Origin of the sequence: Humibacter sp. RRB41 (assembly GCF_022761015.1) — a bacterium.
In the GTDB taxonomy this organism is placed as follows: Bacteria; Actinomycetota; Actinomycetes; order Actinomycetales; family Microbacteriaceae; genus Humibacter.
Genome location: NZ_JAKWJQ010000001.1, coordinates 1,026,741 through 1,142,083, shown reverse-complemented (window position 1 = coordinate 1,142,083; position 115,343 = coordinate 1,026,741). Strand labels below are relative to the sequence as shown.

Genomic DNA, 115,343 nt, shown 5'->3' with positions numbered 1-115,343 from the left:
AAACCGGCGATGGATGCCGCGTTCTGCAGAGCGGAGCGCGTCACCTTGGCCGGGTCGATGATCCCCTGCGCGAGCAGGTCGCCGTACTCGCCCGTCGCAGCGTTCAGGCCGTGGCCGGCCGGAAGCTCGGCTACCTTGGCCGCGACGACACCCGGCTCGAGACCGGCGTTGAGCGCGATCTGCTTGAGCGGGGCCTCGATCGCGACGCGAACGATGTTCGCGCCGGTCGCCTCGTCACCGGTCAGCTCGAGCTTCTCGAACGCGGCCTTGCCGGCCTGGATCAGCGCGACGCCACCACCGGCGACGACACCTTCCTCGACGGCGGCCTTCGCGTTGCGAACGGCGTCCTCGATGCGGTGCTTGCGCTCCTTGAGCTCCACCTCGGTCGCAGCGCCGGCCTTGATGACGGCAACGCCGCCGGCGAGCTTCGCCAGGCGCTCCTGCAGCTTCTCACGGTCGTAGTCGCTGTCGGTGTTCTCGATCTCGTTGCGGATCTGCTGCACGCGGCCTGCGATCTGCTCCGTGTCGCCTGCGCCCTCGACGATGGTCGTCTCGTCCTTGGTGATGACGACCTTGCGGGCCTGGCCGAGCAGGTCGAGAGTGACGTTCTCGAGCTTGAGACCGACCTCCTCGCTGATGACCTGACCACCGGTGAGGATGGCGATGTCCTGCAGCTGAGCCTTGCGACGGTCACCGAAACCGGGGGCCTTGACGGCGACCGACTTGAAGATGCCGCGGATCTTGTTCACGATCAGCGTCGCGAGCGCCTCGCCGTCGACGTCCTCGGCGATGATCAGCAGCTGCTTGCCCGCCTGGATCACCTTGTCGACGATCGGCAGAAGGTCCTTGATGTTCGAGATCTTCTGGTTCGCGATCAGGATGTACGGGTCCTCGAACACCGCCTCCTGGCGGTCGGGGTCCGTGACGAAGTACTGCGACAGGAAGCCCTTGTCGAAGCGCATGCCCTCTGTCAGCTCGAGCTCGGTGCCGAACGTGTTCGACTCCTCGACCGTGACGACGCCTTCCTTGCCCACCTTGTCGATGGCCTCGGCGATGATCGCACCGATCTCGGGGTCGGCAGCGGAGATGGACGCTGTCGCTGCGATCTGCTCCTTCGTCTCGACCTCCTTGGCGTTCGCGATGAGCTGCTCGGTGACAGCTGCGACGGCCTTCTCGATGCCCTTCTTCAGACTGATCGGGTCAGCACCGGCCGCGACGTTGCGCAGACCCTCGCGTACCAGAGCCTGGGCGAGCACAGTCGCGGTGGTGGTTCCATCACCGGCGACGTCGTCGGTCTTCTTCGCGACCTCCTTGACCAGCTCGGCGCCGATCCGCTCGTACGGGTCGTCGAGCTCGATCTCCTTAGCGATGGACACGCCGTCGTTGGTGATCGTCGGGGCGCCCCACTTCTTGTCGAGCACGACGTTGCGACCGCGCGGGCCGAGGGTCACTCGGACTGCGTCGGCGAGCGTGTTCAGTCCACGCTCGAGGCCGCGACGCGCCTCCTCGTCAAAAGCAATGATCTTTGCCATGTTGTTTCTCGTCCCTCCCGGACGTTACGCGAAAGAATCAGTGGGTTAGCACTCAATCGGAGTGAGTGCTAAGGCGATTCTGGCACTCGACACCCGCGAGTGCAAGACGAGTGCCACCGCGTGACGTGCGCCGGGAGCGAACCGGCCGGCCGCCGACGCTAGACGGCGGCCGGCAGACGAACACGAAGGGCGCCGCGCTGTGCGCGACGCCCTTCGTGTTCTCGAGGTCGTCAGACGGGTCGCACGGACTCCGCCTGGGGACCTTTGCTGCCGGTGCCGACCTCGAAAGTCACCTGCTGACCCTCTTCGAGGACCTTGTAACCGTTCATGTCGATCGCGGAGTAGTGAACGAAAACGTCCTGACTCCCGTCATCGATCGTGATGAAGCCGTAGCCCTTCTCAGCGTTGAACCATTTGACGGTTCCGTTCGCCATTGATTACTCCCATTGCCCTTGACCCAACGCCGCGTGGTCGCGCGCGTTGAACCCCGATAGTAGCGGCCGCCCTGGGCGCTGACGAGAGGTGTTTCCAGATTGAGACATTCGGTCACGCGACGGGGATAATCCCCGTTTCCAGCGACTCGATCGGGCCTCGTCGAGCGTGCCGACCGGGCACCGCGACCTCAGTCGCCGCCGGTCTTGTAGTCGGTTCCGAGCACGATCGTGATGTCGGCCCCAGAGGCCACGAAATCCTGAGTCACTTGGATGGGCGCGTTCCCCAGTGTCTTCGAGACGGCGAGCGCGGCGCCCTCGTTCTTTGGATCGGAGTAATACACCGTCGTCGCCTTGACGTCCGTCGAGCTTGCGTTGGCCGGCGTGATGTTCTTCCAGCCCGCGGCGGTCAGCTTCGTCGTGGCATCCGCCGCCAGACCGGACTCTGTCGTTCCGTTCAGCACGATCACGTTGAGAGCCGGGTTGACGGCCGGGGTGACGGTGGGAGTGGGGGTCGATGTGGGGGTCGGCGTCGTCGTGGTTGTTTTGGAGAACGGCAGGTTCACGTTGAGCGTGCCGTTGATCGCGAAGATCCCGAGAGCACCGAGGCCGACGATCACGATGACGGCTCCCGCACACCACGCGACCCAGATCCATCCATACCCTCGTGGCCGCGGTGCCCGATGCGCACCGATCCGCTCGAGGCCGTCTGGAACCTGGTCGAACCGGTCTGTCGGGTATTTCTCGGCCATCTTCTAGACAGGTCCTCGGGGTAAGGCGGCGTTACCGCGGTCTCATTCGTGCAGCGACGGTGTTCACTGCCGCGGGCGGAGCCGATCCGCTCGCGCCGCAAGGCGGACATCCCTCACCCGCTGCAGACGACGCACCAGCATCGGGTCGTGCACCAGGGCTTCGGGCGTATCGATCACGCGGCCGAGCACCTGATAGTACCTGGCGGTGGAAAGACCGAACTGTGCGCGGATCGCCTGCTCCTTGGCGCCTGCATGCTTCCACCAGCGCCGCTCGAATTCGAGCACGGCGAGGTCGCGCTCGCTGAGTCCCTCTGACGGCTTGTCTTCGCCGGGAACCTGTGCGAGATCGGGGTCGCCCACCACGCGCCCACCTCCTGCCGGTCGCCGCCATTGTAGGGTGCGGATGCCGCACGACGGCCGAGGCGCACGGAACAGTCGGAGCCGCACAGTCGTTAGCCTTGACGGGCAGGCGGACACGCGCGAGGCGCGACATCTTCCGCATGCGAGGAAGGATCCAGCAGCCATGACCTACAAGGTCTCCAAGACAGACGAGCAGTGGCGCCACGAGCTCGACGACGAGCAGTTCTCCGTTCTGCGCCAAGCTGCCACAGAGCGCCCATGGACCGGCGAGCTGCTCGACGAGAGCCGGGCAGGCGTCTACACGTGTGCGGCGTGCGGCGCCGAGCTGTTCAAAAGCGGCACCAAGTTCGATTCGGGATGCGGCTGGCCGAGCTTCTACGAATCCGTTCGCCCAGAGGCCGTCGAGCTGATCGAAGACGACTCGCTCGGCATGGTGCGCACCGAGGTTCGTTGCGCCAACTGCGGCTCGCATCTCGGCCACGTATTTCCCGATGGGTTCGGCACCCCGACCGGCGACCGGTACTGCATGAACTCGATCTCGCTCGACTTCACCCCGCAGGCGGAGTCCGTCGGGTCTGACGGCACCGACCAGCCCCTGTGACCTCAGCACGCCACGCAGCCGCCGCGAGGCGCTCGTACTCGAAGGTGACCGACGCTGCGCCGACACACGAACAACTCGTCGATCTCGTCGCCGCGGCCGGCAGGGTCGCCGACCACAGTTCGTTGCGGCCGTGGCGACTGATCGAGTTGCGCGGGGATGCCCGGGTTCGCCTCGGGGAGGCGATCGCGGCGACGGAGAGCCGCGGCGGTGAACACCGCGCGCCGTCGACCAAACCGCTACGAGCTCCGCTGCTGATAGCGATCGTGTCATCGAGGCGGCACAGCGAGAAGGTGCCCGGCTGGGAGCAGGACGCCGTGGCATCCGGGGTCGCGCACGTCTTGAGCTTGCTGCTCGACGAAGCGGGCTGGGGCGTCATCTGGCGAACCGGCCACTACACGCGCTCGAAGACGGTCGAACGGATGCACGGGCTCGGCAAGAAGGAGGGACTGCTGGGCTGGCTGTACGTCGGCGGCAAGCCGGAGCAGAGAGACGGCAAGGGTGAAGGAGCGCCGAAGCTGGTCGACGCCGAACGTCTCATCACCGTTCTGTAGTGACGGCCAAGCGCGACGCGCGAGTCATCCGTCGAAACCGAAGAGCCGGCTGCGAGGTTCGAACTCGCGACCTTTCGCTTACAAGGCGAATGCTCTACCAACTGAGCTAAGCCGGCGCAGGCAGATGCCCACCGATATCTTATGGGGTCAGCTCGTCGGTGTCGTCGTCGCTGTCGGTGTCGGCGTCGGCGTCGAGTAGGTGTCGGCCTGAGCCTTCACGATGAACGCGCGGAACTCATCGGGATCGGTGAGCGATCCCTGGTACTGCTTGCCGTTGACCAGGATGAGCGGCGTTCCCTTGAACTGCTTCACGCTCGAGTTCGGAATCGACCCGCCGAGAGCGCGATCCAGCGCACTTTGCGCCCACGGCTCGAACCTGCCGTCGTCAATGCACTTCGACACCGAGTCGTCGTTCTTCGTCCCGGCCTTCTTCACCAGCTTCTTGAGCTGCTGGTCTGTGAGTCCGGCCGTGTTCTCCTGCGGCTGGTTGTCGAACAACTCCCTGTTGAAAGCCCAGAACGAATTCGGGTCGTAGTTCGCGACGCATGCGGCAGCGTTGTCGGCGCGCAGCGAGTACTTCGTTCCCGCCGAATGGCTCGCCAGCAGTGGAATGGGGTGGATCTCGATCGTGGCAGCCCCACTGTCGACCAGCTTTCCGATCTGGTCGATGTTGGCTCGCTCGAACTCTCCGCAATACGGGCAGAGATAGTCGACGTAGGTGACGATGCTGACGGCGCCGCCGCCGGCAGAATCCTGCTTCTTCGACACCGGCTTGGCGTCGGCCGCCGCTGCAGGCGTCAACTCGGCCTTCATGTCCTTGCCGATCAGGATGCCGTCGCTCGCCATGTTCGCCGGGCCATGCTCCGGAGCGTGGATCGAACTGACGATCACCACGGCGACGACCGCAGCGGCTGCGATGACAACGGCGATGATGCTGGTGCGGACGACCGCACTGCGGCGGCGCTCCTGCTTGCGGTGCCGTTCGCGGAGTTGGCGCGCCTTATCGCGTGCCGCCGCACGGCGTTCGCCGTTGTTGGGGCGCTCAGCAGGATCGCCGTTGCTCATTCGGTCTCACTTCGGGTGGTGAACTGTGTCGTGCAGGGGACGGCATGCGCTGATGACGAGGCATGCGAAGGCACCGGACGATCGTAGAGCGGCACTCTGGGAAATGCCCAGACGACCTCCAGACGTTCCCCGGATGTCGTGCTTGCGAGACCGCGACGAAAGGGCTCGAGGAGGCCGATTCGCCCGCGCGTGACGCATGTCGTAACATCGGATCTGGTCATCGGAGACTTCGATGGCCATACAACATCCATTCACTACGGATCGTCCGGCACGTACCTGCCGGTGAAGGAGACACACAACCATGGCAACCGTCACGTTCGACGATGCAACCCGGATCTACCCGGGCTCCACTCGCCCCGCCGTCGACAAGTTGAGCCTCGATATCGCCGATGGCGAGTTCCTGGTTCTCGTCGGCCCCTCCGGATGCGGAAAGTCGACATCCCTGCGCATGCTCGCCGGCCTCGAAGAGGTCAACGAAGGCAACATCTTCATCGGAGACCGCAACGTCACCGATGTTCCGCCGAAAGACCGCGACATCGCCATGGTCTTCCAGAACTACGCGCTGTACCCGCACATGACCGTCGCCGAGAACATGGGCTTCGCCCTGAAGATCGCCGGAGTGCACAAGGAAGAGCGCGCGACGCGGGTGCTGGAGGCAGCCAAGCTGCTCGACCTCGAGCCGTACCTGAACCGCAAGCCGAAGGCCCTCTCCGGCGGTCAGCGTCAGCGCGTCGCGATGGGCCGTGCCATCGTGCGCAGCCCGCAGGTGTTCCTCATGGACGAGCCGCTGTCGAACCTCGACGCCAAGCTCCGCGTTCAGACCCGCACCCAGATCGCTTCGCTGACCCGCCGCCTCGGCGTCACGACCGTCTACGTGACGCACGACCAGACCGAGGCCCTGACCATGGGCGACCGCATCGCGGTGCTCAAGGACGGCGTGCTCCAGCAGGTCGGCACCCCGCGCGAACTGTACGCAGAGCCGACCAACGTCTTCGTCGCCGGATTCATCGGCTCCCCCGCGATGAACCTGTTCTCGGCCGACGTGACCGAGGGTGGCATCCAGTTCGGCAACGCCATCGTGCCGGTGGACCGTGATGTGCTGGCCAAGGCAGGCAAGCAGGTCACCATCGGCGTGCGTCCGGAAGACGTCGTCGTCTCCACGACCGCGAGCAACGGCCTCACCGTCGCTGTGGACCTGGTCGAGGAGCTCGGCGCCGACGGTTACCTCTACGGCCACACCGAGGTCGACGAGAAGCGCGTCGACATCGTCGGGCGCGTCGACGGCCGCTCGCACCCGAACGCCGGCGAGACGGTGTACATCACACCGAAGCCCGGCCACGTGCACCTCTTCGACGCTGAAAGCGGCGAGCGCCTCGGCGGCGCCGTGGTCGACTGACCCGATCTCCACCGACCGCCCCGGATCCGAGCCCGTCTCGGATTCGGGGCGTTCTTCTTTGCTCCAAGTAGGGTTTATTGCTATGGCCGGCTCCCTCAACATCACCGCTGCGACGGTGGATCCCGCGCTGCTCGACCTTCCCTGGGACCTTCCGCTGGACGAGTGGCCGAACGATCACATCGCTCTGCTGCCCAAGGGCATCTCACGCCATCTCGTGCGGTTCGCGAACCTCTCCGGCTACGTCATCGCCATCAAGGAGACGACGGGTGAGATGGCCAGGCGCGAATACGACATGCTGCGCACCCTGCAGCGCGTCGACGTGCCGTGCGTCGACCCGTTGGCCGTGATCGAAGGCCGCGCCGACGAGTCAGGGCGACCGCTGAAGCCCGTGCTCGTCACCCGCCACCTGAAGTTCTCGCTGCCCTACCGGGCGTTGTACTCGCAGACACTTCGTCCCGACACGGCAACCCGTCTCGTCGACGCCCTGGCCGTTCTGCTGGTGAGACTGCACATGGTCGGTTTCTTCTGGGGCGACGTGTCGCTGTCGAACACCCTCTTCCGCCGCGATGCCGGCGCGTTCGCCGCATACCTTGTCGACGCCGAGACCGGCCAACTCTACGAGGGCGGCCTTTCGAACGGTCAGCGTGAGAACGACCTGGAGATCGCGCGGGTGAACATCGCGGGCGAACTGATGGACATCGCAGCGGGAGGACGACTCGCCGACGAACTCGACGCCGTCGAGGTCGCGGGCGGCATCGTCGCCGCGTACCGCTCGCTCTGGAAGGAACTGACCGGAAGCGAGTCGTTCTCCGCATCCGAACGGTGGCGCATCGCCGAACGCGTGCGTCGTCTCAACGAGCTCGGATTCGACATCGAAGAACTCGCTATCCGCACCAACGAAGATGGCGCTAGCGTGCGCATCCAGCCCAAGGTCGTCGACGCCGGGCACCACCAGCGGCGCCTCCTGCGGCTCACCGGCCTGGATGCGCAGGAGAACCAGGCTCGGCGGCTGCTGAACGACCTGGACTCCTATGCGGCGACCGTCGCGAAGCCCGGTATGGATGAGGAGGCCCTCGCGCACGAATGGCTCATGCGGGTCTTCGAGCCCGTCGTGCGGGCGATCCCTTCCGATCTGCGCGGCAAACTCGAGCCGGCCGAGGTGTTCCACCAGTTGCTCGATCACCGCTGGTTCATGTCAGAGGATGAAGGCCGCGACGTTCCGCTCGCCGAGGCGCTCTCGTCGTACATCAACGACGTCCTGCGGCACCGCAGAGACGAGGCGACAGTGATCGCACCGCTCACCGAGGCGATCACGGTTCCGACCGGTGTGATCGACGACGATGACGGCGACGACTGGCGTTCGAAGGTCTGACCTCAGCCGACCGACGGCACGGCCGACCAGGTGATGGTGCCGTCCGTCTGCCACGTCACGGTCACCGTCTCAGGGCGACCGTCGAGGGAACGCACGGCATCCTTCGTGAGTGAGAGCCCGTGAAGGGCGATGCCCGCTACCGTCGAGCAGGTCTCCGCTGCGCGGTCGCTGCCGACGACGGCGACCAGACAGATCTGGTCGTCCAAGCGCTTTGCGGCGTAGATCGAGCTGCTCTCCTGGAACGAGGCTCCGCCGGCGACGAGATGGAACGAGGTGGGAAGGAATCCGCGCGTGACGTCGGCCGACAGGACGTCGGCCTGCTCGGCGTTGCGGAAGTACTCCTCGATGGCCGGGCCCGGAAGAGGACGGAACGACGAGTCGTCCGGTGCGAGCGTCGCCGTCTTCGCGACAGTCGGCGGTGCCGCGTGACGGCCGGCTCCGGCACTCGCCCAGACGATCCCCATGACGAGGATGCCGAGCGCGAACGCCCCGACCGCACCGAGGATCGTCGTGCGCCGGAGTCTGCGACCCCGACCGTCGAGAGGATGTTCGCCGGAGCGCTGCTCGTCGACATCCGTGGGCGGCGACCCCGACGAGGCATCCGTGTCGGGGTCGTGGAACGGACGATCCGGTTGCAGCGTCGGGGTGCGCGGCTGCGAAGGCGTGCGGCTCGGGGCATCTGCCGACGCGTGCTCCCGGTCGAATTCGGCGAGTGCCCATTGACTCGGCGTCATCCGGACCGTGCTGCCGGTCGCCGGGTCGACGTAGTCGCGTGGCTGCTCGGCCGCGCCCTCTCGCGAGTACACGCGCTCGAGCAGACGTCGTCTCTCATCCATGAGACAACCTCCCGTCAGGAGTGCGAGCCGTCCTCTTCAGAGTATGCCGCGCAGTCTCCGAGGCGAGTCCTCGTTCGGATCAGCGGGCGTCGGCCTCCGAGCGGAGCTTGGCGATCTCGTACAGGGTCACGCTCGCGGCGATCCCCGCGTTCAACGACTCCGTGGTCGCGCTGATCGGAATCGAGACGATGGCGTCGCAGGTTTCGCTCACCAGGCGCGAGAGGCCCTTGCCCTCGCTGCCGACCACGACGACGACGCCTTGGTTCGCGAGCTCGAGCGAGTGCAGCGACACGTCTCCGTCTCCCGCGAGGCCCAGCACGAACAGGCCGCGCTTCTTCAGCCCCTTCAGCGTCTGCGTGAGGTTGGGAGCCATGGCGACCGGCGTGCGCGCCGCGGCACCGGCCGAAGTCTTCCACGCCGACGCGGTGAGTCCGACCGATCTGCGCTGCGGAACGATCACCACCTGTCCGCCGAACGCGGCGGTCGAGCGGATGATCGCGCCGAGATTGCGCGGGTCGGTCACGCCGTCGAGGGCGACGAACAGCGGTGTCTGACCGCGGCCGAGCACCTGGTCGAGCACGTCATCCGGATGCGCGTACTCGTAGGGCGGCACCTTCAGTGCGACGCCCTGATGCACGGCGTCGCGTCCGGACAAGCGGTCCAGCTCGGGACGCATCACCTCGAGCACGGGTATGCCCCGTTTGGTGGCGAGCGTGAGGATCTCCTTCACGCGGTCGTCGACCTCGATGCGGCTGGCGACGTACAGCGTCGTCGCGGGGATGCGTGCACGCAGCGCCTCGAGCACCGAGTTGCGGCCGGTGACGATCTCCGCCTCATCCGAGCTCGCCCTACGGCTTCCCGAGCCTCCGCCGGTATTCGAGCGTTGACCTGTGCGACCGGCGGCCTTCGCCGCAGAGCGCTCGGCGAGCGCCTTGCGCTTGCCTGCTGCGTGATACTCGCGGTCTTCGGCCTTGGGGGTGGGACCCCTGCCTTCCAGCGCCTTGCGACCCTGCCCGCCCGACCCCTTGATCGGGCCTTTCTTGGATTTGCGTACGGCTCCCGCGCGCGGCTTATTCGCCATCGATACTCCAATGTGCACCCGTAGGGGTGTCTTCGATCGTGATGCCCGCGTCGGCGAGCTCGGAACGGATGCGGTCCGCAGCTGCGAAATCGCGAGCCTGCCGCGCAGCCTGCCTGTCGGCGAGCAGCGTGCGCAGCAAGGCGTCGAGGACGGCGCGCGACGGGGCATCCGTCTGCGCCTTCCACGTCGTCGAAAGGGGGTTGATGCCGAGAACCTCGGTCATCGCGACGACCTGACCGCGTGCTGCGGCCGCCGCGCCGAGGTCTTCGCCGTCGAGCGCCTGATTGCCGGTACGCACGGTGTCGTGCAGCACGGCGAGCGCCTGCGGAACGCCGAAGTCGTCGTCCATGGCCGCCGCGAACGCGTCGGGGATGATCTCCACTCCGCTCGACGCGAATCGCGTTCCCTCGAGCCGGCGCTCGACCCGCTCGAGGAAGCCGGCGATGCGCTCCAGCGCCGCCTCGGCCTCGGCAAGCGATCCCGCTGTGTAGTCGATGGTCGAACGATAATGGGCGGCGCCCAGGTAGTAGCGAACCACGAGCGGGCGTGCAGCACCCAACAGATCTGCCGCATAGACCGAGTTGCCGAGCGACTTCGACATCTTCTGGCCAGATATGTTCACCAAGCCGTTGTGGACCCAGTAGTCGGCGAACGCCTCTCCGGCCGCGGTCGACTGGGCGAGCTCGTTCTCGTGGTGCGGAAAGCGCAGATCGAGTCCGCCGCCGTGGATGTCGAACCGCGATCCGAGGTAGCGCGACGACATCGCGGAGCACTCGATGTGCCAGCCGGGACGCCCGGCACCCCACGGGCTCTGCCACGACGCCGAGGCCGGTTCGCCTTCCTTGCGTCCCTTCCACAGAGCGAAGTCGCGGGGGTCGCGCTTGGCGCGCGGGTCGGCATCCGCAGCGGCCTCCATCGCGTCGATGCTCTGGTTCGTCAGTTCGCCATAGCTCGGCCAGCTGCGCACGTCGAAATACACGTCGCCGGAGTCGTCGTCGGCCCGGTAGGCGTGGCCACCGTCGATCAGCCGGGTGATGATCTCCTGCATCTGCGGGATGCTCGCCGTCGCGCGCGGCTCATACGTCGGCGCCTGGATGCCGAGAGCGGCATACGAGTCGGTGAATTCGCGCTCGTAGCGGTAGGCCAGCGCCCACCACTCCTCGCTGCTGCCGGACGCACGCGCCGCGGCCGCGTTGATCAGCACCTTGTCATCGACGTCGGTGACGTTGCGGACAAGCGTGACATCGAAGCCGCGGTAGTTGAACCACCGCCTGATCTGGTCGTAGACGAGCGCCGAGCGCAGGTGGCCGATGTGAGGAGAGGACTGCACGGTGGGACCGCAGACGTAGATGCCGACCCGGCCGTCTACGAGCGGAACGAAGTCGCGCAGCGCGGCAGCGCGCGTGTCGTACAGTCTGATTCCCACCCGATAAGACTATTCGGCCCGGGCTGGACGACCGCCCATTGTGTCGGCGCCGTTCGCGGGCATCACCACGGCTGTCGCGATGGCCGTGACACCTTCACCGCGCCCGGTGAACCCGAGACCGTCGGTCGTCGTCGCCGAGATCGAGACCGGCGCGCCGAGGATGCCCGTGAGCAGACGCTCCGCTTCCACCCGCCGTGCGGAGAAGCGAGGACGGTTGCCGATCAACTGCACGCTCACATTGCCGACGCGGAACCCCGCATTTCGCAACAGCTCGGCGGTCGCCAGCAGGAACACATCACCGTGTGCACCCGCGAAGCCGGGATCGTCGGTGCCGAACGCACCGCCGATGTCGCCGAGCCCGGCCGCCGACAGCAGTGCGTCCACCATGGCGTGGGCGACGGCGTCCCCGTCGCTGTGTCCGGCCAGCGCCGGCTCACCCGGCCAGTACAGCCCTGCGAGCCAGAGCTCGCCGTCACCGTCGAACGCGTGCGTGTCCGTGCCGACACCGATGCGGGGCATGCCGCCTCCCAGAAGCTGTTCCGCCCTGTGCAGATCTGCCGGCGTCGTGATCTTGAACGCGAGGGCGTCGCCCTTGATGATCCGCACGGCGTGCCCGGCCGCAGCGACGAGTGCCGCATCATCCGTCGCCTCGTCGACCGCCACGCGGTACGCCTCGACGATGTGCTCGCGCGGGAAACCCTGCGGGGTCTGCACCGCGACCAGCTCGGAGCGGTCGACGGTCTCGGTGATACGTGCGTCGGCATCCGTGCGCTTGACGGTGTCGCTCACGGGGAGCCCGGGGACGACGCCGTCGCCCGAGGCGTCGATGGCGGAGACCACGGCGTCGAAAAGGCCGGAGGGTGTGAACGCCCTTGCCGCATCGTGCACCAGCACGATCTCGACGGCGTCATCGAGCACGTCGAGCCCTGCCGCAACGGATGCCTGCCTGCTCGCGCCGCCCGCGACGACGACGACCTCGGGCGCGATCGGCACGATCAGCTCAGTGGTTCGGTCCGTCAGCTCATCGGGCACGACGACGATCAGCTGCGCGCGGTGGGACATGCCGATCACGGAATGCACGGCGTGCTCGAGAAGAGTGAGACCGCCCGCCGCCACGAACGCCTTCGGGACCGCGCCACCCAAGCGCGTACCGGACCCCGCGCCGACGACGACGACCGCGATGCGCACGACTGGTTCGATGCTCACGCCTTCGACAGTAGCCGCCGGGAGGGCGCGAATGGCCGTCCCGGCGACAGACGTCGTGGCGTCAGGAGGCGAGCACTCCGTCGAGGACGGTGGATGCCTGCTCCTCGTCGGTCTTCTCCGCGAGCGCGAGCTCCGAGATGAGGATCTGACGTGCCTTGGCGAGCATGCGCTTCTCTCCGGCGGACAGACCGCGGTCCTGGTCGCGGCGCCACAGGTCGCGAACGACCTCTGAGACCTTGATCACGTCACCGGAGGCGAGCTTCTCGAGGTTCGCCTTGTAGCGGCGGGACCAGTTGGTCGGCTCCTCGGTGAACTCGGCACGGAGCACTTCGAAGACCTTGTCCAGGCCTTCTTTTCCGATCACGTCACGCACGCCGACCAGGTCGACATTCTCAGCCGGGACCTCGATCGTGAGGTCTCCCTGTGTGACATTGAGCTTGAGGTAGACCTTCTCTTCGCCCTTGATGATTCTCTTCTTCACCTCGGTGATAGTTGCGGCACCATGGTGGGGGTAAACGACTGTTTCGCCGACCTCGAAAAGCATAGATTGCAGTCCCTTCAGCAGCGTCTAGGATACCACAGCGGTGGCGTGCTATTCTGTGCCGCCCTCCCGGACCAGCCCTCGCGATACGGTAGGCTTTCAGGGCAATCCGCGGTGTTCCGACAGGCCGATGGGCCGGCCCGGTGCGACTTGGAGGATCTCAAGTGAAAGCGCGCGTCGCGGCATCCATCGTTCTCGCTTTCGGACTCACGCTGGGCATGAGCGGCTGCACTCTCGTCACCACGCAGGACACCCTGAACATCAAGGAGTCGAGCGTCGGCGTCAGCGGTTCCGTCGGGCAGGTCGACGTGCGTAACGCCGTACTGATCACCAACGGCAGCAATGGCACGGTCGGCAACCTCGTCACCACCTTCGTCAACAACGAAGACAAGCCGCACCGTGTTCAGGTGCAGCACGGCTCGACGAACGAGTACGTGACCGTTCCGGCATACGGCGTCAAGAAGATCGGCGGCGAGGGCGAGACCCGGGTTCAGTTCAGCAACCTCGGCGTGAAGCCCGGAGGACTGACCGACGTCTTCTTCACTTATTCGACCGAGACCGGGGTGCGCCTCCGCGTCCCCGTGCTCGCGTCGACGTTCCCCGGCTTCGCGGACTACGCGCCCAAGCGCTGATCCTCGATGCGGTAGCCGAGGCCTCGTACCGTCACCAGCATCTGAGGATCCGACGGGTTCGTCTCGATGCGTGAGCGGATGCGCTTGATGTGCACATCGAGCGTCTTCGTGTCGCCGAAGTAGTCGCTCCCCCACACCCTGTCGATCAGCTGACCGCGCGTGAGCACCCTGCCCGCGTTGCGGAGCAGGAGTTCGAGAAGTTCGAATTCCTTCAGCGGCATGGGCGTCTCGACGCCGCCGACCGTGACGGCGTGACGGTCGACATCCATGCGAACCGAGCCGACCTCGAGGATGCCGTCGTCTTCGAATTCGCCATCATCGGTACGCCTGCGCAGCACGGCACGGATGCGCGCAAGCAGCTCCCTCGTCGAGTAGGGCTTCGTCACGTAGTCGTCGGCACCGAGCTCGAGTCCGACGACGATGTCCACCTCGGAGTCCTTGGCGGTGAGCATGATGATCGGCACGTTGGATCGCGTGCGGAGCTGCTTGCACACCTCCGTGCCAGGGATGCCGGGAAGCATGAGGTCGAGCAGCACGAGGTCGGCGCCATCCCTGTCGAACTCCGCGATCGCGTCCAGTCCGTTGTCGCTGACGGTCACCTCGTATCCTTCGCGGCGCAGCAGGAAGGCCAGAGGCTCGCTCAGCGCTTCCTCGTCTTCGACCAAAAGGATGCGGGTCATATCGTTCGTTCTCCTTGCTCGAGCTGGGTCGGAACCAGATGCTCCGCCTCGGGAAGTCTGATGGTGAAGGTCGATCCGCGGCCGGGTTTGGACCAGACGCGCACCTCGCCGCCGTGGTTCTGCACGGCATGCTTGACGATCGCGAGTCCCAATCCCGTTCCGCCGGTCGCGCGCGATCGTGCCTGGTCGACGCGGTAGAAACGTTCGAACACCCGGTCGAGGTCTTCTGGCGGGATGCCAGGGCCCTGATCGGTGATCGAGATCTCGACGACGCCGTCATGCAGACGGGTGCCGACGCCGACGCGCGCCCTGTCGGGCGAGTACTTGACGGCATTCGAGATGAGGTTGTGCACAGCCGTGATCAGCAGGCTCTCGTCACCGAACACCACAGCGTGCGAGTGCCGGCCGGTCGCCAGATCGATGTGCCGCAGCTCCGCCAGCACGCGATTCTGGTCGACGGCCGATGCGACCACGTGATCGATCGAGACCCGTTCGGCATGCGGAACGATCTCCGCCGACTGCAGCCTCGAGAGGTCGATGATGTCCTGCGTCAGGCGAGTGAGCCGTGCGGCCTCGCCGGTGAGACGATGCGCGAAGTGCCGAACCTGTCCCTCGTCATCCGCTGCGCTCTCCAGTGCCTCGGCGAGCACACTGATCGCGCCGATCGGGGTCTTCAGTTCGTGGCTGATGTTGGCGACGAAGTCGCGGCGCACCTGCTCGAGCCGCACCGCCTCTGTGCGGTCGTCTGCGAGCAGAAGGATGTAGCGGGAGCCGAGGCGCACGACGCGCACGCTGAGTTGCACCGTTGTGGCATCCCCGAGCGCGCTGCGTGCCAACTCCATGTCTTCATCGACGGGGTCGCCCGTTCTGCGTACCAGATCGACCAGCTCGACGAGCCTGGGCTGGCTCAGCGCGGCATTCCAGACCAGGCCGAGGTTGTATGCACCTGCGGATGCGCGCACCACGTTGTTGCTCGGGTCGACGACGATACCGGCCGTCGGCAGTGCTTCGAGGATCTGGTCGACGCCGTCGGGCACCGTCGGGCTGGCGATTTCGGTCGCACGATGACCCTTCGACGCCGCCGCATACAGCAGCCAGACCAGTCCGGCCCCGATCACGAGGCCGAGTGCCAGCGACAGCAGCACCAACCAGGTGGAGTCCATATGCTCAAGGTTAACCGTGCGGTCAGACCGCTCTGTGCCGCGGATGCCCGCGCAGCGGGTGGCTTCGTGCAAAGTTCCGGCCGCGGACACCGTTCGTTAACCTGTCACGGGGAGCATGACCCGATAGGACCGGACAGCCCGGTCGTTCAGCGTGCCGCCAGGAGGGCGACGAACAAGATGCGAGACGTATTCCAGCATGAGATGCGCGAGGTGCAAGACCGACTGGTCGAGATCGCCGAGCTGGTCGTCGTGTCGATCCGCAACGCCACCGCCGCGTTCAATGAGTCCAATGTCTCCCTGGCCGACACCGTGATCCAGAACGATCAGAAGATCGATGCGCTCACCGTGGTGCTCGACGAACTGTCGATCCAGATTCTCGCCAGGCAGAACCCCGTCGCACGCGACCTGCGCATCGTCGTGAGCGCGCTGCGCATCAGTGCATCGCTGGAGCGGATGGGCGACATCGCAGAGCACATCGCGCAACTCGCACGCTACCGGTTCCCCGACAAGGTGGTGCCGAAGAGCCTTCGCGAGACCTTCGCCGAGATGGGAAGGCTCGACGTGGTCATCGCCGAGAAGCTCGTCGACCTTCTGAGAACGCAGGACCCGCGACTGGCCGATGAGATCCGCGATCAGGACGACGACATCGACGAGTTGCACGTGAGCGTCTTCGACAAGGTGCTCGGCGAGACCTGGAAGGGCGGTGCCGTCGACACGGTCGACGCGACCCTCGCCTCCCGGTACCACGAGCGCTTCGCGGACCACGCCGTGTCCATCGCGAAGAAGGTTCAGTACCTCGTCACGGGAGACTGGGTTCCGGAAGACTAAGCTCCCTTTCCGTGCCCGACTACGACGTCAACGTCCCGCTCGACACCGACTACTACGAGGTCTTCTCGGACGTTCCCGACGAGGACAGGGCGTTCTGGGACAGGGCGCGGCAGTTCTCGCTCGAGACTGGTGACGAGCTTGCGGATGCCTGGGACAAAACCGAATACCCGCTTCATCTCGTACGGAGGCTGGGCGAGCTCGACCTTCTGACCGACGGCGTGCGCGGTGAAGGTCTCACACCGATGTCGCCGCTGGCCGCCGGCCTGGTGAACATGGAGATCTCTCGCGGCGACGGCTCGATGGGCACCGTCATCGCCGTGCAGGGCGGACTCGCGCTGCGCAGCATCGCACTTCACGGAAGCGACGAACAGAAGGCGATGTGGCTCGTACCCCTTGCGCGGGCCGAGAAGCTCGGCGCGTTCGCGCTCACGGAGCCCGACCATGGCTCCGACTCGACCTCGCTCGAGACGACAGCGCACCGCACAGACGACGGTTGGGTGCTGAACGGCGAGAAGAAGTGGATCGGCAACGGATCGGTCGGCGATGTCTCCGTCGTGTGGGCCCGTGACGACGACGGTGACGTTCGCGGATTCCTCGTCGAACAGGACACCCCCGGCTACGACGCCGAGACCATCACCGGCAAGGCATCGCTTCGCGCGATCCACCAGGCGCGCATCCGGCTGACCGACGTGCACATTCCGGCGGAAGCCGTGCTGCCGGGCGCCCGTACGTTCAGGGACACCTCGACCGTGCTGCACGCCACACGCGCCGCCGTCGCCTGGTCGGCACTGGGCCATGCGACGGCGGCGTTCGAGGCAGCGCTGAGCTATGCGAAGCAGCGCGTCCAGTTCGGCAAGCCGATCGCGTCGTTCCAGCTCGTGCAGGAGCGACTCAGCGAGATGCTGTCGCAGCTGACGTCGATGCAGCTTTACTGCCGTCGCGTCGCCGATCTGGATGCCGCAGGCCGGCTCACGCCGACGCAGGCGTCACTCGTGAAGTACCACTGCACTCGCACGGCGCGCGAGGTGGCGTCGAAGGCGCGTGACCTTCTCGGCGGCAACGGCATCCTGATCGAGAACCGCGTGATCACGCACATGGCCGACATCGAAGCGATCCACACCTACGAGGGCACCGAGAGCATTCAGTCCCTGCTGATCGGCAGACACCTGACCGGTGTGAGCGCGCTCGCGCGCTGACGCCACCCGCTTTACTTCTTGGCGCCCTGGGCGGCCACCGCGGCCGCGCCGGCAGCTGCGGCCTCGGGGTCGAGGTACTCGCCGGGGCCGAGCGGGGTGAAGTCCTCGCTCAGGCGGTAGACGAGCGGGATGCCGGTCGGGATGTTCAGCTCGGCGATGTCGTCGTCGCCGATGCCGTCGAGGTGCTTCACCAGTGCGCGCAGCGAGTTGCCGTGGGCGGTGACGAGCACGGACTTGCCGTCGGCGAGGTCGGGGACGATGTCGGACTGCCAGTACGGCAGCATGCGAGCGATCACGTCTTTCAGGCACTCCGTGCGGGGCAGATCCGCGTCGGGAAGGTCGGCGTAGCGAGCGTCGCCGACCTGGGAGAACTCGCTGTCGTCGGCCAGTGGCGGCGGCGGAACGTCGAACGAGCGACGCCAGAGCATGAACTGCTCGTCGCCGTACTTCTCCTTGGTCTCCGCCTTGTCGAGACCCTGCAGCGCACCGTAGTGACGCTCGTTGAGGCGCCAGGAGCGGCGGACTGGAATCCAGAGGCGGTCGGCGGCGTCGAGCGCGATGTCAGCCGTCTGGATGGCCCGCGACAGCACCGAGGTGTGCAGCACATCCGGCAGAAGGCCTCTGGATGCCAGCAGCTCGCCGGCGCGCGCCGCCTCGGTGCGCCCCTTCTCGGTCAGACGCACGTCGACCCAGCCGGTGAAGAGGTTCTTCTGGTTCCAGTCGCTCTCGCCGTGGCGCAGCAGTATCAGGGTGTAAGGAGCAGGCATGAAATAAGCCTACCGGCCGCCGGAAAACGGATGGTGCCGCCTCAGCGCGCGGGACGGGTGACCTGCCCGAGCCGCGGGATGCGCGGCACGTTCGCCTCAGCGCCGGCATCCGGAGGAACGATCGCCTCTTGCGCGGCGGCGACGAGGGTGTCGTCGACGCGCACTCGTAGGTCGGCTGAGGCATCCGTCGACCGCTTGATCACGGCGAGCGCGATCGGACCGAGCTCGTGGTGCAACGCTGCCGAGGTGACGTGCCCGACGACGACATCGCCGAGAAGCACCTCGGCACCGCGCTCGATCTGGGCGCTTTCGGACCCGTCGAGATGCAGGAACACGAGCCTGCGCGGCGGATGCCCGAGATTGTGCACCTTCGCCACCGTCTCCTGGCCGCGGTAGCACCCCTTGTTCAGGTGCACGGCGGTGCGCAGCCAGTCCAGTTCGTGGGGAATCGTGCGGTCGTCGACCTCCGCGGCGAGCCTCGGCCGCCACGCTGCGATGCGCAGCGCATCGGCGGCGAGCGTTCCAGCGACCGCAGATCGCCCGGAGGCTGCTGCGTCGGCGAGCGCCTGCAGCCCGTTCCGCTGCACCAGCGTCTCTACCCAGTGGTACGTGACGCCTGGATGCTCGTGCTCGGCACTCGCGTACTGGTGTCCGCCCGCGACGACAGCGGGCCAGGGGTCGCGCCACGTCAGTGCGACGTCGTTCGATACAGCCGCATCCGGCGCGCAGGCCGTGCCGGGCGCAGCGATGTATCCGATGGTTGCGAAGTCGGCGGTGCGGTCTTCCGGCTCGACGCGGAGCATGAACCGCATCGAGGTCAGGAACGCGAGCACGGCATCCGTGTCGGATCGTTCCGTCAGAAGCCAGGTCGTCTCACCGTCGTCGATCACGTGCAGGGCGTGCTCGACGTGACCGGCCGGGTCGAGCAGCAGAGCCTCCGCCGACTCCCCCGGTCGCAGCGAGCGCAACGACTGACTGGTCATCGAGTCGAGCCAGCTCAGGCGGTCCCCACCCGCAACGGAGACGACCCCGCGTGTCGAGAGGTCGACGATCGCCTCACCGGATTCGAGGCTGCGCTGTTCGACGAGCGGGTTGCCGTAGTGGGCCGGCACCCCGGCATCTGCAGCGGTCTGCGGCGTGGCGACTGCGCCGGGAAGCGCGAGGAACGGCGAGCGAGCAAGCTCTGTGGTCATCGTCACTCCTCGACGTAGGGCGCGGGTCCGGACAGATCGGTCCTCGCGAGCCTTGCCGACGCATGCGTGCGCAGATCCTGTCCGAGGGCCGCGATGTCCCACGCCCACAGTAGGTGGGATTCCACAAGACCGTAGAGCCGGGTGGCTGCCGAGTAGTCCTTGGCGCCAGAGGTGCGGAGCACGGCATCCGTCACCAGGTCGATGCGCGGACCCTTGACCTGCCCGAGGTACAGCTCGGAGATGCCGTCAGGGTGCAGGATCTGGGCTTCGATCTCGAAGCCTCCGCCTGAGGTTCGCAAGGCCTCGACGGCCTGGGCCGTGTCGAACGGACGCGCGTCGGCACCGGGCAGCAGGCCAGGGCCGGCATCTTCCGGCAGGAGCGTGCGGCTGAGGCGCCAGTAGCCGAGTTCGGTGGCCAGCGGAGTGTTCTGCTCGTCGAGCAGCCAGGTGTAGGAGCTGTACGCGAGCGCCGGAAGCCCGTCGTGGCTGAAGCTGATCCGCTGCCCGAATTCCTGCTCGATGTGGTCGTCATCGACCTGGTAGTCGAGCACACCGGTACCCTCCCAGACGCCGATGAGCCAGGAGAGCGGAACGAGCTCGGCGGGGAGCCCTTCGGGCAGGGAGATCAGCGCTGGCCCCTGAACAGGTTGTAGACGACGAGCACGGAGACGCCGGCGATGGCCAGGACGGCGAGGGAGAGCAGTCCGACGAAGACGAGCTCGAGGGTGACAAGCATGACGCCAGTCTACCGAGGCTCACGCATGCACGAGGAAGAGCACTCCCGTGGCGAGCACGAGGATCACGAACGATCCGGCGACGCTCGTGCCGAACCGGATGACGAACCCCTGCTTCTCCTGGGTCGCCAGCTGCACGCACATGGCGACGAGGATGCTCCCCGCCATGGTGATGCCCAGCCAGCCCAGAGAGACCTTCTCGACGGCGAAGACGCCCACCAGCACGGATGCGATGAGGGTCACGACCCAGACGGAGACGATGGTCGTCCACCTCATCGCGGGTGTCAGTGCCGTTGTCGTCACCCCACCATTCTCTCCCGCCGTCGGTGTGCATGCGCAACCGGACCCGGCGAATCGCGGTCCGGCGCTCGGATAGGATCGGGATACTTCTGAAGCGGGCGGGAGGTCGCGTGGCTCAACTCTTGGTGCTGACGCCCGCGCCCGCCATCGAGGTGCTTCCTGCACTCGGCCTGCTCAGTCACCGCGTGCGGCAGATACCGGCGGACACCACAGCGCTCGTCAACGCTCCCAGTGCCGACCTCATCTTCGTGGATGCCCGTCGCGATCTCGTCGGGGCCAAGTCACTGTGCAAGATCCTCGCGTCGGCAGGCAACTCCGTGCCGATCGTGCTCGTGCTCACCGAAGGCGGTCTCACCGCCGTCAACAGTGACTGGGGCATCGACGACGTTCTGCTGGAGGGTGCCGGGCCCGCTGAGGCGGATGCGCGCATCCGCCTCGCGATCGACCGCAGGTCGCAGGACCCTGCGCAGTCGAAGATCCAGGCGTCGGGTGTGACCATCGACGAGGCCAGCTACTCGGCGAAGGTGCACGGCCGTTCACTCGACCTCACGTTCAAGGAGTTCGAGTTGCTGCGCTTTCTCGCGACGCACCCGTCGCGAGTGTTCACGAGGGAGCAGCTGCTCAGCGAGGTGTGGGGCTACGACTACTTCGGCGGCACCCGCACCGTCGATGTGCACGTTCGGCGGCTCCGGGCCAAGCTCGGCGACTCCGAGTCGCTGATCGGCACGGTGCGCAACGTCGGCTATCGCTTCAACGTGATCGACGACGAAGAAGCCTGAGTCGTGTCCTCCGGCGCGCTGACGGTGCGGCGTGTTGCGTCGGAGCACGCCGCGGCAGTACTCGCCATCGCGGATGCGGCTCGGGATGCAGACGGGATCGACCCGTTCAACGAGCAGGCCAGGCTCGACATCGCGTCCGGCCGCCGTACCGCCCAGCTCGCAGAGGCCGGCGGCGTTCCGGTCGCCGTAGCCGTGACGGGACGCGATGAGCTCGACCTCGTCGTCGCCCCCGGTGAACGCGGCCACGGCCATGGCACGGCGTTCCTGGAACGGCTTCTGCCCGAACTCGAGGCGGATGTCTCCGCCTGGTCGCACGGCGATCATCCGGCCGCGCGCGCACTGGCATCCAGCCATGGGTTCGAGCCCGTTCGCACTCTGCTCGAACTGCGGTTGCCCGATCTCGCTGCGGCGGTGCTGCGCGACGCCGCCGTGCCTGCCGACGGCATTCGCATCTCGGCCTTCGATCCTGCACAGGATGCCGCCGACTGGCTCGAGCTCAACGCCCGCACGTTCGCGACGCACCCCGAGCAGGGCGCTGTGACCGCGACAGATCTCGCCGAGCGCATGGCAGAGCCGTGGTTCGACGCCGAGGACTTCCTCGTGGCACGCGGTGCCGACGGCCGGATGCTCGGCTACGACTGGCTCAAGCTCGAACCGGGCTACGACGAGGGCGAGATCTACGTGCTCGGAGTCGACCCTGGCGCCGCGGGGAGCGGGCTGGGACGCGCTCTGCTCGAGGCGGGACTGCGACGAATGCTCGCAAAAGGCCGGTCGCAGGCGTCCCTCTACGCCGAGGGAGACAACGCCCGTGCCCTGGCCCTCTACCGCCGGGCCGGATTCGTCGACGCCGCCGTCGACGTGCAATTCCGGCGCCGCGGAGTCGCGTGATCGCGCACGGCGAACCCGCGTTAACGCGCTGTTCTCCCCCCGGTGCCATGATGAGTGAATGGACGGCGAGGACATCCTGATCGGCTCGGCTCTGAGCACCGAGTTCGACGACAACTTCGATCAGCCCTGGAATCCGGAGCTCGATCCGACACTTCCGGCCGACAGGTATCTGGACCGCGAGTTGAGTTGGCTGGCGTTCAACCAGCGCGTGCTGGAGCTCGCAGAGGATCCGCACGTTCCCGTGCTGGAACGTACGAACTTCCTGGCGATCTTCGCGAGCAACCTCGACGAGTTCTTCATGGTGCGCGTCGCGGGCCTGAAGCGACGCATCCTCACCGGCCTCGCCGTGCAGACGAACACCGGCAGGGCGCCGATCGACGAGCTCGCCGACATCTCGGAGAGGGCGCACGAGCTTCAGGACAGGCAGGCACGCGCGTATCGCGACGGGGTCCTGACCGCCCTGGCCGACGCGGGCATCCGCGTGGCCACCTGGGACAGCCTGGATGCCGCCGACCGCGAGCAGATGCGGGAGATCTTCTCCCGGCAGATCTTCCCGGTGCTCATGCCGCTCGCCGTCGATCCCGCTCACCCGTTCCCGTACATCTCCGGCCTGTCGCTGAATCTCGCGATCAGGGTGCGCAACTCGAAGACGGGCAAGGAGCAGTTCGCCAGGCTCAAGGTGCCGACGATGCTGCCGCGATTCGTGCGCATCGATCAGCGCGAGTCTGTCGGGCAGATGCGCTTCATCATGCTCGAGGACCTGATCGCCAACCACCTGCGCGACCTCTTTCCCGGCATGGAGGTGCTGGAGCACCACGTCTTCCGGGTGACCCGCAACGAAGACGTCGAGGTCGACGAGGACGAGACGGAGAACCTGATCCAGGCGCTCGAGCGCGAGCTTCTTCGCCGCCGGTTCGGGCCGCCGATCCGACTCGAGGTGTCGCAGGACATGGACGACATCACGCTCGGCCTGCTCGTGCGCGAGCTCGACATCACCGAGCAGGAGGTCTACCGGCTTCCCGCACCGCTCGACCTCGGTGGCCTGTTCGAGCTCTCCAAGATCGAACGCCCCGACCTGCACTACCCGAACCACGTGCCGACGACGGCCGCGCAGCTGATGCCGCGCGAGCCGAATGCCAAGCCGGATGTCTTCGCCTCGATCTCACGCGGCGACATCCTGCTGCACCACCCGTACGAGTCGTTCGCGACGAGCGTTCAGGCCTTCCTGGAGCAGGCTGCCCGCGACCCGCACGTACTGGCCATCAAGCAGACCCTGTACCGCACCAGCGGCGACAGCCCGATCGTCGAGGCGCTGATCGACGCAGCCGAACGGGGCAAGCAGGTGCTCGCGCTCGTGGAGATCAAGGCCAGGTTCGACGAGCAGGCGAACATCGACTGGGCGCGCAAGCTCGAGAAGGCCGGCGTGCACGTCGTGTACGGCCTGGTCGGCCTCAAGACGCACTGCAAGCTCGCACTCGTTGTTCGCGAAGAAGACGGTGTGCTCAAGCACTACAGCCACATCGGGACCGGAAACTACAACCCGAAGACGTCGCGCATCTACGAGGACCTCGGGCTGCTGACGAACGACGACCAGGTGGGCAAGGACCTGACTCGCCTGTTCAACGAGCTTTCCGGCTACGCCATCGAGAAGAAGTTCAAGCGACTTCTGGTCGCTCCGCTGCACCTGCGCAAGGGACTGATCAAGGCGATCGAGAACGAGCGCACGAACGCCGAGGCCGGCAGGCCGAGCGGCATCCGCATCAAGGTCAACTCGATCGTGGACGAGGCTGTGATCGACGCGCTCTACCGCGCCAGTCGCGCAGGAGTGCCGATCGATCTGTGGGTACGAGGCATGTGCGGGCTCAAGGCCGGCCAGGAGGATTACAGCGCGAACATCAGGGTGCGCTCGATTCTCGGCCGTTATCTGGAGCACTCGCGCATCTTCGCGTTCACGAACGACGGCGACCCTCAGGTGTTCATCGGCAGTGCCGACATGATGCACCGCAACCTCGACCGCAGGGTCGAAGCGCTGGTGCGCCTCACGGACCCCGCGCACATCGTCGAACTGGCCGATCTGTTCGATCGTGCGATGGATGACCGCACATCGTCGTGGTGGCTCACCTCAGACGGAAGCTGGGTCAGGCATAGTCTCGATCAGGATGGCAAGCCGCTCGACGACCTGCAGAATAGGCTCATGCAGCTTATTTCGCATCGGCCGCGCACGGGCACTCGCCGGTGACGGAAACCGCGATCTACGCGGGAGGCGCCGTCTGCTGGCGCGTCCTCGACGGCATCCCGCACATTCTGGTCGTGCACCGCACGAAGTACGCCGACGTCACCTTGCCCAAGGGCAAGGTCGACCCTGGTGAGACGCTGCCGCAGGCGGCTCAACGAGAGGTGCTCGAAGAGACCGGGTTGAAGGTCGCGCTCGGCGTGCCTCTCGGGGTGACCAACTACGTCATCTCCAGCGGCAGGGAGAAGTTCGTGCACTACTGGTCCGGCGAGGTGACCGAGGACGCGGTTCACGCGTCGACGTTCGTGCCCAACGACGAGATCGCCGCCATCGAGTGGGTTCCGCTGAAGCGCGTGCGCAAATACCTGAGCTACAAGCGCGACGTCGAGATCATCGACCAATGGGCAGCGCTCGCCGACGAGGGAGTGACGCAGACGTTCGCGCTCATCGTGCTGCGCCACGCGAAGGCGACGTCGCGCGCGAGTTGGAAGGGCAAGGATGCCCTGCGCCCGCTCACACGACTCGGCGTGCAGCAGGCGGCGAGCAACGCGCCCACCATCGCGGCATGGCGCCCGAAGCGCATCGTCACGTCGACGGCGGTCCGCTGCGTGGCGACCGTGGCTCCGCTCAGCGCCGCGTACGGCGTCAAACCCAAGCGAACCGAGAATCTGTCGCAGGATGCCTGGGAGGCCGGCACGTCGGCGCTCGGCCTCCGCGAGGTCATCGGCAAACGAGTGCGCGTTCGCAAGACCGCCGTGCTGTGCAGCCACGGCCCCGTGCTGCCCGACATCATGCGCGAGATCGCGCTCGCCACAGGAACGACGATGGGCGCGTACATTCGCGAGGCCGCTGCGCTGGATGTCGGCGAGTATTCCGTCGTGCACCTCTCGGCGACCAACCCCGCCTCCGGCATCATCGCGATCGAGACGCACAGTCCGCGCCTCTGAGTGCATCGCCGGTGCACACCACGCCCATCGGTAGCATCCCGTTCACCTTCCGTTCACCGTTCGGGGGGAATCTGGTCACGACCCGCGCCTAACTTCGCTAGCGGGCCTCACCGGCCCCTTGCCGCACGTCGCCCGAACGCGCTGCGCTTCGAGGCACACGCAGCCTGACGCAGCGGCAATGACCGATTCCGAAGGGAACACAGTGAAGTTCAACAAAGCAGCCGCGGCGGGGACCATCGCCCTCGCCTCCGTGCTCGCCCTTGCCGCCTGCTCGAGCGACGGCAGCGGCTCACCGAGCACCAGCACCTCGACGGCGTCCAAGCCGGCCGCAGTGGACTACAGCTCGCTCTCCGGCACGCTGACCGCCGGCGGTTCCAGTGCCCAGGCCAACGCCCAGGCAGCCTGGACCGCAGCGTTCACGGCGCAGGCCAGCGGCGTGAAGATCAACTACGACAAGTCGCAGGGTTCTGGCGGCGGCGTCACGAACTGGCTCAACGGCAGCTACGACTTCGCGGGCACTGACGCGGCGCTCAGCGCCGACCAGTTCACCCAGGCGCAGACCACCTGCGGTTCCGCCGGTGGCGTGAACATCCCGGTGTACCTCTCCGGCGTTTCGATCATCTACAAGCTCGACGGTGTCTCGAAGCTGAACCTCGATGCCAAGACGATCGCCGAGATCTTCGCCGGCAAGATCACGACATGGAACGACCCGGCCATCACCGCGCTCAACTCCGGTGTGACGCTGCCTTCGACGCCGATCTCGGTCGTGCACCGTTCGGACGGCTCCGGCACGACGGCCAACTTCACCACCTACCTGCACCAGCAGCAGCCGTCGGTGTGGACCTGGGACGCCGGCACCGCCTGGCCGAACAGCATCGGCAGCGGACAGCAGGGCGGTTCGGGTGTCGTGAACACGGTCGCGGCCGGTAACGGCACCATCGGCTACGCGGACCAGAGCTCGATCGGCGACGCCACCGCCGCCAGCGTCGAGGTCGGCAGCACCGGCAAGTTCGTCGCATACAGCGAGGCGGGAGCCACCGCTTCGCTCGACGCGTCCGGCGTGATCGACGCGCAGGGCGACGGTGACCTCACCGTGGCCATCGACACCACGAAGATCACCAGCGCCAAGGCCTACCCGATCCCGCTGCTTTCGTACGACGTGCTCTGCAAGTCGTTCAAGGACTCGGCTCAGGGCAAGCTGACGGCCGCGTACCTCGGCTTCATCGTCAGCAGCACAGGCCAGAAGATCGGTGCGAAGAACGCCGGCGCAGCTCCGCTGCCCGCCTCGTTCCAGACGAAGGCAGCCGACACGCTGTCCTCGATCAAGTAGCAGCACCGCAGGCACCACCCGGACCACCCGATCCGACGAGCAAGCAGAGAGCATGAAGTGACAGAGAACACCGCGGTGCGATCTCCCATGAAGAGCTTGCAAGACGATCGAGTAGGTACTGGAAGCTCCCAGCGTCCCGGCTCCCCTAACAAGGGGGCCGGGACGGCCCGGGTCAAGGCTCGTCCGGCAGACCGCATCTTCCGCTTTCTGAGCACGGGCTCCGCCGGCCTGATCATGGTGATTCTGGCGGGCGTCGCGCTCTTCCTCATCATCAAGGCCGGACCGGCCATCGTCGCCAACTGGAGCACGACGACCGATCTCTCCGGCGGCACGACGCACGGATTCAGCTCGTTCTGGGCCTACGTCGGCCCACTCATCTGGGGCACGCTGTTCTCCGCCCTGATCGCCCTCGTGCTCGGCGCCCCTGTCGCCATCGGCATCGCCCTCTTCATCTCGCACTACGCGCCGCGGCGCCTCGCCGGTGTGCTCGGCTATCTCGTCGACCTGCTCGCCGCCGTGCCCTCGGTCGTCTTCGGCCTGTGGGGCATCTTCGTCATCAGACCGTTCCTGATCCCGTTCCAGGACTGGCTCAACCAATACCTCGGATGGATCCCCCTCTTCTCCGGACCCGTCTCGCGCACCGGATCGACGATGCTCGCCGGTGGCGTGGTTCTCGCCGTGATGATCCTTCCGATCATCACCTCGATCTCACGCGAGATCTTCCTGCAGACTCCCCGCCTCCACGAGGAAGCCGCGCTCGCACTCGGCTCCACCAAGTGGGAGATGGTCAAGCTGGCAGTCTTCCCCTACGCACGCAGCGGCATAGTGAGCGCGACGCTTCTCGGCCTTGGCAGGGCCCTCGGAGAGACGATGGCGATCGCCCTGATCATGTCTCCGTCGCTGGTGTTCTCGGTCCAGATGATCACCGACACCCGCAACTCGCAGACCATCGCCGCCAACATCGCCCTGAACTTCCCTGAATCCAATGATCTGCAACGGGATGGTCTGATCGCGACCGGTCTCGCCCTGTTCGTGATCTCGTTCGGCGTGAACTTCATCGCACGTCTGGTCATCGCGCGGACGGGCGGTCCCCGCCGCGCCAAGAAGTCGGCGAGGCTGACACCGGCATCCGATGCGACCTCACTGCTCACCGCTGACGCTGCCGAGAGCCCTGTGAGCATCCGTTCCGAGCAGGCGGCACGGGATGCCGAGGCCGGAGACGAACGCACCGAACTGGCAGCAGAGCAGAACGAGGACCGATGAGCGCCACCGCGATCCCCAACAGCCGACGCCCGCGCGGGCCGGTGCCGAACGCCCTGACGTCGGCACAGCTGCCGCGATTCGTCGAGCTCTACACCCTGCTCGCCGCGCTCGCTGTGAGCGCTGCGGTGCTGGCGATGATCGGCTTCAACATCGTCGGCTGGCTTGTGCTCACCGCCGTGATCTACCTCGTCGGCCTCGGAATTCTCTCCTCGGTCGTCGAGAACCGTCGCAAGGCCACCGATCGGGTGATCCGCGGAGTCGTGACGATCGCGTTCCTGCTCGCGCTCATCCCTCTCGTGTCGACGCTCGTCACTGTGATCGCCGGAGGCGCGCCGGCTCTGACCTGGGACTTCATCACGAAGACCGGCGGATCGGTGTTCAACCCCCAAACGCTCAAGGTGACTGTCGTACAGGGCGCATGGCAGGCGATCGTCGGAACCCTGATCGTGACGGGGATCGCTGCGGTGATCTCGATCCCGATCGGCATCCTCGCCGCCATCTATCTCGTCGAGTACGCGCAGCCGACCCAGTGGATGGCGCGCACCGTCACGTTCCTGGTCGACGTGATGACCGGCATCCCGTCGATCGTCGCCGGTCTGTTCGCGTTCTCGTTGTTCACACTGATCGTCGGTCCGAAGGCGTTCAGCGGTTTCTCCGCGTCGGTCGCGCTGTCGGTTCTGATGATCCCGATCGTGATCAGGTCGACGGAGGAGATGTTGAAGCTCGTCTCCAACGACCTGCGGGAGGCATCGTTCGCGCTCGGAGTGACGAAATTCTCCACGATCGTGCGCATCGTGCTCCCCACCGCGATCGCCGGGATCATCACGGGTGTCATGCTCGCAATCTCCCGCGTGATCGGTGAGACGGCACCGATCTTCATCGCGGCGAGCTTCACCGACAACTTCAATGCCAATCCGTTCAGCGGCGCGATGCAGACGCTGCCTGTGATGGCGTATTCCGGGTACAAATTCCCATCGCAAGACATCGCGGCGTCGTACCAGTCCGCCTGGGGCGCAGCGCTTCTGCTGGTCATCCTCGTCGTCATCCTGAACCTCATCGCCCGTATCGTCGCCAGGGTCTTCGCGCCCAAGGGGCTTCGGTAACGGGAATCCGAAGCACCAAGAGGAGTTAGCGTGTCCAAGCGCATCAACGTGAACGATCTCGACGTCTACTACAGCGACTTCCTCGCCGTAGAGGGCGTGAACATGACGATCGAACCGCGTACCGTCACCGCGTTCATCGGACCGAGCGGATGCGGCAAGTCGACCTTCCTGCGCACCCTGAACCGCATGCACGAGGTGATCCCCGGCGCACACGTCGACGGCGAGGTCTACATCGACGGCGACAACCTCTACGCGCCCGGAGTGGATCCCGTTTCGGTTCGACGTCAGGTCGGAATGGTGTTCCAGCGCGCGAATCCGTTCCCGACGATGTCCATTCGCGACAACGTGCTCGCCGGCGTGCGGCTGAACAGCAAGCGGATGTCCAAGAGCGACGCCGACGACCTGGTCGAGACGTCCCTCAAGGGTGCGAACCTCTGGAACGAGGTGAAAGACCGCCTCCACCTCCCCGGCTCCGGTCTTTCCGGCGGACAGCAGCAGCGTCTGTGCATCGCGCGTGCGATCGCGGTGGCGCCGGACATCCTGCTGATGGACGAGCCATGCTCCGCACTCGACCCGATCTCCACGCTCGCCATCGAGGACCTCATCGAGGAACTCAAGCGCGAGTACACGATTGTGATCGTCACGCACAACATGCAGCAGGCGACTCGCGTCTCCGACAAGACTGCGTTCTTCAACATCGCAGGCACCGGCAAGCCGGGCAAGCTCATCGAGTACGACGACACCGCGACGATCTTCACGAAGCCGTCCGTGCAGGCCACAGAGGACTACGTCTCAGGCCGCTTCGGATGAGTCACGTGCGATAAACTTGGCGTCGGCCGGGCCGCAGTAACCCCGGGCTCCATCATTAGCCGCTTCGAGCGGCCTCGCGCCGAGAGGCGTTCTGCGGCCCGGCCATTGCGCTGCCCGGGGGCGATGGACACCCAAGGCAGGTCAATCCAAGGAGTCGCCCCGCCAGAGGGATGCTGCGGAGGCCAGTTCGCCGGCGAACTGTGAGAAACGCAGTGCCCTGCGGGTGAGCACCGTTGCTCGTTCCGGCTCGGTGGCCTCGGCGTCGTCTGCGAGGTTCGTGCATCCCGCAGCGCTCACCCGGCAGAATGCGGCCGCTCGGTCGAGGGCGACAGAGAAGTCCCCCTCGAAGACGCCGCGCAGAATGCGATCGGCGAGCTCGATGATCTCGGTCGGGCCGGTCGGCGCCTCAGCACCAGCGACCACGGGGTCGATCGACTGCATGATGTCGACACCACGCTGATACTGCAGGCTCGCCGCGTGCGGATCCTCGCGAATCGCAAGCCTCAGCAGGTAGATGCGCCAGAGCGCGCCAGGCAGGCTGTGCGGGCCCGCGTGCGACCACAATTCGGCGATCGCGTCGATGCCGTTCTCGTCGGTGTAGCTGACGAGACGCGACACGACCTCGGGATCCGGATGCCTGCGCACGCGCTCCAAGAGCGCGGCGGCGGTCTCGTGGGCGACGCGGCTCACTTCTGCGGGATCGTCGGCGCCGTGGAAGCTCTCGAACTTTCCTCCGGAGAACTTGGTCGGCTTGTGGAACGGGCGGCTCTCGTCGGTCATCACTCCAGCATCCCGCATGCGCGCTGCTCCCGCTGGTGTCGGAGCCGCCTCGCCCGCATCGGAGGATGACCTTCACACGACCACGCCTGCTGTCAAGGGCTACCCCTGCATGCAGAACCCTCGATACTTTTCGACGATGAACATTCTGTTGATCATCGTGGCCATCATCGCCGTCGTCCTCCTGATCACCGGTGGAGTCTGGTCGGCCGTGAGCTGGTTGCTCTGGGTGGGCATCGTTCTGCTGATCCTCGCGATCATCGTCTGGATCGTCCGTGCACTCACCGGGCGGCGTCGCGCCTGAACGTACCGACCTGGATCACCCGGCATACACGCGCGGGCGTCGCAGACTGCAGTCGCGGCGCCCGCGCCTTGCTGTCACACGGCTCGCTTCGTGTGCCAGAGGCACCGCGCCGCCCAGGTAGATTGTTCTCTGACGCCCCTCTAGCTCAGTTGGTAGAGCATCGGACTTTTAATCCGCGGGTCGCCGGTTCGAGCCCGGCGGGGGGCACCCAATCGATTCTTCGATCCGCACGACGGATGCCGCGAATTCGCCGCGTTGCACAATGTGTATTTTGCAACGCACGCGAGAGGCGTTCATGTCCTGCTGACGTGCGCGAGGTAGCGCCAGATGCGGCGCGGGACCTCCCGGGGAATGATGGACGTGGGGCATGCGTTACTGGTCTATGCAAACGCATACAAAGGGCAGGAGCACGTCATGCAGTTCGGAATCTTCTCGGTCAGCGACATCACCCGCGATCCGGTCAGCGGGGCGACCCCCAGCGAGGCGGAGCGCATCGACGCGACGGTGAAGGCTGCTGTCAAGGCTGAAGAGGTCGGCCTCGACGTCTTCGCGATCGGCGAGCACCACAATCCGCCGTTCTTCTCCTCGTCCCCGACGACGCTTCTCGCGCACATCGCCGCGCTCACGAAGCGTCTCGTCGTGACGACGTCGACCACGTTGATCACCACGAACGACCCCGTACGGATCGCCGAGGAATACGCGATGCTCCAGCACCTCTCGAAGGGCCGCATGGATGTCATGCTCGGCCGCGGCAACACGGCGCCGGTGTATCCGTGGTTCGGTCAGGACATTCGTCAGGGCCTGCCGCTGGCGCTCGAGCACTACAACCTGCTGCATCGCCTCTGGCGCGAGGACGTCGTGGACTGGGAGGGACGCTTCCGCACGCCGCTTCAAGGCTTCACGTCCACGCCGCGCCCACTGGATGACGTGCCGCCGTTCGTCTGGCACGGCTCGATCCGCACTCCGGAGATCGCCGAGCAGGCCGCGTTCTACGGCGACGGATTCTTCGCCAACCACATCTTCTGGCCCAAGGAGCACACCCAGCGCATGGTCGAGTTCTACCGCCAGCGCTTCGAGCACTACGGTCACGGCACCGCCAAGCAGGCGATCGTCGGGCTCGGCGGCCAGACCTATGTCGCGAAGAACTCGCAGGATGCCAAGAACGAGTTCCGCCCGTATTTCGACGAGGCGCCGGTGTATGGCCACGGCCCGACGCTCGAGGAGTTCACCGAGATGACCCCGCTCGCGGTCGGCAGCCCGCAAGAGATCATCGACAAGACGCTGTCGTTCCGCGAGTACGTCGGCGACTACCAGCGCCAGCTCTTCCTCATCGACCACGCTGGACTTCCTGCGGGTGCCGTGCAGGACCAGCTCGAGCTGCTCGGCAGCGAGGTCATTCCCGTGCTCCGCAGGGAGATGGATGCCCGCCGCGACCCCGAGGTGCCGGATGCCCCGACCCACCAGAGCCTCGTGACGGCGAAGTACGGCGACGCCGAATCTCGCCAACCACGGCCGAACGCGAACCGCGGCGACAACGTCACGGGTGGTTCCCCGTACCAGGACACCGACGAGATCGCCCGCGACGAGAGCACGGGCGAGAGCACCGAAGAGGTGTCAGCGTGAGCGAGCAGGCGACGCAGCCCGTATTCCGGCTCGTTGTCGTGAACGCGGGCATCAGCGACCCGTCGTCGACGAAGCTGCTCGGCGATCGGATCGCGCAGTCCGCGCGCGACATCGCCGAGCAGCGCGGACACACGGTCACGGTCACCACTCTGGATCTGCGCGAGCTGCTTCCCGAGCTGTCGGGGGCGCTGGCATCCGGTCTGCTCGGCCCGCGGTTCACGTCTGCCGTCGACGCGCTCCGCGAGGCGGACGGCGTGATCGCCAGCACCCCGGTCTACAAGGCCGGGCCGAGCGGACTCTTCAGCTCGTTCTTCCAGGTGCTCGACAACGATCTGCTGATCGCGAAGCCGATCGCTCTCGGCGCGACGGCGGGCACGGCGAGGCACGCCCTTGTCGTCGACGAGCAGATGCGCTCGCTGTTCGCCTACCTGCGCGCATTGAGCGTGCCGACCTCTGTCTTCGCGTCGACTGAGGACTGGCAGGACAAGTCGCTTGGCACCCGCATCGATCGGGCCGCGTTCGAGCTCGTACTGCTCATCGAGAGCGGCTTCGAGCGCTCGGTGCGCGGCGAGTCGTGGCGACAGTACCAGCACGAGTACGGCAGCGCAGGCGGAACCGAGCTCTCGATCGACCTGAACAGCGACCTGATGCGGCTGGCGACCGGCGGATCGCTCTCGCCCGAGAACGCCGGCATCACGGGCATCGACGAGGGCTGAAGACTCCCGACGTCCGACAGGATCGACCGAACCGCTTATGGTGAGGTCCCGCTCGTCGCTATGCTGGGCGCACCCAATAGAGAGCGCTCTCAGGGGCGCACGTTCGGAGGCGATGACGGCTCGTGGCAGGCAACGACAACACGTTCTCCCGTAACCGGTTCTCACTCACCCGCAGGCAGCTCCTGACGTCGGCGGGCGGGCTGGCCGCCGGCGGAGCCGTCGCGGCCGCGCTGGCAGCGTGCACACCGCTGGCATCCCCGAAGAACACGGCATGGACGCCGCCGGCATCCCCGATGAGATTCCCCAAGGGATACGTCTGGGGCGCCGCCACCAGCGCCTACCAGGTGGAGGGAGCGTGGAACGTCGACGGGCGCGGCCCGTCGATCTGGGACACGTTCTCGCGTGCGGGTGGCGGCCACATCGTGGACGGCTCCACCGGCGATGTCGCCGCGGACCATTACCACCGGTGGAAGGGCGACCTCGATCTGATGAAGGAACTCGGGCTTGGCGGATACCGGTTCTCGATCTCGTGGACACGCATCCAGCCGACCGGTTCGGGCGCCGTGAATCAGAAGGGTCTCGACTTCTACAAGGGCATCATCGATGGACTGGCGGAGCGCGACATCCGGCCGGCCATCACTCTGTTCCACTGGGACCTCCCCCAACCGCTGCAGGATGCCGGCGGCTGGCCGCTCCGCGATACCGCGAACCGCTTCGCGGACTATGCGGACATCGTGTTCGGCGTTTTCGGTGACGTCGACGCCGATTGGTTCACCCTCAACGAGCCCAAGACGCTCGCGTTCAACGGTTACTGGTACGGCAGCCACGCCCCAGGAATCATGGACCCGAACCAAGCCGCGGCGGCAGTGCACCACCAGCTGCTCGCGCACGGGCTCACGGTGCAAGCCTGGGGCGCGCACGGCGTGAAGGGTCGGATCGGACCGGTGCTCAACCTCACCCCCGTGACAGCGACCGACCCGGCAGCAGCCGAGCAGACGAAGAACGTCGACGCCGTGGAGAATCGGCTGTTCCTCGATCCCGTGCTGAAGGGCAGCTACCCGACGGATGCCATCGGCTCGGCCAACGGACAGCTGCCTGCCGATCCCGACCAGTTCGAGGCACTCGTGAAAGACGGCGATCTGTCCACGATCTCCTCCCCGATCGGGGTGCTCGGCGTCAACTACTACGGGGTGTCGGGCGTCGACCTGAACGGCACCATGGTGAAGATCCATAAGACCTCCACCGCCGACTGGGAGCAGATCTGGGCGCCGGGGCTGTACCAACTGCTGACGCGCATCACGAAGGACTACAAAAGGGTGCCGCTGCTGCTGACCGAGAACGGCATCCCCGACGACATGCTGCAGAACGGGCTGAACGACAGCGCGCGCATCTCGTACCTGCGCAGCCACTTCCAGCAGGCGGCGCGGGCCATCGGCGACGGCGTTCCGCTCGAGGGGCACTACGTCTGGGCACTGCTCGACAACTTCGAGTGGGCAGAGGGCTACACGCAGCGCTGGGGGCTCGTCCACGTGGACTTCGGCACGCAGAAACGCACGCCCAAGAAGAGCTTCGACTGGTACACGAAGGTCATCGCAGCGAACGCGGTCTCCCCTGTGTAGTCGGTCTCCCTCGCGCTCTGCGGGTCTGAAAGCAACCGTCGTGAGTGCCGATTAGAATCGCCCGACGATGTCCGCGAAGCTTCCGGCACGCCCGCTCGTGCCGCCCGTTCCCTCCGCCTCCTCGACCCCGACGCGGCTCGGCGGGCTCGACGGGCTGCGCGCGCTCGCCGTCATCGCCGTGATCGGGTACCACTTCCTCCCGAACGTCCTTCCCGGCGGCTTCATCGGGGTCGACGTGTTCTTCGTGATCAGCGGATTTCTGATCACGACGCTCCTCGTCGGTTCGATGCGCCGCAAGGAGCCGCTGCGGCAATTCTGGGCAAGGCGCGCGAGACGTCTGCTGCCGGCACTGCTCGTCGTCGTGCTGATGTGCAGCACCGTCGCCGTCATGATCGGCGGAGACGTGCTGGTCGACCTCGGCGCCCAAGTACTCGGCGCTGCGACGTTCAGCAGCAATTGGGTCGACATCGGACTCGATCAGAGCTACTTCGCCTCGACCACCCCGCAGCTGTTCCGCAATCTCTGGTCGCTCGGCGTCGAGGAGCAGTTCTACGTCGTCTGGCCGCTCATCATGCTCGTCATCGTGGCGGTGCTCCCTCGCAGGGCTCGCGCCGTCGCGGCGCTCGCGCTCGGAGCCGCATCGGCGATCGCGATGGCGCTGCTGTACGCGCCGGGCTCCGACCCGAGCCGGGTCTACTACGGAACAGACACGCACTTCTTCGGGCTGGCGTTCGGCGCCACCCTGGCACTCGCGCTCGACGGTGTGACCCGCTACGACGAGTACGGCCATCCGGGGCTCGCCGGGCGCCTCGAGTCGCGCTGGGCGCCCGCGGTGGGAGCCGTCTCACTCCTTGTGCTGGCCGCGTTCGTCGTGCTGCTGCACGACACGGATGCGTTCGCCTACGACGGCGGCCTCGTCGTGGCATCCGTCGCCGCCGTCGGCATCGTGTGGTCGGCCACCCGGCATCGTGCCGTTCTCGGCAGGATGCTCGACATGCGGCCGCTGCGCGCCGTCGGAGTGCGTTCCTACGGCATCTATCTCTGGCACCTGCCGATCTGGGTGCTGCTCACACTCACGTGGCCGACGACCGGCGAGTGGTCGTCGACGTGGACGAAGGTCGGGGTGGCGCTCGCGCTGACCGCGGCCGCCGGATGGCTGTCGTATCGCTTCGTCGAGACGCCGATCCGCTCGCACGGCTTCGGCGTGCTCCTGCGTCCGTTCCGGCCGGGCGTACGCCACGCGCATCCTGCGGCGTTCGGCAGTGCGTGTGCCGCGCTCGTGCTCGTCTTGGTCGGGGTGGCGTCGACCTCGGCCGCTGCCGTGCAGAGCGTCTCCTACGTCTCGAGCGTGCAGCGCCAGGTCGACGCCGGGCGTGCCGCGATCGATCACGCACGCACCGCGACGACGCCGACGGCGACTCCGTCGACTGCAGCGACGCCGAAGGTGACGCCGTCGGCCGCTCCGTCGTCGTTCGCGCCGAAGCCCGGCCCGACGTCATCGTCGAGCACTCCTGCGCCTCCTGTTCCCGGGGCTCCGGCGCCACGGGACGGCAGCGACATCACGGCCATCGGCGACTCCGTGATGCTGGCGTCGGCGCCTGCGCTCTTGGAGGCTTTTCCCGGCATCGACATCGATGCCGTCGTCTCACGCTCCCCGAGGGACGCCCCCGCCCTGATGACGCAGAAGGCCGCTGCAGGAAAGCTGCGGCCGATCGTGCTGATCGGGCTGGGCACGAACGGCTACCTCGGAACGGGAACGCTCGACAGGGTGCTGCAGGCTGCGGGCCCTCACCGCTCGATCGTCTTCGTCAACATCTACGCCGACGAGCCGTGGCTCGGCGAGGTCGACGGCGACCTGGCGGCGTTCGTCGCTGCGCATCCCGGGCAGACCGCATTGGCCGACTGGCACGACGCGATCGCCCCGCACCAAGATCTGCTCGGTCCCGACCACATCCACCCGGGCAGCACGGGCGGGCGAATCTACGCTTCGTGCGTGGCCAAGGCGCTCGACCGGCTCGGCTGAGTCCTTCAGCGCTCCACGACGACTTTGCCGACGGTGTGCCCCGACTCGACAAGCCGGTGGGCCTCGCGGAACGTGGCGGCGTCCCATCCGCGCAGCACGGTCGTCGCGGTAGAGACCACGCGATGCTCGTCGACAAGGGTCGCGACGGCATCAAGCACCTCGTGCTGCGTGATCATGTCGCTCGAACGCTGCACGGGGCGAGTGAACATGTACTCCCAGTGCCAGCTGAGGCTCTTCGACTTGAGCAGGTCGAAGTCGACGTCGCGCCCCGAGTCGATGGCCACGATTGCGCCGAACGGCCGCAGCAGGGCCGCGTAGTCCGCCGCCCTGCCCGCGCTGTGCGCGGAGAAGATCCAGTCGACGCCCTCAGGTGCGATGCGCCGCACCTGAGCGACGAGGTCCGCGTGGTGATCGACGACCTCGGATGCCCCGAGGTCACGCACCCACGCCTCGTTCTCGGCACCGGATGCCGTCGCGACCGTTCGCACCGACGGAAGCAGTTCGCGCACGAGCTGGAGCAGAACCGACCCGACACCGCCGGTCGCGCCGACGACGAGCAGCGTGCCGGCATCCGCTGACGTCAGCCGGAGCTTGTCGAAGAGGGCTTCCCACGCCGTGATGGTGGTGAGAGGCAGCGCTGCGGCAGACGCAAAGCCCAGCGACGTCGGCTTTCTGCCGGCGATGCGCTCGTCGACGAGCTGCAGGTCGGCATCCGATCCCTGCCGGTCGAGCTGGCCGGCCCACCACACCTCGTCCCCTGGCGCGAACAGCGTCACGTCCGCCCCGACGGCGCGCACGATACCCGCGCCGTCGAAGCCCAGCACGCGCGGGGCATCCAGCTCGGGGCTGCCTGAGCGCTGCTTCACATCGACCGGATTGACGGAGGCCGCGAGCACCTCGATCAACACGTCACGGGAGCCGGGCTCCGGCACCGGCAGCTCGACGTCGATCAGGCTCTGCTCGTCATCGATCGGGAGGCCGTGCGTCAGCGCCACGGCGTGCATCGTCTGCATGGGATGCCCTTCAGCCCTCGACTGCCAGACTCGCCGAGATGCCCCAGCGCGCCGTGAACGTCTCCCCCGGCGACAGCCATCGCAGACCTTGCCCGCTGTTCAGCGCGTTGGCCGGTGCGGTCATCGGCTCGACGGCGACGGTGACGTCACCGGCAGGAAGCGTCGCGAACGAACGGTGCGTGAAGACCTGGGCGAAGCCGAACGCATCGTCGGTCCAGAGCGTCACAGCGCGGCCGTCGGGAGCGGTGAGCGAGTGCTGAGCCTTGCCTGAGCTGTGCAGCACTCCGCCGAAGCCGTCGTCGAGCTTCAGGTCACGCACCCGAACGCCGGCGCGAAGGTCGAACTCGGTGCCGTGCACCGGATGCTCCCCCAGCACGTTGAGCTGATCGTCGACCTCGAAGTGGGTGGTGGCGTCGACGCGCAGCACGAGGTCTGCGGTCGGCACGCCGCCGATCTTGAGATAGGGATGAGCACCGAGGGCGACCGGGGCATCCGCCTCGCCTGCGTTGCGAATGGTGTGCGTCACCTCGAGTCCGTCGGCACTCAGCGCGTACCGCACGCTCGTGTCGAGCAGGAACGGGTACCCGAGCTGTGGATAGACGGTGGCGGCGAGCGTCACCGAATCCTTCGTGCGCATGGTGAGGAGGTATGGCGAGTACCGAAGCAGGCCATGGATCGCGTTGCCGAGCTTCGGCTCCGTGACGGCGAGCCGCTGCTCGGCGACCGAGCCGGACTCGTCGCGCAGCCACCAGGTGGCGTCCTTCACGCGATTCGGCCACGGGACGAGCACGATGCCGCAGCCCGACGGGGGCGTCGAATTCTCGTCGAACGGCTCTGTCAGGTCTATGCCGTCGACGGCATACGACCGGATGCCGGCCGCCACCTGCGTGATGACGGCCCGTGCCCTCCCGTCTGGCGTGTCGACGGCGAGTTCGTACTGGTCCCCGGTGGGTGCGCGCATGTACCCAGCGTAGGCATCCGGCGCCCTGTTCAGGACGCCTCGGTGTCGACCACCACGATCTCGGCTCCGCCCGCTTTGCGCAGTTCGGCGACCGCGGGCTTCGGAGCGGACGCCCCGAGGAAGACGGTCTCGAAGTCGCCAAGGGCGCCGATGCGGCCGAGGTGCACCCGCCCCGCCTTCGACCCGTCGGCGACCACAACGGCACGCGCCGAGGCTCGCACCATGTCGCGCTTGAGCTCGGCCTCCGGCAGGTTGATGTTCGTGATGCCGGAGGCGGCATCCACACCGTTGCAGCCGATGAAGGCGAGATCGGCGTGCACCCGCTCGAACATCACGGTGGCCAGCGGCGCTACGAGGGAGTGCTGAAGGGGGCGGAGCGTGCCGCCCGTGACGATGACCTGCATGCGGGGAACGGCGTTCTCGAGTTCGAGCGCGATCGTGAGGCCGTTCGTGATCACGGTGACGTCGTAGAGGTCCTCTCGACGCACCAGTTCCCGCGCGACCGCCATGCCCGTGCTGCCGACGTCGACGATCACGCTCATGCCGGGCTGGACGAGTGCGGATGCGATGCGTGCGATCGCCCGCTTCTCCTCGGCAAGGCTCTCGAGCGCCTCTTCGAACGAAAGCTCGTGCAGCGGACCTGTCACCCTTGGCATCGCGCCGCCGTGCACGCGCCGGACGCCCTGCGTGCCTTCGAGCACCGAGAGGTCGCCGCGCACCGTCACGTCGGAGACGCCGAACGTCTCGCTCAGCTCGCCGACCCGCACGAATCCGCGGTCGGCGATGAGACTGAGCATGCGCTGCCGCCTGATCATCGCGGGAGCGCCGGCATCGGGAACGGAGCCTGGTACGTCGGTCACGGCATCAACTTACGTTTGCTTTTGTTTCGTTGTCAATGCATAAGCTATCGTGGCTTCGTGGGCTCCATCACCAAGCGCGAGTACCGTCTCGCCGACGGACGTGACCTGTTCTACTTCGACGACGCGGAATCGACGTTGCCGCCCGACCGGGCACCGGACCTGCGAGAGCTCGATCCGCGGCCCGCGACGGCTCGCATGCGTCAGGACCCACTGACCGGCGATTGGATCTCCATCGCCGCAGCGCGCCAGAACCGCGTCGTGCTTCCGCCTGCCGCGCTCGACCCGCTCGCGCCGCAGTCTGAAGGCAATCCGTCGGAGATTCCCAGTGAGTACGACGTGGCCGTCTTCGAGAACCGGTCGCCGTCATTCGGCCCTCAGCTCAGCTCTCCGGATGCCCCACACGGCCTCGCCGACCTCGCCGAGGTGGGCATCGGCCGCGTGCGCACCTCGATCGGCCGCTGCGAGGTGGTCTGTTTCAGCCCGGGGCACACCGGCGCATTCGGCAGCATCAGCGCCTCGCGGGCTCGCACGGTCATCGAAGCCTGGGCAGACCGCACGGCCGCGCTGTCGGCGATGGACGGCATCCAACAGGTCTTCCCGTTCGAGAACCGCGGCGAGGCGATCGGCGTGACGCTCGGGCATCCGCACGGTCAGATCTACGCCTACCCCTACATCACGCCGCGCACGCAGCGCCTGCTCGCCTCTGTGGAGGCCTACGGGCCGAAACTGTTCGACGACATCCTGAGCTTCGAACAGCAAGGCGAGCGGATGTTCCTCACCGGCGAGCACTGGAGCGCCTTCGTGCCCTTCGCAGCGAGGTGGCCGCTCGAGGTGCACCTCATGCCGCACAGTCAGGTGGCCGACTTCGCCGCCACGAGCGATGCCGAGCGCGCAGAACTCGCCACCCTCTACCTGCGCCTGCTGCGCGGTGTCGACCGGCTCTACGACACCCCAACCCCCTACATCGCGGCCTGGCATCAGGCACCGGTGAACGAGCACCGCGACGACGTGCGCCTCCACCTGCAGCTGACGTCGCCCCGACGCGCTGCAGACAAGCTGAAGTTCCTGGCCGGGAGCGAGGCCGCCATGGGAGCATGGATCGGCGATGTGCCACCCGAGGTGCAGGCTGAGTCCCTGCGCCAGGCGATCGCCACCGCAGACAAGGAGACCCCCGTATGACCGATCTCGTCGAGACGGCACGTGCCCGCTTCACCGAGTTGTACGGACGCGCACCGCAGGGGATCTGGTCGGCGCCGGGGCGTGTGAACCTGATCGGCGAGCACACCGATTACAACGACGGCTTCGTCTTTCTGTTCGCGATCGATCGTCGCACCGTGGCAGCGCTGGCCCTGCGAGACGACCGAACGGTGCGTCTGACCTCGTCGTTCACCGACGAGATCGTCGAGACGACACTCGCCGACCTCGGACCGGGCGGCGCGCACGGCTGGCAGAACTACCCGCTCGGAGTCGCGTGGGCGCTGAGCCAGTCAGGATTGGGTCAGCTCGGCGCCGATCTGGATGCCGTCCCGGGATTCGACCTGTACCTCGACTCCGACGTTCCCGTCGGCGCAGGGCTGTCGTCCTCGGCCGCCATCGAGTCGGCCGTCGCCGTCGCGCTGAACGATGTCTGGCGCCTCGACCTGGACCGGAACGCTCTGGTGAAGGCCGGGCACATCGCGGAGAACGAGGTCGTCGGAGCGCCGACGGGCATCCTGGATCAGTCGGCATCCCTTCTGGGGCGCCTCGACTGCGGCATCTTCATCGACTGCAGGAGCCTGGAACGCGACGTCATCCCGCTCGGGTTCGACGAGGCGGGGCTCGAAGTCCTCGTGATGGACACGAAAGTGGAGCACGAGCACGCGGCGGGCGGATATGCGGCGAGGCGGGCATCGTGCGAGGCCGGAGCACGGGAGCTCGGCGTCGAGTCGCTGCGCGAGGTCTCGATCTCGGACCTGCCGCGAGCGCGCGAAGTGCTCGACGGCGAGACGTTCCGTCGGGTGCGTCACGTGGTCACGGAGAACCAGCGGGTGCTCGACACGGTGCGAACGCTACGCGAGCAGGGTCCGCGGGCGATCGGCGACCTGATGGATGCCTCGCATCGGTCGCTGCGCGACGACTTCGAGGTCTCCGTTCCCCAGCTCGACCTGGCCGTCGAGATCTCGCAGAACTACGGTGCGATCGGCGCCAGGATGACCGGTGGCGGCTTCGGCGGCTCGGCGATCGCCCTCGTGCCGCGCGAGCTGATCTCGCACGTCGAGGCCGCTGTCGACGGTGCGTTCGCGGAGCACGGCTACGCCCAGCCCGACCTGTTCGCGGTCGTGCCGTCGGACGGCGCCCGCCGCGACGAGTAGGGTCGCGACGCGAAAACAGGCAAGATCGCGCTCTCCTCGCGAAGACAGGCGGCATCCGCCTGGTTTCGGGAGATTTGCCTGCGCTGATGAAGGCAGGTCCGCGCTCGCGACGGGCATAGCCTGGCTGCATGACCGTCGCCGCTGATGCCCGCTTGATCGTTCTGCCCGGCAGGGCCGCTCCCGAGGTCGCCGAGACCGCGTGGGTCGCACCGGGTGCGGCTCTTGTCGGCGCCGTCACGCTGCACGAGCTGGCGAGCGTCTGGTACAACGCAGTGCTGCGCGCCGACAACGAGCCGATCGTCATCGGCACACGCTCGAACCTGCAGGACAACGTCTCGTGCCACGTCGACGACGGTGCACCCCTCACGCTCGGCAGTGGCGTCTCGGTCGGACACAACGCCGTGCTGCACGGCTGCACGATCGAGGACGACGTGCTGATCGGCATGCACGCAACGGTGATGAACGGGGCGGTGATCGGCTCGGGGTCGCTCGTCGCGGCCGGCGCCCTCGTCACGGCGGGGACGATCGTGCCGCCTCGGTCGCTGGTCGCGGGTGTGCCGGCGAAGGTGCGACGCGAGCTGAGCGACGACGAAGTGGCGGGCATCCGTCACAACGCCGAGGTGTACCTGGAGCACCTCGAGCTGCATCGGGCGGGTGCTCGGGTCTAGCCTGCGCGCAGCACGCGCCCGGCGACGGCATCCGTGCGGCGGCCGTCATCGACCACCACCCTGCCGTCGATCATCACGGCACCAAAGCCCTCCGCCGGCCTGCGCGGATTGTCGAAGGTCGCGACGTCGAGCACGGTGAGCGGGTCGAACAGCACCAGGTCGGCCACGAACCCCTCGCGCACGAGTCCGCGATCGGCCAAACCCAGCCGCCGCGCCGGCGTCGCGGCGAGATGCCGCACGCACTCGGCCAGGGTGAGCACGCCCTCATCGCGCACGTAGTGCGCGAGATAGCGGGCGAACGTTCCCCAGCCGCGCGGGTGCGGTCGCGAGCCGACCAGGATGCCGTCGCTCCCGCCGGTGTGCACAGGGTGGCGCATGATGCCGCGCACGTTCGCCTCGTGGCCGATGTGCATCAGGATGCTCGTGCCCAGCCGATCCCGCAGCAGCAGGTCGATCACGACGTCGACCGGATGCTCGCCGGCCGCGTCCGCCAGCTCGGCAACGCTCGAGCCGACGATGCCCTCGAGCTCCGGCGACCGGACTCCCGCGATCTGGATCACGCTCCAGTCCGCCCGCTCTCCGTGGAATCCGTCGGAACCGGCGTCGAAGGCCTCGGCGATCGCGTCCCGGCGGTCGCCGCTGCGCAGCCGCGCGAGCAGGGCATCCGGGCCGCCGACGGACATCCAGCTCGGCAGCAGGGCGGCGAGCGTCGTGGCTCCCGGCAGGTACGGATAGCTGTCGAGCGTGAGGTCGACGCCGCCTTCGAGCGCCTCATCGATCAGCTCGAGGAAGCGTGGAAGGGCATCGCGGTTCGTCGCGAAGTTGAGCGTGGCATGCGAGAGGTGCAGGGCGCATCCGGTCGCCGAGGCGATGTCGATGACCTCGCTGTAGGCATCCAGCGCGCCGACGCCGTACGAGCGGGTGTGCGGCGCGTAGAAGCCGCCGCGATCCGCGACGATCTCGCACAGTGTGGCGAGTTCGGCCTGATCGGCGTACATTCCCGGCGCGTAGGTGAGGCCGCTGGAGAGACCGACGGCGCCTGCATCGAGGCTGTCGGCGAGGATGCCGCGCATCCTGTCGAGCTCGGCTGGTGTCGCCTGCCGGTCGTCGTGGCCGACGGCGAGCATCCTGAGATTGCCCTGCGGCACGAGCACTGCCACGTTCGTCGGCGGGCCTGCACCCTCGACGCCGCGGTCGAGCCGAGCGAGGAAGTCGGCCATGCTGCGCCACGAGTAGTCGAGCGGCGGTTCGCCGTTCCAGCCGGCGATCTGGGTGCGGATGTCGTGCATCGCGCCGTCGTCGACCGGCGCGTAGCCGAGCCCGTCCTGGCCGATCAGCTCCGTCGTGACCCCCTGACCGAGCTTCGCGAGGTGATCGGCGTCGCTCAGTACCGCGAGGTCGGAATGCGCGTGCATGTCGATGAAGCCGGGAGCGAGCACGAGACCGTTGGCGTCGATGGTGCGGGCATCCGCGACGACCGCGGCCACGGCCTCGCAGGAGCGGTCGATCGCCGCGATCCGGCCGTCTGCCACGAGCAGGTCCGCGACGTACGGCTCGCCGCCCGAGCCGTCGACCACAGTCGGGCCCGCGAACAGCACCTTGCCGCTGGATGCCCGCGCCACCGTCAGAACACCGTCTCGACGAGATCGATCACGAGGGGATCATCGGCGAGCGCGTCATCGACCACCGGCACGAGCCGCCACTTGTCGAGCGCGGTGCAGGGGTGCGAGAGACCGAGCCGCACGACCGTGCCGACCGGAAGGTCGTCGATCGACGCCTCCGGCAGGCGCAGGAACGCGTGCTGGTCGTTGACGGCGGTGATCTCCGCCCCGGCGAGCACACCGCCGGTGTGCGTCGCGCGGTCGTCGCCGATGACAGCCTGCGGAACGGGCAGCCCCTCATCGAACGGAAGGTCACGGCGGCCCGCGTCGAGCAGTGCGAGTCCCGGTTCGGGTCGCGAGACCACGCGGGCACGCAGGTGCATGGCGGAGCGGAACGGCTCGGTGCCGGTCAGAGTCCCCATCGGGCCGATGCGGGAATAGTAGCCGTCGTCGTGCACCTGATACGCGCCGGAGCGCAGCACAACGTCGGCGTCGGCGATGCCGCCGAGCCGCTCCGCCACACGATCGAGGTAGGCGCTGCCGCCCGCCGTGACGATCGGGCGATCGCCACCGTCTGTCTGCCGGTAGAGACCCTCAGCCGCGGTGGCGACGTGCAGGGCGCGCAGCTCGTCGAGGTAGGCGTCGACGCGCGCGACGGCATCCGTCGACCTGTCATGCCCGACAGCGCCCTCGTAGCCGCCGACACCGGCAAGCTCGAGGTTCTCTGAAGCGGCGACGGCACGGGCGATGCCGAGTGCGGCATCCGTCCCTCTTGCACCGGTGCGGCCACCGACGCCGCCCAGTTCCGCGATCACCGGGATGCGTCTGCCGCGAGCCCCGGACCCTTCGTCGAGCAGGCGAACGGTGCGCAGATCGTCGACCCACGAGAGCACCTCAGGCTCGTCCGCGCCACGGCTCACGTCCGTGACCCATCTGATCGCGACCGGGTCGACGACGGAGTTCGCGATCATGATGCGCCGGATGCCGGCAACCCGCGCGACCCCCGCCTGCCACGGCGTCGCGACGGTGAGTCCCCACGCGCCGGCATCCATCAGGTCCCGCCACAGCGCGGGCGCCATCGTCGTCTTGCCGTGCGGTGCGATGCGGAAGTCGTTCTGAGCGAGCCACTCGCGCATCACCCGCACGTTGTGGTCGAGCGCGCCTCGATCGAGCGTGAGCACCGGGGTGAGGAACTCCGACAGTCGCGGCCGGGTGGCGAGGAACTCGGCGACAGTGCTGCCGTGTGCGGACGGAGGAACCGATTTGTCGCGCTCCGAGAGGGTTCGCGATGCCGAGACTCGTTCTGCGATCACCGTCGTGAGTCTACGGGCGACCGATAGCCTGCCATGGTGATGGCGAGCACCGCGAACGAGCTGAACGCGCGTCAGTCGGCGCTGCTCGACGAATGGCTCGGCGAGTGGATGCTCGTCGAAGACTTCTCCTGGCCGCTGCAGGACACCACCGTGCTGCGGGTCCGCACGACGGGCGACGGCACCGGCGTCGTGGATCACACGGTCAAGGCGAGCGAGACGAGCCACCACATCGGCAGGGAGATCGCCGCGCATCGCGACGTGATCGACCGGCTGCGTCTTTCGGCACCGCGGCTCGAGTTCGCCGACGAGAGCGCAGGCATCCTCGTCACCGAGTACCTGCCGGGCGAACTGCTGCTCGGAACATCGTGGCAGAGCGACGCCGGCGCGTTCGAGCAGGCCGGCGACATCCTGGTCCGGTTGCAGGTGCCGGGTGCGGTCTCGGAACACTATATGGCGTCGGTGTCGGCGCAGACGGAGGACCTTCTCGGCCGCGCCGACGGACTCGTCGACCGCGACTCGGTGGCGCGACTGCGCGAACGGCTCGGCCGCATCCGGCCTCTGCCCGTGCGCCTGCACTTCACGCACGGCGACTACCAGCCGCGCAATTGGCTCGTGAACGACGGACGCGTCGCTGTGATCGACTTCGGACGCGGAGCACAGCGATCGTGGGTGAGCGATCTGGTGAGGCTACGAAGCAAGGACTTCCACGAGCATCCGGAGCTCGAGGCCGCCTTCATGGCGGGAATGAGCCGCGAGCTCGACGAGGCGGATGCCGAGCTGCTCGCGTTGGAAACCCTGCGCGAGGCGATCGGCACGGTCGTGTGGTCCCGCGGGATCGGCGATGATGATTTCGAGGAGCACGGCCGCATCATGATCCGCCGGTTCCTCGACGATGAGAACGGAGCACCATGAGCAAGACGCGCATCACGACCGCCGGGGCGCCGGCACCCGCGTTCACCTTCTCGCAGGGTGTGCGCAAGGGTCAGCTTCTGCAGGTCTCCGGCCAGGGGTCGGTGGATCCCGCGACGAACGAATACGTGTTCCTCGGCGATGTGGCAGCTCAGACCACGCGTGTGCTGCAGAACATCAAGGCGATCGTCGAGGCCGGCGGGGCATCCTTCGACGACGTGATCATGCTGCGGGTCTACCTGACGAGCCGCGATGACTTCGGGTCGATGAACGAGGCCTACGGTGCATTCGTCGCCGAGAACTCCCCGAGCGGCGTCCTCCCGTCACGCACGACTGTGTTCACGGGTCTGCCGCGCGAGGAGATGCTGGTGGAGATCGACGCGCTCGCCGTGGTGGAGTAGCCCGGGGCTACGCCTCGACGTCGACCTCGGTGCCGCCGGTGAGTTCGACCAGCTGCTCGTAGCTGAGCGGGAACACGGTGTGCGGATGCCCGGCGGCGGCCCAGATCTGCGGGTACGCCTTCAGCGCGGTGTCGACCCAGGTACGCAGGGGTTGCGGATGCCCGGTGGGCGCGACTCCCCCGATCACCTGACCGGTGGCGTCGCGCACCGTGTCGGCCGATGCACGCTTCAACGCGCCGCCGAGCCGCTCGCCGAGGAATGCCGTGTCGACGCGGTGTCCGCCGGAGGTCATCACCAGCACGGGTTCGCCGTCGAGGGTGAAGACCAGCGAGTTGGCGATGGCTCCGACCTCCACGCCGATCGCGTCGGCGGCCGCTACCGCCGTCGGCGTCGCCTCGTCGAGCCAGCGCACCTCACCGTCGATTCCGTGGGAGCGCAGTTCGCGCTCCACCGCCTGCACGGACGCGTGGGAGGTGTCGATCGCCATCGGTCAAGACTAGCGAGCGGCGCAGCTCAGGCCAGAACCGACGCTACATCCGTCACGTCGATCAGCGGCGCGTAGAGGGCCATCGCGTCGAGCGCGCGGCGGTGGTCGGCGTCGGTGGCGCCGGCACAGGCATCCGCTGCCACGCGAACGTGAACGCCGGCATCGGCTGCCGGGAGCGCCGTCGAGAGCACGCAGCAGTCGGTGGACACGCCGGCCAGCACGAGTTGCCGCGAGCCGCCGGTCGCCGCGTCGAGAGCGTCACCCCATTTGCCGAACGTGGTCTGCGTGACGACCTCGTGCGAGGGGTCGGGCGCATCGACCAGCCGGTACAGCGGGTCGTCGTGCGGCACGAGCGCGAACGGCCACAGTTCGTAGTACGGCCCCCACGCGCCCTCGGGGTGTTCGGGCGCCACGAACCTGGTGTGCACGACGCGGTCGCCGAATGCCGGAAGAAGGCGGCGGATGCCGGCGCGCGCCTGCTCGAACCGCGGCGTGTACCAGCCGCTCGCCGGGTCGCCGAACACGGCCTGCATGTCGATGACGACGAGCCAGGGGTCGTCGCTCATGCTTCGTCACCCGCCGCCTCCTGCGTGCGCACTCGCGCCCGCCCGAACAGCACGACGCCCAGGTAGCCGACGACCAGAGCGACGAGCACGCCGAGGTTGGCACCGCCCCAGATGCCGCTGCGTCCGCCGAGTCCGAACGGCCCGAGCAGGTAACCCTGCCAGTTCAGCCAGTCGAGTCCGTACGGGTTGGTGACGAGCCCCCAGCCGACCGCAGTGCCGATCACGAGCAAGGCGATCGCCAGCCAGTTCCAGCTGCCGTAACGTCCGTGCGAAGTGAACAGGTCGCGGTCGGAGTAGCTCGTGCGCCGCAGCGTCATGTCGGCGAGGAAGATGCCGCACCACGCAGCGATCGGCACACCGAGCGTGATGAGGAAGCCCTGGAACGGGCCGATGAAGTCCGGCGCGAAGAACACGATGTAGATCGCGCCGATGATCATGATGACGCCGTCGATCAGTGCCGCGGCCGGCCGAGGGATGCGAAGCCCAGCACTCAGCAGCGCGATCCCGGACGAGTAGATGTCGAGAACGGCACCACCGATCAGGCCGAGCACTGCGACGATGAAGAACGGGATGAGGAACCACGTGGGCAGGATCGTGGTGAGGGCGCCGATCGGGTCGCTGCCGATGGCATCCGCAAGCCCTTTCGACGAGCCGGCGAGCATGAGACCGAAGACGACGAGGATGACGGGTGCAAGCGATGCGCCGAACGTGGTCCAGCCGGTCACGCCACGGCTGGAGGACTTGCGCGGCAGGTAACGCGAGTAATCGGCGGCGGCCTGCACCCAGCCGAGGCCGAAGCCGGTCATCATGAAGACGAATCCGCCGATGAGCTGCGGGAGGTCCCCACTCGGGATCGCCGCGATCTTGCCGAAGTCGATGTGGTTCCACACCAGCGCGATGTAGACCACGGTGAGCACGGCGGTTGCGATGGTGATGACGACCTGCAGCCTCATGATCACGTGGAAGCCGAAGACACCGCCGCCGATCACCAGCACCACGACGACGATCAGCGTGATGACCTCGGTGGTCGTCCCTCCTGCGCCGCCGAGCTCCTTGAAGACGGTTGTGGTCGCCAATACGGCCAGCGCGACGAGCACGGTCTCCCAGCCGACGGTGAGAAGCCACGAGATGACGGAGGGAACCTTGTTGCCATTGACGCCGAATGCCGCCCGGCTGAGCGTCAGCGTCGGGGCTGAGCCGCGTTTGCCTGCGAGCGAGATGAAGCCGCAGAACAGGAAAGAGACGACGATGCCCAGGATGCCCACGATCGTCGCCTGCCAGAACGAGATGCCGAAACCCAGCAGGAACGAGCCGTAGCTGACGCCGAGCACCGACACGTTGGCGGCGAACCACGGCCAGAACAGGCCGCGCGGGGTGCCCTGCCGTTCGCTCTCGTCGATGGAGTTGAGGGCATTGAGCTCGACGGCCGTGAACTTCGGCGCGTCGGGGTGCGAGCCTTCGGTCTGGTCGTTCGTCGTGGTGGACATCGTCTCTCCGATGTGGGCGGTGGGTGAGTATGGTCGGTCGGCTTTGCGAGGAATGTAGCGCAGGCCGAGGGCCGGCGGGTAGCGGCCGCACCGAGCGACCCGCGGCGTGGATGTCACCGGCGTGCTGCAGACTCGATGCGTGGACATCCAGCTGAGCATGGTCATCCTCGAGGTTCGCGATCTGGCTGCCTCGATCGAGTTCTATCGAAGCCTCGGCCTCGACGTGCCGGATCCGCCGGCAGAGCGCCCACTGGTCATCCATCGCATGCCGAGTGGTGTGAGCCTTCTGCTCACCACGAGCTTCGCTTCGGTCTACGACGCGAATTACAGCAGGCCGGCATCCGGCTACCAGCAGATGCTCGAGTTCTTCGTCGGCACCGACGACGCCGTCGACGACATGTGGGCGAAAGCGACCGCTGCCGGCTACCACGGCAGGATGTCGCCGGCCAAGACCATCGGTCCGTATGCGGCCATGGTCGACGACCCGGACGGCAACGTCATCCTGTTGACGTCGGACGAAGCGGGCTCCCCGGCGAGCTGAGCACGGCGTGAATCGCACCGATCGTCTGTACGCACTCGTCGAAGAGCTGCGGGCGGTGTCGCCGCGACCGCGGAGCGCCACGTGGCTCGCGCGACGTTTCGAGGTGAGCGTGCGTACCGTCGAGCGCGACCTCGGCGCCCTGCAGCAGTCCGGGGTGCCGATCTGGGCCGAGCCAGGACGCACCGGCGGATACTGCATCGATCGCGATCGAACGCTTCCCCCGGTGAACTTCACCCCGTCCGAGGCGGTGTCCGTTGCCGTCGCTCTGCAGTCCACGGCGGGGTCGCCGTTCGAGCAGGCAGGCAACGCCGCTCTGCGCAAGCTGCTCGCCGCCATGCGCGACGACGACACCGAATCGGCGGGCGACCTGGCGTCCCGAGTTCACTTCGTCGGCGCGCTCGGAGCACTCGGCGCGCGCGAGACATCGGACCGCGACGGTTCGCACGCAGAGGCGGGCATTCCCGTTGCCATCGTCGACGCCGTTGCGTCCCGCCACGTGCTGCGCCTGGGCTATCGGGACAGAGCGGGGAACGCCACCCGACGCGAGGTGGAACCCCTGGGATACATCGGCGCGACGAGCGGATGGTATCTGCTCGCGTGGTGTCGTCTGCGGCACGGCATCCGCGCCTTCCGATTCGACCGTATCGAGCGCGTCACCGCCACGACCGAGGTGGCATCGCCGCGGCGCGTGACCACCGAAGAGATACAGGTGCCGGAGGGCGACCTTCGAACGCTCGCGCTGTTCTGAGCCCGGCTCTCGCCGAACTGCACGACCTACGCCGAAACACCGACACGGGGGTGTCGCGCGACCTCGAAACGCTGGTGTCGTGTCGTCGCCAACGTTCTGCGACGGACATCCAGAAAGGTCTCCCTCATGAATCTCGTCTCCATCCGCCTCATCACCGACGACCTCGACCGACTCGTCGCGTTCTACGAATCGATCACGGGCATCGAAGCGACCCGGCCCGCGCCGGTCTTCGCCGAGATCCGCACTCCGAACGGCACTCTGGCGATCGGGCACAGCTCGACCGCCGACCTGTTCGGCCCCGGATCGGTACGCGCCGCCGACAATCACACGGCGATCATCGAATTCCTGGTGGCGGATGTCGATGCCGCCTTCGCGGCGCTCGAGGGCACTCTCGTCGAGATGGTGCGGCCGCCGAGCACGATGCCGTGGGGCAATCGTTCGCTGCTCATCCGCGACCCCGACGGAACGCTCGTCAACCTCTTCACGCCGGTGACTCCGGAGGCGAAGGAGAAGTTCGCGGAAGCCACCGGTGTGAAGAGGTCGGCGCGCTAGAGGCGCTCCGCGGCCTCCACCACGTTGGTCATCAGCAAGGCGACGGTCATCGGGCCGACTCCGCCGGGGTTCGGCGAGAGCCAGCCCGCGACATCCTCGACTCCCGGCGCCACGTCGCCGTACACCTTCGACTTGCCGGTCGCGGGGTCGTCCTCGCGCGTCACGCCGACGTCGAGCACCGCGGCGCCCGGCTTCACGTCTTCTGGTCGAACGAGGTGCCGCACCCCGGCGGCCGCGACGATCACGTCGGCCTGGCGCAGATAGAACGGCAGGTCGAGCGTGCCGGTGTGGGTCAGCGTCACCGTCGCGTTGATCGCACGCCGAGTGAGCAGCAGGCCGATCGAACGCCCGATCGTCACGCCGCGCCCGACGACCACGACGTGCTTGCCCTTCAGGTCGTAGTCGTTGCGCAGCAGCAACTCGATCACGGCCCGCGGTGTGCACGGCAGCGGCGTGGTGATCGGGGCATTCACGTTGAGCACGAGCCGGCCGAGGTTCGTGGGATGCAGGCCGTCGGCATCCTTCGCCGGGTCGATCCGTTCGAGGATCGCGTCGGTGTCCAGGTGCTTCGGCAGTGGCAGCTGCACGATGTAGCCGTGGCAGGTGGGATCGGCATTCAGAAGATCGATGGTCGCCTCGACCTGCTGTTGCGTGGAATCAGTCGGCAGCTCGACCTGGATCGAGTTCATGCCGATCGCCTCTGACTGACGGTGCTTCATGCCCACGTACAGCTGCGACGCCGGGTCGGCGCCGACGAGCACCGTCGCGATGCCGGGGACGATGCCCCGCTCCCTCAGCGCCGCGACGCGTTCCGCCAGCTCCTGCTTGATGGCTGCGGCCGTCGCCTTGCCGTCCAGCTTGATCGCTGTCATCGACTCAGCCCTGGATGCTCGAGGAGAGCTCGACGTTCTCGGCCGGCTGTCCCGACGGGCCGAGACCCGGGTAGAGCGGGAAGGCGTCCGTCAGCGTGCGCACGCGGGCGCGCAGGGCCGGGATGTCGGCATCCTGTCGCAGCGCCAGCGCGATCACGTCTGCGACCTCGGTGAACTCGACGTCGCCGAAACCGCGGGTCGCGAGCGCGGGCGTGCCGATGCGCAGACCCGAAGTGACCATCGGGGGGCGGGGATCGAACGGCACCGCGTTCTTGTTGACAGTGATGCCGACCTCGTGCAGGCGGTCCTCCGCCTCTTTGCCGGTGAACTCCGACGTGCGCAGGTCGACGAGCACCAGGTGAACGTCTGTGCCGCGGGTGAGCACGTCGACGCCGACCTCGCGGGCGTCAGGTGCGATCAGTCGCTCCGCGAGGATCTGCGCGCCGCGGATGGTGCGCTCCTGACGTTCACGGAACTCGTCGGTCGCCGCGAGCTTGAACGCCGTCGCCTTCGCCGCGATCACGTGCATGAGCGGGCCGCCCTGCTGGCCGGGGAACACGTTGGAGTTGAGCTTCTTCGCGATGTCGGCGTCGTTGCTCAGGATGAAACCGGAGCGAGGGCCGCCGATCGTCTTGTGCACGGTGGAGCTGGTCACGTGCGCGTGGGGAACGGGCGACGGGTGCAGTCCCGCTGCGACGAGTCCGGCGAAGTGCGCCATGTCGACCCAGAGCGTCGCACCGACCTCGTCGGCGATCGCGCGGAACGCAGCGAAGTCGAGGTGACGCGGGTAGGCGGACCAGCCGGCGATGATCACCTTGGGCTTGTGCTCGATGGCCTTCTGGCGAACCACGTCCATGTCGACGCGGAACGTCTCGGGGTCGAGGCCGTAGGAGACGACGTTGTAGAGCTTGCCGGAGAAGTTGAGCCTCATGCCGTGCGTGAGGTGCCCGCCGTGGGCGAGCTCGAGGCCGAGGATCGTGTCGCCCGGCTGAGCGATCGCGGAGAGCACCGCGGCGTTCGCGGACGCCCCCGAGTGCGGCTGCACGTTCGCGAACTGCGCACCGAAGAGCGACTTGGCACGCTCGATCGCGAGGTTCTCCGCGATGTCGACGTATTCGCATCCGCCGTAGTAGCGACGGCCGGGGTACCCCTCCGCGTACTTGTTCGTGAGCACGGAGCCCTGCGACTCGAGCACGGCGCGCGGAACGAAGTTCTCGCTCGCGATCATCTCGAGATAGTCGCGCTGGCGGCCGAGCTCGAGGTTGAGCACCTCGGCGATCTCGGGATCGACCTCGGCCAGGGGCGCATTGAAGGTGTCGGAAACGGTCATGACTGGCTCCTCATCCAGGGGCGGACGTTGCACGTGTTCGCGTCGGCCCAGGCGTGCGGCCGAATCCGCCCTCGAATCTCAGAGCTGGGTCGCTCCCCGATGGTGAACCATCCGCGACGGATGCCGAATGCCCGACACACGCCGATACGCCAGTTGCGACGGTTGCGATCTTACCAGCGCTGCGGGCATCGTCTGGCCCCTGCTGCGTCGCAGCGCGCGCGAGTCAGCCCTCGACGAGGCGCGCGTTGATCGCCTCCCGCACGCGCAGGTAGTGCACCGGATCGACGGAGAACCGATCGAATCGCAGTCCTCCATCGGGATCGATGAGCTCCAGCACCGCCTCGATTCCGTCCCGGTCGCGCAGCGCCTGCATCGCGCGGTGATCCGCCATCGCCTGCGCGAACACCCGGTACCGGATCGACGGCAGCGGATGCCCGTCCTCCCCCGGGTAGACCACGAACGGGTCGCCTCCCGGGAACGCCCCGCCGGCCGTGGTGTCCCTGAACGGATCCACGAGGCGAAGGGAGTGCCAGGAGTAGTAGAAGTTGAAGCCCCAGTGCAGGAACCCGTCGATTCCGAACGCGAACAGCTGATGTCCGAGCACCCGATTGCGTGCCGAGGGCAGCGCGAAGAACCGATTGGCGACGTCCCGCTCCTGCGAGACGCAGTAGTACGCCCACAGTTCGTCGGGCCGATCGGCCAGGAACGGCTCGATGGCATCCGTCGCCACCACGGGAACCGGGACCGCTCCACTGCTGTAATAGGCGAAGTCGCTCAGCGCATCGACGATCCGACGCCCCTCGAGGAGGTCGGTGACCACGGATTTCGCCGCGAGATAGTTCTCGAGTTGCACGCGTCCGTGCGGCTCGTCCGAGACGTGGAACACCACTTTCCCCGGCTCCACCTCATCGTCGAGCACGTTGACGAGCGCGGGCAGGAGCTGCTCCAGGAACCGGCGGTAGCGCGGATCCGTCGCAGACACTTCCCAGCCGAACAGGCGGACGGTCTCGCCGTCGCGCCGCGCGTAGATCGCGGGCGTGAACTCGGCACCCCACTGGGTGAAGAGATGAGCGACCTCGACGCCCTTCACCCCGTTGCGACGGCACAGCTCGAGCCAGCGCGCCAGCTTGCCGAACCCGAAACGGTACTCGCCCGCCGAAGTCTCCTCGACGTCCACCAGCTGCACGGGCGTCCGGTAGTGACCGATGCCGGTGTCGAGAGGCGGCGTCCAGACCGGGGCGAGCAGCGAGTTGACGCCCATGCCTGCGGCGGACTCGACGAAGCGCTCGAGCAGCTCCCAGTGCGCCTCGCTGAACACCGGCACTCGATAGTGGTCAGCGACCGCGTCGACGTGCAGCCAATGACTGTTGACGATGTCGAGCTCGGGAAGCCTCACCCCGAGCACCCGCACGACGACGTCCTCACGGAAGCGTTCGCGCCCCTCGTCGTCCGAGACGACGATCGTGATGGTGTGGATGCCCGTGCGCGAGTCGTCGTCGACCAGCAGGTCGAGCCACACGGCACGCCAACTGCCGAAGAGCGGCCACAGTTCGCCGCCGTTCAGCGGCACCAGCACATCCGGGTACAGCCCCGGAGCGTCGCGGTCGTACCCGTCGTCATGCCCGGGGAACGCCGGCAGCTCGCACGGCACGAGATCCACTCTTCGAACCTCGACGAGATCCGCGGAGTCGCCGACGACGTCGAGGTGCAACGGCCTCGGGTCGCGGAGCGACCCGTCGAACGGCGGTCGGTAGGCGAGCTGGAACGACGCGGGCTCGCCGAGCGTGACGCTCAGGCCGACGTCATCCGCTCGCGGGCGAGGGTCGGCATCCGGGTAGACCTTCTCGAGAGCGTCGCAGATGACGAACTGCCAGTCGGTCGTCATTTCAGCCCACTGCGTCCGATGCCGGCGACCACTCGCTTCTGCAGCACGATGAACAGAATGAGGATGGGGAGCATCGCCATCAGGCTCGCCGCCATCAGCACCGGGTAGTTGTTCCCGTGCACGCCCTGCAGGTTCGCCAGCCCGACGCTCAACGGCGCGGAACCGGCACTCGAGGTCACCACCAGCGGCCACATCAGGTCGTTCCACGACCACAGCACCGTGATGATGCCCAATGCCCACAGCCCGTTGGATGCCAGCGGCAGCATGATCCTCCAGAAGATCATGAACGAGCTCGCACCGTCGATGCGGGCGGCATCCTCCAACTCCTGCGGCAACCCGAGGAAGAACTGTCGCATCAGAAAGGTGCCGAACGCGCTGAAGACACCGGGCGCGGCGATTCCGATGACCGTGTTCAGCCATCCGAGGCCCTGGATGATCTGGTACTGCGGGATCAGATAGATCTGCGCGGGCACCATGATGATCGACAGGATCACGCCGAGGATGACGCCCCTCGCGGTGAACCGCATGCGCGCGAACGCGTACCCCGCGATCGAGCACAGCAGCAGCTGCCCGACGAGCCGCACGGCGGTGATGGCAGCGGTGATCCACAGCTCCTGGCCGAACGGCATCTGGGCGAACACGTCGAGATAGTTGTGCCACTGCAGCACCCCCGGCCAGATGGTCGGAGGAGCGCTCTCGACCTGCTGGTTCGTCGACAGGGACATGATCACCTGGTAGATCAGCGGCGAGACCATGATCAGGCCACCGATCAGCAGGACCGTGTGCGCGCCGGCGTTCGACTGCGTGCGGTGGCGCCGCGGACGACGAGCCTCCCTCTGCAGCTCTGCCGCGTTCTGGCCGAGGACGGCCGCTGTCGACACGTTCTCAGACATAGTTCACCCACTTCCGTTGCAGACGGAATTGCACGGCGGTGAGCGCCGCGATGATGACGAGGATCAGAATGCCGATCGCGCTCGCGTAGCCCTGGTTGTTCTGGAGGAATGCCTCGTTGTAGAAGATGTAGACCAGGCTCTGCGTCTGCGGCATCGCGAGGTTGGATTTGCCGAGCATCACGTAGAGCAGGTCGAAGAGCTGGAAGCCGTTGACCACCGTGATGATCGACACGAAGAAGATGCTCGGCGTGAGAAGCGGAACCGTGATGCTGCGGAACTGGCGGAAGCGCGAAGCGCCGTCGACCTGGGCGGCCTCGTACAAGTCGGCGGGAATCTCTCGGAGCCCGGCGCTGATGATGATCAGGTTGAAACCGAGCGACATCCACAGCCCGACGATGGAGACCGCGACGAGTGCGAAGCCGGGGGTGGCGAGCCAGTACGGTCCCGCGATGCCGAACAGCGAGAGGAACCAGTTGATGGGTCCGAAATCGCCGTTGAAGATGAGCCTCCACACGATGCCCACGGCGGCCGGCATGGTCACGTACGGAATGAAGTACAGGGTGCGATACAGCCCGCGGAACCGCATGCCGGGGCGCTCGATCAAGGAGGCCAGCCCAACAGCGATCGGAATTCCGAGCATCACGATCACCGTGTAGATGGCGGTGTTGAGGATGGACTGGGGAATCTGCGGGTCCGAGAACATCGTCAGGTAATTGGCGAGACCCGTGAACGTGGAGCCGCCGAAGACGCCGACCGTCGTGAAGCTGAGGTAGAAGGTCTTCAAGATCGGCCAGAGATAGAACACGGCGACGCCGAGCACGGTGGGCAGAACGAAGATCCACGGCCACGGGCCGTCCGGCCGTAGCCCGCGACGCCGGGGCCGGGAGGCCTTGGCCGTCCCGGGCCCCGCTGTCCCGACCGTCGAGGTCTCTGCAGTAGAGGCACTCATCGGCTCAGTCCTTCGCGAGCTCTGCGTTCATCTGCTCGGCAAGCTTCTTCGCCGCTGTCGCCACCGGTGTCTGACCCGCGAAGGCTGCGGGGAGGATGTCCGACTCCATCTGGTTCCACGCGGAGGTGTTCTTCGAGATCGGATACGGCGACGCGACCTTCGCCTCGTCAAGGAAGAGTTGCAGGTCGAGACCTTCGATGGAGTTCGCCCAGACGGTCTGGCTCCCGTTGAACGCGGGAATCACCACGCCGGCATCCGCCTGTAACAGTGCGGGCGGCTTGCCGCCGAGGTAGGACACGAATGCCAGCGCGGCCTCCGGTTCTTTGGTCGTTGCGGAGATGACGTTGCCAAGCCCGTGGATCACGCTCTGGTTGCTCTTCGGCCCCTTCGGCAACTGCACGACGCCGAGCTTGTCGCCGAATGCCTGGTGATACGGCGCGGTCTCCCAGTCGCCATCCATCACCATCGCCAACTTGCCGGACGTGAACCAGTCGTTGGCGAGCGTGGTGGTCAGCTGCTGCATCGACGGCGAGATCCCCGCCGCGATGATGTCGGCCCAGAATTGCAGGCCCTTGATCGAACCGGGCAGGTCGTACCCCGACTTCTTGTGGTTCGACGAGATGATGTAGCCGCCGCCCTGCAACATCGTGTTGTACCAGGACGTCTGGCCGCCTGTCAGGTCGCCCGCGAACCCGAAGACGCCCTTGCCGAAGTGGTCGGAGACCTTCTTCCCGTTCGTCTTGAGGTCGTCCCACGTCCATGACGACGTCGGCACTGCTGCGCCTGCCTGACCGAGCATGTCCTTGTTGTAATAGAGACCGACCGTGTCGAAGTCCTTCGGCGTCCCGTACAACCTGCCGTCAACGGTGTAGAGGTTCACGAGCGCCGACGGATAGTTGCTCTTCTTGATCTGGCCGGCGCTCACGAGCGAATCGATGGGCATGAGCTGGTTGTTCAGGGCGAAGAGCTGAATGTTCGGCCCGTTCATCCAGAGCACGTCCGGCAGGTTCTTGCCTGAGGCGAGGGTCTTCATCTTGGTCCAGTAGGCACCCCCGGCCGACGGAGTGAGCTGGATGTTGACCGTGACGTTCGGATAGATCTTGTTGAAGCCCTTGATGATCTTCTCCATCGCAGGCTGCTGGTTGACGTCCCAGATCGCGTAGCTGATGGTCGCCTTCAGGCTTTTCGCCGGCGGCGTGTAGGCGGATGCCTGCGAACCGCTGCCCGAGGAATCCGAGCTGCAACCGACGAGGGTGGCACCGAGTCCGAGGCCGACGCCGCTGAGCGCGGCCAAGGAGAGGAAGGAACGACGGTCCATGATCAGTTCGCTTTCTGTGAGGTGGAGGTGCGTTGATGTCCGGCGAAGTAGTCGAGAAGGTCGGGGCCCAGTTCGGGGATGCGCTGAGGAGTCGACCCGTGACGAAGCGACGTCGTTGCTGCGACGCCGGCGGCGACCGCATTGCGCGCGGCGACGGGCGAGGTGTCGGTCGGCGCATCCTCGACGACGAAGCGGAGGAACTCGGCGACGGTGAGCGCGTCGGCGCCGTTGTGACCGCCCTCGCCCTCGGGGATCGGGTACGAGAGGTCTCCCGATTCGTTGTACGAGGTTCGCTTGTTCCAGACGCGCACCGTTCCACCCTCGGAGTCGCCGAAGTTCTCGAGCCGACCTTCGGTGCCGATCACGGTGTAGTTGCGCCAGTAGTCCGGTGTGAAATGACACTGCTCGTAGCTGGCCAGCACGCCGTTGTCGAGGCGCATCGACACCATGGAGATGTCCTCGACGTCGATGACCGGGTTCAGCCCGCGCTGGGCGGTCGGCGGCCAGTTGTCATACGAGAACCAGTCCTGCATGACGCTGTCGGAGTTGTCAGCTCTGTCGGCGATTCCGCCGTAGACCGCGAGCTCGCCCATGGCAACGACCTCCGTGCTGTACCCGCCGGCGAGCCAGTGGATCACATCGATGTCGTGCGCACCCTTCTGGAGGAGCAGACCGGTGGTCTTCGCGCGCTCTGCGTGCCAGTCCTTGAAGTAGTAGTCGCCACCGTTGCCGACGAAATGACGGCACCAGACGGCTTTGACCTCTCCGATCGCGCCCTCGAGAATGAGCCGCCGCATCAGTCGAACGACGGGCATGTGGCGCATGTTGTGACCGACGTACAACTTGGCGCCAGAGGCGTTGGCAGCTCGAAGGACCTCGTCGGCACCCTCGATGGTGATGGCGAGAGGCTTCTCGAGATAGACCGCGACTCCCGATGCCAGGAGCTGCGTGGCGATCGCCGCGTGCGTGTGATCGGGAGTCGTGATGAACGCCGCGTCGATGCCGAGGCGGATCAGGGCGTCAACGTCGTCGACGACCGCGACGTCGGAACCGAAGTAGTCGGCCGCGCGCTCACGGCCGCGCGGGTCCGAGTCCGCCACGCCGACGATACGTGCCGGCACCACCGAGTCCACCGCGTTGAGGGCGAGCTTGCTTCTCGCACCTGCTCCGACGACGCCGATCCTCAGTTCTCCGCCACCCGGCTGTCCACCGCTGGGCTGCGCGCCGCGTTCACTCATGGTCAGTCCTCACGTCGTCGTGGAGCATGCCGGTCATTCCAGCACACAACGTCGTGACGATGCAAGACGGATATTGCATGAAACTCCCTCAGTTCGATCATCTTCAATCATTCGATTGGATCTATCCGCGTGTTTACGCCTCGATCGTGTCGACGAGTCACGGTGCTCACTACTCAAGCGGATGCTTGTTACATGCGCATTTCGATCATCATCAAGCATGTAAAGATCACGTAGCGGTCAGAATGATGGAGAGCACCGGCAGCGATGGGTCGTGACCGCAGACCAGCCTCGGAATCCCAGGCGCTCCGGCATACTGACTGAGCGAGCCGAAGGCGGAGAGGATCGTGGATGAAGCGCAGTGAGCGACATCGTGCAGTGCTCGACCTCCTGGCAGAGACCGGCAAGGTCGAGGTCGACGAGATCGTCGAGCGCCTCGACGTATCGCCTGCCACGGCGCGACGGGATCTCGACTCGCTGGCCGCGCAACAACTGCTGACTCGCACCCGAGGCGGAGCGACAGGTCAGTCCGTCGCTTACGATCTGCCGCTGCGTTACAAGCGCGAGCAGCACACGCGGCAGAAGGAGGCGATCGCCCGTGCGGCGAGCGCGCTTGTGCCCCGCGGTGCGGTGGTCGGGCTGTCAGGAGGCACGACGAGCACGATCGTGGCGACAGCACTCGGCGCGCGACCGGACTTCGCCGACATGTCTGCGCATCCGTCACTGACGGTCGTCACCAACGCGATCAACATCGCGGCGCAGCTGGTGATGAGACCGCAGATCAAGATCGTCATGACCGGCGGTGTAGTCCAGGCCCGCTCCTACGAACTGGTGGGCCCGTACACGAACGCCGTGCTCGATCAGATCACCATGGACTTCGCCTTCATCGGCGTCAACGGCGTCGATCCGGCGTTCGGCGCCACGGTGCACGACGAACACGAGGCGACCGTGAACGCGCTGATGGCCCGTCGCGCCGAGCGCCCCGTGCTCATCGCGGATTCCAGCAAGATCGGACGCCGCGCCTTCGCCGCCGTCGGCGATCGCAGGCTCTTCGAGACTCTGATCACGGATGACGGCATCACGGATGAGCAGCGCGCCTCGTTCGAAGCCGCCGGCGTGCACGTCATCGTCGGTTGAGCGGTGACCTGAGCTACTTGAACCCGGCCACCGTGTGCGGGCGATACGGCTCCTCGAGGCGAGCCGTCTGCTCATCGGAGAGCTGCAGGTCGATGGCGGCGACGGCATCCGTGAGGTGGGATTCCTTCGTCACTCCCACGATCGGGGACGTCACGGCCGGCTGGGCCATCACCCACGCCAGGGCGACCTGCGCTCTTGGCACGCCCAGTTCGGCGGCCACCTCGGCGACGCGCTCGACGACGATGCGGTCCTCGTCGCGGTACAGCGTCTTGCCGAACTCGTCGGTCTCGCTGCGGTTCGAGGTCGCATCCCAATCGCGCGTCACCTTGCCGCGGGCCAGCGGGCTCCACGGGATGACGCCGACACCCTGATCGAGGCAGAAGGGCAGCATCTCGCGCTCCTCCTCGCGGTAGATCAGGTTGTAGTGGTCCTGCATCGAGACGAACCGGGTCCAGCCGCCGAGATCGGCGGTGTACTGCGCCTTGGCGAACTGCCACGACCACATCGACGACGCACCGATGTACCGCGCCTTGCCCGCTTTCACGACGTCGTGGAGCGCCTCCATGGTCTCTTCGATCGGCACCTCGTAGTCCCAGCGGTGGATCTGGTAAAGGTCGACGTAGTCGGTGCCGAGCCGACGCAGGCTGTTGTCGATCTCGGAAAGGATGGCCGCCCGCGAGAGGCCGGCGCCGTTCGGGCCCTGGCGCATGCGGCCGTGCACCTTGGTCGCGAGCACGATCTCGTCGCGCTTCGCGAAGTCGCGCACGGCTCGACCGACGATCTCCTCACTGCTTCCCACCGAGTACACGTTCGCCGTGTCGAGGAACGTGATGCCCGCCTCGAGTGCCGCCTTGATGAGCGGGCGCGACGCTTCTTCGCCGAGCGCCCACGGGTGTCCACCACGCGACGGATCCCCGAAACTCATGCAGCCGAGCGTGACTGCGGAGACTTCGAGGCCACTCGATCCAAGACGTACATATCGCATGGGATCGACGCTAGCGAGTGCGCCGCATTCCGGCGAGCGGCGAAAATCTCCACGATCGAAACTGCAACTTTGACAGGCGTTGCGATCATGTTCGATCATTGAGTCATGAGCAATGAGATCGAACGAGTGTCCGGAGCCGACCTCGAGGCGGAGCTGACGTCACAACCGGATGTCTGGGAGCGCGCGACCTCCCTGGTCGCCGAACGAGGCCTGCTGCCTGCCGACGGCCAACGCATCGCCGTCGTCGGGTGCGGCACCTCATGGTTCATGGCGCAGTCGTACGCGAACCTTCGCGAGCGGGGCGGACATGGCGAGACCGACGCGTTCGCGGCATCCGAGGCCTTCGTCGACCGCGGTTACGACGCGATCGTCGCGATCACCCGGTCGGGAACGACCACCGAAGTGCTCGAGCTCGTCGATGCCGTGCGCGGCCGAGTGCGCACGATCGGCCTCGTCGGCGACCCGAACACCCCGCTGATCGATCTGGTCGACGACGTGATCGCGCTTCCGTTCGCGGACGAGAAGTCGGTGGTGCAGACGCGGTTCGCGACGAGCGCACTCGCGCTGCTGCGAGCATCCATCGGCGAGGAGTTGAGCGGTGTCATCGCCCAAGCGCGCGAGGTTCTCGCGGCACCGCTCGACGACGGTCTGATCGACGCCGACCAGTACACGTTCCTCGGCTCGGGATTCAGCGTCGGCATCGCCCACGAGGCTGCCCTGAAGATGCGCGAATCCTCGCAGTCGTGGACGGAGTCCTATCCGGCGAAGGAGTACCGGCACGGCCCCATCGCGATCGCGGCGCCGGGCAGGGTGACCTGGTCCTTCGGCGAGCCGCCGGCGGGGATCGCGGCCGACACGGAGGCGACGGGCGCCCGGTTCGAGTACGCTCCGATCGACCCGATGGCCGACCTGGTGCGGCTGCACAGGGTGGCTCTCGAGCGTGCCCGCCGCAACGGACTCGACCCCGACCGCCCTCGCAACCTCACACGGTCGGTCATCCTGGATCAACCGTGACCACCCTTCTAACGACCGAGGCCACCATGAACGACCGACACGGCGACGACGCTGCGGTTCACCTGCTCATCGGACCAGGCCGATCCGTGCTCGCGTTCGACGTCGGCGGTACCGACATGAAAGCGGCCATCGTCGATGACGAAGGACGGATGCTCGAAAGCGTGCGCGTGCCGACACCGCTCGACGGCGCACGCACCGGGGAACGCGTGGTGGAGACCGCGACGCGACTGGCGCGCGAGCTCCGCGACCGGCATCCGGGCATCGTGCCCGCCGCGGCCGGATTGCTCGTGCCGGGCCACGTCGACGACGAGCACGGCATCGGCGTCTTCGCGGAGAACTTGGGCTGGCACGACTATCCGTTCCGCGATCGCGCCTCCACGGCGCTCGGCGTGCCCGTCGGCTTCGGGCACGACGTGCGAGGCGCGGGCGAGGCCGAGCACAGGCTGGGCGCCGCCCGCGGCTTCGACGACGTGCTCATCGTGACGATCGGCACCGGCATCGCGGCTGCCGTGTTCATCGGCGGGCGCCTCCACACCGGCGGCGGTCTCGCCGGAGAAATCGGGCACGACCGCGTCGCCGAGGGCCCGGTCTGCGCGTGCGGCGGGCGCGGATGCCTCGAGTCGGTGGCATCCGCTGCCGCGATCGCCAGGCGGTACGCGCTGCGCACCGGAGTGGCGGTCGACGGCGCACGTGAGGTGCTGCAACGCATGCACGCCGGAGACGCGAACGCTGCCGCCGCCTGGGACTCCGCGCTCGACGCCCTCGCGCTCGGCTTCTCGCACTCGGTCGCGCTGCTGGCTCCTCAGGCGATCGTGATCGGCGGCGGTCTGTCAGAGGCGGGCGAGGAACTGCTGGCGCCGCTTCGCGAACGGCTCGATCACATCCTCACGTTCCACCGACGCCCACAGCTGATCAAGGCCTCGATCGGCGCCGACGCCGGTCTGATCGGCTCAGCGCTGACCGCGCGCGACGCCGTCGCAGCGTCGAACGGAGGCGCGTCGTGGCGCTGATCGCAACGAGCGAGCTGATGGCGGATGCCTCGGCCGCGGGCACCGGGATCGGCGCCTTCAACGTCATCCACCTCGAGACGGCCGAGGCGATCGCGGCCGCCGCCGAGCGGGCGAATCTGCCGGTCATCCTGCAGATCTCGCAGAACTGCGTCACGTACCACGGCGGACTCGAACCGATCGGGCTCGCCTGCCTCTCTCTCGCACACACGTCGGGGGCCCGTGTAGCAGTGCACCTCGACCACGCTGAGGACGAGACACTGGCACGGCACGCCGTCGATCTCGGCTTCGGCTCCGTGATGTTCGACGCCGCAAAGCTCGAGTACGACGCCAACGTCGACGCCACGTTGCGGGTCGTCGACTACGCGCATGCGAACGACGTGTACGTCGAGGCCGAACTCGGCGAGATCGGCGGCAAGGATGGCGCACACGCGCCCGGGGTCCGCACCGACCCGGCCGAGGCCGAGCGATTCGTCTCGGAGACGGGGGTCGACGCCCTGGCCGTCGCGGTGGGCTCGTCGCACGCGATGACGACGCGCGAGGCATCCCTCGACCTCGACCTGATCGCCAGGCTTCACCGAGCTCTCACGGTGCCACTCGTGCTGCACGGGTCGTCCGGCGTTCCGGACGACACGATCGCCGCCGCGATCGCCGCCGGCATGACGAAGATCAATGTGTCGACGCACCTGAACCGGTTCTTCACCGGCGCGATCCGCGAATATCTCGACGCGAACCCCGGCGTGGTCGACTCGCGCAAGTATGTGCGCGCCGGTCGCGACGCGCTCAGCGGCGAGGCCGAGCGACTGCTGCGGCTGTTCGCGGGTGCCGGCTCGGAGGAGGCATCCCGATGAATCGCACGGAGCGGCTGCGCACCGTGCTCGATCTGCTGGCCGAGACCGGTCAGATCGAGGTCGATGAGATCGTGGAGCGCCTCGGCGTCTCGCCCGCCACCGCCCGCAGGGACCTCGATGCTCTCGCCGCCCAGCAGCTGCTCGCCCGCACGCGCGGCGGCGCGACGGGGCAGTCGGTCGCCTACGACCTGCCCTTGCGCTACAAGCGTGAGCGGAATGCCGCGCAGAAGGAGGCGATCGCCCAGGCGGCGAGCGCACTCGTCTCGCGCGGGTCGGTCGTCGGACTGTCGGGCGGCACGACGAGCACGGCGGTCGCCACTGCGCTGGGCACCAGGCAGGATGTCGCCGATGCGTCCCCGAATCCCACGCTGACCGTCGTCACGAACGCCATCAACATCGCGGCACAGCTCGTGATGCGTCCCCAGATCAAGGTGGTGATGACCGGCGGCGTCGTGCATGCGCGCTCGTACGAGCTCGTCGGGCCGTACACGGACTCGGTGCTCGGTCAGATCACGCTCGACTTCGCCTTCATCGGTGTGAACGGCGTCGACCCTGTCCTCGGCCCGACGGTGCACGACGAGCACGAGGCCGCCGTGAACGCGCTGATGGCACGCAGAGCCGACCGGTCGGTGCTGGTCGCGGACTCCAGCAAGATCGGCCGCAGAGCGTTCGCAGCCGTCGGCGAGCCGGGGGCCTTCGACACCTTCATCACGGACAGCGGCATCACGGCACAGCAGCGCGCAGCGTTCGAGGATGCCGGCATGCGCGTCATCGTGGCCTGATCCGTTCCCCTGCTTCGCTACGCTGTGCCCCGGAGGGCACGTGGACGCGACGAAGACCGGCCTGCTGCGGCCGACGACGGGCGAGGCATCCCATCGCGTCACCTACATCGAGTTGTTCTTCGACCTGGTGTTCGTGTTCGCGGTCACGCAGCTGTCGCACATCCTGATCCACCAGCAGACCGGTATCGCACTGCTGCACACGGTGATGCTGACCATGGTGGTCTGGTTCGCCTGGGTGTACACGACGTGGGCGATGAGCTGGCTCGACCCCGAGCGCGGTCCGGTGGGCACTCTGCTCTTCGTGATGATGGCGCTCGGCCTGCTGATCGCCGCCACGATCCCTGAGGCCTTCGGTGGCCTTGCTCTTCCCTTCGCGCTGTCCCTCGTGGCGTTCAGCCTCGCGCGCAGCGTCTTTGCGATCGTCGCCTTCGGACGTGCGCAGCGCACCGAGCACGCCATGAACTTCGTGCGCATCTCGTGCTGGCACGTCGGCACGGGCATCCTGTGGATCGTCGGAGCCCTGGTGACGGAGGATGCCCGGCTGTGGGTCTGGCTCGCCGCGATCGTTCTGGAGTACATCGGTCCGCGCATCCGGTTCTGGGTGCCGGGCGTCGGCGCGTCGTCGGTGCACTCGTGGAACGTGTCGGGCGAGCACATGGCGGAACGGGTCAGCCTGTTCGTCATCATCGTGCTCGGCGAGTCGATCGTCGTCACCGGCAGCACGTTCGCCGAGGTGGGCATCACGTGGCTGAACGGCACGGCGTTCCTCGCGGCCTTCGTCGGTGCTGTTCTGATGTTCCTGCTCTACTTCAGGCACAACCAACGCCACGGCAGCGACTTCATCTCACGGGCCAGCGATCGCGGAATGATCGCACAGACCGCGTTCACCTACATTCCGTTGCTGCTCGTCTTCGGCGTCGTCGCCTCTGCCGTCGCGGACGGCCTCATCTTGCGTGATCCGGCGGGTGCCGGCAGCACGTGGCTTGCCGGGCTCCTGTGCGGAGGTGCTGCCCTCTACGTGCTGGGCAACGCGCTGTTCGGCCGCTCGACGGGCGGCCCGTGGCTGCGCGTGCACCTGATCGGGGCTGTCGTGCTCCTCGCGCTGATCGCCGTGTCGTCCATCGTGAACCCGCTCGTTCTGAGCTGGATCGTGAATGCTGTGCTGCTGGCCGTCGTGCTTTCGGAGACGCGAGGAAGGCTGCGAACGTAGAAGCGGCGCCGGGCCCGGATGGTGACATCCGGGCCCTGGCGCTCACGCGGTCGATGCCCCCACCGGAACCGCGTGGTCCCCCTGGCCGCTTCGGGCGACATGCCAGGGCCATCGCGTCGAAGCCGAATGAGACGCGATGATGGTCCGTTCCACTGAAGGAGACGTCGCACGCACCGGATCATGACGCGGCATCCGCAAATCATTTGGCGACGTCATCACGGCATACGGAATTGCGCATGCACGGCGACTCGCGGACAATCGGAATTCCCCCCTGTCTAGCTCCCGCACCCGAAAGCAGCCCCTGATGTCAGCGCACACCGCCGAGCGCAAGCTGTCGCGCGCCGGAGATGCGGAGCTGATCACGCTGACGCGCAGGGGCGACGCTGATGCCTACGCCGCCCTGTTCCGTCGCCACGCGTCGGCCGCCGCCGCTGTCGCCCGCTCGGTGACGAGCACGTTCGACGCCGACGACCTCGTCTCCGAGGCGTACACGAGGGTGCTGAACGCACTGCAGTCGGGGAACGGTCCGACCGCAGCGTTCCGTCCCTATCTGTTCACGACGGTGCGCAACGTGGCCGCCTCGTGGGGCCGGGTGTCGGCCAACACCGTCGCCGTCGCGCCCGAGGAGTTCGACGAGCTCGAACTCCCCACCGATGACCCCCTGGCATCGATCGACCGCTCGCTGACCGCACAGGCCTTCACGTCTCTGCCTGCTCGCTGGCAGGAGGCGCTCTGGTACAGCGAGGTCGAGGGAATGCAGCCGGCACGCATCGCTCCGCTGCTGGGCCTCAGCGCTCAGGCCACGGCCGCCCTCTGCTATCGAGCGCGCGAGGGCCTGCGGCAAGCCTGGATCCGCGCTCACCTGACCTCGCCCGACCTGGGACCCGAGTGCTCGTGGACCGTCGACAAGCTCGGCGCCCACGCTCGCGGACGGCTCGGCAAGCGCGAACGCACGCGCGTCGACGCCCACCTCGACACCTGCGCGAAGTGCGCCTTGGTCGCAGCAGAGGCGAAGGATGTCGGCGACCGGCTCGCCCTCGTCCTGCTGCCCCTTGCGATCGGAACGGCCGGGGCGACAGCCTATCTGGCCACGCTGCACGCCGGCACGGCCGGAGTCACGGCGGGTGCCGTCATCGGCGGCGGTGCAGCGGGCACGACGGCGTCGGGTGCAGCGAGCAGCTCGAGCGGCACCGCCGCCGGTACTTCCGTGGGCTCCGCCGGAGCGTCAGGCGGCATCTTCAGCGGCACGACCGGCATCATCGTCGGCGCGGTCACCGCTGTCGTCGTCGTCGGCGCTGCGGTGGCGGGCATCGCGTTGGCGACCGCCGCATCAGCGCACAGCGACACCGCGGCCTCGACCGTCGACTCGGCGACCTCATCCGGCAATTCCGCTACGCAGAATGCGCCTGATCCCGCGCCGTCCTCCGTTCCCTCGCCATCGGCGGCCGCTCCGAAACCGGCGCCGGCTCCCGCCGTGGCGGCTCCGCCCGCGGCACAGGCCGCGTCGACGCAACCCGCCGCGCCCGCCGCGCCGACTGCACCGAGTCCGAGTTCCCCGAGCACACCGACCGATCCGGGCACTCCGACGAACCCGGGAACGCCCGGCGACCCCGGAACACCCCCGACGACCGATCCGCAACCGCCTGCCGCTCCCGCCATCACCACGGTGGACACGGGCGGCGGCAGGTACTTCCCGCTGGTCTCCGGCACCGCGCAGGCAGGCGCCACCGTCAAGGTCAGCGGGGCGGGTTCGAGCGTCACGACGCAGGCGGGTTCTGACGGCTCGTGGACCATCAGCACCGCCATCACCGGTTACGGCGTCGGAGACGGAACCGTCTCTGCGACGCAGACGGATGCGAGCACCGGCCTCGAGTCCGCGGCGACCACCGCGTCGTTCACGCTCGGCGCGCCTCAGGCATCCGTCACCAGCGTGATCAGACCCGGCGGGTTCTTGGTCGACGTGACGACGACGGGCACGGCAGGCGCCGGCTACGAGCTGTTCCTCGACAGGACGAGTCTCGGCACCTCGACGCTCGCGGGCTCCGGCAGCGACACCCGCTACCGGCTCGTCTGGCCGGCAGGCCAACACACCGTCGACGCACGCTACTCGGACGGCGCCGGGCGGGTCGGGCCGAGCAGCCAGACATCCTTCACTGTGAAGTTCTGATGCGGGACACCGTGCGCAGGGTGAAGACGAGCATGACGAGCGACACGGCGAGAATCGCGAGCGCCGCCCACGGCACGAAGCCGATGCCCCACACCGCGTAGACCGCGCCGCCCACGAGGGCTCCGCCGCCGATCCCCACGTTGAACGCCGTCGTGTAGAGGGCGCTCGCGGTGTCGCGGAAACGCGCGGATGCGACCTGCAGCAACTCGGTCTGCAGGAGCGGTGGCAGGCATCCGAACGCCAGAGCCCACAGGGCGAATGCCGCGATCGCCACAGGAGGAACACCCGCGAACACTCCGAGCAGTGCCACCCCGACCGACGTGAGCACGAGCCCGACGGTGATCGCCCGGTTCGGGATGCGCCCGAGCACCGTTCCGACCAGCGCGACGGCGATCGCACCCATCACGCCGCCGACGAAGAGCATCGGGCCGACAGCGCCCGCCCCGAAATGCATCGCCTCGATCACGAACGGCGCGATGTACGCGTTCAGTGTGAAGCTGCCGAGTGTGATGAGCCCGGTGAGCACGCAGATCAGGATGACCGGCACGATGCTGGCATCCCGCCTGGAGCCCAGCACGACACGGGTCGCACCAGTGGTCACCGGCAACGGCTCTCGCGGGGCCTTCGGCAGCATGATCCCCACGACGACGGCGCCGACGACGAGAAGGCATCCGACCATGGCGAAGGCGAAGCGCCAGTTCACGGCGTGCCCGACGATGGTGGCCAGCGGCGCACCGAGGATCAGCGCGAGCGAGACGCCGCCGGACGTGATCGAGACGGCGCGTGCCAGCTGGCGGGGTGCGACGATGTGGCCGGCGTACGCTCCCGTCACGGCCCAGAAGACCCCGTGCGCCATGCCGCCCGTGATGCGCGCAACGACGGCCACGCCGTAGTTCGGCGCCACCGCCAGAAGCAGCGAGCTCAGGCCGATCACCACGATCACGGCCACCACGAGCACACGCCGCGGGATGCGCCTTGTCATCGCCGTGAGCGGAGTCGCCGCGAGCACGACGGTGAACGCGTAGACCGAGACGAGCAGCCCGGCCTGCGGGGTCGTCACGTGCAGACCGCCGGCGATCTCCGGCAGCAGCCCGGTCGGCAGCGTCTCGCTGGTCACGGCGAGGAATGCGGCGGCGGCGAGCGCGAGCATCCCGATCCAGGGGAACGGCTTCTCGGCGCGGGCCGCTGACTGCTCGGACGACACGGATACCCCCTGGCTGAAGAGAATGTTCGGCGAAGTCGATGATGGCCCGCATCGCGAACTGTCAGAACACACGAGCCTATCGGCCGTCGCACGGCTCGCGCGGCCGCACCCGACGCGTGCTCTAGCCTGATTCTCATGGATTCGCAGACGGATGCTCCCGGGCGGCAGCTCACCCATTGGGTGCTCACGCTGATCTGCGCCGATCGCCCCGGAATCGTGCACGCCATCAGCGGCGCAGTCGTCGCTGCACGGGGCAACATCACCGAGAGCCAGCAGTTCTCCAGCTCCGACACCGGGCGCTTCTTCATGCGGCTGCAGATCGAGTCCACCGCCGACCGCGACGAGTTCGAGGCGGCCATCCTGCCGGTGACGCAGACGTACGACATGTCGTGGAACCTCGACCGGGTGGGAAGGCCGCTGCGCACCCTGGTGCTGGCGTCGACCGCCGCACACTGCGTCAACGACCTGCTTTTCCGGCAGCGCGCGGGGCAGCTGCCCGTCGACATCCCTCTCGTGCTGTCCAATCACGGCACGCTTCGTGAACTGGCGGGCTTCTACGGGGTGCCCTTCGACTCGCTCCCCGTGACGGATGCCGCCAGCAAGGCCGCCTTCGAGGCCAGGGTGCTCGACGAGGTGGAGCGCAACGACATCGAGCTCGTCGTGCTCGCCAGATACATGCAGATCGTGTCCCCCGAGTTGTGCGACGCCCTCGCCGGACGGTGCATCAACATCCACCACTCCTTCCTGCCGGGATTCAAGGGAGCCAACCCGTACAAGCAGGCGCACGCGCGCGGCGTGAAACTCATCGGCGCGACGGCGCACTTCGTCACGAGCGACCTCGACGAGGGGCCGATCATCGAGCAGAACGTCGTGCGCGTGGATCACGCGCAATCCCCGTCGCAGCTCGTGGCGATCGGGCAGGACGAAGAGAGCCGCACCCTCACGCAGGCCGTGAAGTGGTTCGCGGAGAATCGCATCCTGCTCGACGGCGCCCGCACGATAATCTTCCGCTGAGCGCCCCGTCCCCGCGCCCCCGCCCCGCCCTATCGGCGTCGGCCCGGCACTGTATTGCCGAGCGGGTCCTCAATTCACGTGAATACGAGGGCGGCCCGGCAATACAGTGCCGGGCCGACGGGGGACGGGGGTGAGGGACGGGGGACGGGGCTCCCCTTGTCGCCGATACGATAGACGCGATGTCTGCGCAGAATACCGAGCACGCGCGCGTCCAGATCGGCTTCTGGGACGTGCTGCGATTCCTGATCGAGCTGTTCGCCTTCGTGACCCTGGCGATCTGGGGATTCATCGCCTGGCCGTTCCCATGGAACATCGTCGTGGGCATCGCCGCGCCGGCGCTGGCCATCGTGCTCTGGGCACTGTTCCGCTCGCCCAAGGCCGTGATCCACATCGACACGTTCGGCAAGGCCATCGTCGAGATCATCGTGATGACAGCGGCCGCCTTCGCCTGGTGGGATCTCGGCCAGCCGTTCGTCGCCGTGCCGTTCGCGATCATCGCCCTGCTGAGCGGCATCGTCACCGGGCGCAAGGAACTGGCGTGAGCGCCGCGCGGGTCATCCACGGCGCACGCAAGCTGGATGCCGACGGCCACGTCGACGAATTCTGGCTCGCCACGCAGGGCGAGCGCATCGTCGCGACAGGCAGCGGCACGGGATGGCGCGCGTTCGCCGAGGGCGCCGAGGTCGTCGATGCCTCCGGTCACTGGCTGACGCCTGGCTTCATCGACGTGCACTCGCACGGCGCGGGCGGACACGGCTATGAGGAAGGCCCGGACGACATGGTCGCGGCCCTCGCGACCCATCGCAAGCACGGCACGACCCGGTCGGTGCTGAGCCTTGTCGCCAACCCGCTCGCGGAGCTGCGCGAGAGCCTTGAAGACATCGCCGACATCGCAGAGGACGATCCGCTCGTGCTCGGCGCACACCTCGAGGGTCCGTTCCTCAACCCTGAGCGCCGCGGAGCGCACAACGCGGAGTTCCTGCGCACACCGGACGACCCTGAACTTGTCGAGCAGCTCATCGGGGCCGCGCGCGGAACGCTGCGCCAGATCACGATCGCCCCCGAGCTACCCGGCGCGATGGAGGCCATCGACGTGCTCGTCGAGGCCGGCGTCGTCGTCGCAGTCGGACACACCGAGGCGACGGAGGATCAGGCCGCCGCCGCGTTCGACCGAGGCGCTCGACTGCTCACGCACGCGTTCAACGCGATGCCGGGCATCCAGCACCGCGCGCCAGGACCGATCGTGGCAGCACTCGACGACGACAGGGTCACGCTCGAGCTCATCCTCGACGGCCTGCACGTGCATCCGGATGTCGCGCACCTCGCCTTCGTCCAGGCTCCTGGACGCATCGCCCTGGTGACGGACTCGATGGCCGCGGCCGGCGCCGCCGACGGCGACTACCGTCTCGGCTCGCTCAACGTGACGGTGACCGACGGCCTCGCAGTGCTGCGCGGAACGACCTCGATCGCCGGCTCAACGCTCACGCAGGACGCGGCGCTCCGCATCGCGGTGCAGCGCACCAGGGTCGAGCCCGCCGCGGCGGTCGAGGCTCTGACCCTCACGCCGGCGCGCGTGTTCGGGCTCGACCACGAACTCGGCAGGCTCGCCACCGGATACCTCGCTGACGCCGTGCTGCTCGACAGCGACTGGAACGTTAAGCGGGTCTGGGCCGCAGGCGAACCACTCGCCTGACGGCTAGGCAGCGCCTCCCTCGAGAAGCCGCGGTTCGAGCACGGAGCGTTCGCGCGGCGTGATGGCGCCGCCGACTCGAGCCAACGCGAGAGGCAGAGGAGATCGCGCGAACGTGTTCCGAACGGCGATGCCGAACGACGTCGCCGGAACCATGAGCCGCACGTTCGCAGAGATCCGCTGCCTCGCACTCACGAGAGGTCGCAGAAGACCTTCGTAGCGGGCGAACGCTCTCACAAGGTCGCCGTTCGCGCGGCGAAGCTCGCACGCGAGAACGTGAGCCCCGACCAGGGCGAGTTCGGCGCCCGCGCCCGATGCAGGAGACCCGCACCATGCCGCATCGCCGACGAGCGCCACTCGTCCGTTCGACCACGAACGCATTCGCACCTGAGCCAACGCGTCGACGTAAAGATCGTCGCTGGCGAGGGCTGAGGCGAGAAGCTCGCCCGTGTGCCACGACGACACCTCTTCGAACGCGGCGGAAAGCATCCGCCGATGTTCGGCCGGATCGGGCCTGCCCGAGCTCACGAAGGGAGTGCGATAGATGAAGTAGGCCTTCGCCTGCTCGTGATTGCCTGAGCGGTAGACACCGACCATCTTCCCCGGCAGGTTGTGCATCGTCACCCATCGGTTCTCGCCGAGCTGGGCATCCGCGTCGGCGAAGGCGAAGTGGTGTCCCCGCAAGCGCAGGTACGACGCCTCGGCGCCGAACGCGAGCCTTCGCACCGTCGAGTGCATTCCATCGGCGCCGAACACGGCGTCGAACCGCTCCGTTCGCCCCGTAGTGAACGACACGGTCACACCAGACCCGTCCTGTTCGATGCGCTCGGGTGAGTCTCCGAATCGAATCTCGACGGGTGTCACGTCGGCAAGCAAGTGCACCAGATCGCCGCGCATCACTTCGAGGCTGCCGGGCTCCACCGTGCTGACGCGCGCCACCTCGCGCCCCTCACCGTCGACGAATTTGATGCCGAGAACGTCGGCGGCCGCCGAACGAGCGCCGGTGAGTATGCCCATGCTTTCGGCGATACGCATCGCGTCGCCCCTGAGGTCGACGCCGTTCCCGCCCACTCGCAGCTGCGATGCGCGTTCCACCACAATCGGCTCTATACCGTCAGCGACAAGGCGGTGGGCGAGCGTCAGCCCCGCGATGCTCGCCCCCACGATGAGAATACGGATGCCCATGGATCCTCCTTGAGGTACAGTAACTGGAATGGTCGTTCCATCTGATTATGTGAAATGAGCGTTCCATTTGTCAACACCTCCCCGTCGCGCCGATGCCGTGCGAAACCGTGAGCTCGCTCTGCGCGCCGCCAAGGAACTGATGGCGGAGCCAGGCTCCACCATCACCGTCGAAGCCATCGCGCACCGCGCGGGCCTCGGCGCCGCGACCGTTGTTCGAGCATTCGGCAACAAGGACTCCCTGCTCGACGCCGCGGTCGCCGCCCTGCTCGCGCCGATCGCACAGCGCGCCGGCGAATTGTCCGAGAGCTTGCCGGGAGAACAGGCGCTCCGCACGTTCCTTCCGGAACTGATGGAGTTCCATGCGACGCACTATGCGATCGACGAACAACTCCTCGGACTCGAGCTGCCAGCGACCTCCGAGGCGCACGCGGCCCTGATCTCGGCTGTCGAACAGATGATCACACAAGGCCGAAAGACGGGCGGCATCCGTTCCGACCTCGATTCAGGCGTCATCGCTTCACTCATCGCAGGCACCACGCACGCCGTCACAAGGAGTACTCCCCGGAACCGGCGACTCAGCGAGGCTTACGTGAGCGTCCTCATGGACGGACTTGCCCCGAGGCCCGCCTAGAGCTGCCAGGCCGGCTTGTTGTCGTACGTGTACTTGTAGTAGTCCGCCAGGCGCAGCTTGCTCGCCGCAGCCTCGTCGATGATCACGGTCGCGTGCTCGTGGAACTGCAGCACCGAGGCAGGGCAGATCGAGGCGACGGGGCCCTCGACGGCGGCAGCGATGGCATCCGCCTTGCCTTCGCCCTGAGCGACGAGCACGAGGCGCCTGGCCTGCATGATCGTGCCGAGCCCCTGCGTGACGCAGTGGGTCGGCACCGCGTCGAACGAGTCGAAGAACCGCGCGTTGTCTGCACGGGTCTTCGGCGCGAGGGTCTTGATACGGGTGCGGGACGCGAACGACGACGTCGGCTCGTTGAAGCCGATGTGGCCGTTCGCACCGATGCCGAGAATCTGGATGTCGATACCACCGGCGTCCACGATCGCCTGCTCGTACTCGCGGCACGCGACCTCGATGTCGACGGCCCTGCCGTCCGGCACCTGCACCAGTGTCGGGTCCATGCCGAGCGGCTCGACCACTTCGTGCCTGATCACCGACGCATAGCTCTGAGGATGGTCCTCCGGAATGCCGACGTACTCGTCGAGCGCGAATCCGCGGACGCCCGCGAAGTCCAGGCTGCCGTCGGCGACCCTGCGAGCGAGGCCCGCGTAGATCGCGAGCGGCGATGATCCGGTCGCCAGACCGATCACGGCGCGCGGCTTGGACTCCACGACGCGACCGACCAGGTCGGCGGCGAGCGCCCCCACCTCGTCGGCGGTCTGCTTGATGACGACCTCCACGAATCTCTCCCTCACGTCTCGTGTTTCCGGCCGGCGCCGGTTGGTGATGCTGTCAGGCGACGGCTTCCGCCGCCCCGACGAGAGCCGCTCCGACCGCCGCAGCCGACAGGTCCGGTGCGAGCATGCGAACCCGCTCCGGGAGCCTCAGCGACGCCAGGAACGGCGAATCCCTCCCCCAGCCTTGCAGCACCTCGGTCACTGGCGCCAGCAGGCGCTCCCCGAGGTTGCTGAGTCCACCTCCGACGACGACCGTCTCCACGTCGACCGTCAGCACGAGAATGCGCACAGCGGATGCCACACCCGCCGCGAGCGCGTGCCTCACGTCCTGCGCGCGCCGGTCGCCGGCATCCGCCGCGTCGAACAGCTCGATGGCGGGCAGCGCTGCCTTCGACGGCCACAAGCGTGCCACCGCCGAGCCGGACGCGATGGTCTCGAGGCAGCCGTGCTGGCCGCACGAGCAGAGCGCACCGCGGGGATCGAGCGGAATGTGCCCGATCTCGCCGGCGCCTCCGCGTGCGCCGCGCCACAGCCGGCCGTCGGCGACGATCCCCGCCGCGAGCCCCGTGCCGAGGTTGAGGAACGCTGCCGAGCCGTGCAGGCGCAGCAGGTGATAGGCGCCGAGTGCCGCCGCCTTCACGTCGTTCTCGACCTGCACAGGAACGCCGACCCGCTCCCGCAGGCGTTCGCCGAGGCCGAGGTCGTCGACCCCGAGGTTCACCGCGTGGTGCACGCGACCCGTCTCACGGTCGACGACCCCCGGAATCCCGACGCCGATCGATGCGTAGTCGTCGGTCTGCGTCCCGCAGAGTGCGATCACCTCGCGCACGGCGCGTTCGGCCGAATCGAGAACCTCGGCCGGCCCCGTTCCCGTCCGAACCCGCACCCGCTCGAGAACACCTCCTGCGGCGTCGAGCACGACAGCGTCGGTCTTCGTGCCTCCGATGTCGAGTCCTATCCTCACCGCTGGTCCTCCACGGCGGCGTCGCCGTCGAGGAGCGCGAGCAGGGAGCTGCCGACAGAGCGCGAGGCACCGAAAGTCGCGACATCGGCGTAGGCACGGTCATCCGAAGGCCAGCCCATGTCGACGACGAGAGTCGTGCGCACAGGGCGCAGGCGGTCGACGACCTCTCGCGCGAATCCGTAGCGGTGCAGCGCCTTGCCGATCACGATCACACCTCGAGACTGCGCCACCCGCCCGAGGATCTCCTCGATCCGCTCCGGGAGCTCGCCGTCGGCGGCGTCCTGCTCCGACACGACGATCTGCGGATGCCTGGCCCACGCGATCGAGTCCGCCGCCTGTGGCCGCGCTGCGGCCTGCGCGAACGGCCCCCATGGTGCGACTCCGACGGCGATGTTCGCTGCGGTCTCGATGCGCACGACCGCGAACGGTGTGGTGCCGCTCTGGTCGGTAGCGCGCAGAGCGGCGAGCGCGGACTCGTTCACGTCGAAGGCATCGCGGATGCGCGTGATCGACACGGGGAACTCCTCTGCCGCGGCATCCGGCACCGGGATCGACGCGCGCGACTCGGCGAGTTCGGCCGCCAGCGCACGCACCCGACTCGCGGCATCCGCGACCCGGTCCGCACTGAGCCTGCCGTCGTCGATCGCCTCGCCGACGGCGACCATGATCGCTTCGAGAACGTCGTCGTCCGTCTCGCTGCCGATGCAAAGCAGGTCGCAGCCGGCGGCGATGGCGCGCACCGCCGCCTCCGGAATGCCCGTCTCGCCGCTGGCGCCCTTCATGTCGAGCGCGTCGGTGACGATGACGCCGTCGAAGCCCAGCTCCTCGCGCAGCAGCCCCTGCACGATGCGCGTCGAGAACGTCGCCGGCACCGCGGGGTCGACCTGCGGGAGCACGATGTGGGAGGTCATGATGGTGCGCGTCCCCGCTGCGATGGCCTCGCGGAACGGCACGAGCTCGCGCTCGCGGAGTTCGTCGAGCGATCTGTCGATCACCGGCAGCGCGAGGTGCGAGTCGAGCGCGGTGTCGCCGTGGCCGGGAAAGTGCTTGGCGCAGGCGGCGACCCCGGCCGACTGGAGGCCGGAGGTCCACGCGCGGCTGTGCCGTGCGGCGAGCGAGGCATCCGCCCCGAAGCTGCGCACCCCGATCACCGGGTTGTCCGGGTTGGAGTTGACGTCCACGTCGGGCGCGAAGTCGAGAGTGCAGGCCGCACGGCGCAGGGCGAAGCCGACGTCGCGGCCGACGAGTTCGGTCAGCGCCTCGTCGTCGAGCCGCCCGAGTACAGCGTTGCCCGGGTAGGGCGAGCCGTCGGCATAGTTCAGGCGGGTGACGTCACCGCCTTCTTCGTCGATGGCGACCACGGCGAGCGGGTTCGCGGTGAGGATGTCCTCATCGAGCGCGCGCAACTGGTCGGTCGACTCGATGTTGCCGCCGAAGATGCAGACCCCGCCGAGCCCCGCGAGCAGGCGCCTGCGCACAGCGTCCGGCACCGTTGTGCCGACGAACCCCGGCAGCAACGTGGTCGCGATGGCCCGCGCCCTGGCGACCGGGTCGTTCATGTCGATCGAGACGGACGTGGCCGGATTGCGGGGGGTGCGCGGAGGCACCTCTGGCTCAGACATGTTTGTTAGTAAACCTTACGAACAAGCAGCGCTGCAAGCTTGCACAACGTGACGCGATGGAAACACCGAAGTTACGGGGCGTTATCAATTCTTTACGACCCTCGACTTGACAACGGGTTTGTAAGGCAGGTTCACTAACAAACCATTGGGCCTGATCGCCCGTTGTCGCAAAGAAGCTACGGATCGAGGTGAGCATGGCGCAGTTGCGCGTGACGTCGAAAGCGTTGCCCGAGCACAACAGGCAGCACAACCGCTCACTGCTGCTCCAGACTCTCTTCCACGACGGGTCGATGAGCCGGGCCGATCTCGCGCGAGAATCCGGCCTCACCAGGGTCACCGTCTCCGACCTGGTCAACGAGCTCGCCTCAGAGGGCCTCATCAGCGAACTCGGTCAGCGCACGGGCGCCCATGTCGGCAAGCCGGCGCAGTTGATCGGTCTGAACGAGAACGCGTACCACGTCGTCAGCCTCGATCTCTCGGCCGACGACAGGTTCGTCGGCGCCGTGATCGGTATCGGCGGTGAGATCGTGCACCGCCTCGAGGTTCCACTCGATGGCGCGACCGGCGACCCGGCGCTGCAGAAGGCCCTCACCCTCACCCGCGATCTGGTGAAGCGGTCCACCGTGCGCCTGCTCGGCATCGGAATCGGGACCCCAGGCATCGTCGCCCCTGGCGGCGTCGTGCGCGAAGCTCCCAACCTCGCATGGTCCGGCCTGGACCTCGGCGCGATCTTCCGCGACGAGTTCGGTGTCCCTGTGCACGTGGGCAACGACGCGAACGCCGCTGCACTGGCCATCCACACCTTCCAAGACGCAGGCCAGAGCTTCATGGTCGTCGCCATCGAGCACGGAGCCGGCGCCGGCCTCATCATCGGCGGCGTTCTGGTGGAAGGCGAGAACTCCACAGCAGGCGAGATCGGACATGTCGTCGTCGACGAGCAAGGAGAGCGCTGCGCGTGCGGTCGCAACGGATGCCTCGAGCTCGCCATCGCCGTTCCGCACCTGAAGGCACGCCTCAAGGCCGCAGGAGACGACGCCCGCGACAGCGTGCTGGCGGATGCCGGCCGCGCTCTCGGCGTCGCCCTCGCCCCGGTGGTCGCCGCCCTCGGCCTGAAAGAGGTGGTGCTCGCCGGTCCCGAGGAGCTCGTCGAGGGCCCGTTCCTGGACTCGGCGCTGCGCACCGTGCGCGAACGCACACTTTCGGCGGTCAGCAATGCGCTGCAGATGAGGACCGCTGCTGACAGCCACGACCTGGTGCTGCTCGGCGCCGCCGTGCTGGTTCTTTCAGCGGAACTGGGGGTGTCATGAGACGGCACCCCCAGCCCGCCACAGACGACTGGGCTCACATCCCAGCCGGTGATCGCGACCGCGATGTTGCCGATCACTCGCACCACCTGTCCGTGTTGCAACGCGGACGCCATTCCCTCAAGAGGACGCTTCGACGTCCGCGCTCACAACACTAGGAGAAACATTGCGCAAGTCACGCATTCTCGCGATCGGCGCCGTCGGCATCGCCGCGGCACTGGCGCTGAGTGCCTGTTCCGGAAGCGGAGCCGGCACCACGTCGGGCGGCAGCTCGACCATCGGCAAGGTCGACGGCAAGGGAAAGACCATCACGGTCTGGGCCATGACGGGTGACCTCTCCCCCAAGACGCTCGATGCGATCAACGCCGAGTTCACCAAGGAGACCGGGGCCAAGGTCAAGGTCCAGACCCAGCAGTGGACGAACATCGCCACGAAGATCACCACGGCGCTCGCCACCAGCACCCCGCCGGACGTGCTCGACCTCGGCAACACGCAGGTCGCGACGTTCGCCTCCAGCGGCGGTCTCGCCGATCTCACGAAGTACAAGGCCGACCTGCAGCAGGGCCAGACCTGGCTGGGCGGGCTCGCCGACCCCGGAACCGTCGACGGAAGGCTCTACGGCGTTCCGTCGTTCGGCGCCGCCCGTGCGGTCGTCTACAACAAGACGATCTGGGCCGACGCAGGAATCACGACCGCTCCGACCACCTACGGCGAGCTGACCAGCGACCTCGACAAGATCAAGGCCAAGAACACCGCGAGCAACTTCTCGTCGTTCTACCTGCCAGGTCAGTACTGGTACGCGGGCATGCAGTGGGTGTGGGATGCCGGCGGCCAGATCGCCACGCAGTCCGGCAAGACCTGGAAGGCAGGCTTCTCGAGTTCGGAAGCCCAGAAGGGTCTGTCCGACTGGAAGACGTTCCAGAACGCCTACTCGACCGTCGCCAGCCGCACGCTGAACACGGACAAGCCGGATCAGGACGCCGTGTTCGCCGCGGGTCAGGCAGCCACCATCCTCGCCAACAACTGGGAGATCAGCGCGATCGAGAAGGACAACGCCAAGCTGACGGACGACCAGCTCGGCTCGTTCCCCATGCCGGGTGAGTCAGGCAAGAACCAACCAGCCCTGCTGGCCGGTTCCGACTGGGGCATCGCCCAGAAGAGCAAGAACCAGGACCTCGCCGCAGCGTGGGTGAAGATCGCCGCAAGCCCGAGCATTCAGAAGAAGTACGTCTTCGGCAACGACAAGTGGATCCCGAACAGTGTCGAGGCATCCAAGGCCGCCGTCAGCGGTGGCACGTTGCCCGAGAACGGTACCGCGTTCTTCACCGCCGCTCAGAACTCGAAAGCCACGCCGGCTTCCGGCAACTGGGCGTCGCTCGAGGACCCGGGAATGCTTCAGTTCTTCCAGACGGTCTCTTCGGGAAGCAAGTCGGTCTCTGACGCCGCGAACGCGTGGGATTCCACGGTCGACTCGACACTGAACCAGTAACCGCACTCGATCCGACCGAAAGCAACCATGAGCTCCTCAACTGTGACAACGGTCGCAGGCGAGGGCGCGGCCGCCGCCCCCAGCGGGCGGCGGCCGCGTGCCCCTCGCCACTTCTCCAAGCAGTCCCGCTCCGCACCGCTCTGGCTGGTGTCGCCTGCGGGCATCGTGATCATCGCGCTGATCGTCGCGCCCATCCTCTTCCTGCTCTTCACGTCGTTCACCGACTTCAACTCGCGCACGCTGTTCGTCGGCAGCTTCAATTTCGTCGGGTTCCAGCAGTACATCGACACGTTCACCAGCGCGCAGTTCTGGTGGTCGGCACTGCTCACGATCGTGTTCACGGCAGCACTCGTAGTCGGAAGCCTCGTGATCGGGGTCGGCGTCGCGGAACTTCTCGCGCGTCTCGGCAAGGTCATGCGCTACGTGGTGACGGTCGTGCTCATCTTCGCCTGGGCCATGCCCAACGTCGCTTCCGCTCAGGTCTGGAACTGGCTGTTCGAGCCCGGCTTCGGCGTCATCAACTGGATGCTCACCCAGCTGCGCATCTTCGGCGACGTCACGAACCTGGCGTGGAGCAACAACACGTTCCTCGGTCTGTTCTGCATCTGGATGCTCATCGTGTGGCAGGCCGTTCCGTTCATCGCGCTCACGACTTACGCGGCGCAGACGCAATTCGATCCCGCGTACATCGAGGCGGCGAGGATCGACGGCGCGAGCGAGCCGCGAATCTACTTCACACTCGTTCTCAACTACCTGCGCCCGACCATCCTGCTCATCACGGTTCTCTCGATCATCTGGGACTTCAACGTCTTCAACCAGATCTGGCTGGTGACCCAGGGCGGTCCGAACAACACGACAGCGACCCTTGGCATCTGGACCTATCTGATGGCGTTCAACACGTTCAAGATCGGCACCGGCGCGGCCATCTCCATCGTCACCACGGTGCTGCTGCTCATCATCAGCGGGTTCTACATCCGCAGCCTGCTTCGGTCGGGAGAAGAACTGTGACCACTACCGCACCGACGACCGCTACCGCCTCGATCGACCGCCCGACGGTCGTCGCTCCCGCTCGGCGCACCCGCAGGCGGCGTCGCCGCCCACGGGTCGGAACGAACATCGTCGCCATCGTCTTCAGCATCGTGTGGATCTTCCCCGTCTACTGGATGGTCAACACGGCTTTCAAGCCGCGTGCTGAGGTGATGAACCCGACACCGCACTTCGTCCCGTACCAGCCGACGGTGCAGAACTTCGTCGTCGCGATCACCCAGTCGGACTTCCTGCGCGACCTGCTGAACAGCCTCATCGTGGTCATCGGCGCCCTGATCATCTCGCTGGCGCTCGCCCTGTTCGCGTCGGCCGCTCTCAGCCGGTTCCGCTTCCGCGGCCGCCGGGTGATCATGATCGTCATCCTGGCCGTGCAGATGCTTCCTGCGACGGCGCTGCTGATCCCGCAGTTCTTGATCTTCAACGACCTCGGCCTGCTCGACTCCTATTTCGGGTTGATCCTGGCCTACGTCGCATCGGTGCTTCCGTTCTCGATCTGGACGCTGCGCGGGTTCTTCGTGACCATCCCGGTCGAGGTCGAGGAAGCGGCGATGATGGACGGCGCCAGCACGTGGCGCACGCTGCGCAGCGTGCTCTTCCCGCTCGTCGTTCCGGGCGTCATCTCGACGAGCGTTTTCGCTTTCATCTCCGCGTGGAACGAGTACATCCTCGCGTACACGTTCATGAAGGATCAGACGATGTACACGCTGCCGATCTGGCTCGTGTCGTTCTCGACGCCGACCACCGGCACGGACTACGGCGGGCAGATGGCGGCATCCGTGCTGTTCGCGCTGCCGGTCGTGATCTTCTTCCTCGTCATCCAGCGCCATCTCGTCACCGGCATGTCCGCCGGCGCCGTGAAGGGATGACCACACCGGGCTCCTGACCTCGAAACGAGCTCCGCGCCGCCGTGCCGGGACTCGACGCGACACGTCGCCACACAGGCGGCTGGCGGGCGTGTCGCGCCGATCCTCGGCACGGCGGTCTCTTCGATGCGAAGGGCGCGGGCTACGGATGCCTACAAGCATCCGCGCGCGCCGCGCAGGTCACCCTGTGCGCACCCTGCAGACGACCCACCGGCGGCGCTCTCGACGGGGTAGGTTGCCGAGACATGAGCGACACGATTCTTCTCGACGTCTCCGATGGCCTCGCCCACATCACCCTCAACCGGCCAGAACGGCTCAACGCGATCGACGACGTCGCTGCGATCAGGTGGCGTGATCTCGCACTGGAGGTCGCAGAGCGCGACGACATCCGCGCCGTGTTGTTCGACGCGGCCGGCCCGGCGTTCTGTGCCGGCGGCGACGTCGCTGCGATGGCGACGCTCGGTGGAAACGGCGAGACGGTCTCGCACCTGGCCGACGTGATCCACGAGGGACACCGCATCTTCGGCCAGACGCCCAAGCCCATCGTCGCCGCCGTGCAGGGCGCGGTCGCCGGAGGCGGACTCGGCTTCATGCTCGTCGCCGACTACGTCGTTGCCGGCGAGGCGGCGTTCTTCGTCTCGAAGTACGCGGACATCGGCCTCACTCCGGACTGCGGCGTGAGCACTCTGCTCCCGCAGGCGGTCGGCGTGCGGCGCGCGCTCCAACTGCTGCTCACCGATCGCACGCTCACCTCTGTCGAGGGCCAGGAATGGGGTCTCGTGGCCGAGGTCGTGCCGGATGACGTGCTCGCGTCGCGTGCGCGAGCTATCGCCGAGCACTGGCTGGCCGGCGCGTCCGGCGCGTTCGGTCAGGCCAAGCGCCTGGTGCGAGGCAGTGTCGGGCGCAGCTACGCCGACGGGCTCGACGACGAGTCCCGCACGATCGGCGCCGCCTTCGACTCTGCGGATGCCCGCGCCCGCGTCGCCGCGTTCGTCGCCCGCTCGTCCCGCGCATCCCGCTGACCATCTCAAGGAGACACCATGACGAACACGCTGAACGGCCGCACGATCCTGATGTCGGGAGGCAGCCGCGGCATCGGACTCGCGATCGCAGCACGCGCCGCGCGCGACGGCGCGAACATAGCGCTGCTGGCGAAGACCGATACGCCCGATCCGCGGCTACCGGGAACCATCCACACCGCGGCCGACGAGATCCGGGCAGCGGGTGGCAATGCGCTGCCGGTCGTCGGCGATGTGCGCAACGACGCCGACATCGCCCGAGCCGTTGCGGCGACGGTGGCCGAGTTCGGAGGCATCGACATCGTGGTGAACAACGCCAGCGTCATCAACCTCTCGCGCACGCTCGAACTCGAACCGAAGCGCTACGACCTGATGCAGGATGTCAACGTGCGCGGCACGTTCATGCTGTCGCGCGCCGCGATCCCGCACCTGAAGGAAGCGGCCAACGCGCACATCCTGTCGCTCAGCCCGCCGATCAACCTCGACCCGAAGTGGCTCGGCTCGCACACCGGCTACACGCTGGCGAAGTACGGCATGAGCATGGTCACGCTCGGACTCGCCGCGGAGTTCGCACGTGACGGCATCGCCGCCAACACGCTCTGGCCGCGCACCACGATCAAGACGGCGGCCGTCGGCAACATCCTCGGCGGCGAACAGCTGCTGGCCAAGAGCCGCACGCCCGAGATCTACGCGGATGCCGCCTACCAGGTGCTCATCACGCCGTCACGCGAGTTCACCGGCAGGTCGCTCATCGTGGAAGAGGTGCTCGCCGACGCGGGCGTGATCGACCTGTCGCAATACTCTCCCGGCGTCTCGGAGGACGAGCTGTTCCCCGACATCTTTCTCTAGACCTCGGCGACGACGAGGTACCGCTCGTCGTCGACGCGGCCGCCCCACAGTTCATCGCGCGCCGCGAGGTCGACTACGACAAGGCCGGTGGCTGACGCTTCGACGATGGCCGCGCACTCCTCGGCCGTGATGCCTGCACCCGTCGACCACGATCCCTCGACCAGCACGAGTCTGCCGCCAGGGCGCAGCAGCCTCGCCCACGCGCGGATCACGGCGGCCGGGTCGTCGAAGAGGAACAGCACGTGCCGGGCCAGCACTACGTCGAACGTGGCGGACGGGAGCGCCGGATGCCCGGCATCCCCGCGAACGAAGGTCGCATTCGCGAGGCCTCGCGTCTTCGCCCGCCCGTGCTCGAGCATCCGTTCGGAGGCGTCGAGACCGACGACCTCGTGGCCGGCCTCTGCGAGCAGGAGTGAAAGGCTGCCCGTGCCGCAGGCGAGATCGGCGATCCGTGCGGGCGGCGGCGGAAGCAGCGGGATCAGCAGCTCGCGCCACGCGCCGCGCACGTGCGGGTCGCGAAGGCCGTGGTCGGGAGCCTCATCGAAGTGATCGGCTTCGGCATCCCATTCCGCGCCCGCCTGTTCGCTCACTAGCTCAGGGAGTCGAAGTACGCGGTGCGCTGCTGCGGCGTGACCGGGCGACCTGTGACGCCGGGCCGCTGCTGCCACGGCTGCGGGCCGCTGGAGCGGCGGTACTCGACGCCGAAGGCATCCAGCCGCGCGAGGTGCTGGTCGAGCCGGTCGGCGAACTCGTCGTAGTCCCGCTCGCCGTCGAGCCAGAGCGCCTCGGCGAGCGCGCAGAGCCTTGGGAAGGCGAAGTAGTCGACGGTGCGCGGCGAGTCCATGTGTTCGGTCCAGATGTTCGCCTGGCCGCCTAGGACGTGAGTCGCCTCCTCGGGTGTCAGCTCCGCCGGCACCGGCTCGAAGCGATAGACGTCGGCGATGGTGAGCACCGTGCCGACAGGGATCGGCTCGTCCGAGCGGTCTGACTGCCGGTAATCGAGATACACCTGGTTGTCGGGGCACGAGACCACGTCGTGGCCGGCCTTCGCTGCGGCCACTGCACCCGCCATGCCCCGCCACGACGCCACGGTCGCCCCGTCAGCCAAGCCGCCCTCGAGAATCTCGTCCCAGCCGAACAGGCGGCGCCCTCGCCGGGAGAGGTGGTCGTCGAGCCGGCGGATGAACCAGCTCTGCAGCTCGTCCTCCGTGGTCAGTCCGAGCTCCGCCTTGCGCTGCTGCGTGCGCTCGTCGATGCGCCATCCGGTCTTCGGGCATTCGTCGCCACCCACGCCGATGTACGGCGACGGGAAGATCTCCAGCACCTCGTCGAGCACATTCGTGAAGAACTCGACGGTGGACTCTTCGAGATTGATGACGTTGTCGTCGATGCCCCAGCGGGTCCAGACGCCGAGCGGCTCGGTGTCCTCACGCCCCAGGCCGAGTTCCGGGTAGGCCGCGATCGCCGCCTGCGTGTGTCCAGGCGACTCGATCTCGGGCACGACGTTGATCGAGCGCTCCGTGGCGTACGCCACGATCTCGCGCAGGTCGTCCTGCGTGTAGAAGCCGCCGTGCGGACGACTGTCGCCGCGGGAATAAGATGCGGCGCCGAGCTGGCTCTCGCGTCGCCACGACCCCACCTCCGTGAGTCGCGGATACCGCTGGATCTCGACCCGCCAGCCCTGGTCGTCGGTGAGATGCAGGTGCAGCGTGTTCAACCGGTGCATGGCCATCAGGTCGATGAACCGCAACACGTCGTGCTTCGGCATGAAGTGCCGCGCGACGTCGAGCATCGCGCCTCGCCAGGCGAAGCGCGGGGCATCCTCGATCTGCAGCACAGGAACTGTCCACGGCACGCCGAGCACGCGACCTCTGCGGTAGATCTGCGGGGGCAGCAGCTGCACCAGGGACTGGCATCCGTAGAAAACGCCCGCCGGACCGCCTCCGGCGACGCGCACCTCGGTCAGCGAGACGTCGACGGTGTAGCCCTCCGGCGCCAGCTGGGGATTCCACTCCAGCACGATCGAACCGCCCGGCCCGGTCTCCAGCGGGTATCCGGTCGCCGGGCGCAACGCCCCCTGCAGCCAGGACGCGGCCGACGACAGCTCGGCCGGCGCCGTGATGCGGGTGGCGCGTGTCACCTCGAAGTCGCCCTCGCCGATGAGAAGGGATGTGGGACGCGGAAGCAGCATGTGTCCTAGCTTTTCAGGTTTCGAGCATTCATGACCGCAGTGCCGCGGTGAACGCGGCGGCACGGCGACGGATGTCTGCCCAGTCCGAGTCTGCAAGCGCCTCGGCCGGCACGACCGACGACCCCGCCGTGACCGCATAGGCGCCCGCGCTGAGGAACGACAGTGCGTTGCTCGCATCGACCCCGCCGGAGGCGATCAGGCGGGATGTCGGCAACGGCCCGAGCAGGTGCGCGAAGTGATCGGGTCCAGCGGTCTGCGCGGGGAAGACCTTCACGGCCCAGACCCCTTGGGCGAGCGCCTGCATCACCTCACTCGGCGTGAAGGCGCCCATCATCATCGGCACACCGGCGGCGGCGGCAACCTCGGCGACCCCTGCCGAAAGGCCCGGCGTGACGAGGAACTGCGCCCCGGCGTCGAGGGCGCTGCGCGCCTGCGCCGTAGTGAGCACGCTTCCCGCGCCGATCACGGCATCGGTGCTGCGAGCCCTGGTGATGTGCGTCTCGACGTCGGGCGTCGTATACGTGAATTCGATCGCATGGATGCCGCCCGCGACGAGCGTGTCAGCGAGCGCAGCGGCATCCGGAATCACACTGGCCCTGATGAGCGCCATCGCCCGGTCGTCGCCGATGGTGTCGATCGTGGGCATGTAGTGCACAGTATCGTTCACCGGCGACAGCGTCGAGCCGCTCGGCACGGCCTGTTGAGTACGCGTGGTTCAGGATGCGAGCACTGCACGCGCCGCCGCGACCTCGTCTCCGATCGAGCCGAGCAGCCCCTCGTCGGGGAGCTCCACCGGCCGGGGCGACCGGCGGGTGCGGATCGCGTCGGCGAGGTCGTCCAGTGCCGACTCGAGGCGCTCCACATCGCCGGGGTCGGCATGCTGCCGCGACTGCGCCGCGCCGATCGCGGTGGAGGTGATGGCATCCGTCACCCGCTCGAGCGCGACGATCTGCGGCCACCAGGCGGCCGCGGAGGTGCTGATCGGCGGCGGCTCCGCCAGCGTCTGCTGCACAAGGGTGCGCAGGTCGGAGAGCCGGCGGTACGTTGCACGGCGGGCGGAGGAGCGGTCGCGGGCATCCGTTCTCGTGTTCTCGGCATCGTCCGGGCTGCTCGGCGGTGCGAGCGCCACCGTGAGATAGCCCGAGACGTCGCCGACGACGTCCGCGACGTTGCCGCCCAACTGCCTGGCAGAGCGCCACGTCGACGGCCAGGGCAGATAGCCGATCACGAGCACGATCGCCGAGCCGATGAGCGTGTCGGTGACCCTGCTGATGATGAGGCCGACGTCGCCGCTGTGGGCGAGCTCGAGCAGGATGACGATCACGGGCGTGATGAAGATGGAGAACAGGCCGTAGTTGCGGCGGATCGCGATGGGCATCGCCCCGGCGAGAATGGCGAGCGCGACGATCTGCGGCCAGCCGAGCGGCAGGACCACGACGATCGCCGCGCCGATCAGCACGCCGACAACCGTGCCGAGACCTCGCTGCACTGCACGGGCGAACACGGAGCCGAAGTCGGGCTTCATCACGACGGCGACCGTGAGCATGATCCAGTACGGCCGCTCCAGCGGGAGCAACACGCTCACGGCCTCGGCGACCGCCACGCAGACCACGAGACGCAGCACGGCGAACCACGTCTCGCCACCGCTGGAGAGGTGGTCGTAGGCCGCGCGCAACCGGTCGCTCACCGTGCGACGGGGCAGGCCGACGGCATCCGGTCGCTGGATGGGGACCGTGGTCGTTGTCGGGTCCTCGCCGGAGAGCAGCGCGCCGACCAGCCGCAACGATGACGACAGCGCTGCACGGCCGGGCGTCGAACGGTCGGCAGGAGGGAGCACGGGCGGTGGAGCGTGTTTGTCCTCGATGGAGCGGGCGAGCGATCTCAGCGCGTTCGGCACCTGTGCCGGCACACGCTCACCCTCGGCGGAGACCGCGGTGACGGCTTCGACGATCGGCGTCGCGGCGTTCAGCAGGGTGACGATGCTGCGCCATCGCGGGTCGCGACCTGCCAGCGTGGTACGCGCGGCGACAAGAAGGTCGTACGCCTCGTTCATCGCCGTGGTGACGTCGCGTCTCGCCTGGTCGACGGTAACGGTTCCCGACGCGTCGAGCTGGGCGGCCATCGCGTAGTACACCTTCGCGACGGCCTGGCGCTCCGGCGCCCTGGTGCGGCCGCCGCCGACGGCGATCGCGATTCCCGTGAGCGCGAGCCGCCACGCGGCGCCGACCACCAAGATGAGCGGGGCGAGCCACAGCGGACGCAGCCCGAAGTCGATGCCGGAACCCACCACCGCATAGACCAGGAACTGCAGCGCGGCCTGCGACGCATTCGCACTCACCACGCCGGCGAGCCCCGAGACGAGCGCAGCGGCGACCACGACGAGCACGGTGGCGATGTCGTTGCCGAGGGCGAGGCATCCGACGCTCAAGCCGACGGCCGCGAACAAGGTCGTGACACCGATACGACGCACCCGATCGACGGCGGGGCCACCCCGATCGGAGAGCGACGCGACCAGCGCACCCATCGACACCAGGATGCCCGTGCCGAGGATCGCGGGATCGTCCGCCATGAGCGCGAGCGACAGCCCGACCGGGACGGCGACGGCGATCGCGGTGAGCACGGCGAGGTCCCAAGGGATCGGCGCCCGTTTCGTGCGCACCAGCTCGCGCACCCAGGAGCTGTTCGGAGCTCCCGGGGGTGTCGACATGACGTTCACGCTATGCGCGCTGACGCCAAGAGCAAAGGCCATTTCCGGCCGTGCCGCACAGGCGACTCGTCGCCGGGGCCGCGCTCACCCCCGACGCACGCGCAACGTCACCACCTGGAACGGTCGCAGCGACAGGATGCCCGTGCCGGCGTCCCATGCATCGGCGTCGCCCGGTTCCCGCTCCAGCAGGTCCGTCTGCACGACCGAGTCCGCCGCGAAGCCGAATCGCACGCCCGCCCTGGTACGCCGCCCGAGCGCCTCGTACAGTCGCACGATCACGTCTCCGGAGCGGTCCTCCGCGAGCTTCACTGCTTCCACGAGCACGCCTTCGCCGTCGACGACGACGAGCGGCTCGATCGGAGCCGCACCTGCGCGCAACGGGAGGTTGAGCGCGTAACCGGCTGCGATGGCATCCGCAATCCCGGCGCCGATGGTGAGGGAGGACCGCACGACGTGCTCGCCCTGATCGGCCTCCGGATCGGGATACAGCGGAGCACGCAGCAGCGACTGCCGCACCAACGTGGTCGTTCCGCCGCCCGAGCGAGGCTGCCGCGTCACGTCGTGCCCGTAGGTGGAGTCGTTGGCGACGGCGACGCCGAAGCCGGGCTCCCCCACGTGCACCCAGCGGTGCGCTGCGGTCTCGAAACGCGCGAAGTCCCAGGAGGTGTTCTCGTTCGTCGCTCGATACACATGCCCGAACTGCACCTCCGACGCCGCGCGCTCGGCACGCACGTCGAGCGGGAACGCGAACTTCAGCAGCTTCTGCCGCTCGTGCCAGTCGACGCGCGTCGTCACCTCGAGCGTCGCCGTGTCGATGGCGAGCGTGAACTCCTGCTCGATCGTCGACTCGCTGACGTGCCGGGTGACGCGCACCGCGCCGCGCTGCTCGTCGACCTCGAGCGAGACCGCCGTGTCGAGATCGGTCTCGTGGCGGCGGTAGTGCTGATCGATGTCCCAGGCATCCCATCTGTTCGGGGTGTCACGGAAGAGCTGCAGCCCAGCGGATGCCCCCGGCGCGATCGCCTCGCGCCCGCTTGCAGCGTCGACCGCTGAGACCACCCGGCCCGTGCCGTCGAGGGTGAACCTCGCGTGGGAGTTCTCGAGCACGATCGTGTCACCGTCACGGTGCACGGATGCCTGCACAGCGGCATCCGGCACCCCGGCTCCCAGCGCGGGCACGCCGCGTACCGGCACGGGTCCTGCGTTGACGAGGACGCCCGCGCTCGCCTCGGCGGTGCCGGTATCCGCCGCCCCGCCCAGCGCATCCAGCGCGTCGTCGATGAGCCCGCCGACACGCTCGGCCAGCTCCGCGTAGTTACGCTCCGCCTCCTGGTACACCCACGCGATCGCCGACCCGGGCAGGATGTCGTGGAACTGCTGCAGCAGCACGGTCCGCCACGCGGACTCGAGCTCCTCGTACGGATAGTCGGTGCCGCCGCGCACCGCAGCAGTCGTCGCCCAGAGCTCCGCCTGGCGCAGCAGGTGCTCGCTTCGCCGGTTGCCCTGCTTGGTGCGCGCCTGCGAGGTGTAGGTGCCACGATGCAGCTCGAGGTAGAGCTCTCCCGACCAGACCGGCGGATGCGCGTACTCGGCCTTCGCCCTGCCGAAGAAGGCCTCAGGCGTCTCCACGGCGACCCGAGGCGACCCGTCGAGCGACTTCGTGCGGTGCGCGGCCGCCATCATCTCGCGCGTCGGTCCCCCACCGCCGTCGCCGTGGCCGAAGAGCGCGAGCGACGAGTTCGCCTCGCCCTTCTCGGCATACTGGCGATCCTGCTTGGCCAGCTCTTCGCCGGACAGTATCGAGTTGTAGGTGTCCATCGGCGGAAAGTGCGTGAACATGCGCGTCCCGTCGATACCCTCCCAGAGGAAGGTGTGGTGCGGGAAGGTGTCCGTCTCGTTCCAGGAGATCTTCTGCGTCACGAACTGTTCGATGCCGGCACCTGCCATCAACTGCGGCAGCGCGGCCGTGTAGCCGAACGAGTCCGGCAGCCATCCGGTGGTCGCCCGCACACCGAATTCGCGCTCGAAGAAGCCCTGGCCGGCCACGAACTGCCGCACCATCGCCTCGCCGCCGACCATGTTCGTGTCGGATTCCACCCACATACCGCCGACCGGGACGAACCGTCCTTCGGCCACACGCACCCGGATGCGCTCGAAGAGCTCCGGGTAGTACGCCTTGATCCAGGCGTACTGCTGCGCCGACGAGCACGCGAACACGAGGTCCGGATAGTCGTCCATCAGGGCGAGCACGTTCGAGAACGTGCGGGCGCACTTGCGGATCGTCTCGCGCGTCGGCCACAGCCAAGCCGAGTCGATGTGAGCGTGACCCACCGCACTGATCCTGTGCGCATTGGCTGCAGCCTCGTCGGCGAGCACACCGGCGAGCGCCTCCCGTCCGGCCGCGGCCGTTCCCGCCACGTCGTGCGGGTCCATTGCGTCGCACATCCGCTCGAGAGCGCGCAGGATCTGCGCAGCCCGGGTCGACTGCCGCGGCAGCTCGGCCTGCAAACCGAGCAGCGTCCAGACGTCGCGTTCGAGCTCCCACACCGTCACGTCGCGCAACGCCAGGTCGATGCCGCGAAGCGTGTAGATGGGGTCGGTGCCCGCCGTGGCCTTGTCACCCAACGGCGTCGGACCCCACGCCCACGACCCGCCGATGTCCGGGTTGGATGCCGCCTCCACGTACAGGTCGACGGTGTCGCCGTCGACAGCGACGGACGTGTTGAAGGGTTCGACCGCCTTCACGGTCGTGCCGTCCGGCGCGAACACCAGCCCCTCGGCCTGGAATCCAGGGTGATCACCCTGGAACCCCAGGTCGACCAGCATCTCCACACTCCGCCCGGCGGATGTCTCGCGCCACGCATCGGGCACGTCGCCTACCGCGTGGAACCACGTGGTACCCCACGGCTTGCTCCACGGCGAACCTGCCGCGAACGGCTCGAACCGCTGCGTCACCGCTTCGGCGAACGGCACCGGCTCGTCGGGGACATCCCACGCCGTCAGCGTGAGCGGGATGCGCTCCGGATAGACGGCGGGCGAGATCCGCTCACCGAGAAAACGGGTGATGCGCTCGAGGACGAGGCGTGAATCATCGTGCACGTGATGCTCCTTGGTAGTGCGTGCAGGCGGTGGACAAACGAGGAGGCGGACGGAACGCGTCAGCCCTTGACTGCTCCGGCGAGCGCCGACCCGCCACCCAGGAACCGCGACGTCACGACGTACAGGGCCAAGACCGGCACCGAGTAGATCAGGGAGAACGCAGCGAGCTTGCCATAGGCGACAGCGCCGTACTGTCCGAAGAACTGGTAGATGCTCACGGATGCCGGCATGTTGTTCGGGCTGAGCAACAGCACGAACGGGATGAAGAAGTTACCCCACGCCTGCACGAACACGAAGATGAACACCACAGCGAGGCCCGGCCGCATGAGCGGGACGACGATGCGGGTGAGGGTGGACATCATCGATGAGCCGTCGGTCCAGGCGGCCTCCTCGAGGGTGATCGGCACGGAATCCATGAAGTTCTTCATCATCCAGATCGCCATGGGAAGGCTGGTGGCGGCCATGAAGAGCACCGTTCCCCAGATCGAGTCCAGCAGATTCAGCGAGACGAAGAGGTTGTAGACCGGCACCATCATCGCGGTGATCGGCAGGCAGGTGCCGAAGAGGATCCCGTACATGAACGGCTTGTTGATCCTCATGCGGTAACGCGACAGCGGGTAGGCGGCCAGGACCGCGATGACGATCGTGATGATGGCGCATCCGAACGAGATCACGACGCTGTTCCACAACGGCCCGAACGCCAGGCTCGGGGTCAGCACCGAGGTGAAGTTGTCGATCGTGAACGGTGCTGGCAGCTTCAGTGTCAGGTTCGCGGTGCCGTCGAACGACGCAACCAGAAGCCACAACAGCGGCAGCAAGAAGCAGAGCCCGATGATCACCAGAACCGTGTTCGAGACGATCTTCAGCCCGCGGCCGGATGGAGAGGACAGTTTCATGTCAGTCGACCTCCGGTTTGAGAGCCCTGATGTAGATGACCGAGAACACGGCGCCGATGATGAGCATCACGACGGCGATGGCTGTGCCGAGGCCGAGTTGCGAGAACTTGAACGCCTCTTGGTATGCGAGTACGGGAAGCGTCGAGCTGGCCGTACCTGGACCTCCGGCGGTCATGATGTAGATGAGGCCGAAGACGCTCAGCGTCTGCAGGGTCGTCAGCATCAGGTTGGTCGAGATGCTGCGGCGGATCATCGGAATCGTGATGTAGATCAGCCTCTTCCATCCGCTGGCGCCGTCGAGCTCCGCGGATTCGGTGATCTCTTCCGGCACTTCGGTGATCGCCGCTGAATAGACCATCATCGAGAACGCGGTTCCGCGCCAGACGTTCGCCAGGATGACGGAGACCATCGGCAGCACGTAGAGCCAGTCCGGCCCCTTGAGACCGACGATCGAGAGGACGGCATTGAGCGTGCCGCCCCCGTTGAAGAACGCGTAGGCGCAGAACGCCCCGACGACCTCGGGAACGACCCACGCCGTGATCACGAGAGTGCCGACAACCCCGGTGAGCACCTTGTTGCCGGCGCGCATGAGCATGGCGAGGGCCAGGCCGAGAACGTTCTGCCCGATGATCGCGCTGCCGACCACGAAAAGGATGGTCAGCCAGACCGATTGGAGGAAGTCCGGGCTCTGGAACAGTTGAACATAGTTCTGGAACCCGACGAACGTGGTGTTCTGCGCGGCGGCGCCGGTCAGCGCCATGTTCGTGAACGAGCCGTAGAACGCCTCGATCACCGGCCCGAGCAGGAAGATCGCGACCATCACAATGGCCGGGATCAGAGGTATGGTCCGCCCCAATGCGCGACGGGCACGGTGCGGGCGGGAAGGGGTTGCCCCTCCCCGCCCGGTGGTGCTCGTCGCCACGGCGGTTCGCGTGAGCGACGTCATGGTCGTTCGCCTACTTCGTAACCACGTTCTTCGTGCCGCCGACGGCCTGCGGCAGCGCTTGGTCGAACACCTTCTGTGCCGCCGCCGGTGTCTGCTGGCCGGTCATCACCGATTCCATGGCCACCTGAATGTTGTTCGACACCGCGGGATACGAGGAGGTGGCTGGTCGGAAGTTCGTGATCTTGACCAGGCCGGCGAAGAACGCGTTCGTCGGGTTGGACTTGACGTAAGTCGGATCGCTTGCGACGTCAGTGCGCACCGGGATGTTCTGGTTGCTGGTGGCGTAGTAGAGCGAGTTGTCCTTGTTGAGAGCGAGCGAGATGAAGTTCCACGCGGCCGTCGGGTTCTTCGACTTCGAACCCATGGCGAGCGTCCACCCGCCCGACATGCTCGTCGCACCGGGCGCAGCACCGTCTTGCGTCGGCATCTTCGCCTGGCCCATCACCGAGTTCCAGTTGCTCCACGGTGCGACGCCCGCGGTCCCCCAGCTGCTGGAGACCCACGAACCGTCGAGGCTGATTCCGAGCTTGTTCTGCGACAGGAGCGCCGGGGTCTGGTTGCCCCAGTTCGGGTCGAGAGCCTGCTGAGCTGTCGGTCCGAGGCCGCCCTGGTAGAGGTTGTGGATGAACTGCAGCGAGTCCTTGAAGCCGGTCGACCCAGCGACCCACTTGCCGCTGCTCGTGGTCAGCTGATTCTGCGTGCCGTAGAGCAACATCTCGAAGCCCTGCATCGTGGACCCCTCGCCGGTGCCCTTACCGGAATAGACGTTCATGGGAATGACTCCCGGTTCCGCCGCCTTGATCTTCTTCGCGGCATCGAGGATGTCGTTCCACGTCTTCGGCTGCCACGGCACCGAGATGCCCGCCTTCTTCAGAACGTCCTTGTTGTACCAGAGCGCGCGAGTATCGGTGCCCATCGGGATGCCGTAGAGCTTGCCATCGGCACCCTCGCCGGCCTGGCGAGAGTTGGCCGGGAACTGCGACCAATCGCTCCACTTCTTCACGTTGTTGTCGAGCGGGGCGAGATAGCCGGCCGCTGCGTCGGACTTGATGAGGAAGGTGTCTTCGTAGAGCACGTCTGGTGCCGTGGCCCCCGACTTGTTCATCAGCGCGAGCTTCGTGTAGTAGTCGTTCTCAGCGGCCTGGATCGGAACGAGTTTGGCCGTGTATCCGGGGTACTTCTTGTCGAACTGCTTGGCGATGCGGGACATGTAGTTCTGCATCTGCTTGCCGCCGTACGACTCGTAGGCGATCGTGATGGTCTTGCTACCGCTGCCGCCGCCGGACGAACATCCGGTCAGTGCGGCAGCTGCGACCACTCCTACCGCGATGGCGGCGATGATCCGTTTCTTCATGATGCTCCTTTGCCTCATGGTGCAGGGGATTTCGGGATGGTGCAGGGGGTTTTCGAGCGCACGGCCCTGTCGAACTTTCGTTAGTAAATCATTTGCATTTATTGATGTCAATATGTCACGACAAACCGGTGCGGATGCCTTCGGGTGACACTCGCCGTCGTGCGGATGGCAATTCATCAAATGACTTGACGGATTATCGGAGACTCCCGCAGGATGTCCTGCAGCGCATGCGTCGTGCCGTCACGTGCACCTTGCGCGCCTCACGGACGACGCCATCATCAACGAGGGAGAAGACATGTCGGCCAAGACCCGACTCCGCGTCGCCGTGCTGAGTTTCTGGCACGTGCACGCAGGCGACTACGCCACAACAGCCACACAGCATCCGGACACCGACCTCGTCGCGGTGTGGGATGACGATGCCGATCGCGGACGGGAGGCTGCTGCACGCTTCGGCGTCGAGTTCGTGCCGGACCTCGACGATCTGCTCGCCCGTGACGACATCGACGCCGTCACCGTCACGACGTCGACGAAAGATCACAGGGACGTGATGGTCAAGGCCGCGCGGGCCGGAAAGCACATCTTCACGGAGAAGCTGCTCGCGCCCACGGTGGCGGAAGCGGAGGAGATCATCCGCGCCTGCGACGACAACGGCGTGAAGCTCGTCGTCTCGCTCCCCCGCCTGTATCACGGCTACACGCAGGTCGTGAAGGACGTGCTCGCCGGGGGACGCCTCGGTGCGGTCAACTACAGCCGAGTGAGGCTCTCCCACGACGGCGCCGTGGCGAACTGGCTGCCCGAACAGTTCTATGACCCGGAAGCCGCCTTCGGCCTTGCACTCACCGACCTCGGATGTCATCCCGTCTACCTGACGCAGCTCATCCTCGGCGCGACACCGCTGACCGTCTCGTCGACGTACACGTACGTCACGGGTCGGCCCGTCGACGACAATGCGGTCGTGACCGTGACATACCCTGGCGGCGCCATCGGGGTGATCGAGGCCGGCGTCGTGTCGCCTGACCCGTTCCTCATCGAGGTCGGGGGCACCAGCGGATGGCTCAGCTATTCCGAGCTCGACGATGTCGTGACCGTGGCGCTCAAGGGGCAGGAGATCGAACGCATCCCGGTGCCCGACGACCTGCCAAACGCGTTCTCGCAGTGGGTCGACCACATCGACAACGGCACTCGCGCCGATGACAACATCGCTCGAGCGGTCGAGCTCACGCGGCTCGTGGTGGCATCCAACAACGCAGCACAGACGGGAAAGACGGAGGACCACCGATGATCAGGGTCGGTCTCATCGGCGGTGGCGGTATCGCCAGCGCTCACATCCGCGGCTACCTGGCGCACGCCGACAAAATCGCCGTCGTGGCCGTCGCCGACGCCTTCGAGCAGACCGCGGCGGATCGTGGCGAGGAGCTCGGCGCCACGGCGTACACGGACTACACGAACATGATCGCGAACGAAGACCTGGATGCGGTCGACATCTGCCTGCCGCACCACTTGCACGCCGACGCGATCATCGCCGCTGCCGAGGCCGGTCTCGATGTGCTCTGCGAGAAGCCGCTGTGTCTGGGCGCAGAAGAGGCGCGACGCGTCAACGAGGCCGTCAAAACGAGCGGGGTGAACCTCATGTGCGCACACAACCAGCTCTTCATGCCCGCCGTCGCCAAAGCCAAGGAACTGCTGGAATCGGGCACGATCGGCCAGGTCTACGAGGTGCGCACCACCGACTCGTTCTACAACGATTTCGATCCGGCCAACATGGGATGGCGCGCGCACGCCGCCACATCCGGCGGCGGCGAACTCATCGACACCGGGTATCACCCGAGCTATCTTCTGCTGCACCTCGCCGGCGCGAAGCCCGTTGAGGCGACGGCGATGCTGTCGACCCACCGGCTGACGTTCATGGAGGGCGAAGACAGCGCACAGGTGCTCATCCGCTTCGAGGGCGGAGTGGTCGGGCAGATGATGACCAGCTGGGCGTATGAGCCGGCAGCTTCGACGGAGCGCTTCTCAGCGGTGGGCGAGCTCGGTTCGCTCACGAGCGACGGCACGACGGTGAGCTATCGCCTGCGCTCGGGCGAAGAGGACTCGTTCAGCTACGAGCCCGTCGACACATTCGTCGCCGAGATCGGCCATTTCGCCGACTGCCTCACCTCCGGTGCCCGCCCGCCGCACACCGAGGAGGAAGGCATCCAGGTGCTCGGCATGCTGCTCGCCGCATACGAGAGCGCCGCCAACAAGACGATCGCGCCCGTGCTCGACGTCGTCGCCTGAGTGGCCCGAGTCACCTGATCGGATCCATCGAGCGGCGGGTCACGCGACCCGCCGCTCGATGCTGCCCGGAGCGCGGCCGCATGACGCGGGCAGCCGATCAGCGCGGAATGAGCAGGCCCTGAGCCCGGGGCGACAGCGTGTGATCCAGCACGAGGCAGGCGGCACCGATGGCCGCCACGTCATCGCCGATGGCGGACTCGCTGAACGTGACGGCGTGCGGAAGCCGGTACAGAGACGAACCCATGACCATGTCAGGGACGCGGCTCAAGACAGCATCGCTGAGCGGTGCGAAGTAGGGGCCGCCGAAGACGACGTGGTCCACGTCGAGCAGGTTCACCAGGATGAGCATCGCCTGGGCGATGTCGGTGACAGCGTCGTCGACGAGCCCCGCCACCCGCGGATCGCTGTCGGAAACCATCATCTCCGCGAACGCCGACGCCACCTCGGCGGACGTCATCGTCATGGCATCGCCCGCCACAACGCCACGCGCGATGGCCTCTTCGACCATCAGACGCGGCGACAGCGCCCAGCCGAGCCTTCCTCGACGGTTCGACGGCTCGTCGGCATCGTCGCCCGAGACATCGCCGACGATCACACTCCCGATGTCTCCCGCATTGTTGGAGAAGCCTCGCATGACCTCGCCGCGAGAGACCGCGCCGACGCCGACGCCCGTTCCGCAATACATGAAGATCATGTCGCTGCGTTCGCCCGCCGTGTCCATCCACAGCTCGGCGATGGCAGCAGCCGTGACGTCTTTCTCCAGGATCACTGGCAGGCCGAACGCATCCGCGAGCTCGTCACGTAGGGGCACGTCGTGCCATCCGGTCAGCAACGGCGGGTTGAGTACCACACCTGTGGTGACGTCGATCGGCCCGGGTGCCGCAATGCCGACGCCCATGACGCGTGATGGGCTCACCCCTGCTCTGCTGATCAGCGCCAGCACCGCCCGCACGATCCGCGCCACGGTGCGGGACGCCTTCGCCTCAGGAGTCGTCCTCAGGGTGCGGTGGGCGACCACCTCCCCCGCGAGATCGAGCAGCACCAACGTGATCACCGACGGGTCGAGGTGCACCCCGACGGCGAACCGACCGTGCGGCTCGAGACGCAGGATGGTGCGCGGCTTGCCGACCCCGTTCACCTTCGTTCCGGCCTCGACGACCAACCCGTCGTCCATCAGGCGACGCACGATGTTCGTCACGGTCTGTGCCGAGAGCCCGGTGCTCGCCGCCACCTCGACGCGGCTCACGCCCTCGGTCGCGCGCCGGACGGCATCCAGGATGACTGCCTGGTTGTACCCGCCAACGGCGGGAAGGTTGCTCCCTGCGCGCACCGCCACCCCGCAATCCATCGCGTCGCGTCCTGACGCGAACGTGTGCTCGAGACTATCGTCCGCCCCGGACGCCGGCCGGGACCCCAACGGGGTCACACCGTCGCCCGTGTCGGGCCCATCGCGATTCAGGATGCCGGTGCTCGCCGACGGCGCTCGAACACGGGCAGACACGCCGGTACGCTCCGGCACTGCTTGTTCATAGGCAACCGGTAGGGTGTGCGGGGCCTGTGATCGACGACTGCGGGCGAACCGAGCGGTCCACCGGTCACCTGGTGGGGGGAAAGGAAACTGTGAAGACCCGAAACAGACTCGCCATGATCGCGGCGGCCACCGTGCTCGCCGGCACCATGCTCAGCGGCTGCAGCGCAGCGGCCGGGCTCAGCAAGGCGGCCGGGTGCGCCGAGCTCGCCAAGGCCGCTAGCACCCTGAACACGACGGCGAACAATGCGGTCTCCGATGCGACGAGCGATCCGACCGGCGCTGCCGACAAGCTCAGCAGCGCCGCCGACAAGTTCGACGCCACGGTGAAGAAGATCACCGACTCCGGCGTCAAGGCGAAGGCCCAGGCGATGTCGGATGCCTACAAGAAGTTCACCGACGACTTCACGTCGTACGCGAAGGACCCCGCCAGCGCCGACACGACCGCGCTGTCGAGCGATGCAACCGCACTGTCGAGTGCGGCATCGGGCGTGAGCACGGTCTGCAGCACCAAGTAGCGGCCAGACGTTTCGATGGGCCCCGGTGGAAGACGTCCATCGGGGCCCCGTGCATTTCGACCACACGGCGCCGTCGGGTATCGTCGAAGCCAGACAATTTATCTTGACGTCAAGATTATTTTTCCCTCAAGAGGAGCGCGCAGAACGCGATGGCGAAAATCATCTACACCCACACCGACGAGGCGCCGCTGCTGGCGACCTACTCCTTTCTTCCCATCGTCTCCGCGTACGCCGAGAAGGCGGGCGTCGAGTTCGAGACGCGGGACATCTCGGTGGCCGGACGAATCCTCGCGCAGTTCGACCTTGCCGACGACGCGCTGGCCGAGCTCGGCGAACTGACGGCGAGCCCCGAGGCGAACATCGTCAAGCTGCCCAACATCTCCGCCTCCATCCCCCAGCTCAAGGCTGCGATCAAGGAGCTGCAGGAGAAGGGCTACGACGTTCCCGATTACCCGGATTCACCAGCCGACGATGAAGAGGCCGCGATCCGCGCCAAGTACTTCAAGGCCATCGGATCGGTCGTGAACCCCGTGCTGCGCCAGGGCAACTCGGACCGCCGCGCACCCCAGTCGGTGAAGGCGTACGCGAAGAAGCACCCGCACACCAACAAGGCGTTCGGCGAGGGCTCGAAGACGACCGTCACCACGATGGGCGAGTACGACTTCAAGAGCAACGAGAAGTCGGTCACCATCCCGGCCGACGACACGCTCACGATCGTGCTCGAGACTACCGACCGCGAGCAGAACGTGCTGCTGGAGTGGCTGCCCGTGCTCGCGGGCGAGGTCGTCGACGCGACGGTGCTCTCGGCATCCCGGCTGGATGCCTTCCTCATCAACGCGATGGCGCGGGCGCAGGCAGAGGACGTGCTCTTCTCGGTGCACCTCAAGGCGACCATGATGAAGGTCTCCGACCCGATCATCTTCGGTCACGTTGTGCGCGCCTACTTCAAGGATGTCTTCGCGACGTACGGAGACGACCTCGCCGCGGCCGGCCTGTCTGCCAACGACGGCCTCGGCGCCATCCTCGCCGGGCTCGACGCCCTGCCGAACGGGGGGCGGATTCGCGAGGCGATCGACATCGCCCTCGCCGCGGGTCCGCGTCTGTCGTATGTGAACTCCGACAAGGGCATCACCAACCTGCACGTGCCGTCCGATGTCATCATCGACGCGTCGATGCCCGCGCTCATCCGCAACGGGGGAAAGCTCTGGGACGGCGAGGGCCGCGAGGATGACACGCTCGCCGTCATCCCGGACTCCTCCTACGCCGGCGTCTACGCCACGACGATCGAGGACGTGAAGAAGAACGGGCCTCTGAACCCGGCGACGATCGGATCGGTCTCCAACGTCGGCCTGATGGCTCAGGCGGCCGAGGAGTACGGCTCGCACAACAAGACGTTCGAGATTCCGGTTGCAGGCACGGTGAAGGTGCTGAACAGGGCAGGCGAGGTGCTGCTCGAGCACGAGGTCGAGCCGGGCGACATCTGGCGCGCCTGCCAGACCAAGGACATCCCGATCCGCGACTGGGTCAAGCTGGCCGTGACCCGCGCCCGCGCCTCGGGAACGCCCGCGGTCTTCTGGCTCGACGAGACCCGAGCACACGACGCGCAGCTCATCGAGAAGGTGCACACCTACCTCGCAGACGCCGACTTGGTCGGCGACACGACAGGGCTGACGATCGAGATCCTCGCACCGGAGCTCGCCACGGCGTACTCGCTGGAGCGCATGCGCAACGGCGAGGACACCATCTCGGTCACCGGCAATGTGCTGCGCGACTACAACACGGATCTGTTCCCGATTCTCGAGCTCGGCACTTCGGCCAAGATGCTTTCGGTCGTTCCGCTCATCGCGGGCGGCGGGCTGTTCGAGACCGGCGCCGGCGGATCGGCGCCGAAGCACGTGCAGCAGCTCCTTCAGGAGAACTATCTGCGGTGGGACTCGCTCGGCGAGTTCTTCGCCCTCGTGCCGTCGTTCGAGAAGTACGCGGAGTTCGCGGATGTTCCCGCCGCGAAGGTCCTGGCCGACGCGCTCGACCGGGCGACGGCGACCTTCCTCGACGACGACCGGAGCCCGGGGCGCAAGCTCGGCACGATCGACAACCGCGGTTCGCACTTCTACCTCGCCCTGTACTGGGCGCAGGAGCTGGCGAAGCAGACGGACGACCTCGAGCTCGCCGCCGTGTTCACGCAGCTCGCCGAGACCCTCGCCGCGAACGAGTCGACCATCGTCGAAGAGCTGCTCGCCGTGCAGGGCCGGCCTGCCGACATCGGCGGCTACTACCTGCCTGACCCGGCAAAGGCCAGCGCGGTGATGCGTCCGTCGCACACCTTCAACGAGGCGATCGCCGCGCTGTAGTTGTCTGGCGCGCCCGTCCCCGCCGGGCGCGCCGCCGTCGACCTGGCGAGACGGCCGAGGCCGGCGACGGCACAGCCACCGCCTTGCAGAGCGTGTCACGTCTCGAATAACGGCGCGGCGTGAATCATCACGCTGTAGCGGGCTTACGTCCTCGGCGAACGCAGAAGCAGTCCATAGCCTCCCGGGTGGACCCCCCGTCTCACGTCGGGTTACGCTATGGCCATGGCTGAGCTCCGACTCGAGGAACTGTCCGCGTCGAACATCTCCGCGGCGAACGCGCTCACACTGAAGCCGGGCCAGGAGCAGTTCATCACTCCGGTGTCGTATTCGGCCGCCGCGGCCGTGAACGACCCGAACACCACGTGGCAGCGTGTCGTCGTCGACGACACGGAGGTCGTCGGCTTCATCATGGGCAGTTTCGATGTGGATGCCGACGACGAGTTCCGCTCGATCCTCTGGCGCATCAACGTCGACGCCGAAGATCAGGGCCGCGGCGTCGGCAGCTTCGCCGTCAACGCGCTGGCAGACGAGGCCCGCCGGCGCGGGCTCGACCGGCTCTACGTCATCTGGGAGCTCGGCGAGGCCGGTCCGCAGGAGTTCTTCCTCCGGGCGGGGTTCACGGCGATCGGCGAGACCCAGTACGGCGAAGTCATCGGCGCGATGGACCTGTAGCCGCCACCCCTGACACGCAGACACGGATGCCTCGTCACGCCGAATCCTTCGTCGAAGCCGTGCTCGAGGTGGTCGCCGACATTCCGCCCGGTCGCGTCATGACGTACGGCCAGATCGCCGCGGAACTGGGCTCACGCGGCGCGCGCGTCGTCGGCCAGGTGATGGCGCTCTACGGGTCGGACGTGCCGTGGTGGCGGGTCATCCGCGCGAGCGGCGAACCGCCGGCCGAGCACGAGGAGCGTGCACTGGAGCACTACCTCGAGGAGCGGACGCCGTTGCGGGGTCTGACGACAGAGCAGGCATCCCGCACCGCCGTCACCGGTCGATACCGCATCGACCTCGCTGCCGCACGGTGGTCACCGCCCCCGCTGCCCGCCGCGACATCTGGTCACTCGAACGTCTCGACGTAGACCTCCTCGGGTCCGAGGTCTGGGACGTCACGGAGTTCGACGCGATCGCCGAAGTGCTCCAGCTCGAGCACCGTGATCACGTTGCGCCCCTCGGCCAGGAACGGCGCAGGGATGTAGAGCGTGCGCTGCGGCCCGATCTCCCAGTAGCGCCCGAGCAATGCGTCACCGACCCACACGAAGCCCTTGCCGAACCCCGGCAGGGCGAGAAAGGTGTCCGCCGGCCGCGCGACATCGAGCTCAGCGGTCGCGAACCCCGTGCCACCGCCAGGGGTTCCCGCTCGTGCATCGGCGAGCTGTTCGCCCGACCACTCGTCAAGCGGGAGCGCCCGACTCGTCCACCCGATCACATCCTGGCCGTTGATGCGCACTCGGCCCAGGATCCCTTTGCCTTGGCCCAGCAGCGGACCGTAGTTGATGCGCCCCTGATTCTCGACCAACACCTCGAGCCGAACGGAGTGCGCGGAACCCGCGATCGTGAGGTTCCCATCGACATCGTCGATGACTCCGACCCGCTCGCCGTCGACGTAGACGACCGCCCGGTCGTGTACACCCGTGAACTCGATCACGTTCTCACCGAGTGACAGCACTGGCCGACTCTCGTGCAGGAGAAGGCCCGACGACTGCCCGATCGACTCGAACGTGAGCGGATGGTCATCCGCGACCGGATGGGATGCCGCGACGAGCGAGTCGAGAAGCGCGCCGCGTTGCTCGACTTTCAGCACTCGCGGTTCGAGTGTCGCCGGCCTGCGGTCGAACGGGAACCCTCCGGATTGCACGGCCGGCCACAGGGTCGACCTGAGCGCGAAATACTTCGCCGTCAGGGAGCCGTTCTCAGCGATCGCCGCGTCGGAGTCGTAGCTGGTCACCGTGGGCTGGAGCCGAGTGCCGTCGTGGTTGGCGCCCGCCCAGAGTCCGAAGTTGGTGCCCCCGTGAGCCATGTAGATGCTGACCGAGCCACCGCTTTCGACGATGTCGGACACGACGACAGCGGCTTCGCCAGCCGAGCGAACGTGGTGCTGCTCGCCCCAGTGATCGAACCAGCCGTTCCAGAACTCCGCGCAGACGAAGGGCTCGTCACTTCTGCGGGATCGGAGGAGCCGCGCCGCCTCGAGCGGGTTCGACCCGAGGGTGGCAGTCGCCAGCACCCCTGGAATCGATCCGGCCTGCTGCATGCGCTGCGTCGGGCCGTCCGCCGTGTAGAGCAGCTCGGTGATGCCGCGATCGGTGAGGCTGTCTCGAAGCCGACCGAGGTAGTCCTGGTCATCGCCGTAGCTGCCGAATTCGTTCTCGACCTGGAACGCGATGATCGGGCCACCGTTCGCGCTCTGCAGAGCGGAGAGCCTCGGCACGAGCGCGTCGAACCAGCGCTGCACCGGGTCGAAGAACAACGGGTCGGTGCTGCGCAACCGAATTCCTGGGCGGCCCGTGAGCCAGGCAGGGAGTCCGCCGTTGTCCCATTCCGCGCAGATGAACGGGCCGGGCCGCACCACGACATCGAGTCCGGCATCCGCGGCGAGTTCGACGTAGCGCTCGACATCGCGCCACGCGTCGAACTGCGGGCGGCCCTCGACCTTCTCGTGGAAGTTCCACGCGACGTAGGTGTCGAGCGTGTTGACACCGAGATCGGCGAGCCTCGCGATGCGATCGTGCCACTGCGCAGGATGCACACGGAAGTAGTGCATGCTGCCGGCGATCAGTCGATAGGGCAGACCGCCTCGGAGCAACTCGCCATCGGCATAGGTGACTGCAGGCGCGTTCTCACGCTGACGGTTGCACTCAGCCTCGAGCAGATGCTTCATAGCTGAGACTATGACACACAATGATATCGCTAACAACCTGAAGCGCCGCTGGCGGGTCTTCGCGCCCCGAACCCCTGCGTTGGCTTACGATTGGGGAGCACATCCGCCCAGGTGATCGGACCACATGAGAACCACAGACTCGAAGGCCCACCCACGTCGCGCACCAGGAATGACCGACGTCGCCCGGCTGGCCGGCGTGTCGGCACAGACGGTCTCACGAACCCTGAGCGGACACCCGAACGTGCAATCGGCGACACGAGCGAAAGTGCTCGCGGCAGTCGAACAACTCGGATACCGCCGCAACAACGCGGCGCGCGCCCTCTCGTCCGGCCGCAGCCGTGCGCTCGGCGTCGTCACGCTCCGCACCGGGTTCTACTCGCGCACCGCCGTCACAGTCGGCATCGAAGCAACGGCCGCCGAGGCCGGCTATATCGTCAACTCCGTCACGACGCCATCGTTGGACGCGTCGGAGATCCAGGAGGCGATGTCACGGCTCGCCGACCAGGGCGTCGAAGGAATCGTTCTCGCCGTGCCGTTGATCAACACGAACGCGGCGATCGACGAGCTCACTCGCGCGCTGCCCACGATCACGATCGACGGTTCGCGCACCGAGTCGACTGAGGTCGTGGCGATCGACCAGACCGAAGTGGGACGGCTGGCAACGCAGCATCTGCTCGATCTGGGGCACGAGACGGTCTGGCACGTCGCCGGGCCAAGGCAATGGCTCGACGCCTCGAGCCGCACACGGGGCTGGCGGAACACTCTGGGGTCCGCAGGGCGAGAGGTCGCACCTGAGCTGACCGGGGACTGGTCGCCGGCATCCGGCTATCAGGCAGGGCTCATTCTCGGTCGCATTCCCGAGGTCACCGCCGCCTTCGTCGCCAGCGACGAGATGGCGTTCGGAGTCATCCGCGCACTCGGCGAGCTCGGACGCGCCGTTCCGGGCGACATCTCGATCGTCGGGGTCGATGACATCTCGCTTGCCGAGTACTGCTCGCCCGCGCTGACGACCGTGGCGCAGCCGTTCGCTGACATGGGACGCCTCGCGGTGGAGCACCTGCTTCGCACCATTGCGCATCCCGGCGCCGTGCCCCCCGTCGAGACCATCGAGCCGCAGTTGATCGTGCGGGGTTCGACCGCTGCTCCTTGACCTCGAGACGGTCATCGGTGCTTTTGCGTAGCTCTGCACCGATGAGATGACGAGCCATTCGGAGTGTTAGCGATCCCGTCGTGTGCTTTTGCGACACGCAAACGCTCATTGATTCCGGTCATTTCGGCAGCCGAGGCTGGTGTTATCGATAACGTCCGTTTATCGTGTGTCTTGCTTTCCATTGCCGCAACGAAGTAGCTAGGAAGATCGATGGCCTCACGCACCCTCACCGAAGCACGCCGATCGCGCCTCGCCCTTGCAGGAGGTGTAGCGCTGGCCGTCGTCAGCGCGACCGTCTCGCTCGGTGCCGTCGCCCCGGCCAGCGCCGATCCGTCGGTTCCCCCCGGCAGTGCGATCTCGGACTCGCACTACTCACTGCTCGCCTTCGATTCCGAGTCGGCGCCCTACCCGGCCCCGCCGTCGCTCGACGGCACGGCAGCTGGTGCCTTCGACGGCGACTACTCGACGCAGTGGGCGTCGGACTACAACGGCGGCGACCCCGATCCGATGCCTCACTACCTCACGTTCGACACCGGTGCCGAGCACACCCTCACGGGTCTCGGCTACTCGGTCAAGGTGCAGGGCAATGGTCCGGCCAAGGACGTCGAGGTGCTCACGACGGATGACGCGACCGTGGCCAAGGACGGCACGAGCAGCAAGTGGGCGGAAGCCGGAACGGCGACGTTCGAGCAGCCGACCAGCAATACCCAGATTCAGTACGTGACCTTCGCGCAGCCGGTCAAGGCGCGCTATGTCGAGTTCAAGGTGCTCGACGCGGTCAACGGGTCGGACAACGCGTCCGCGTCCGAGATCGTCGTCTACTCCACCGACGACACTGCGAACACGCCAGCGGGCAAGGCGATCACCAACGCTCAGTACAAGGTCGTCGGCGAGGATTCCCAACAGAGCGACTCAGGAGACGGATCCGCTGCCTCGGCGTTCGACCAGAGCTCCACAACACAGTGGGCGAGCGAATGGTCGCCGGATTCGACTGCCTACCCGCACTGGATCACCTTCGACGTCGGGGGCTCGTTCGACCTCACGGGACTCGGATATTCGGTCAAGGTTCAGGGGAATGGCCCGGTCGGCGATGTCGAGGTGTTCACGACCGACGACGCCGCGACTGCGAACGACCCGAGCGCCTCCGGCTGGGCATCGGCCGGAACAGCGACGTTCCACCAACCCACCGGAAACGACGAGATTCAGTACGTCACATTCGTCAAACCCGTCAAGGCCCGCTACGTGCGCTTCGAAGCCGAGACGGCGATCAACGGTTCTGACAACGCGTCTGCCTCCGAACTCGTCGTCTATTCGACCGACACCGACACGACTCCCACCGCCCCGCCGGGGCCGCCATCGCCGTATACGGTCACGACGAACTCGATCGACACGAATGCCTGGAAGTATCCGGACGACACTCCTGCGAGCCCGTTCCTCGACAAGGACGGCAGCTTTCACTTCGGCGAATCCCACGCGAACTACGGCAACGAACCGGACGGAAGCAACGGTGACATCCGCCAGTGGAACTGGTACGCAGGGACGAACTTCGACACGGCGACCCCCGATGCGACGCTGAACTCTTCCGGGACCAACCCCGACACGACGAACTTCTGCAACTCGAGCCCAACGGGCAAGGAATCGACGAAGGCGCCAGCCGGATCCGGGTACCAACAGCCGAACTACTGCGACATCACGCAGATGTGGGTCGACCCGGACACGGGCGACTGGTACGGCCTCGTGCACAACGAGTTCACGCCCCAGCCGTTCGGTGACGGACTGCACTACGACGCGATCGACTACGCAGTCTCGACTGACAAGGGCAAGACCTGGAGCATCCCGGGTCACGCGATCACCTCGCCGTACAGCACGGTACGGGGAGACACCGCCGCATTCCCGCAGCAGACGTACTACTACGGCGACGGCGACCCCCGCCTTTATGTGGACTATTCGTCGGGTTACTTCTACGCCTACTACGGCTCGCGGGTCGTGAACAAGAGCGGGAGCTGGGTGGCGTTCTACGAACATGTCGCCCGTGCCCCCATCGCCGACAAGATGGCGACCGGCTCGTGGCAGAAGTGGTACGACGGCGCCTGGACGCAGTCCGGAATCGGCGGCAAGGAGAGCAACATGACTCCCGTCACCGACGACAGTCAGACCGGCTATACGGCCCCTGACAAGGAGTACAACCCGAGCACACCCGGAACTGCTCAACAGCAGATTCAGAACGGGCAGATGCCGGCCACCTCACCGCTCTTCGTGATGGACGTCACCTACGACGCCTACCTCGGTCTCTACATCGGAGAACCGCAGAACCCCGATCAGTCGGGCAACGCCCCGCAGGAGTTCTACGCCACGAAGAGCCTCGCGACCCAGAAGTGGTTCAAGTTGGGAGACACGGGCAAGGACTACACGACGGCCTCGTGGTATCGCTGGTTCGTCGACCCGGCGAACAAGACGAGCTCGGCCGTTGTCGGAAAGTCGTTCCGTTCGTACTGCTCCTTCGGTTGCATGGACGGGTCCAACGCCGAGTTCGCCAACGTCACGATCGGCGGGGACGATCCGGCCTCGCCCGTCGACACATCGAAGGAATACACGATCGCGAATGCCGACGAAGGCTTCTTGACGGTGGCCGCCGACGGCGACTCGGTGACGAGCGCAGCGAGGGCAGACACGACATCCAGCGCCTGGGTGTTCACCTCGACCGGCGACGGCGCGTACACGATCGCGGACCACTCGGGTGCGTTGCTCGGCGTCGATTCGTCGACCACTGCCGGGCGCGCCTGGGGCACGCCACTCGACTTGACGGCGAAGGATGCCGCAGGCGTCGGCCAGCAGTGGTTCATCGTGCCGGACACGTCGGCCACGACGGGCGACGCGACGGGGAGCGTGCGCCTCGTCAACCGCTACAGCGGTCTGGTGCTCGGCTTCGGCAAGGCGAAGGCCGCGACCACGCCTGGGCGGAGCTGGGATCAGAAGGGCCATGCGGCGGACGGCTCGACGACCGCCGGAGCCCAGACCCTGGCACTCGCCACGTACCGGGAGGGCGGGATGACCCCGCCGACGATCGAGGCTCCTGCCAGCGCGAAAGCGGGCGCGCCGCTGACCGTACGCATGCACGGATTCACGCCGGGCGCGTCGATCACGGTGGTGCTGCACTCCGTCCCTCTGACCCTGGGCAGGGTGACGGCGGATGCCTCGGGCGACGGTGAGCTGACAGCCAGCGTTCCCGCGAACTTCGCCGCCGGGGACCATGTGCTGCAAGCATCCGTCGGCGGCGACGTCATCGCCACCCGCTCCATTCGTATCACCGCTGCCGGGTCCGGGTCCGGGTCCGGGTCCGGGAACCACGCTGGCGGAACGGACGCTGCAGGCCTCACAGGCACCGACCTCGCCAGCACCGGAAGCGACCTCGCCCTGCCGATCGCGCTCGGGCTCCTCCTGGTCGCGACCGGAGCCATCCTCACCGTGCTCAGGAGGGGCCGCCGAATCGGCTGACCCTCCCTCGTCGCGGTTCCTCCAGACCGCACACACGGCGATGTGCCGTACGGAAAACGACGTTTCCGTACGGCACATCGTGAATTCACCGGTGTGCGTGAAACGGATCACACCAGGGAGTCTCGCCACGCTGCGTGCAGCTGCGCGAAGCGCCCTGTGCCGGAGATGAGATCGGCCGGAGAGCCGTCCTCGACCACTTTGCCGTGCTCCATCACGAGCACCCGGTCGGCGATCGCGACCGTCGACAGACGGTGCGCGATGATCAACGCGGTGCGGTCCTTCAGCAGTGTCAGCAGCGCCTCCTGCACCAGTCGTTCGCTCGGAATGTCGAGCGAGCTCGTGGCCTCATCCAGGATGAGCACTGCCGGGTTCGCCAGGAACGCCCTGGCGAACGAGATCAGCTGCCGCTGACCGGCCGATACCCGTCCGCCGCGCTTGTTCACGTCGGTCTCGTATCCGTCTGGCAGGGACTGGATGAACTCGTCGGCGCCCACGGCGACCGCGGCCGCCCTGATCTCCTCAGGGGAGGCATCCGGCTTGCCCAGCGCGATGTTGTCCGCCACCGTTCCGGAGAACAGGTACGCCTCCTGCGTGACCATGACGATCGCTCGTCGCAGATCCTTCGGGTGCAGGTCGCGCAGATCGACGCCGTCGAGCGTGACGTGGCCCTCCGTCGGGTCGTAGAACCGGGCGATGAGCTTCGCCAAGGTGGACTTGCCCGCACCCGTCGACCCGACAAGCGCGATCGTCTGACCGGCCGGCACGTCGAGCGTGAACTCCGGCAGAATCACCCTGTCCTTCTTGTACGCGAACTTCACATCGTCGAAGCGCACGTGACCGGATGCCTGCCACAGGTCGACCGGACGCGCCGGGTCCGGCACGCTCGGCTCCTCCTCCAGCACGCCCGAGATCTTCTCGAGGGCCGCAGCGGCCGACTGGTAGGAGTTGTAGAACATGGCCATCTCCTCCATCGGGTCGAAGAACCGACGGGTGTAGAGCAGAACGGCCAGCAGGATGCCGATCGGCAGGGCGCCGGTCGCGACCCGGAATCCGCCGACCAGAAGAACCACGGCCACCGTCACGTTCCCGATCAGCACCAGTCCGGGATCGAAGATTCCGAACAGCTGGATGGTCTTCGCGTTGACGTCGCGGTAGTCCTCGACGAGGTCGCCGAACTCCTTCTCGTTGCGCTTCTCCTTGCGGAACGCCTTCACGGCGCGAATGCCCGTCATGGTCTCCACGAAATGCACGATCAGCTTCGCGGATGCCACGCGCGAGCGCCGGAACAGCGTCTGGGATCGCTTCTGGAACCAGCGCGTCAAGAAGTACAGCGGCACCAGCGAGACGAACAGGATGACGCCCGAGACCCAGTCGTTCACGAACATGAAGACCGCGATGAACCCGGAATACAGCACGCCCTGCACCAACTGGTTGATGCCGGAATCGAGCAGCTCGCGAATCGAGTCAAGGTCGCTCGTCTGCCGCGAGATGATGCGGCCCGACGTGTACGACTCGTGGAATTCCAGGCTCAGTCGCTGCGTGTGCAGGAACACCCGCTTGCGCAGGTCGAGCAGAATCGCCTGGCTGATGCGCGCCGACTGCACCGTGTACCACGACACCGTCACAGCGCCTAGGACACCGGTCACCAGATAGGCGACGCCCGTGAGGGCGATCGGCCACCAGTCCTGCGTCTTCAGCGCGCTGATGCCCTGGTCGATGCCGATACCGATCAGCGTCGGCCCGATCACCTGGGCGAGCGTGGAGATCACGATCACCACGAGCGCGAAGACGACCTTCCCGCGCAGCGGCGACAGCAGCGTTCCGAGCAGCTTCAGCGACCGGCGACGGATCTGCCGCGACTCCACCTTCGTGAAGTCGTTGCGCTCCTCGCCTTCGACACCGAGAACAGTTGCGGTGCTCACAGGACTCGCTCCTCTCTGTCGCGCCGCCGCTCCTGCGGCGCGACGCGCTCGTCGCCGTACACGCCGCCGCCGAGCGCTACCTCCTCAAGGACCTCTTCTTCTTCGTCGTCCTCGAGACTCGAGATGACGAACCGGTAATGCTCGTTGGATGCCAGCAGCGCGCTGTGCGTTCCCACCGCCGTGATGCGGCCGGCTTCGAGCAGAGCGACGCGGTCCGCCAGCATCACGGTGGACGGGCGGTGCGCCACGATCAGGGCCGTCGTGGACGCCAGTACCCGCCGAAGGGCGGCCTCGACGAGGGCCTCGGTGTCGACATCCAGAGCCGACAACGGGTCGTCGAGCACCAGAACCTCGGGGTTGGCTGCGACTGCACGGGCCAATGCCAGGCGCTGACGCTGGCCGCCGGAGAGGCTGAGTCCCTCCTCGCCGACCTTCGTGTCGACGCCGTCCGGCAGATCATAGACGAAGCCCGCCTGGGCGACCTGCAGCGCTTCGATGAGCACCGCCTCCGCGCGCGCCTTGGTCCGCTCGTCGTCGCCGACCAGGTCGGCTCTTCCGAGCAGCACGTTGTCGCGCACCGAAGCCGAGAACAGCGTGGCGTCCTCGAACGCCATGGCGATGTGGGTACGCAACTCGCTCCTCGTCAGGTCGCGGATGTCGACGCCGTCGAGTGTCACCGCGCCACCTGTGACGTCATAGAGCCGCGTGGTGAGCGCCGTGAGCGTGGACTTGCCGCTGCCGGTGAGTCCGACGAGCGCCATGGTCTCGCCCGGCTCCAACTCGAGGTCGATGCCGTCGAGCAGGTCCGAATACCCGTCGGGGGTGTCCGGATAGCGAAAGTGGGCGTCGCGGAAGGCCAGCCGGCCCTTGGGATCGGTGACGACCTTCGGCGCTTGCGGGTCGTCGATGGTGTTCGGCGTGTTCATCACGTCGAAGAACCGGTCGGCGGCCGTACGGGTGTCGAAGGTCATCGACAGCAGGAACCCGATCGACTCGATCGGGAACCTCAGCACCGTCGCCGTGGCGAAGAACGCCAGCAGCTGGCCTGCCGTGAGCGAGTTCTGCGAGACCAGCCAGACGCCGACCACGAGGCACAGGGCGAACGCGACGTCCGGCACCATCAGAAGCCAGAGCCAGATGCCCGCGATCGCCTTCGCTTTCGCGATCTCGGTGCCGCGCAGGTCTTCGGCCTGCTTCTCGAAGTTGCGCAGGGCATGGCGGCCGCGACCGAACGCCTTGAGCACGCGGATGCCGTGCACCGACTCCTCGACGGCGGTCGCGAGGTCGCCCGCCTGGTCCTGGCTGCGCCTGGCGATCACCGAGTAACGGCTCTCGAACACGTAGCCGTAGATCCACAGCGGAATCGAGCACACGATGAAGATCACCGCGAGCAGCCAGTTCCACGTGACCAGCACGATGAAGCCGATCAGGATCGTCACGATGTTCACGAAGAGCAGCACGAAACCGAAGCTGATCCAGCGGCGGATCAGGTTGAGGTCGCTGACGGCGCGGCTGAGCAGCTGACCAGAGGGCCAGCCGTCGTGGAAACTCACCGGCAGGTCCTGCAGCTTCGCGTAGAACGCGTTGCGCAGGTCAGCCTCGACCTTGGTGCCCGGCGTGAGCACGAACCAGCGGCGCAGCGAGATGAGCACCGCCTCCGCAACGCCGAGCAGGAGCACGAGCACGGCGGACGGCACGACCTGCGACGGGTCGCCGTCCTGCATCGGCCCGTCGACCAGTGCTTGCAGCACGATCGGGATGAGCAGCGCGACGATGGATGCCCCGATCGCCGCGACCATGCCGAAGTAGATGCGGCGCATGGCCGGTTTGGCATAGGGGTAGATGCGAGCGAGCGAGCGGAACGTGCTCATCCGCTTTCCGCCGCCTTCGTGTTCTGGATGTTGGTCGGGTGGGCGGGACAGGTTTGCCTGAGAGGCAGACATGGATCACCGTTTCGTCTGGATGGTGGTTGGTTTTCACTTCAGTGGTGCGCACCTTCTGGTGCGCACAGGGTCGACGAGAAGGGTCGACTGCAGGGAAGAGGTCCGAGCGGACCGGGGATCATCGGCGCCGGCCGTAGCCGGTGACGCCCCGCGCGGGTCGGACGTTCGAGAGTGGCCGTGCGGCCGGGAGATCGGAGGGAGACGGAGCCTGTCGGCTGCGCTACTCCACGAATCCCTGCCGCGGTGCCGCGGCAGCGAACGACCCGATGCTGGACGGCACGAGGCGACCCTCGACACCCCCGCGAACCCGCGTGGTCATCTCGGTCTTCGTCATGTCGTCCTCCTCAGCATCGAACTGCGTCCGTGCGTCGCCAAGCCGGTCCGGGCATCCCTGCCCTGAGCGAAAATCGCGACAGCAGATCAGGCTATACCTGTTTTTCTGCTGTGCGCAACGAGAACATCACCATCCACGAGATCAGGCGAGAACGGGCACCGCATCCAACCGCGCCATCGCGAGCGCCTCCGCTGCGGCGAGCGTCGTGACGTCGCGTTCGGCGGCATCCGCGAAGATGCGCGTCACGGTGTCGCCGATCTGCTCGACACGCTCCCTCGTCGCCTCGGCGGATGCACCTGGGCGGCTGAGCGTGTCGAGGAAGATCACGCCGCCGGCGTTCACCACGAAGTCCGGCGCCCACAGGATGCCACGCGCGCGCAGTCGTGCCGCTCCGGCTCGTTCCGCAAGCTGATTGTTCGCCGGCCCCACGACGGCCTTCACCTGCAGCGCATCGATCACGTCGGCGGTGAGGATGCCGCCGACTCCTGCCGGCACGAACACGTCGCCGGGCACGAGCGCTGCCTCGTCGGGTTCGGACCACCGTGCGCCGAGCCGTGCCGCGAGCTCACGCTTGGCGGGGTTGACGTCGGTGACCGTGAGAAGCGCGCCGTCGCTTGCGAGCCGTGTCGCGAGCAGCGAACCGACGTGCCCGAGCCCGAGCAGCGTGATGCGACGACCGGCGACCGAGCGCTCTCCGAAGACGGCCTCGACCGTGGACAGGATGCTCGCGTACACACCCTGCGCTGTCGCGTCACTCGGCTCGCCGACGCCGCCCTTGTCGGACGGCAGCCCGCAGACGTCGTTCGTGCGTTCGGCGACGACCGCCATGTCGTCGGCGCTCGTACCCACGTCCTCCGCGGTCATGTAGGCACCGTCGAGACCGGCGATCGCGTCGCCGAGGTCGAGCATCACGTCACGCCGACGCTCGGCATCCAGCTGCACGCCG

At 67.1% G+C, this 115,343-nt stretch carries 104 protein-coding genes, 2 tRNA genes and 1 riboswitch (2 of these 107 cut by a window edge); of the genes, 54 read left to right on the top strand and 52 right to left on the bottom strand.

The genetic code is table 11. The annotated features are described in order from the left end of the window. The 4 genes from groL to MJ603_RS05350 all read right to left on the bottom strand — a co-directional run. On the bottom strand, positions 1-1,532 hold the 5' portion of the coding sequence (gene groL, locus MJ603_RS05365; RefSeq protein ID WP_243062611.1) for a chaperonin GroEL. The gene continues 88 nt to the left of window position 1, outside the view; only the first 1,532 of its 1,620 coding nucleotides appear in the window; the start codon lies at positions 1,530-1,532; its stop codon lies off the left edge, out of view. Positions 1,533-1,762: 230 nt separating this feature from the next. Beyond that, positions 1,763-1,966 (bottom strand): cold-shock protein, encoded by a 204-nt coding sequence (locus MJ603_RS05360; RefSeq protein ID WP_243062610.1) that lies wholly within the window; start codon positions 1,964-1,966, stop codon positions 1,763-1,765. A 188-nt stretch (positions 1,967-2,154) separates the two neighbouring features. Beyond that, positions 2,155-2,715, bottom strand: a complete 561-nt coding sequence (locus MJ603_RS05355) for a LytR C-terminal domain-containing protein (RefSeq protein WP_243062609.1) — start codon at positions 2,713-2,715, stop codon at positions 2,155-2,157. 63 nt (positions 2,716-2,778) lie between these two features. Next, complete coding sequence (locus tag MJ603_RS05350) at positions 2,779-3,078, bottom strand: DUF3263 domain-containing protein (RefSeq protein WP_243062608.1); 300 nt, start codon at positions 3,076-3,078, stop codon at positions 2,779-2,781. Positions 3,079-3,238: 160 nt separating this feature from the next. On the opposite strand from MJ603_RS05350, the gene msrB reads away from it, so the two are divergent. Both msrB and MJ603_RS05340 read left to right on the top strand, forming a co-directional pair. Next, positions 3,239-3,676: a peptide-methionine (R)-S-oxide reductase MsrB gene (gene msrB, locus MJ603_RS05345; protein WP_243062607.1), complete on the top strand. Its 438-nt coding sequence runs from the start codon at positions 3,239-3,241 to the stop codon at positions 3,674-3,676. Next, positions 3,673-4,227 carry a nitroreductase family protein gene (locus MJ603_RS05340; protein ID WP_243062606.1) on the top strand — a complete coding sequence of 185 codons (555 nt, stop codon included), beginning with the start codon at positions 3,673-3,675 and terminating at the stop codon, positions 4,225-4,227. Before msrB ends, MJ603_RS05340 begins: the two co-directional genes overlap by 4 nt. Positions 4,228-4,270: 43 nt before the next feature. Here MJ603_RS05340 and MJ603_RS05335 read toward each other — a convergent pair. Both MJ603_RS05335 and MJ603_RS05330 read right to left on the bottom strand, forming a co-directional pair. Next, a tRNA-Thr gene (locus MJ603_RS05335) sits at positions 4,271-4,343 on the bottom strand. Positions 4,344-4,374: 31 nt separating this feature from the next. Further along, a complete protein-coding gene (locus MJ603_RS05330) occupies positions 4,375-5,292 on the bottom strand; it encodes a thioredoxin domain-containing protein (RefSeq protein ID WP_243062605.1) in 918 nt (305 codons plus the stop codon). 301 nt (positions 5,293-5,593) lie between these two features. Here MJ603_RS05330 and MJ603_RS05325 point away from each other — a divergent pair, with 301 nt between their 5' ends. Together MJ603_RS05325 and MJ603_RS05320 are read left to right on the top strand one after the other, a co-directional pair. Further along, positions 5,594-6,688 carry an ABC transporter ATP-binding protein gene (locus MJ603_RS05325; protein WP_243062604.1) on the top strand — a complete coding sequence of 365 codons (1,095 nt, stop codon included), beginning with the start codon at positions 5,594-5,596 and terminating at the stop codon, positions 6,686-6,688. Between the two features lie 82 nt (positions 6,689-6,770). Beyond that, a complete protein-coding gene (locus MJ603_RS05320) occupies positions 6,771-8,060 on the top strand; it encodes a DUF4032 domain-containing protein (protein ID WP_243062603.1) in 1,290 nt (429 codons plus the stop codon). Between the two features lie 2 nt (positions 8,061-8,062). Here MJ603_RS05320 and MJ603_RS05315 read toward each other — a convergent pair whose 3' ends face one another. The 5 genes from MJ603_RS05315 to MJ603_RS05295 all read right to left on the bottom strand — a co-directional run bounded on the left by MJ603_RS05315 (position 8,063) and on the right by MJ603_RS05295 (position 13,153). After that, a complete protein-coding gene (locus MJ603_RS05315; protein WP_243062602.1) occupies positions 8,063-8,896 on the bottom strand; it encodes a hypothetical protein in 834 nt (277 codons plus the stop codon). A 79-nt stretch (positions 8,897-8,975) separates the two neighbouring features. Beyond that, positions 8,976-9,977: a 23S rRNA (guanosine(2251)-2'-O)-methyltransferase RlmB gene (gene rlmB, locus MJ603_RS05310; RefSeq protein ID WP_243062601.1), complete on the bottom strand. Its 1,002-nt coding sequence runs from the start codon at positions 9,975-9,977 to the stop codon at positions 8,976-8,978. Next, on the bottom strand, positions 9,967-11,403 hold the full coding sequence (gene cysS / locus MJ603_RS05305) for a cysteine--tRNA ligase (RefSeq protein ID WP_243062600.1): 1,437 nt from the start codon (positions 11,401-11,403) through the stop codon (positions 9,967-9,969). Before cysS ends, rlmB begins: the two co-directional genes overlap by 11 nt. Before the next feature lie 9 nt (positions 11,404-11,412). Beyond that, positions 11,413-12,609: a 2-C-methyl-D-erythritol 4-phosphate cytidylyltransferase gene (gene ispD / locus MJ603_RS05300; RefSeq protein ID WP_243062599.1), complete on the bottom strand. Its 1,197-nt coding sequence runs from the start codon at positions 12,607-12,609 to the stop codon at positions 11,413-11,415. Positions 12,610-12,670: 61 nt separating this feature from the next. Continuing rightward, positions 12,671-13,153 (bottom strand): CarD family transcriptional regulator, encoded by a 483-nt coding sequence (locus MJ603_RS05295; protein ID WP_243062598.1) that lies wholly within the window; start codon positions 13,151-13,153, stop codon positions 12,671-12,673. A 161-nt stretch (positions 13,154-13,314) separates the two neighbouring features. Here MJ603_RS05295 and MJ603_RS05290 point away from each other — a divergent pair, with 161 nt between their 5' ends. After that, entirely contained in the window at positions 13,315-13,782 is a 468-nt protein-coding gene (locus MJ603_RS05290; RefSeq protein ID WP_243062597.1) for a hypothetical protein, read from the top strand. Here MJ603_RS05290 and MJ603_RS05285 read toward each other — a convergent pair. Then, complete coding sequence (locus MJ603_RS05285) at positions 13,764-14,462, bottom strand: response regulator transcription factor (protein ID WP_243062596.1); 699 nt, start codon at positions 14,460-14,462, stop codon at positions 13,764-13,766. The genes MJ603_RS05290 and MJ603_RS05285 overlap by 19 nt on opposite strands. Beyond that, positions 14,459-15,625 carry a cell wall metabolism sensor histidine kinase WalK gene (locus tag MJ603_RS05280; RefSeq protein WP_243062595.1) on the bottom strand — a complete coding sequence of 389 codons (1,167 nt, stop codon included), beginning with the start codon at positions 15,623-15,625 and terminating at the stop codon, positions 14,459-14,461. Before MJ603_RS05280 ends, MJ603_RS05285 begins: the two co-directional genes overlap by 4 nt. 177 nt (positions 15,626-15,802) lie before the next feature. On the opposite strand from MJ603_RS05280, the gene phoU reads away from it, so the two are divergent. Next, a complete protein-coding gene (gene phoU / locus MJ603_RS05275; RefSeq protein ID WP_243062594.1) occupies positions 15,803-16,453 on the top strand; it encodes a phosphate signaling complex protein PhoU in 651 nt (216 codons plus the stop codon). 11 nt (positions 16,454-16,464) lie between these two features. Then, positions 16,465-17,649, top strand: coding sequence for an acyl-CoA dehydrogenase family protein (locus tag MJ603_RS05270; RefSeq protein WP_243062593.1), 1,185 nt, complete (start codon positions 16,465-16,467; stop codon positions 17,647-17,649). Between the two features lie 11 nt (positions 17,650-17,660). Here MJ603_RS05270 and MJ603_RS05265 read toward each other — a convergent pair whose 3' ends face one another. The 4 genes from MJ603_RS05265 to MJ603_RS05250 form a co-directional block, all read right to left on the bottom strand. Further along, on the bottom strand, positions 17,661-18,416 hold the full coding sequence (locus MJ603_RS05265; RefSeq protein WP_243062592.1) for a phosphoglyceromutase: 756 nt from the start codon (positions 18,414-18,416) through the stop codon (positions 17,661-17,663). A 41-nt stretch (positions 18,417-18,457) separates the two neighbouring features. Continuing rightward, positions 18,458-19,609, bottom strand: a complete 1,152-nt coding sequence (locus tag MJ603_RS05260) for a folate-binding protein YgfZ (protein ID WP_243062591.1) — start codon at positions 19,607-19,609, stop codon at positions 18,458-18,460. 2 nt (positions 19,610-19,611) lie between these two features. Next, positions 19,612-20,238, bottom strand: coding sequence for an FABP family protein (locus MJ603_RS05255; RefSeq protein ID WP_243062739.1), 627 nt, complete (start codon positions 20,236-20,238; stop codon positions 19,612-19,614). Positions 20,239-20,364: 126 nt separating this feature from the next. Continuing rightward, the gene (locus tag MJ603_RS05250; RefSeq protein ID WP_243062590.1) at positions 20,365-20,646 is read right to left on the bottom strand and encodes a hypothetical protein; all 282 of its coding nucleotides are present in this window, start codon (positions 20,644-20,646) and stop codon (positions 20,365-20,367) included. 107 nt (positions 20,647-20,753) lie between these two features. Here MJ603_RS05250 and MJ603_RS05245 point away from each other — a divergent pair, with 107 nt between their 5' ends. The 8 genes from MJ603_RS05245 (at position 20,754) to pstB (ending at position 29,996) form a co-directional block, all read left to right on the top strand. Next, positions 20,754-21,422: a response regulator transcription factor gene (locus tag MJ603_RS05245; RefSeq protein ID WP_243062589.1), complete on the top strand. Its 669-nt coding sequence runs from the start codon at positions 20,754-20,756 to the stop codon at positions 21,420-21,422. 3 nt (positions 21,423-21,425) lie between these two features. Beyond that, positions 21,426-22,310 carry a mycothiol synthase gene (mshD, locus tag MJ603_RS05240; RefSeq protein WP_243062588.1) on the top strand — a complete coding sequence of 295 codons (885 nt, stop codon included), beginning with the start codon at positions 21,426-21,428 and terminating at the stop codon, positions 22,308-22,310. Between the two features lie 58 nt (positions 22,311-22,368). Continuing rightward, positions 22,369-24,549, top strand: a complete 2,181-nt coding sequence (locus MJ603_RS05235) for an RNA degradosome polyphosphate kinase (RefSeq protein WP_243062587.1) — start codon at positions 22,369-22,371, stop codon at positions 24,547-24,549. Next, positions 24,546-25,490 carry an NUDIX domain-containing protein gene (locus MJ603_RS05230; protein ID WP_243062586.1) on the top strand — a complete coding sequence of 315 codons (945 nt, stop codon included), beginning with the start codon at positions 24,546-24,548 and terminating at the stop codon, positions 25,488-25,490. Before MJ603_RS05235 ends, MJ603_RS05230 begins: the two co-directional genes overlap by 4 nt. A 178-nt stretch (positions 25,491-25,668) precedes the next feature. After that, on the top strand, positions 25,669-26,820 hold the full coding sequence (gene pstS / locus MJ603_RS05225; RefSeq protein WP_243062585.1) for a phosphate ABC transporter substrate-binding protein PstS: 1,152 nt from the start codon (positions 25,669-25,671) through the stop codon (positions 26,818-26,820). 87 nt (positions 26,821-26,907) lie between these two features. Then, positions 26,908-28,083 (top strand): phosphate ABC transporter permease subunit PstC, encoded by a 1,176-nt coding sequence (gene pstC, locus MJ603_RS05220; RefSeq protein ID WP_243062584.1) that lies wholly within the window; start codon positions 26,908-26,910, stop codon positions 28,081-28,083. Then, a complete protein-coding gene (gene pstA, locus MJ603_RS05215; RefSeq protein ID WP_243062583.1) occupies positions 28,080-29,186 on the top strand; it encodes a phosphate ABC transporter permease PstA in 1,107 nt (368 codons plus the stop codon). Before pstC ends, pstA begins: the two co-directional genes overlap by 4 nt. Before the next feature lie 30 nt (positions 29,187-29,216). Beyond that, positions 29,217-29,996: a phosphate ABC transporter ATP-binding protein PstB gene (pstB, locus tag MJ603_RS05210; RefSeq protein WP_243062582.1), complete on the top strand. Its 780-nt coding sequence runs from the start codon at positions 29,217-29,219 to the stop codon at positions 29,994-29,996. Between the two features lie 141 nt (positions 29,997-30,137). On the opposite strand, the gene MJ603_RS05205 is transcribed toward pstB, so the two are convergent. Continuing rightward, positions 30,138-30,776 carry a DNA-directed RNA polymerase subunit beta gene (locus MJ603_RS05205; RefSeq protein ID WP_243062581.1) on the bottom strand — a complete coding sequence of 213 codons (639 nt, stop codon included), beginning with the start codon at positions 30,774-30,776 and terminating at the stop codon, positions 30,138-30,140. A 136-nt stretch (positions 30,777-30,912) separates the two neighbouring features. Between MJ603_RS05205 and MJ603_RS05200 the strand changes: the two genes are divergently transcribed. The 6 genes from MJ603_RS05200 to MJ603_RS05175 all read left to right on the top strand — a co-directional run bounded on the left by MJ603_RS05200 (position 30,913) and on the right by MJ603_RS05175 (position 37,058). Then, entirely contained in the window at positions 30,913-31,077 is a 165-nt protein-coding gene (locus MJ603_RS05200; protein WP_243062580.1) for a hypothetical protein, read from the top strand. Between the two features lie 134 nt (positions 31,078-31,211). Further along, positions 31,212-31,284, top strand: a tRNA-Lys gene (locus MJ603_RS05195). Between the two features lie 207 nt (positions 31,285-31,491). After that, positions 31,492-32,700, top strand: a complete 1,209-nt coding sequence (locus tag MJ603_RS05190; RefSeq protein ID WP_243062579.1) for an LLM class flavin-dependent oxidoreductase — start codon at positions 31,492-31,494, stop codon at positions 32,698-32,700. After that, complete coding sequence (locus tag MJ603_RS05185; protein ID WP_243062578.1) at positions 32,697-33,416, top strand: CE1759 family FMN reductase; 720 nt, start codon at positions 32,697-32,699, stop codon at positions 33,414-33,416. Before MJ603_RS05190 ends, MJ603_RS05185 begins: the two co-directional genes overlap by 4 nt. Positions 33,417-33,538: 122 nt before the next feature. Next, positions 33,539-35,035: a GH1 family beta-glucosidase gene (locus tag MJ603_RS05180; protein ID WP_243062577.1), complete on the top strand. Its 1,497-nt coding sequence runs from the start codon at positions 33,539-33,541 to the stop codon at positions 35,033-35,035. A 67-nt stretch (positions 35,036-35,102) separates the two neighbouring features. Next, positions 35,103-37,058, top strand: coding sequence for an acyltransferase family protein (locus MJ603_RS05175; RefSeq protein ID WP_243062576.1), 1,956 nt, complete (start codon positions 35,103-35,105; stop codon positions 37,056-37,058). Positions 37,059-37,063: 5 nt separating this feature from the next. On the opposite strand, the gene MJ603_RS05170 is transcribed toward MJ603_RS05175, so the two are convergent. The 3 genes from MJ603_RS05170 to MJ603_RS05160 are packed head-to-tail and all read right to left on the bottom strand — an operon-like array spanning position 37,064 to position 39,892. Next, positions 37,064-38,071, bottom strand: coding sequence for a zinc-binding alcohol dehydrogenase family protein (locus MJ603_RS05170; protein ID WP_243062575.1), 1,008 nt, complete (start codon positions 38,069-38,071; stop codon positions 37,064-37,066). A gap of 10 nt (positions 38,072-38,081) precedes the next feature. Next, positions 38,082-39,032, bottom strand: coding sequence for an aldose 1-epimerase family protein (locus tag MJ603_RS05165; RefSeq protein ID WP_243062574.1), 951 nt, complete (start codon positions 39,030-39,032; stop codon positions 38,082-38,084). Between the two features lie 29 nt (positions 39,033-39,061). Then, the gene (locus MJ603_RS05160) at positions 39,062-39,892 is read right to left on the bottom strand and encodes a DeoR/GlpR family DNA-binding transcription regulator (protein WP_308220566.1); all 831 of its coding nucleotides are present in this window, start codon (positions 39,890-39,892) and stop codon (positions 39,062-39,064) included. Positions 39,893-39,949: 57 nt separating this feature from the next. Here MJ603_RS05160 and galT point away from each other — a divergent pair, with 57 nt between their 5' ends. The 3 genes from galT (at position 39,950) to MJ603_RS05145 (ending at position 42,911) form a co-directional block, all read left to right on the top strand. Continuing rightward, positions 39,950-41,071, top strand: coding sequence for a galactose-1-phosphate uridylyltransferase (gene galT / locus MJ603_RS05155; RefSeq protein WP_243062573.1), 1,122 nt, complete (start codon positions 39,950-39,952; stop codon positions 41,069-41,071). Further along, positions 41,068-42,243, top strand: coding sequence for a galactokinase (galK, locus tag MJ603_RS05150; RefSeq protein WP_243062572.1), 1,176 nt, complete (start codon positions 41,068-41,070; stop codon positions 42,241-42,243). The genes galT and galK overlap by 4 nt, the downstream gene beginning before the upstream one ends. A 128-nt stretch (positions 42,244-42,371) precedes the next feature. After that, positions 42,372-42,911, top strand: coding sequence for a gamma carbonic anhydrase family protein (locus MJ603_RS05145; RefSeq protein ID WP_243062571.1), 540 nt, complete (start codon positions 42,372-42,374; stop codon positions 42,909-42,911). Here MJ603_RS05145 and MJ603_RS05140 read toward each other — a convergent pair. Continuing rightward, complete coding sequence (locus tag MJ603_RS05140) at positions 42,908-44,533, bottom strand: amidohydrolase family protein (protein WP_243062570.1); 1,626 nt, start codon at positions 44,531-44,533, stop codon at positions 42,908-42,910. The genes MJ603_RS05145 and MJ603_RS05140 overlap by 4 nt on opposite strands. Before the next feature lie 2 nt (positions 44,534-44,535). After that, positions 44,536-45,825, bottom strand: coding sequence for an alanine racemase (locus MJ603_RS05135; protein WP_243062569.1), 1,290 nt, complete (start codon positions 45,823-45,825; stop codon positions 44,536-44,538). A 39-nt stretch (positions 45,826-45,864) separates the two neighbouring features. Between MJ603_RS05135 and MJ603_RS05130 the strand changes: the two genes are divergently transcribed. Further along, a complete protein-coding gene (locus MJ603_RS05130) occupies positions 45,865-46,737 on the top strand; it encodes a phosphotransferase (protein WP_243062568.1) in 873 nt (290 codons plus the stop codon). Further along, on the top strand, positions 46,734-47,135 hold the full coding sequence (locus MJ603_RS05125) for a RidA family protein (RefSeq protein ID WP_243062567.1): 402 nt from the start codon (positions 46,734-46,736) through the stop codon (positions 47,133-47,135). Before MJ603_RS05130 ends, MJ603_RS05125 begins: the two co-directional genes overlap by 4 nt. A 7-nt stretch (positions 47,136-47,142) precedes the next feature. On the opposite strand, the gene MJ603_RS05120 is transcribed toward MJ603_RS05125, so the two are convergent. Genes MJ603_RS05120 through MJ603_RS05110 form a run of 3 tightly spaced genes read right to left on the bottom strand, consistent with a single transcriptional unit; the run spans position 47,143 to position 49,675 of the window. Continuing rightward, positions 47,143-47,622: a YbaK/EbsC family protein gene (locus tag MJ603_RS05120; RefSeq protein WP_243062566.1), complete on the bottom strand. Its 480-nt coding sequence runs from the start codon at positions 47,620-47,622 to the stop codon at positions 47,143-47,145. Between the two features lie 26 nt (positions 47,623-47,648). After that, a complete protein-coding gene (locus MJ603_RS05115) occupies positions 47,649-48,188 on the bottom strand; it encodes a cysteine hydrolase (protein ID WP_243062565.1) in 540 nt (179 codons plus the stop codon). Next, positions 48,185-49,675 carry a cytosine permease gene (locus tag MJ603_RS05110; protein WP_243062564.1) on the bottom strand — a complete coding sequence of 497 codons (1,491 nt, stop codon included), beginning with the start codon at positions 49,673-49,675 and terminating at the stop codon, positions 48,185-48,187. The genes MJ603_RS05115 and MJ603_RS05110 overlap by 4 nt, the downstream gene beginning before the upstream one ends. 139 nt (positions 49,676-49,814) lie before the next feature. Here MJ603_RS05110 and MJ603_RS05105 point away from each other — a divergent pair, with 139 nt between their 5' ends. The 3 genes from MJ603_RS05105 (at position 49,815) to MJ603_RS05095 (ending at position 51,516) form a co-directional block, all read left to right on the top strand. After that, positions 49,815-50,216 (top strand): VOC family protein, encoded by a 402-nt coding sequence (locus tag MJ603_RS05105; RefSeq protein ID WP_243062563.1) that lies wholly within the window; start codon positions 49,815-49,817, stop codon positions 50,214-50,216. Between the two features lie 7 nt (positions 50,217-50,223). Next, positions 50,224-50,964 (top strand): YafY family protein, encoded by a 741-nt coding sequence (locus tag MJ603_RS05100; RefSeq protein ID WP_243062562.1) that lies wholly within the window; start codon positions 50,224-50,226, stop codon positions 50,962-50,964. A 126-nt stretch (positions 50,965-51,090) separates the two neighbouring features. Continuing rightward, positions 51,091-51,516, top strand: a complete 426-nt coding sequence (locus tag MJ603_RS05095; protein WP_243062561.1) for a VOC family protein — start codon at positions 51,091-51,093, stop codon at positions 51,514-51,516. On the opposite strand, the gene MJ603_RS05090 is transcribed toward MJ603_RS05095, so the two are convergent. The 7 genes from MJ603_RS05090 to MJ603_RS05060 all read right to left on the bottom strand — a co-directional run bounded on the left by MJ603_RS05090 (position 51,513) and on the right by MJ603_RS05060 (position 60,001). Next, the gene (locus tag MJ603_RS05090) at positions 51,513-52,388 is read right to left on the bottom strand and encodes a bifunctional methylenetetrahydrofolate dehydrogenase/methenyltetrahydrofolate cyclohydrolase (protein WP_243062560.1); all 876 of its coding nucleotides are present in this window, start codon (positions 52,386-52,388) and stop codon (positions 51,513-51,515) included. The genes MJ603_RS05095 and MJ603_RS05090 overlap by 4 nt on opposite strands. A gap of 4 nt (positions 52,389-52,392) precedes the next feature. Continuing rightward, positions 52,393-53,718: a serine hydroxymethyltransferase gene (glyA, locus tag MJ603_RS05085; protein ID WP_243062559.1), complete on the bottom strand. Its 1,326-nt coding sequence runs from the start codon at positions 53,716-53,718 to the stop codon at positions 52,393-52,395. A gap of 38 nt (positions 53,719-53,756) precedes the next feature. Further along, positions 53,757-53,885: riboswitch (ZMP/ZTP riboswitch) on the bottom strand. 56 nt (positions 53,886-53,941) lie between these two features. Next, the gene (locus MJ603_RS05080; RefSeq protein ID WP_243062558.1) at positions 53,942-55,603 is read right to left on the bottom strand and encodes a DUF4091 domain-containing protein; all 1,662 of its coding nucleotides are present in this window, start codon (positions 55,601-55,603) and stop codon (positions 53,942-53,944) included. Next, positions 55,600-56,496 (bottom strand): carbohydrate ABC transporter permease, encoded by an 897-nt coding sequence (locus MJ603_RS05075; protein WP_243062557.1) that lies wholly within the window; start codon positions 56,494-56,496, stop codon positions 55,600-55,602. Before MJ603_RS05075 ends, MJ603_RS05080 begins: the two co-directional genes overlap by 4 nt. Further along, positions 56,489-57,445 (bottom strand): carbohydrate ABC transporter permease, encoded by a 957-nt coding sequence (locus MJ603_RS05070; protein WP_243062556.1) that lies wholly within the window; start codon positions 57,443-57,445, stop codon positions 56,489-56,491. Before MJ603_RS05070 ends, MJ603_RS05075 begins: the two co-directional genes overlap by 8 nt. A 4-nt stretch (positions 57,446-57,449) precedes the next feature. Beyond that, positions 57,450-58,763, bottom strand: coding sequence for a sugar ABC transporter substrate-binding protein (locus MJ603_RS05065; RefSeq protein WP_243062555.1), 1,314 nt, complete (start codon positions 58,761-58,763; stop codon positions 57,450-57,452). Between the two features lie 2 nt (positions 58,764-58,765). After that, positions 58,766-60,001, bottom strand: coding sequence for a Gfo/Idh/MocA family protein (locus MJ603_RS05060; protein WP_243062554.1), 1,236 nt, complete (start codon positions 59,999-60,001; stop codon positions 58,766-58,768). Positions 60,002-60,349: 348 nt separating this feature from the next. On the opposite strand from MJ603_RS05060, the gene MJ603_RS05055 reads away from it, so the two are divergent. Continuing rightward, positions 60,350-61,135 (top strand): DeoR/GlpR family DNA-binding transcription regulator, encoded by a 786-nt coding sequence (locus MJ603_RS05055; RefSeq protein ID WP_243062553.1) that lies wholly within the window; start codon positions 60,350-60,352, stop codon positions 61,133-61,135. Positions 61,136-61,148: 13 nt separating this feature from the next. Here the strand turns inward: MJ603_RS05055 and MJ603_RS05050 are convergent, their stop codons facing one another. Beyond that, positions 61,149-62,120 carry an aldo/keto reductase gene (locus MJ603_RS05050; RefSeq protein ID WP_243062552.1) on the bottom strand — a complete coding sequence of 324 codons (972 nt, stop codon included), beginning with the start codon at positions 62,118-62,120 and terminating at the stop codon, positions 61,149-61,151. 105 nt (positions 62,121-62,225) lie between these two features. On the opposite strand from MJ603_RS05050, the gene MJ603_RS05045 reads away from it, so the two are divergent. From MJ603_RS05045 to MJ603_RS05020, 6 genes are all read left to right on the top strand, one after another. Further along, a complete protein-coding gene (locus MJ603_RS05045; RefSeq protein ID WP_243062551.1) occupies positions 62,226-63,134 on the top strand; it encodes an SIS domain-containing protein in 909 nt (302 codons plus the stop codon). Then, positions 63,131-64,144, top strand: coding sequence for an ROK family protein (locus tag MJ603_RS05040; protein ID WP_308220565.1), 1,014 nt, complete (start codon positions 63,131-63,133; stop codon positions 64,142-64,144). Before MJ603_RS05045 ends, MJ603_RS05040 begins: the two co-directional genes overlap by 4 nt. Beyond that, the gene (locus MJ603_RS05035) at positions 64,135-64,992 is read left to right on the top strand and encodes a class II fructose-bisphosphate aldolase (protein WP_243062550.1); all 858 of its coding nucleotides are present in this window, start codon (positions 64,135-64,137) and stop codon (positions 64,990-64,992) included. The genes MJ603_RS05040 and MJ603_RS05035 overlap by 10 nt, the downstream gene beginning before the upstream one ends. Further along, on the top strand, positions 64,989-65,774 hold the full coding sequence (locus MJ603_RS05030; RefSeq protein WP_243062549.1) for a DeoR/GlpR family DNA-binding transcription regulator: 786 nt from the start codon (positions 64,989-64,991) through the stop codon (positions 65,772-65,774). The genes MJ603_RS05035 and MJ603_RS05030 overlap by 4 nt, the downstream gene beginning before the upstream one ends. 40 nt (positions 65,775-65,814) lie before the next feature. Further along, on the top strand, positions 65,815-66,984 hold the full coding sequence (locus tag MJ603_RS05025) for a low temperature requirement protein A (RefSeq protein ID WP_243062548.1): 1,170 nt from the start codon (positions 65,815-65,817) through the stop codon (positions 66,982-66,984). Between the two features lie 304 nt (positions 66,985-67,288). Next, entirely contained in the window at positions 67,289-69,151 is a 1,863-nt protein-coding gene (locus MJ603_RS05020; RefSeq protein WP_243062547.1) for a sigma-70 family RNA polymerase sigma factor, read from the top strand. Here MJ603_RS05020 and MJ603_RS05015 read toward each other — a convergent pair. After that, positions 69,135-70,355 carry an MFS transporter gene (locus MJ603_RS05015; protein WP_243062546.1) on the bottom strand — a complete coding sequence of 407 codons (1,221 nt, stop codon included), beginning with the start codon at positions 70,353-70,355 and terminating at the stop codon, positions 69,135-69,137. The two genes, MJ603_RS05020 and MJ603_RS05015, sit on opposite strands and share 17 nt — an antisense overlap. A 135-nt stretch (positions 70,356-70,490) precedes the next feature. Here MJ603_RS05015 and purU point away from each other — a divergent pair, with 135 nt between their 5' ends. From purU to nagA, 3 genes are all read left to right on the top strand, one after another. After that, the gene (gene purU, locus MJ603_RS05010; RefSeq protein ID WP_243062545.1) at positions 70,491-71,369 is read left to right on the top strand and encodes a formyltetrahydrofolate deformylase; all 879 of its coding nucleotides are present in this window, start codon (positions 70,491-70,493) and stop codon (positions 71,367-71,369) included. 179 nt (positions 71,370-71,548) lie between these two features. Beyond that, a complete protein-coding gene (locus MJ603_RS05005) occupies positions 71,549-71,911 on the top strand; it encodes a YrdB family protein (protein ID WP_243062544.1) in 363 nt (120 codons plus the stop codon). Further along, positions 71,908-73,062, top strand: coding sequence for an N-acetylglucosamine-6-phosphate deacetylase (nagA, locus tag MJ603_RS05000; protein WP_243062543.1), 1,155 nt, complete (start codon positions 71,908-71,910; stop codon positions 73,060-73,062). Before MJ603_RS05005 ends, nagA begins: the two co-directional genes overlap by 4 nt. A gap of 3 nt (positions 73,063-73,065) precedes the next feature. Here nagA and MJ603_RS04995 read toward each other — a convergent pair whose 3' ends face one another. Beyond that, positions 73,066-74,244, bottom strand: a complete 1,179-nt coding sequence (locus MJ603_RS04995; RefSeq protein WP_243062542.1) for an FAD-dependent monooxygenase — start codon at positions 74,242-74,244, stop codon at positions 73,066-73,068. A 67-nt stretch (positions 74,245-74,311) separates the two neighbouring features. Here MJ603_RS04995 and MJ603_RS04990 point away from each other — a divergent pair, with 67 nt between their 5' ends. After that, positions 74,312-74,875, top strand: coding sequence for a TetR/AcrR family transcriptional regulator (locus tag MJ603_RS04990; RefSeq protein ID WP_243062541.1), 564 nt, complete (start codon positions 74,312-74,314; stop codon positions 74,873-74,875). On the opposite strand, the gene nagB is transcribed toward MJ603_RS04990, so the two are convergent. Genes nagB through MJ603_RS04975 form a run of 3 tightly spaced genes read right to left on the bottom strand, consistent with a single transcriptional unit; the run spans position 74,872 to position 78,234 of the window. Continuing rightward, complete coding sequence (nagB, locus tag MJ603_RS04985; protein WP_243062736.1) at positions 74,872-75,651, bottom strand: glucosamine-6-phosphate deaminase; 780 nt, start codon at positions 75,649-75,651, stop codon at positions 74,872-74,874. The genes MJ603_RS04990 and nagB overlap by 4 nt on opposite strands. A 52-nt stretch (positions 75,652-75,703) precedes the next feature. Then, the gene (locus MJ603_RS04980) at positions 75,704-76,612 is read right to left on the bottom strand and encodes an ROK family protein (protein ID WP_243062540.1); all 909 of its coding nucleotides are present in this window, start codon (positions 76,610-76,612) and stop codon (positions 75,704-75,706) included. Next, the gene (locus MJ603_RS04975; RefSeq protein ID WP_243062539.1) at positions 76,609-78,234 is read right to left on the bottom strand and encodes a glycoside hydrolase family 3 protein; all 1,626 of its coding nucleotides are present in this window, start codon (positions 78,232-78,234) and stop codon (positions 76,609-76,611) included. The genes MJ603_RS04980 and MJ603_RS04975 overlap by 4 nt, the downstream gene beginning before the upstream one ends. Positions 78,235-78,428: 194 nt before the next feature. Between MJ603_RS04975 and MJ603_RS04970 the strand changes: the two genes are divergently transcribed. The 6 genes from MJ603_RS04970 to MJ603_RS04945 all read left to right on the top strand — a co-directional run bounded on the left by MJ603_RS04970 (position 78,429) and on the right by MJ603_RS04945 (position 84,805). Beyond that, the gene (locus MJ603_RS04970; RefSeq protein WP_243062538.1) at positions 78,429-79,541 is read left to right on the top strand and encodes an ROK family transcriptional regulator; all 1,113 of its coding nucleotides are present in this window, start codon (positions 78,429-78,431) and stop codon (positions 79,539-79,541) included. Between the two features lie 163 nt (positions 79,542-79,704). Next, a complete protein-coding gene (locus MJ603_RS04965; RefSeq protein ID WP_243062537.1) occupies positions 79,705-81,027 on the top strand; it encodes an extracellular solute-binding protein in 1,323 nt (440 codons plus the stop codon). Positions 81,028-81,054: 27 nt separating this feature from the next. Further along, positions 81,055-82,035 carry a carbohydrate ABC transporter permease gene (locus tag MJ603_RS04960; RefSeq protein WP_243062536.1) on the top strand — a complete coding sequence of 327 codons (981 nt, stop codon included), beginning with the start codon at positions 81,055-81,057 and terminating at the stop codon, positions 82,033-82,035. Continuing rightward, on the top strand, positions 82,032-82,940 hold the full coding sequence (locus MJ603_RS04955) for a carbohydrate ABC transporter permease (protein WP_243062535.1): 909 nt from the start codon (positions 82,032-82,034) through the stop codon (positions 82,938-82,940). The genes MJ603_RS04960 and MJ603_RS04955 overlap by 4 nt, the downstream gene beginning before the upstream one ends. A 242-nt stretch (positions 82,941-83,182) precedes the next feature. Beyond that, positions 83,183-83,959: an enoyl-CoA hydratase/isomerase family protein gene (locus tag MJ603_RS04950; RefSeq protein ID WP_243062534.1), complete on the top strand. Its 777-nt coding sequence runs from the start codon at positions 83,183-83,185 to the stop codon at positions 83,957-83,959. A gap of 18 nt (positions 83,960-83,977) precedes the next feature. Continuing rightward, positions 83,978-84,805: an NAD(P)-dependent oxidoreductase gene (locus MJ603_RS04945; protein ID WP_243062533.1), complete on the top strand. Its 828-nt coding sequence runs from the start codon at positions 83,978-83,980 to the stop codon at positions 84,803-84,805. Here MJ603_RS04945 and MJ603_RS04940 read toward each other — a convergent pair. From MJ603_RS04940 to MJ603_RS04905, 8 genes are all read right to left on the bottom strand, one after another. Then, a complete protein-coding gene (locus tag MJ603_RS04940; protein WP_243062532.1) occupies positions 84,802-85,395 on the bottom strand; it encodes a class I SAM-dependent methyltransferase in 594 nt (197 codons plus the stop codon). The genes MJ603_RS04945 and MJ603_RS04940 overlap by 4 nt on opposite strands. Beyond that, positions 85,395-86,996, bottom strand: a complete 1,602-nt coding sequence (locus MJ603_RS04935; RefSeq protein WP_243062531.1) for a beta-N-acetylhexosaminidase — start codon at positions 86,994-86,996, stop codon at positions 85,395-85,397. The genes MJ603_RS04940 and MJ603_RS04935 overlap by 1 nt, the downstream gene beginning before the upstream one ends. Before the next feature lie 28 nt (positions 86,997-87,024). Next, the gene (locus tag MJ603_RS04930) at positions 87,025-87,642 is read right to left on the bottom strand and encodes a bifunctional 4-hydroxy-2-oxoglutarate aldolase/2-dehydro-3-deoxy-phosphogluconate aldolase (RefSeq protein ID WP_243062530.1); all 618 of its coding nucleotides are present in this window, start codon (positions 87,640-87,642) and stop codon (positions 87,025-87,027) included. 69 nt (positions 87,643-87,711) lie between these two features. Beyond that, entirely contained in the window at positions 87,712-89,703 is a 1,992-nt protein-coding gene (locus tag MJ603_RS04925; protein WP_243062529.1) for an FUSC family protein, read from the bottom strand. Between the two features lie 84 nt (positions 89,704-89,787). Then, positions 89,788-92,802: a glycoside hydrolase family 38 C-terminal domain-containing protein gene (locus tag MJ603_RS04920; protein ID WP_243062528.1), complete on the bottom strand. Its 3,015-nt coding sequence runs from the start codon at positions 92,800-92,802 to the stop codon at positions 89,788-89,790. A gap of 59 nt (positions 92,803-92,861) precedes the next feature. Beyond that, positions 92,862-93,698, bottom strand: a complete 837-nt coding sequence (locus MJ603_RS04915; RefSeq protein ID WP_243062527.1) for a carbohydrate ABC transporter permease — start codon at positions 93,696-93,698, stop codon at positions 92,862-92,864. A 1-nt stretch (position 93,699) separates the two neighbouring features. After that, complete coding sequence (locus MJ603_RS04910) at positions 93,700-94,644, bottom strand: carbohydrate ABC transporter permease (protein ID WP_243062526.1); 945 nt, start codon at positions 94,642-94,644, stop codon at positions 93,700-93,702. Between the two features lie 10 nt (positions 94,645-94,654). Then, the gene (locus tag MJ603_RS04905) at positions 94,655-95,998 is read right to left on the bottom strand and encodes an extracellular solute-binding protein (protein WP_243062525.1); all 1,344 of its coding nucleotides are present in this window, start codon (positions 95,996-95,998) and stop codon (positions 94,655-94,657) included. A gap of 295 nt (positions 95,999-96,293) precedes the next feature. Between MJ603_RS04905 and MJ603_RS04900 the strand changes: the two genes are divergently transcribed. Beyond that, positions 96,294-97,280, top strand: a complete 987-nt coding sequence (locus MJ603_RS04900) for a Gfo/Idh/MocA family protein (protein ID WP_243062524.1) — start codon at positions 96,294-96,296, stop codon at positions 97,278-97,280. Next, complete coding sequence (locus MJ603_RS04895; RefSeq protein ID WP_243062523.1) at positions 97,277-98,275, top strand: Gfo/Idh/MocA family protein; 999 nt, start codon at positions 97,277-97,279, stop codon at positions 98,273-98,275. The genes MJ603_RS04900 and MJ603_RS04895 overlap by 4 nt, the downstream gene beginning before the upstream one ends. Positions 98,276-98,372: 97 nt before the next feature. Here the strand turns inward: MJ603_RS04895 and MJ603_RS04890 are convergent, their stop codons facing one another. Then, positions 98,373-99,776: an ROK family protein gene (locus MJ603_RS04890; RefSeq protein WP_243062522.1), complete on the bottom strand. Its 1,404-nt coding sequence runs from the start codon at positions 99,774-99,776 to the stop codon at positions 98,373-98,375. A 119-nt stretch (positions 99,777-99,895) separates the two neighbouring features. On the opposite strand from MJ603_RS04890, the gene MJ603_RS04885 reads away from it, so the two are divergent. From MJ603_RS04885 to MJ603_RS04870, 4 genes are all read left to right on the top strand, one after another. Then, entirely contained in the window at positions 99,896-100,321 is a 426-nt protein-coding gene (locus MJ603_RS04885; RefSeq protein WP_243062521.1) for a hypothetical protein, read from the top strand. A gap of 149 nt (positions 100,322-100,470) precedes the next feature. Next, positions 100,471-102,672 (top strand): NADP-dependent isocitrate dehydrogenase, encoded by a 2,202-nt coding sequence (locus MJ603_RS04880; RefSeq protein ID WP_243062520.1) that lies wholly within the window; start codon positions 100,471-100,473, stop codon positions 102,670-102,672. 222 nt (positions 102,673-102,894) lie between these two features. Beyond that, a complete protein-coding gene (locus MJ603_RS04875) occupies positions 102,895-103,344 on the top strand; it encodes a GNAT family N-acetyltransferase (RefSeq protein WP_243062519.1) in 450 nt (149 codons plus the stop codon). A gap of 26 nt (positions 103,345-103,370) precedes the next feature. Further along, the gene (locus MJ603_RS04870) at positions 103,371-103,754 is read left to right on the top strand and encodes an MGMT family protein (RefSeq protein WP_243062518.1); all 384 of its coding nucleotides are present in this window, start codon (positions 103,371-103,373) and stop codon (positions 103,752-103,754) included. Here the strand turns inward: MJ603_RS04870 and MJ603_RS04865 are convergent. After that, the gene (locus tag MJ603_RS04865) at positions 103,733-105,553 is read right to left on the bottom strand and encodes a beta-galactosidase family protein (protein WP_243062517.1); all 1,821 of its coding nucleotides are present in this window, start codon (positions 105,551-105,553) and stop codon (positions 103,733-103,735) included. The genes MJ603_RS04870 and MJ603_RS04865 overlap by 22 nt on opposite strands. Before the next feature lie 169 nt (positions 105,554-105,722). Here MJ603_RS04865 and MJ603_RS04860 point away from each other — a divergent pair, with 169 nt between their 5' ends. Next, a complete protein-coding gene (locus MJ603_RS04860) occupies positions 105,723-106,703 on the top strand; it encodes a LacI family DNA-binding transcriptional regulator (RefSeq protein ID WP_243062516.1) in 981 nt (326 codons plus the stop codon). 210 nt (positions 106,704-106,913) lie between these two features. After that, complete coding sequence (locus MJ603_RS04855; protein WP_243062515.1) at positions 106,914-110,198, top strand: discoidin domain-containing protein; 3,285 nt, start codon at positions 106,914-106,916, stop codon at positions 110,196-110,198. A 107-nt stretch (positions 110,199-110,305) separates the two neighbouring features. Here the strand turns inward: MJ603_RS04855 and MJ603_RS04850 are convergent, their stop codons facing one another. From MJ603_RS04850 to MJ603_RS04840, 3 genes are all read right to left on the bottom strand, one after another. After that, complete coding sequence (locus MJ603_RS04850; protein WP_243062514.1) at positions 110,306-112,120, bottom strand: ABC transporter ATP-binding protein; 1,815 nt, start codon at positions 112,118-112,120, stop codon at positions 110,306-110,308. Beyond that, on the bottom strand, positions 112,117-113,991 hold the full coding sequence (locus MJ603_RS04845) for an ABC transporter ATP-binding protein (protein ID WP_243062513.1): 1,875 nt from the start codon (positions 113,989-113,991) through the stop codon (positions 112,117-112,119). The genes MJ603_RS04850 and MJ603_RS04845 overlap by 4 nt, the downstream gene beginning before the upstream one ends. 547 nt (positions 113,992-114,538) lie before the next feature. Next, positions 114,539-115,343, bottom strand: partial view of a Glu/Leu/Phe/Val dehydrogenase dimerization domain-containing protein gene (locus tag MJ603_RS04840; protein ID WP_243062512.1) — the 3' portion only. 266 nt of this gene lie beyond the right edge of the window; only the last 805 of its 1,071 coding nucleotides appear in the window; its start codon lies beyond the right edge, outside the window; it ends in the stop codon at positions 114,539-114,541.

Excerpts from the sequence above, each read along its gene's own strand:
- MJ603_RS04925 (WP_243062529.1), bottom strand. The coding sequence starts at position 89,703 with ATGTCGACACCCCCGGGAGCTCCGAACAGCTCCTGGGTGCGCGAGCTG.
- MJ603_RS04960 (WP_243062536.1), top strand. The coding sequence starts at position 81,055 with ATGAGCTCCTCAACTGTGACAACGGTCGCAGGCGAGGGCGCGGCCGCC.
- MJ603_RS05235 (WP_243062587.1), top strand. The coding sequence starts at position 22,369 with ATGGACGGCGAGGACATCCTGATCGGCTCGGCTCTGAGCACCGAGTTC.
- MJ603_RS05265 (WP_243062592.1), bottom strand. The coding sequence starts at position 18,416 with ATGCCTGCTCCTTACACCCTGATACTGCTGCGCCACGGCGAGAGCGAC.
- MJ603_RS04845 (WP_243062513.1), bottom strand. The coding sequence starts at position 113,991 with ATGAGCACGTTCCGCTCGCTCGCTCGCATCTACCCCTATGCCAAACCG.
- MJ603_RS05330 (WP_243062605.1), bottom strand. The coding sequence starts at position 5,292 with ATGAGCAACGGCGATCCTGCTGAGCGCCCCAACAACGGCGAACGCCGT.
- MJ603_RS04945 (WP_243062533.1), top strand. The coding sequence starts at position 83,978 with ATGACGAACACGCTGAACGGCCGCACGATCCTGATGTCGGGAGGCAGC.
- MJ603_RS05260 (WP_243062591.1), bottom strand. The coding sequence starts at position 19,609 with ATGACCACAGAGCTTGCTCGCTCGCCGTTCCTCGCGCTTCCCGGCGCA.
- MJ603_RS05285 (WP_243062596.1), bottom strand. The coding sequence starts at position 14,462 with ATGACCCGCATCCTTTTGGTCGAAGACGAGGAAGCGCTGAGCGAGCCT.
- MJ603_RS04930 (WP_243062530.1), bottom strand. The coding sequence starts at position 87,642 with ATGCCCACGATCGACACCATCGGCGACGACCGGGCGATGGCGCTCATC.
- MJ603_RS05130 (WP_243062568.1), top strand. The coding sequence starts at position 45,865 with ATGGCGAGCACCGCGAACGAGCTGAACGCGCGTCAGTCGGCGCTGCTC.
- MJ603_RS04915 (WP_243062527.1), bottom strand. The coding sequence starts at position 93,698 with ATGAAACTGTCCTCTCCATCCGGCCGCGGGCTGAAGATCGTCTCGAAC.
- MJ603_RS04995 (WP_243062542.1), bottom strand. The coding sequence starts at position 74,244 with ATGGGCATCCGTATTCTCATCGTGGGGGCGAGCATCGCGGGGCTGACG.
- MJ603_RS05005 (WP_243062544.1), top strand. The coding sequence starts at position 71,549 with ATGTCTGCGCAGAATACCGAGCACGCGCGCGTCCAGATCGGCTTCTGG.
- MJ603_RS05070 (WP_243062556.1), bottom strand. The coding sequence starts at position 57,445 with ATGAGTGCCTCTACTGCAGAGACCTCGACGGTCGGGACAGCGGGGCCC.
- MJ603_RS04860 (WP_243062516.1), top strand. The coding sequence starts at position 105,723 with ATGACCGACGTCGCCCGGCTGGCCGGCGTGTCGGCACAGACGGTCTCA.
- MJ603_RS05050 (WP_243062552.1), bottom strand. The coding sequence starts at position 62,120 with ATGCGATATGTACGTCTTGGATCGAGTGGCCTCGAAGTCTCCGCAGTC.
- MJ603_RS04865 (WP_243062517.1), bottom strand. The coding sequence starts at position 105,553 with ATGAAGCATCTGCTCGAGGCTGAGTGCAACCGTCAGCGTGAGAACGCG.
- MJ603_RS05045 (WP_243062551.1), top strand. The coding sequence starts at position 62,226 with ATGAGCAATGAGATCGAACGAGTGTCCGGAGCCGACCTCGAGGCGGAG.
- MJ603_RS05205 (WP_243062581.1), bottom strand. The coding sequence starts at position 30,776 with ATGACCGACGAGAGCCGCCCGTTCCACAAGCCGACCAAGTTCTCCGGA.
- MJ603_RS05020 (WP_243062547.1), top strand. The coding sequence starts at position 67,289 with ATGTCAGCGCACACCGCCGAGCGCAAGCTGTCGCGCGCCGGAGATGCG.
- MJ603_RS05030 (WP_243062549.1), top strand. The coding sequence starts at position 64,989 with ATGAATCGCACGGAGCGGCTGCGCACCGTGCTCGATCTGCTGGCCGAG.
- MJ603_RS04950 (WP_243062534.1), top strand. The coding sequence starts at position 83,183 with ATGAGCGACACGATTCTTCTCGACGTCTCCGATGGCCTCGCCCACATC.
- MJ603_RS05295 (WP_243062598.1), bottom strand. The coding sequence starts at position 13,153 with ATGCTTTTCGAGGTCGGCGAAACAGTCGTTTACCCCCACCATGGTGCC.
- pstS (WP_243062585.1), top strand. The coding sequence starts at position 25,669 with ATGACCGATTCCGAAGGGAACACAGTGAAGTTCAACAAAGCAGCCGCG.
- MJ603_RS05095 (WP_243062561.1), top strand. The coding sequence starts at position 51,091 with ATGAATCTCGTCTCCATCCGCCTCATCACCGACGACCTCGACCGACTC.
- MJ603_RS05090 (WP_243062560.1), bottom strand. The coding sequence starts at position 52,388 with ATGACAGCGATCAAGCTGGACGGCAAGGCGACGGCCGCAGCCATCAAG.
- MJ603_RS05170 (WP_243062575.1), bottom strand. The coding sequence starts at position 38,071 with ATGCAGACGATGCACGCCGTGGCGCTGACGCACGGCCTCCCGATCGAT.
- MJ603_RS04870 (WP_243062518.1), top strand. The coding sequence starts at position 103,371 with ATGCCTCGTCACGCCGAATCCTTCGTCGAAGCCGTGCTCGAGGTGGTC.
- MJ603_RS05115 (WP_243062565.1), bottom strand. The coding sequence starts at position 48,188 with ATGAGCGACGACCCCTGGCTCGTCGTCATCGACATGCAGGCCGTGTTC.
- MJ603_RS05355 (WP_243062609.1), bottom strand. The coding sequence starts at position 2,715 with ATGGCCGAGAAATACCCGACAGACCGGTTCGACCAGGTTCCAGACGGC.
- MJ603_RS05145 (WP_243062571.1), top strand. The coding sequence starts at position 42,372 with ATGACCGTCGCCGCTGATGCCCGCTTGATCGTTCTGCCCGGCAGGGCC.
- MJ603_RS05165 (WP_243062574.1), bottom strand. The coding sequence starts at position 39,032 with ATGCGCGCACCCACCGGGGACCAGTACGAACTCGCCGTCGACACGCCA.
- galK (WP_243062572.1), top strand. The coding sequence starts at position 41,068 with ATGACCGATCTCGTCGAGACGGCACGTGCCCGCTTCACCGAGTTGTAC.
- MJ603_RS04895 (WP_243062523.1), top strand. The coding sequence starts at position 97,277 with ATGATCAGGGTCGGTCTCATCGGCGGTGGCGGTATCGCCAGCGCTCAC.
- MJ603_RS05280 (WP_243062595.1), bottom strand. The coding sequence starts at position 15,625 with ATGGACTCCACCTGGTTGGTGCTGCTGTCGCTGGCACTCGGCCTCGTG.
- MJ603_RS05315 (WP_243062602.1), bottom strand. The coding sequence starts at position 8,896 with ATGGATGAGAGACGACGTCTGCTCGAGCGCGTGTACTCGCGAGAGGGC.
- MJ603_RS04900 (WP_243062524.1), top strand. The coding sequence starts at position 96,294 with ATGTCGGCCAAGACCCGACTCCGCGTCGCCGTGCTGAGTTTCTGGCAC.
- msrB (WP_243062607.1), top strand. The coding sequence starts at position 3,239 with ATGACCTACAAGGTCTCCAAGACAGACGAGCAGTGGCGCCACGAGCTC.
- pstA (WP_243062583.1), top strand. The coding sequence starts at position 28,080 with ATGAGCGCCACCGCGATCCCCAACAGCCGACGCCCGCGCGGGCCGGTG.
- phoU (WP_243062594.1), top strand. The coding sequence starts at position 15,803 with ATGCGAGACGTATTCCAGCATGAGATGCGCGAGGTGCAAGACCGACTG.
- MJ603_RS05065 (WP_243062555.1), bottom strand. The coding sequence starts at position 58,763 with ATGGACCGTCGTTCCTTCCTCTCCTTGGCCGCGCTCAGCGGCGTCGGC.
- MJ603_RS05360 (WP_243062610.1), bottom strand. The coding sequence starts at position 1,966 with ATGGCGAACGGAACCGTCAAATGGTTCAACGCTGAGAAGGGCTACGGC.
- MJ603_RS05200 (WP_243062580.1), top strand. The coding sequence starts at position 30,913 with ATGAACATTCTGTTGATCATCGTGGCCATCATCGCCGTCGTCCTCCTG.
- glyA (WP_243062559.1), bottom strand. The coding sequence starts at position 53,718 with ATGACCGTTTCCGACACCTTCAATGCGCCCCTGGCCGAGGTCGATCCC.
- MJ603_RS05175 (WP_243062576.1), top strand. The coding sequence starts at position 35,103 with ATGTCCGCGAAGCTTCCGGCACGCCCGCTCGTGCCGCCCGTTCCCTCC.
- MJ603_RS05125 (WP_243062567.1), top strand. The coding sequence starts at position 46,734 with ATGAGCAAGACGCGCATCACGACCGCCGGGGCGCCGGCACCCGCGTTC.
- purU (WP_243062545.1), top strand. The coding sequence starts at position 70,491 with ATGGATTCGCAGACGGATGCTCCCGGGCGGCAGCTCACCCATTGGGTG.
- MJ603_RS04875 (WP_243062519.1), top strand. The coding sequence starts at position 102,895 with ATGGCTGAGCTCCGACTCGAGGAACTGTCCGCGTCGAACATCTCCGCG.
- MJ603_RS04910 (WP_243062526.1), bottom strand. The coding sequence starts at position 94,644 with ATGACGTCGCTCACGCGAACCGCCGTGGCGACGAGCACCACCGGGCGG.
- MJ603_RS04975 (WP_243062539.1), bottom strand. The coding sequence starts at position 78,234 with ATGTCTGAGCCAGAGGTGCCTCCGCGCACCCCCCGCAATCCGGCCACG.
- MJ603_RS04880 (WP_243062520.1), top strand. The coding sequence starts at position 100,471 with ATGGCGAAAATCATCTACACCCACACCGACGAGGCGCCGCTGCTGGCG.
- MJ603_RS05060 (WP_243062554.1), bottom strand. The coding sequence starts at position 60,001 with ATGAGTGAACGCGGCGCGCAGCCCAGCGGTGGACAGCCGGGTGGCGGA.
- MJ603_RS04905 (WP_243062525.1), bottom strand. The coding sequence starts at position 95,998 with ATGAAGAAACGGATCATCGCCGCCATCGCGGTAGGAGTGGTCGCAGCT.
- MJ603_RS05110 (WP_243062564.1), bottom strand. The coding sequence starts at position 49,675 with ATGTCCACCACGACGAACGACCAGACCGAAGGCTCGCACCCCGACGCG.
- MJ603_RS05075 (WP_243062557.1), bottom strand. The coding sequence starts at position 56,496 with ATGTCTGAGAACGTGTCGACAGCGGCCGTCCTCGGCCAGAACGCGGCA.
- pstC (WP_243062584.1), top strand. The coding sequence starts at position 26,908 with ATGAAGAGCTTGCAAGACGATCGAGTAGGTACTGGAAGCTCCCAGCGT.
- MJ603_RS04935 (WP_243062531.1), bottom strand. The coding sequence starts at position 86,996 with ATGCTGCTTCCGCGTCCCACATCCCTTCTCATCGGCGAGGGCGACTTC.
- MJ603_RS05055 (WP_243062553.1), top strand. The coding sequence starts at position 60,350 with ATGAAGCGCAGTGAGCGACATCGTGCAGTGCTCGACCTCCTGGCAGAG.
- MJ603_RS05120 (WP_243062566.1), bottom strand. The coding sequence starts at position 47,622 with ATGGCGATCGACACCTCCCACGCGTCCGTGCAGGCGGTGGAGCGCGAA.
- MJ603_RS05320 (WP_243062603.1), top strand. The coding sequence starts at position 6,771 with ATGGCCGGCTCCCTCAACATCACCGCTGCGACGGTGGATCCCGCGCTG.
- MJ603_RS05190 (WP_243062579.1), top strand. The coding sequence starts at position 31,492 with ATGCAGTTCGGAATCTTCTCGGTCAGCGACATCACCCGCGATCCGGTC.
- MJ603_RS05325 (WP_243062604.1), top strand. The coding sequence starts at position 5,594 with ATGGCAACCGTCACGTTCGACGATGCAACCCGGATCTACCCGGGCTCC.
- MJ603_RS04855 (WP_243062515.1), top strand. The coding sequence starts at position 106,914 with ATGGCCTCACGCACCCTCACCGAAGCACGCCGATCGCGCCTCGCCCTT.
- MJ603_RS05080 (WP_243062558.1), bottom strand. The coding sequence starts at position 55,603 with ATGACGACCGACTGGCAGTTCGTCATCTGCGACGCTCTCGAGAAGGTC.
- MJ603_RS04970 (WP_243062538.1), top strand. The coding sequence starts at position 78,429 with ATGGCGCAGTTGCGCGTGACGTCGAAAGCGTTGCCCGAGCACAACAGG.
- rlmB (WP_243062601.1), bottom strand. The coding sequence starts at position 9,977 with ATGGCGAATAAGCCGCGCGCGGGAGCCGTACGCAAATCCAAGAAAGGC.